Annotated in this window: 105 protein-coding genes, 7 tRNA genes and 2 pseudogenes (2 of these 114 running past the window's edge); 35 read left to right on the top strand and 79 right to left on the bottom strand. The window is 72.8% G+C overall.

Going from position 1 to position 111,316, the window contains the following annotated elements:
• The 12 genes from secD to pgsA form a co-directional block, all read right to left on the bottom strand.
• Window positions 1–1,606, bottom strand: the 5' portion of a protein-coding gene (gene secD / locus ACZ4NT_RS08925; protein ID WP_467724406.1) for a protein translocase subunit SecD. Its footprint begins 158 nt before the window's first position; 1,606 of the gene's 1,764 nt are visible here — the first part of the coding sequence; it begins with the start codon at window positions 1,604–1,606; its stop codon lies off the left edge, out of view.
• A gap of 141 nt (window positions 1,607–1,747) precedes the next feature.
• A complete protein-coding gene (gene yajC, locus ACZ4NT_RS08920) occupies window positions 1,748–2,230 on the bottom strand; it encodes a preprotein translocase subunit YajC (RefSeq protein ID WP_121404388.1) in 483 nt (160 codons plus the stop codon).
• A gap of 164 nt (window positions 2,231–2,394) precedes the next feature.
• Window positions 2,395–3,465, bottom strand: a complete 1,071-nt coding sequence (gene ruvB, locus ACZ4NT_RS08915; protein ID WP_121404387.1) for a Holliday junction branch migration DNA helicase RuvB — start codon at window positions 3,463–3,465, stop codon at window positions 2,395–2,397.
• A gap of 61 nt (window positions 3,466–3,526) precedes the next feature.
• Window positions 3,527–4,138, bottom strand: a complete 612-nt coding sequence (gene ruvA / locus ACZ4NT_RS08910) for a Holliday junction branch migration protein RuvA (RefSeq protein WP_121404385.1) — start codon at window positions 4,136–4,138, stop codon at window positions 3,527–3,529.
• Entirely contained in the window at window positions 4,135–4,665 is a 531-nt protein-coding gene (gene ruvC / locus ACZ4NT_RS08905; RefSeq protein WP_121404383.1) for a crossover junction endodeoxyribonuclease RuvC, read from the bottom strand. The genes ruvA and ruvC overlap by 4 nt, the downstream gene beginning before the upstream one ends.
• 110 nt (window positions 4,666–4,775) lie before the next feature.
• A complete protein-coding gene (locus ACZ4NT_RS08900) occupies window positions 4,776–5,528 on the bottom strand; it encodes a YebC/PmpR family DNA-binding transcriptional regulator (RefSeq protein ID WP_121404381.1) in 753 nt (250 codons plus the stop codon).
• A gap of 48 nt (window positions 5,529–5,576) precedes the next feature.
• Window positions 5,577–6,185 (bottom strand): pyridoxal 5'-phosphate synthase glutaminase subunit PdxT, encoded by a 609-nt coding sequence (gene pdxT, locus ACZ4NT_RS08895; protein WP_467724402.1) that lies wholly within the window; start codon window positions 6,183–6,185, stop codon window positions 5,577–5,579.
• A gap of 6 nt (window positions 6,186–6,191) precedes the next feature.
• Window positions 6,192–7,040 (bottom strand): pyridoxal 5'-phosphate synthase lyase subunit PdxS, encoded by an 849-nt coding sequence (gene pdxS, locus ACZ4NT_RS08890; protein ID WP_467724513.1) that lies wholly within the window; start codon window positions 7,038–7,040, stop codon window positions 6,192–6,194.
• Window positions 7,041–7,398: 358 nt separating this feature from the next.
• Window positions 7,399–7,944 carry a hypothetical protein gene (locus tag ACZ4NT_RS08885; protein ID WP_121404375.1) on the bottom strand — a complete coding sequence of 182 codons (546 nt, stop codon included), beginning with the start codon at window positions 7,942–7,944 and terminating at the stop codon, window positions 7,399–7,401.
• Window positions 7,945–8,183: 239 nt separating this feature from the next.
• Window positions 8,184–9,344 carry a glycosyltransferase family 4 protein gene (locus tag ACZ4NT_RS08880; protein WP_121404373.1) on the bottom strand — a complete coding sequence of 387 codons (1,161 nt, stop codon included), beginning with the start codon at window positions 9,342–9,344 and terminating at the stop codon, window positions 8,184–8,186.
• Window positions 9,341–10,267, bottom strand: a complete 927-nt coding sequence (locus tag ACZ4NT_RS08875; RefSeq protein WP_467724399.1) for a phosphatidylinositol mannoside acyltransferase — start codon at window positions 10,265–10,267, stop codon at window positions 9,341–9,343. The genes ACZ4NT_RS08880 and ACZ4NT_RS08875 overlap by 4 nt, the downstream gene beginning before the upstream one ends.
• Window positions 10,264–10,986, bottom strand: a complete 723-nt coding sequence (pgsA, locus tag ACZ4NT_RS08870) for a phosphatidylinositol phosphate synthase (protein ID WP_121404369.1) — start codon at window positions 10,984–10,986, stop codon at window positions 10,264–10,266. The genes ACZ4NT_RS08875 and pgsA overlap by 4 nt, the downstream gene beginning before the upstream one ends.
• 216 nt (window positions 10,987–11,202) lie before the next feature.
• Here pgsA and ACZ4NT_RS08865 point away from each other — a divergent pair, with 216 nt between their 5' ends.
• On the top strand, window positions 11,203–13,401 hold the full coding sequence (locus tag ACZ4NT_RS08865; protein ID WP_121404367.1) for an elongation factor G-like protein EF-G2: 2,199 nt from the start codon (window positions 11,203–11,205) through the stop codon (window positions 13,399–13,401).
• A 172-nt stretch (window positions 13,402–13,573) separates the two neighbouring features.
• Window positions 13,574–15,247, top strand: a complete 1,674-nt coding sequence (locus ACZ4NT_RS08860) for a hypothetical protein (RefSeq protein WP_121404365.1) — start codon at window positions 13,574–13,576, stop codon at window positions 15,245–15,247.
• Between the two features lie 81 nt (window positions 15,248–15,328).
• Here the strand turns inward: ACZ4NT_RS08860 and ACZ4NT_RS08855 are convergent, their stop codons facing one another.
• Window positions 15,329–15,892 (bottom strand): HIT family protein, encoded by a 564-nt coding sequence (locus tag ACZ4NT_RS08855; protein ID WP_121404363.1) that lies wholly within the window; start codon window positions 15,890–15,892, stop codon window positions 15,329–15,331.
• A gap of 67 nt (window positions 15,893–15,959) precedes the next feature.
• Between ACZ4NT_RS08855 and ACZ4NT_RS08850 the strand changes: the two genes are divergently transcribed.
• Window positions 15,960–16,616: a potassium channel family protein gene (locus ACZ4NT_RS08850; RefSeq protein ID WP_121404361.1), complete on the top strand. Its 657-nt coding sequence runs from the start codon at window positions 15,960–15,962 to the stop codon at window positions 16,614–16,616.
• A gap of 28 nt (window positions 16,617–16,644) precedes the next feature.
• Here the strand turns inward: ACZ4NT_RS08850 and thrS are convergent, their stop codons facing one another.
• From thrS to ACZ4NT_RS08835, 3 genes are all read right to left on the bottom strand, one after another.
• Window positions 16,645–18,621 carry a threonine--tRNA ligase gene (gene thrS / locus ACZ4NT_RS08845; protein ID WP_467724395.1) on the bottom strand — a complete coding sequence of 659 codons (1,977 nt, stop codon included), beginning with the start codon at window positions 18,619–18,621 and terminating at the stop codon, window positions 16,645–16,647.
• A 121-nt stretch (window positions 18,622–18,742) separates the two neighbouring features.
• A complete protein-coding gene (locus ACZ4NT_RS08840; protein ID WP_467724393.1) occupies window positions 18,743–19,960 on the bottom strand; it encodes a hypothetical protein in 1,218 nt (405 codons plus the stop codon).
• A complete protein-coding gene (locus ACZ4NT_RS08835; RefSeq protein ID WP_121404355.1) occupies window positions 19,957–20,523 on the bottom strand; it encodes a DUF4365 domain-containing protein in 567 nt (188 codons plus the stop codon). The genes ACZ4NT_RS08840 and ACZ4NT_RS08835 overlap by 4 nt, the downstream gene beginning before the upstream one ends.
• 167 nt (window positions 20,524–20,690) lie before the next feature.
• Here ACZ4NT_RS08835 and ACZ4NT_RS08830 point away from each other — a divergent pair, with 167 nt between their 5' ends.
• Complete coding sequence (locus ACZ4NT_RS08830; protein ID WP_467724391.1) at window positions 20,691–21,416, top strand: exonuclease domain-containing protein; 726 nt, start codon at window positions 20,691–20,693, stop codon at window positions 21,414–21,416.
• Between the two features lie 128 nt (window positions 21,417–21,544).
• On the opposite strand, the gene ACZ4NT_RS08825 is transcribed toward ACZ4NT_RS08830, so the two are convergent.
• Window positions 21,545–21,616 (bottom strand) — tRNA-Val (locus tag ACZ4NT_RS08825).
• Window positions 21,617–21,655: 39 nt separating this feature from the next.
• Window positions 21,656–22,102, bottom strand: coding sequence for an SRPBCC family protein (locus ACZ4NT_RS08820; protein WP_121404825.1), 447 nt, complete (start codon window positions 22,100–22,102; stop codon window positions 21,656–21,658).
• Between the two features lie 87 nt (window positions 22,103–22,189).
• Here ACZ4NT_RS08820 and ACZ4NT_RS08815 point away from each other — a divergent pair, with 87 nt between their 5' ends.
• Window positions 22,190–24,619: an SCO7613 C-terminal domain-containing membrane protein gene (locus tag ACZ4NT_RS08815; RefSeq protein WP_467724389.1), complete on the top strand. Its 2,430-nt coding sequence runs from the start codon at window positions 22,190–22,192 to the stop codon at window positions 24,617–24,619.
• A gap of 30 nt (window positions 24,620–24,649) precedes the next feature.
• Here the strand turns inward: ACZ4NT_RS08815 and ACZ4NT_RS08810 are convergent.
• From ACZ4NT_RS08810 to ACZ4NT_RS08795, 4 genes and pseudogenes are all read right to left on the bottom strand, one after another.
• Window positions 24,650–24,967, bottom strand: a pseudogene (locus tag ACZ4NT_RS08810) (exo-rhamnogalacturonan lyase family protein); the annotation flags it as partial.
• Window positions 24,885–26,190, bottom strand: a pseudogene (locus ACZ4NT_RS08805) (extracellular solute-binding protein). The pseudogenes ACZ4NT_RS08810 and ACZ4NT_RS08805, both read right to left, overlap by 83 nt.
• A 696-nt stretch (window positions 26,191–26,886) precedes the next feature.
• Window positions 26,887–26,961, bottom strand: a tRNA-Val gene (locus ACZ4NT_RS08800).
• Window positions 26,962–27,042: 81 nt separating this feature from the next.
• The gene (locus tag ACZ4NT_RS08795; RefSeq protein WP_467724387.1) at window positions 27,043–27,477 is read right to left on the bottom strand and encodes a TIGR02611 family protein; all 435 of its coding nucleotides are present in this window, start codon (window positions 27,475–27,477) and stop codon (window positions 27,043–27,045) included.
• A gap of 191 nt (window positions 27,478–27,668) precedes the next feature.
• Here ACZ4NT_RS08795 and ACZ4NT_RS08790 point away from each other — a divergent pair, with 191 nt between their 5' ends.
• On the top strand, window positions 27,669–28,082 hold the full coding sequence (locus ACZ4NT_RS08790) for an SsgA family sporulation/cell division regulator (protein WP_003959770.1): 414 nt from the start codon (window positions 27,669–27,671) through the stop codon (window positions 28,080–28,082).
• A 252-nt stretch (window positions 28,083–28,334) separates the two neighbouring features.
• Window positions 28,335–28,892 carry a CGNR zinc finger domain-containing protein gene (locus ACZ4NT_RS08785; RefSeq protein ID WP_121404347.1) on the top strand — a complete coding sequence of 186 codons (558 nt, stop codon included), beginning with the start codon at window positions 28,335–28,337 and terminating at the stop codon, window positions 28,890–28,892.
• Window positions 28,893–28,933: 41 nt separating this feature from the next.
• On the opposite strand, the gene ACZ4NT_RS08780 is transcribed toward ACZ4NT_RS08785, so the two are convergent.
• Window positions 28,934–29,086, bottom strand: coding sequence for a hypothetical protein (locus ACZ4NT_RS08780; protein WP_010988207.1), 153 nt, complete (start codon window positions 29,084–29,086; stop codon window positions 28,934–28,936).
• A gap of 184 nt (window positions 29,087–29,270) precedes the next feature.
• Window positions 29,271–29,726 (bottom strand): hypothetical protein, encoded by a 456-nt coding sequence (locus ACZ4NT_RS08775; RefSeq protein WP_121404345.1) that lies wholly within the window; start codon window positions 29,724–29,726, stop codon window positions 29,271–29,273.
• 173 nt (window positions 29,727–29,899) lie between these two features.
• Between ACZ4NT_RS08775 and ACZ4NT_RS08770 the strand changes: the two genes are divergently transcribed.
• Window positions 29,900–30,424, top strand: coding sequence for a DsbA family protein (locus tag ACZ4NT_RS08770; protein ID WP_121404343.1), 525 nt, complete (start codon window positions 29,900–29,902; stop codon window positions 30,422–30,424).
• Between the two features lie 31 nt (window positions 30,425–30,455).
• On the opposite strand, the gene ACZ4NT_RS08765 is transcribed toward ACZ4NT_RS08770, so the two are convergent.
• The 3 genes from ACZ4NT_RS08765 to ACZ4NT_RS08755 are packed head-to-tail and all read right to left on the bottom strand — an operon-like array spanning window position 30,456 to window position 33,198.
• A complete protein-coding gene (locus ACZ4NT_RS08765) occupies window positions 30,456–31,277 on the bottom strand; it encodes a GNAT family N-acetyltransferase (protein ID WP_467724384.1) in 822 nt (273 codons plus the stop codon).
• 59 nt (window positions 31,278–31,336) lie between these two features.
• Window positions 31,337–32,158, bottom strand: coding sequence for an aminotransferase class IV (locus tag ACZ4NT_RS08760; RefSeq protein WP_467724382.1), 822 nt, complete (start codon window positions 32,156–32,158; stop codon window positions 31,337–31,339).
• The gene (locus ACZ4NT_RS08755; RefSeq protein WP_467724380.1) at window positions 32,155–33,198 is read right to left on the bottom strand and encodes a chorismate-binding protein; all 1,044 of its coding nucleotides are present in this window, start codon (window positions 33,196–33,198) and stop codon (window positions 32,155–32,157) included. Before ACZ4NT_RS08755 ends, ACZ4NT_RS08760 begins: the two co-directional genes overlap by 4 nt.
• Before the next feature lie 157 nt (window positions 33,199–33,355).
• On the opposite strand from ACZ4NT_RS08755, the gene ACZ4NT_RS08750 reads away from it, so the two are divergent.
• The 5 genes from ACZ4NT_RS08750 (at window position 33,356) to ACZ4NT_RS08730 (ending at window position 33,808) form a co-directional block, all read left to right on the top strand.
• Window positions 33,356–33,428: transfer RNA gene (locus tag ACZ4NT_RS08750), tRNA-Gly, on the top strand.
• 37 nt (window positions 33,429–33,465) lie between these two features.
• Window positions 33,466–33,539 (top strand) — tRNA-Cys (locus ACZ4NT_RS08745).
• 1 nt (window position 33,540) lies between these two features.
• Window positions 33,541–33,612 (top strand) — tRNA-Val (locus tag ACZ4NT_RS08740).
• A gap of 26 nt (window positions 33,613–33,638) precedes the next feature.
• Window positions 33,639–33,710, top strand: a tRNA-Val gene (locus ACZ4NT_RS08735).
• Window positions 33,711–33,733: 23 nt separating this feature from the next.
• A tRNA-Val gene (locus ACZ4NT_RS08730) sits at window positions 33,734–33,808 on the top strand.
• Between the two features lie 104 nt (window positions 33,809–33,912).
• Here the strand turns inward: ACZ4NT_RS08730 and ACZ4NT_RS08725 are convergent.
• From ACZ4NT_RS08725 to ACZ4NT_RS08710, 4 genes are all read right to left on the bottom strand, one after another.
• A complete protein-coding gene (locus tag ACZ4NT_RS08725) occupies window positions 33,913–34,200 on the bottom strand; it encodes a TFIIB-type zinc ribbon-containing protein (RefSeq protein WP_121404335.1) in 288 nt (95 codons plus the stop codon).
• Window positions 34,201–34,279: 79 nt separating this feature from the next.
• Window positions 34,280–35,221: a phosphotransferase family protein gene (locus ACZ4NT_RS08720; protein WP_467724377.1), complete on the bottom strand. Its 942-nt coding sequence runs from the start codon at window positions 35,219–35,221 to the stop codon at window positions 34,280–34,282.
• A gap of 285 nt (window positions 35,222–35,506) precedes the next feature.
• Window positions 35,507–35,716: a hypothetical protein gene (locus ACZ4NT_RS08715; RefSeq protein ID WP_121404332.1), complete on the bottom strand. Its 210-nt coding sequence runs from the start codon at window positions 35,714–35,716 to the stop codon at window positions 35,507–35,509.
• Window positions 35,717–35,956: 240 nt separating this feature from the next.
• Window positions 35,957–36,190 carry a hypothetical protein gene (locus ACZ4NT_RS08710; RefSeq protein ID WP_121404330.1) on the bottom strand — a complete coding sequence of 78 codons (234 nt, stop codon included), beginning with the start codon at window positions 36,188–36,190 and terminating at the stop codon, window positions 35,957–35,959.
• A gap of 196 nt (window positions 36,191–36,386) precedes the next feature.
• Between ACZ4NT_RS08710 and ACZ4NT_RS08705 the strand changes: the two genes are divergently transcribed.
• Window positions 36,387–37,682 carry a serine/threonine-protein kinase gene (locus ACZ4NT_RS08705; protein WP_467724510.1) on the top strand — a complete coding sequence of 432 codons (1,296 nt, stop codon included), beginning with the start codon at window positions 36,387–36,389 and terminating at the stop codon, window positions 37,680–37,682.
• A 15-nt stretch (window positions 37,683–37,697) separates the two neighbouring features.
• Here the strand turns inward: ACZ4NT_RS08705 and ACZ4NT_RS08700 are convergent, their stop codons facing one another.
• The 8 genes from ACZ4NT_RS08700 to ACZ4NT_RS08665 form a co-directional block, all read right to left on the bottom strand.
• Window positions 37,698–38,516: a TrmH family RNA methyltransferase gene (locus tag ACZ4NT_RS08700; RefSeq protein WP_121404326.1), complete on the bottom strand. Its 819-nt coding sequence runs from the start codon at window positions 38,514–38,516 to the stop codon at window positions 37,698–37,700.
• A 100-nt stretch (window positions 38,517–38,616) separates the two neighbouring features.
• Window positions 38,617–39,909: a uroporphyrinogen-III C-methyltransferase gene (gene cobA, locus ACZ4NT_RS08695; RefSeq protein ID WP_467724375.1), complete on the bottom strand. Its 1,293-nt coding sequence runs from the start codon at window positions 39,907–39,909 to the stop codon at window positions 38,617–38,619.
• Window positions 39,910–40,144: 235 nt separating this feature from the next.
• Window positions 40,145–44,149, bottom strand: coding sequence for a nicotinate-nucleotide--dimethylbenzimidazole phosphoribosyltransferase (gene cobT, locus ACZ4NT_RS08690; protein ID WP_467724373.1), 4,005 nt, complete (start codon window positions 44,147–44,149; stop codon window positions 40,145–40,147).
• A gap of 345 nt (window positions 44,150–44,494) precedes the next feature.
• The gene (gene cbiE, locus ACZ4NT_RS08685; protein WP_121404322.1) at window positions 44,495–45,706 is read right to left on the bottom strand and encodes a precorrin-6y C5,15-methyltransferase (decarboxylating) subunit CbiE; all 1,212 of its coding nucleotides are present in this window, start codon (window positions 45,704–45,706) and stop codon (window positions 44,495–44,497) included.
• A gap of 123 nt (window positions 45,707–45,829) precedes the next feature.
• A complete protein-coding gene (locus tag ACZ4NT_RS08680; RefSeq protein ID WP_467724371.1) occupies window positions 45,830–46,468 on the bottom strand; it encodes a GNAT family N-acetyltransferase in 639 nt (212 codons plus the stop codon).
• A 352-nt stretch (window positions 46,469–46,820) separates the two neighbouring features.
• Window positions 46,821–47,648 carry a MetQ/NlpA family ABC transporter substrate-binding protein gene (locus ACZ4NT_RS08675; protein ID WP_121404318.1) on the bottom strand — a complete coding sequence of 276 codons (828 nt, stop codon included), beginning with the start codon at window positions 47,646–47,648 and terminating at the stop codon, window positions 46,821–46,823.
• A gap of 60 nt (window positions 47,649–47,708) precedes the next feature.
• Window positions 47,709–48,452 carry a methionine ABC transporter permease gene (locus ACZ4NT_RS08670; RefSeq protein WP_467724369.1) on the bottom strand — a complete coding sequence of 248 codons (744 nt, stop codon included), beginning with the start codon at window positions 48,450–48,452 and terminating at the stop codon, window positions 47,709–47,711.
• On the bottom strand, window positions 48,449–49,492 hold the full coding sequence (locus ACZ4NT_RS08665; protein WP_183116900.1) for an ATP-binding cassette domain-containing protein: 1,044 nt from the start codon (window positions 49,490–49,492) through the stop codon (window positions 48,449–48,451). The genes ACZ4NT_RS08670 and ACZ4NT_RS08665 overlap by 4 nt, the downstream gene beginning before the upstream one ends.
• A 568-nt stretch (window positions 49,493–50,060) precedes the next feature.
• On the opposite strand from ACZ4NT_RS08665, the gene ACZ4NT_RS08660 reads away from it, so the two are divergent.
• Both ACZ4NT_RS08660 and ACZ4NT_RS08655 read left to right on the top strand, forming a co-directional pair.
• A complete protein-coding gene (locus tag ACZ4NT_RS08660; RefSeq protein WP_121404312.1) occupies window positions 50,061–50,420 on the top strand; it encodes a hypothetical protein in 360 nt (119 codons plus the stop codon).
• Window position 50,421: 1 nt separating this feature from the next.
• Window positions 50,422–50,874, top strand: coding sequence for a hypothetical protein (locus tag ACZ4NT_RS08655; RefSeq protein ID WP_467724366.1), 453 nt, complete (start codon window positions 50,422–50,424; stop codon window positions 50,872–50,874).
• A 54-nt stretch (window positions 50,875–50,928) separates the two neighbouring features.
• Here ACZ4NT_RS08655 and ACZ4NT_RS08650 read toward each other — a convergent pair whose 3' ends face one another.
• The 3 genes from ACZ4NT_RS08650 to ACZ4NT_RS08640 all read right to left on the bottom strand — a co-directional run bounded on the left by ACZ4NT_RS08650 (window position 50,929) and on the right by ACZ4NT_RS08640 (window position 53,222).
• Window positions 50,929–51,432, bottom strand: a complete 504-nt coding sequence (locus ACZ4NT_RS08650) for a GNAT family N-acetyltransferase (protein WP_121404310.1) — start codon at window positions 51,430–51,432, stop codon at window positions 50,929–50,931.
• 45 nt (window positions 51,433–51,477) lie between these two features.
• Window positions 51,478–51,984, bottom strand: a complete 507-nt coding sequence (locus ACZ4NT_RS08645; RefSeq protein WP_467724364.1) for an RNA polymerase sigma factor — start codon at window positions 51,982–51,984, stop codon at window positions 51,478–51,480.
• 74 nt (window positions 51,985–52,058) lie between these two features.
• Window positions 52,059–53,222 (bottom strand): glycerophosphodiester phosphodiesterase, encoded by a 1,164-nt coding sequence (locus ACZ4NT_RS08640; protein WP_467724362.1) that lies wholly within the window; start codon window positions 53,220–53,222, stop codon window positions 52,059–52,061.
• A gap of 430 nt (window positions 53,223–53,652) precedes the next feature.
• Between ACZ4NT_RS08640 and ACZ4NT_RS08635 the strand changes: the two genes are divergently transcribed.
• Window positions 53,653–54,342 carry a lysophospholipid acyltransferase family protein gene (locus tag ACZ4NT_RS08635; protein WP_121404305.1) on the top strand — a complete coding sequence of 230 codons (690 nt, stop codon included), beginning with the start codon at window positions 53,653–53,655 and terminating at the stop codon, window positions 54,340–54,342.
• Between the two features lie 72 nt (window positions 54,343–54,414).
• Here ACZ4NT_RS08635 and ACZ4NT_RS08630 read toward each other — a convergent pair whose 3' ends face one another.
• The 4 genes from ACZ4NT_RS08630 to argH form a co-directional block, all read right to left on the bottom strand.
• A complete protein-coding gene (locus ACZ4NT_RS08630; RefSeq protein ID WP_121404304.1) occupies window positions 54,415–55,941 on the bottom strand; it encodes an MFS transporter in 1,527 nt (508 codons plus the stop codon).
• Window positions 55,938–56,489 (bottom strand): TetR/AcrR family transcriptional regulator, encoded by a 552-nt coding sequence (locus tag ACZ4NT_RS08625; RefSeq protein ID WP_220784162.1) that lies wholly within the window; start codon window positions 56,487–56,489, stop codon window positions 55,938–55,940. The genes ACZ4NT_RS08630 and ACZ4NT_RS08625 overlap by 4 nt, the downstream gene beginning before the upstream one ends.
• A gap of 89 nt (window positions 56,490–56,578) precedes the next feature.
• Entirely contained in the window at window positions 56,579–57,550 is a 972-nt protein-coding gene (locus ACZ4NT_RS08620; RefSeq protein ID WP_121404302.1) for an aldo/keto reductase, read from the bottom strand.
• 76 nt (window positions 57,551–57,626) lie between these two features.
• Complete coding sequence (argH, locus tag ACZ4NT_RS08615; protein WP_121404301.1) at window positions 57,627–59,054, bottom strand: argininosuccinate lyase; 1,428 nt, start codon at window positions 59,052–59,054, stop codon at window positions 57,627–57,629.
• Window positions 59,055–59,205: 151 nt separating this feature from the next.
• On the opposite strand from argH, the gene ACZ4NT_RS08610 reads away from it, so the two are divergent.
• The 5 genes from ACZ4NT_RS08610 to ACZ4NT_RS08590 all read left to right on the top strand — a co-directional run bounded on the left by ACZ4NT_RS08610 (window position 59,206) and on the right by ACZ4NT_RS08590 (window position 63,641).
• Window positions 59,206–59,793, top strand: coding sequence for a pyridoxamine 5'-phosphate oxidase family protein (locus ACZ4NT_RS08610; RefSeq protein WP_467724359.1), 588 nt, complete (start codon window positions 59,206–59,208; stop codon window positions 59,791–59,793).
• 3 nt (window positions 59,794–59,796) lie between these two features.
• Window positions 59,797–60,486: a L,D-transpeptidase family protein gene (locus tag ACZ4NT_RS08605; RefSeq protein ID WP_467724358.1), complete on the top strand. Its 690-nt coding sequence runs from the start codon at window positions 59,797–59,799 to the stop codon at window positions 60,484–60,486.
• A gap of 225 nt (window positions 60,487–60,711) precedes the next feature.
• A complete protein-coding gene (locus tag ACZ4NT_RS08600; protein WP_467724508.1) occupies window positions 60,712–62,049 on the top strand; it encodes a ferredoxin reductase family protein in 1,338 nt (445 codons plus the stop codon).
• 19 nt (window positions 62,050–62,068) lie between these two features.
• Entirely contained in the window at window positions 62,069–62,860 is a 792-nt protein-coding gene (locus ACZ4NT_RS08595) for an FMN-binding protein (RefSeq protein ID WP_467724356.1), read from the top strand.
• A 43-nt stretch (window positions 62,861–62,903) separates the two neighbouring features.
• Window positions 62,904–63,641, top strand: coding sequence for an FAD:protein FMN transferase (locus ACZ4NT_RS08590; protein WP_183116952.1), 738 nt, complete (start codon window positions 62,904–62,906; stop codon window positions 63,639–63,641).
• 69 nt (window positions 63,642–63,710) lie between these two features.
• On the opposite strand, the gene ACZ4NT_RS08585 is transcribed toward ACZ4NT_RS08590, so the two are convergent.
• The 7 genes from ACZ4NT_RS08585 to ACZ4NT_RS08555 form a co-directional block, all read right to left on the bottom strand.
• Complete coding sequence (locus tag ACZ4NT_RS08585) at window positions 63,711–64,247, bottom strand: arginine repressor (protein ID WP_121404293.1); 537 nt, start codon at window positions 64,245–64,247, stop codon at window positions 63,711–63,713.
• Window positions 64,248–64,254: 7 nt separating this feature from the next.
• Window positions 64,255–65,454: an acetylornithine transaminase gene (locus ACZ4NT_RS08580; RefSeq protein ID WP_467724354.1), complete on the bottom strand. Its 1,200-nt coding sequence runs from the start codon at window positions 65,452–65,454 to the stop codon at window positions 64,255–64,257.
• Entirely contained in the window at window positions 65,451–66,359 is a 909-nt protein-coding gene (gene argB, locus ACZ4NT_RS08575) for an acetylglutamate kinase (RefSeq protein WP_121404289.1), read from the bottom strand. The genes ACZ4NT_RS08580 and argB overlap by 4 nt, the downstream gene beginning before the upstream one ends.
• The gene (argJ, locus tag ACZ4NT_RS08570; protein ID WP_467724352.1) at window positions 66,356–67,507 is read right to left on the bottom strand and encodes a bifunctional glutamate N-acetyltransferase/amino-acid acetyltransferase ArgJ; all 1,152 of its coding nucleotides are present in this window, start codon (window positions 67,505–67,507) and stop codon (window positions 66,356–66,358) included. Before argJ ends, argB begins: the two co-directional genes overlap by 4 nt.
• Window positions 67,504–68,532: an N-acetyl-gamma-glutamyl-phosphate reductase gene (gene argC, locus ACZ4NT_RS08565; RefSeq protein WP_467724350.1), complete on the bottom strand. Its 1,029-nt coding sequence runs from the start codon at window positions 68,530–68,532 to the stop codon at window positions 67,504–67,506. The genes argJ and argC overlap by 4 nt, the downstream gene beginning before the upstream one ends.
• A gap of 251 nt (window positions 68,533–68,783) precedes the next feature.
• The gene (locus ACZ4NT_RS08560; protein ID WP_467724348.1) at window positions 68,784–69,494 is read right to left on the bottom strand and encodes a hypothetical protein; all 711 of its coding nucleotides are present in this window, start codon (window positions 69,492–69,494) and stop codon (window positions 68,784–68,786) included.
• Between the two features lie 131 nt (window positions 69,495–69,625).
• The gene (locus ACZ4NT_RS08555; protein ID WP_121404284.1) at window positions 69,626–70,510 is read right to left on the bottom strand and encodes a sigma-70 family RNA polymerase sigma factor; all 885 of its coding nucleotides are present in this window, start codon (window positions 70,508–70,510) and stop codon (window positions 69,626–69,628) included.
• 104 nt (window positions 70,511–70,614) lie between these two features.
• Here ACZ4NT_RS08555 and ACZ4NT_RS08550 point away from each other — a divergent pair, with 104 nt between their 5' ends.
• The 3 genes from ACZ4NT_RS08550 to ACZ4NT_RS08540 all read left to right on the top strand — a co-directional run bounded on the left by ACZ4NT_RS08550 (window position 70,615) and on the right by ACZ4NT_RS08540 (window position 72,576).
• Complete coding sequence (locus ACZ4NT_RS08550) at window positions 70,615–71,379, top strand: SDR family oxidoreductase (RefSeq protein WP_121404283.1); 765 nt, start codon at window positions 70,615–70,617, stop codon at window positions 71,377–71,379.
• Window positions 71,380–71,507: 128 nt separating this feature from the next.
• Window positions 71,508–71,801 carry a hypothetical protein gene (locus ACZ4NT_RS08545; RefSeq protein ID WP_121404281.1) on the top strand — a complete coding sequence of 98 codons (294 nt, stop codon included), beginning with the start codon at window positions 71,508–71,510 and terminating at the stop codon, window positions 71,799–71,801.
• A 301-nt stretch (window positions 71,802–72,102) separates the two neighbouring features.
• Entirely contained in the window at window positions 72,103–72,576 is a 474-nt protein-coding gene (locus ACZ4NT_RS08540; protein WP_121404280.1) for a DUF6314 family protein, read from the top strand.
• On the opposite strand, the gene ACZ4NT_RS08535 is transcribed toward ACZ4NT_RS08540, so the two are convergent.
• Entirely contained in the window at window positions 72,573–73,157 is a 585-nt protein-coding gene (locus ACZ4NT_RS08535; RefSeq protein ID WP_121404278.1) for a histidine phosphatase family protein, read from the bottom strand. The two genes, ACZ4NT_RS08540 and ACZ4NT_RS08535, sit on opposite strands and share 4 nt — an antisense overlap.
• A 502-nt stretch (window positions 73,158–73,659) precedes the next feature.
• On the bottom strand, window positions 73,660–75,108 hold the full coding sequence (locus tag ACZ4NT_RS08530) for an aminotransferase-like domain-containing protein (protein ID WP_467724345.1): 1,449 nt from the start codon (window positions 75,106–75,108) through the stop codon (window positions 73,660–73,662).
• Here ACZ4NT_RS08530 and ACZ4NT_RS08525 point away from each other — a divergent pair.
• Complete coding sequence (locus ACZ4NT_RS08525; RefSeq protein WP_467724343.1) at window positions 75,107–76,087, top strand: DMT family transporter; 981 nt, start codon at window positions 75,107–75,109, stop codon at window positions 76,085–76,087. The genes ACZ4NT_RS08530 and ACZ4NT_RS08525 overlap by 2 nt on opposite strands.
• A 91-nt stretch (window positions 76,088–76,178) precedes the next feature.
• Window positions 76,179–76,400, top strand: coding sequence for a DUF1918 domain-containing protein (locus ACZ4NT_RS08520; RefSeq protein WP_121404273.1), 222 nt, complete (start codon window positions 76,179–76,181; stop codon window positions 76,398–76,400).
• Window positions 76,401–76,686: 286 nt separating this feature from the next.
• Here the strand turns inward: ACZ4NT_RS08520 and ACZ4NT_RS08515 are convergent, their stop codons facing one another.
• Window positions 76,687–77,943: a family 10 glycosylhydrolase gene (locus ACZ4NT_RS08515; RefSeq protein ID WP_121404271.1), complete on the bottom strand. Its 1,257-nt coding sequence runs from the start codon at window positions 77,941–77,943 to the stop codon at window positions 76,687–76,689.
• Between the two features lie 147 nt (window positions 77,944–78,090).
• Here ACZ4NT_RS08515 and ACZ4NT_RS08510 point away from each other — a divergent pair, with 147 nt between their 5' ends.
• Both ACZ4NT_RS08510 and ACZ4NT_RS08505 read left to right on the top strand, forming a co-directional pair.
• Entirely contained in the window at window positions 78,091–78,972 is an 882-nt protein-coding gene (locus ACZ4NT_RS08510) for a 3-hydroxybutyryl-CoA dehydrogenase (protein ID WP_121404270.1), read from the top strand.
• 289 nt (window positions 78,973–79,261) lie between these two features.
• Window positions 79,262–79,519 (top strand): hypothetical protein, encoded by a 258-nt coding sequence (locus ACZ4NT_RS08505; RefSeq protein WP_121404268.1) that lies wholly within the window; start codon window positions 79,262–79,264, stop codon window positions 79,517–79,519.
• 55 nt (window positions 79,520–79,574) lie between these two features.
• Here the strand turns inward: ACZ4NT_RS08505 and ACZ4NT_RS08500 are convergent, their stop codons facing one another.
• The 10 genes from ACZ4NT_RS08500 to infC all read right to left on the bottom strand — a co-directional run bounded on the left by ACZ4NT_RS08500 (window position 79,575) and on the right by infC (window position 90,948).
• On the bottom strand, window positions 79,575–80,120 hold the full coding sequence (locus tag ACZ4NT_RS08500; protein WP_121404267.1) for an NUDIX hydrolase: 546 nt from the start codon (window positions 80,118–80,120) through the stop codon (window positions 79,575–79,577).
• Between the two features lie 195 nt (window positions 80,121–80,315).
• Window positions 80,316–81,656 (bottom strand): transcriptional regulator, encoded by a 1,341-nt coding sequence (locus ACZ4NT_RS08495; protein WP_121404266.1) that lies wholly within the window; start codon window positions 81,654–81,656, stop codon window positions 80,316–80,318.
• A 247-nt stretch (window positions 81,657–81,903) separates the two neighbouring features.
• Window positions 81,904–82,950 (bottom strand): PP2C family protein-serine/threonine phosphatase, encoded by a 1,047-nt coding sequence (locus ACZ4NT_RS08490; protein ID WP_467724339.1) that lies wholly within the window; start codon window positions 82,948–82,950, stop codon window positions 81,904–81,906.
• Between the two features lie 404 nt (window positions 82,951–83,354).
• Entirely contained in the window at window positions 83,355–85,859 is a 2,505-nt protein-coding gene (gene pheT / locus ACZ4NT_RS08485; RefSeq protein ID WP_121404263.1) for a phenylalanine--tRNA ligase subunit beta, read from the bottom strand.
• Window positions 85,859–86,986, bottom strand: coding sequence for a phenylalanine--tRNA ligase subunit alpha (pheS, locus tag ACZ4NT_RS08480; RefSeq protein WP_121404261.1), 1,128 nt, complete (start codon window positions 86,984–86,986; stop codon window positions 85,859–85,861). The genes pheT and pheS overlap by 1 nt, the downstream gene beginning before the upstream one ends.
• A 179-nt stretch (window positions 86,987–87,165) precedes the next feature.
• Entirely contained in the window at window positions 87,166–88,314 is a 1,149-nt protein-coding gene (locus tag ACZ4NT_RS08475; RefSeq protein ID WP_121404259.1) for an ATP-binding protein, read from the bottom strand.
• Between the two features lie 53 nt (window positions 88,315–88,367).
• Entirely contained in the window at window positions 88,368–89,225 is an 858-nt protein-coding gene (locus ACZ4NT_RS08470; protein WP_121404257.1) for a TrmH family RNA methyltransferase, read from the bottom strand.
• A 193-nt stretch (window positions 89,226–89,418) separates the two neighbouring features.
• On the bottom strand, window positions 89,419–89,802 hold the full coding sequence (rplT, locus tag ACZ4NT_RS08465) for a 50S ribosomal protein L20 (RefSeq protein WP_030356289.1): 384 nt from the start codon (window positions 89,800–89,802) through the stop codon (window positions 89,419–89,421).
• A 95-nt stretch (window positions 89,803–89,897) separates the two neighbouring features.
• Window positions 89,898–90,092, bottom strand: a complete 195-nt coding sequence (gene rpmI, locus ACZ4NT_RS08460) for a 50S ribosomal protein L35 (protein WP_003947156.1) — start codon at window positions 90,090–90,092, stop codon at window positions 89,898–89,900.
• Between the two features lie 151 nt (window positions 90,093–90,243).
• Window positions 90,244–90,948 (bottom strand): translation initiation factor IF-3, encoded by a 705-nt coding sequence (gene infC, locus ACZ4NT_RS08455; RefSeq protein WP_121404255.1) that lies wholly within the window; start codon window positions 90,946–90,948, stop codon window positions 90,244–90,246.
• A gap of 378 nt (window positions 90,949–91,326) precedes the next feature.
• Between infC and ACZ4NT_RS08450 the strand changes: the two genes are divergently transcribed.
• Window positions 91,327–91,692 (top strand): DUF1844 domain-containing protein, encoded by a 366-nt coding sequence (locus tag ACZ4NT_RS08450; RefSeq protein ID WP_121404253.1) that lies wholly within the window; start codon window positions 91,327–91,329, stop codon window positions 91,690–91,692.
• A 1-nt stretch (window position 91,693) separates the two neighbouring features.
• On the opposite strand, the gene ACZ4NT_RS08445 is transcribed toward ACZ4NT_RS08450, so the two are convergent.
• Entirely contained in the window at window positions 91,694–92,428 is a 735-nt protein-coding gene (locus ACZ4NT_RS08445; protein WP_121404822.1) for an SseB family protein, read from the bottom strand.
• A gap of 150 nt (window positions 92,429–92,578) precedes the next feature.
• On the opposite strand from ACZ4NT_RS08445, the gene ACZ4NT_RS08440 reads away from it, so the two are divergent.
• Entirely contained in the window at window positions 92,579–93,535 is a 957-nt protein-coding gene (locus ACZ4NT_RS08440; protein ID WP_121404252.1) for a serine hydrolase, read from the top strand.
• Between the two features lie 138 nt (window positions 93,536–93,673).
• Here ACZ4NT_RS08440 and mycP read toward each other — a convergent pair whose 3' ends face one another.
• Both mycP and ACZ4NT_RS08430 read right to left on the bottom strand, forming a co-directional pair.
• Complete coding sequence (gene mycP, locus ACZ4NT_RS08435; protein ID WP_467724335.1) at window positions 93,674–94,846, bottom strand: type VII secretion-associated serine protease mycosin; 1,173 nt, start codon at window positions 94,844–94,846, stop codon at window positions 93,674–93,676.
• Window positions 94,843–95,706, bottom strand: a complete 864-nt coding sequence (locus ACZ4NT_RS08430; protein ID WP_467724505.1) for a hypothetical protein — start codon at window positions 95,704–95,706, stop codon at window positions 94,843–94,845. Before ACZ4NT_RS08430 ends, mycP begins: the two co-directional genes overlap by 4 nt.
• 947 nt (window positions 95,707–96,653) lie before the next feature.
• Here ACZ4NT_RS08430 and ACZ4NT_RS08425 point away from each other — a divergent pair.
• A complete protein-coding gene (locus ACZ4NT_RS08425) occupies window positions 96,654–97,856 on the top strand; it encodes an amino acid deaminase/aldolase (protein WP_467724333.1) in 1,203 nt (400 codons plus the stop codon).
• A gap of 70 nt (window positions 97,857–97,926) precedes the next feature.
• Here the strand turns inward: ACZ4NT_RS08425 and ACZ4NT_RS08420 are convergent, their stop codons facing one another.
• Genes ACZ4NT_RS08420 through ACZ4NT_RS08400 form a run of 5 tightly spaced genes read right to left on the bottom strand, consistent with a single transcriptional unit; the run spans window position 97,927 to window position 103,739 of the window.
• Complete coding sequence (locus tag ACZ4NT_RS08420; protein ID WP_467724331.1) at window positions 97,927–98,844, bottom strand: DUF2510 domain-containing protein; 918 nt, start codon at window positions 98,842–98,844, stop codon at window positions 97,927–97,929.
• A 42-nt stretch (window positions 98,845–98,886) separates the two neighbouring features.
• A complete protein-coding gene (locus tag ACZ4NT_RS08415) occupies window positions 98,887–100,149 on the bottom strand; it encodes an HAD family hydrolase (protein ID WP_467724329.1) in 1,263 nt (420 codons plus the stop codon).
• A gap of 34 nt (window positions 100,150–100,183) precedes the next feature.
• Window positions 100,184–100,966 carry a 3-oxoacyl-ACP reductase gene (locus ACZ4NT_RS08410; RefSeq protein WP_121404244.1) on the bottom strand — a complete coding sequence of 261 codons (783 nt, stop codon included), beginning with the start codon at window positions 100,964–100,966 and terminating at the stop codon, window positions 100,184–100,186.
• Window positions 100,963–102,366, bottom strand: a complete 1,404-nt coding sequence (locus ACZ4NT_RS08405) for an aldehyde dehydrogenase family protein (protein ID WP_467724327.1) — start codon at window positions 102,364–102,366, stop codon at window positions 100,963–100,965. The genes ACZ4NT_RS08410 and ACZ4NT_RS08405 overlap by 4 nt, the downstream gene beginning before the upstream one ends.
• An 8-nt stretch (window positions 102,367–102,374) precedes the next feature.
• A complete protein-coding gene (locus ACZ4NT_RS08400; protein ID WP_467724325.1) occupies window positions 102,375–103,739 on the bottom strand; it encodes a glutamine synthetase family protein in 1,365 nt (454 codons plus the stop codon).
• Between the two features lie 77 nt (window positions 103,740–103,816).
• Here ACZ4NT_RS08400 and ACZ4NT_RS08395 point away from each other — a divergent pair, with 77 nt between their 5' ends.
• Entirely contained in the window at window positions 103,817–104,563 is a 747-nt protein-coding gene (locus tag ACZ4NT_RS08395) for an FCD domain-containing protein (protein WP_121404238.1), read from the top strand.
• 131 nt (window positions 104,564–104,694) lie between these two features.
• Window positions 104,695–105,375 (top strand): gamma-glutamyl-gamma-aminobutyrate hydrolase family protein, encoded by a 681-nt coding sequence (locus ACZ4NT_RS08390; RefSeq protein WP_121404236.1) that lies wholly within the window; start codon window positions 104,695–104,697, stop codon window positions 105,373–105,375.
• Between the two features lie 190 nt (window positions 105,376–105,565).
• On the opposite strand, the gene ACZ4NT_RS08385 is transcribed toward ACZ4NT_RS08390, so the two are convergent.
• The gene (locus ACZ4NT_RS08385; protein ID WP_121404820.1) at window positions 105,566–106,504 is read right to left on the bottom strand and encodes a LysR family transcriptional regulator; all 939 of its coding nucleotides are present in this window, start codon (window positions 106,502–106,504) and stop codon (window positions 105,566–105,568) included.
• A 98-nt stretch (window positions 106,505–106,602) separates the two neighbouring features.
• Between ACZ4NT_RS08385 and ACZ4NT_RS08380 the strand changes: the two genes are divergently transcribed.
• Window positions 106,603–107,727 carry a TDT family transporter gene (locus tag ACZ4NT_RS08380; RefSeq protein ID WP_467724321.1) on the top strand — a complete coding sequence of 375 codons (1,125 nt, stop codon included), beginning with the start codon at window positions 106,603–106,605 and terminating at the stop codon, window positions 107,725–107,727.
• Here ACZ4NT_RS08380 and ACZ4NT_RS08375 read toward each other — a convergent pair.
• The 4 genes from ACZ4NT_RS08375 to ACZ4NT_RS08360 all read right to left on the bottom strand — a co-directional run.
• Complete coding sequence (locus tag ACZ4NT_RS08375) at window positions 107,693–108,646, bottom strand: helical backbone metal receptor (protein ID WP_467724319.1); 954 nt, start codon at window positions 108,644–108,646, stop codon at window positions 107,693–107,695. The two genes, ACZ4NT_RS08380 and ACZ4NT_RS08375, sit on opposite strands and share 35 nt — an antisense overlap.
• Window positions 108,647–108,694: 48 nt before the next feature.
• Entirely contained in the window at window positions 108,695–109,273 is a 579-nt protein-coding gene (locus tag ACZ4NT_RS08370; RefSeq protein ID WP_121404233.1) for a helix-turn-helix domain-containing protein, read from the bottom strand.
• 202 nt (window positions 109,274–109,475) lie between these two features.
• Window positions 109,476–109,940, bottom strand: a complete 465-nt coding sequence (locus tag ACZ4NT_RS08365) for a hypothetical protein (RefSeq protein ID WP_467724317.1) — start codon at window positions 109,938–109,940, stop codon at window positions 109,476–109,478.
• 215 nt (window positions 109,941–110,155) lie between these two features.
• Window positions 110,156–111,316, bottom strand: partial view of an ABC transporter permease/substrate binding protein gene (locus tag ACZ4NT_RS08360; protein ID WP_467724315.1) — the 3' portion only. It continues 1,455 nt past the right edge of the window; the window shows 1,161 of its 2,616 coding nt (coding positions 1,456–2,616); its start codon lies beyond the right edge, outside the window; it ends in the stop codon at window positions 110,156–110,158.

Here is a 111,316-nt window from a genome sequence, read left to right as displayed (position 1 = left end):
AGACGACGACGACGTCGAGCAGCGTGGTCAGACCGAGCGTGAACGCGAAGCCCTGGACCTTGCCGACGGTGACGATGAAGAGCACCGCGGCGGCGAGGAACGACACGAAGTCGGAGACCAGGATGGTGCGCCGGGCACGCGGCCAGGCCCGCTCGACGGCGGGCCGCAGCGAGCGGCCCTCGCGGATCTCGTCCCGGATGCGTTCGAAGAACACGATGAACGAGTCCGCCGTGATGCCGATCGCCACGATGGCACCGCAGACGGCCGGCAGGTTCAGCGCGAAGCCGATGGTCGGGCCGAGCAACGCCATGATCACGTAGGTGAGGACGGCGGAGACCAGCAGCGAGGCGACCGCGATGAGCGACAGGCCGCGGTAGTAGACCACCAGGTAGATGACGACCAGGGCGAGGCCGATCGCACCGGCGATGAGACCGGCGTGCAGCTGCTCACCACCGAGGGCGGCGGTCACCGTGGTGACGCTCGCCTCCTTGAAGGTGAGCGGCAGGGCGCCGTACTTCAGCATGTTCGCCAGGTCCTGCGCCTCGGTCTGGTCGAAGCTGCCGGAGATCTCCGCGCTGCCGCCGGTCAGCGCCTGGCTGACGTACGGGTCGGAGACGACCTCGTTGTCGAGGACGATGGCGAACTGGTTCTGCGGCGACTGGTTCTGCGCGAGCTTGCCGGTGATGCTGGCGAACTTCTTCGAGCCACCGGACGTGAAGTCCATGGTGACCTTCCAGCCGGCACCGCTCTGCGTGTCGTAGACGGCGGCGGCCTTCTTGACGTCCGTGCCGGACACCTCGGCCGGGCCGAGCACGTACTTCTGCCACTGACCGTCCGAGTTCTGGCCGCAGGCCACGGTGGAGTCGGTGGGCTTGGCGCCGACTCCGGCCTTGGCGCGGTCCGCGGCCTTGGAGCAGTCGAGCGCGGCGTACTGGGCCTGGAGCTTGGCCGTGGCCGGGTCGGCGCTCGCCGAGGGGGAGGCGGAGGACTTCGCCGAGGCGCTCGCGGACGGCGAGGCGTCCGCCTTCAGACCGTCGGTGACCGCACGGCCCTGGGAGGTGGCGGAGGCCGAGGGGGTCGCGGAGCCGGACGGGGTGGCCTTGTCGGAGGCCTTGTCCGTGGCCTTGTCGCTCGCCTTGTCCGTGGGGGCCTTCGAGGCGCTGCCGCTGGGCGAGGGGCTGGCGCTCGCGTCGCCGCCGGTGACCTCCGTGGCCACGACCGGGCGGAAGTAGAGCTTGGCGGTGGTGCCGACCTGTTCCCGGGCCTGCTTGGAGTTCGTGCCCTTGGGAATGTTGACGATGATGTTCTGTCGACCCTGGGTCTGGACCTCTGCCTCGGAGACACCAAGACCATTGACACGGCGGTTCATGATGTCGACCGCGGTGTCCATGTTGGTCTTGTTGATCGCGTTGGGCTGGCCGGGCTCGTTCTTCGCCTCGAGCGTGATGCTCGTGCCGCCGGCGAGGTCGATGCCGAGACGCGGGGTGGGGTGCCCGGAGAGGAACATCCCCCCGGTGAGCGCCACGATGGCGATCAGGATGAGGGCCAGCGAGCGCCCCGGCCTGCTCTGGGCGCTCGCGCTCCGGCCCTTCTTCGGTGCTGCCACCTTCTCGTACTCCCTCTCGGGCCACCCGGCGCCGGGTGAGCGCCGGGGAGGCCATGACATGGTGTCGGGATTCCGTGCGGAACCGCACGTCCCGGGGGAACGCCGGGCGCGAGCGGGTCGCGCCGCGCTCCCGGGTCGTGCCTACTTCGCGTCGGACTCGCCGTCGGTCTTCTTCGGCTCGGCCTCGGTGGGCTCGCCGGCCGGGGCGTCCTGCGCGTCCGCGTCCTTCTTGCCGAGGTCGAGGGGCTTGTCGTCGGACACGGCGGCGGGCTCGTCGGTCCCGGTGAGGGAGGAGGCGTCGTCCGGTACGACAGCGGCGTCGTCGTCCTTCAGGTCGGGGTCGATGCCGTGGACGATGCGGTTGTACTCGTCGTCACTGAGGACGGCGCCGATCGAGTTCTTCGCGAAGATCAGGTGGACGCCGGGGGCGGCGTCGAGGAGAACCGTCTCCTCGTTGACCTCCTTCACCGTCGCGTACATGCCCCCGATCGTGCGGACGCCGGTGCCGGGCTGCATCTCGTTGCGCATCTGCGCGGCCGCCTGCTGCTTGCGCTTGGCCGAGCGGGTCATCAGGAACATGGCCCCGATGAGCACGATGAACGGGAGGAGGGTCAAGGTATTCACGGGACGGAGTTTCCTTCGCACGACCGCGCGGGGGGCGGCCTGGTGGATGGGGGTGGTCGGCGCCGCCCGCAAGGGCGGCATCGGCGGAGTCTAAGCGAGTCCGCACGGATGGAACAACGCTCAGCATGGCACCGGGGTTCCTGGCCGCGGAGAGTCCCGCGCCGTCACGCCCCGAACAGGTCCTGTTGTCCGTTTCCCCCCGGGGCCTGGCGGGGCGGGGTGAGGCCGAGATGCGCCCATGCGGCCGGTGTCGCCACCCGGCCGCGGGGGGTGCGGGCCAGCAGTCCCTCGCGTACCAGGAAGGGTTCGGCGACCTCCTCGACGGTCTCGCGCTCCTCCCCCACGGCGACCGCCAGCGTGGACAGCCCGACGGGTCCGCCCCCGAAGAGCTTCAGCAGCGCCTCCAGGACGCCCCGGTCGAGCCGGTCGAGACCTCGGGCGTCCACCTCGTAGACCGCCAGGGCCGCCGCCGCGATCTCCCGCGTGATGTGACCGTCGGCCTTGACCTGCGCGTAGTCCCGCACGCGGCGCAGCAGGCGGTTGGCGATGCGGGGGGTGCCGCGGGAGCGGCCGGCGATCTCGGCGGCGCCTGCCGTGTCGATCTCGACGTCGAGGAGGTGTGCGGAGCGGTGGATGACGCGCTCCAGTTCGGCCGGTTCGTAGAACTCCATGTGCGCGGTGAAGCCGAAGCGGTCGCGCAGCGGCGGTGGCAGCAGGCCGGCGCGCGTGGTGGCGCCGACCAGGGTGAACGGGGGCAGTTCGAGCGGGATCGCGGTGGCGCCGGGGCCCTTGCCGACGATGACGTCGACGCGGAAGTCCTCCATGGCCATGTAGAGCATCTCTTCGGCGGGCCGTGACATGCGGTGGATCTCGTCGAGGAAGAGGACCTCGCCCTCCTGGAGGGAGGACAGGATGGCGGCGAGGTCTCCGGCGTGCTGGATGGCGGGGCCGCTGGTGATGCGGATCGGGGCGCCCATCTCGGCGGCGATGATCATCGAGAGGGTGGTCTTGCCGAGTCCGGGGGCGCCGGACAGCAGCACGTGGTCGGCGGTGGCACCGCGTGCGCGGGCGGCCCGCAGGACCAGGTCGAGCTGCTCGCGGACCTTCTCCTGACCGATGAACTCGCCCAGGTCCTTCGGGCGCAGCGCGGCCTCGACAGCCTGGTCCTCGCGGTCGGCGGACGCACCGACGAGCCGCTCGTCGGCGGTCTCGTCGGTCGTGTCGTCCCAGTTCATTGCGTGTGCCTCGCGGTCGCTGTGGGGTCGGTCGAAGGGGCGTGGGGCGCTCTGGGCGCGCTCAGCGCGTCCGGTTGAGGGTCTGCAGGGCGGCCTTCAGGAGCTGCCCCACCTGCGGGTTGCCGCCCGCGGCGGTGGCCTGGGGCTCCACCGCGGAGACGGCCTCGTCGGCCTCGCGGGTCGCGTATCCGAGGCCGATCAGCGCGGCGTGCAGCTGGTCGCGCCAGCCCGCCGTGACGGCCCTGCCGATGGCGGGGCCGCCGGTGCCGAGCGGCTCGCCGAGCCGGTCCTTGAGCTCCAGGAGGAGTTTCTGGGCGCCCTTCTTGCCGATGCCGGGGACGGCGGTGAGGGCCTTCTCGTCACCGGTGGCCACCGCGCGGCGCAGCGCGTCGGGGCTGTGCACGGCGAGCATGGCCTGGGCCAGCCGGGGGCCGACGCCGCTCGCGGTCTGCAGCAGCTCGAAGACCTGCCGCTCGTCGTCGTCCACGAAGCCGTACAGGGTCAGCGAGTCCTCGCGGACGACGAGGGAGGTGGCGAGCCGGGCGTCCTGTCCCTGGCGCAGTCCGGAGAGGGTGTTGGGCGTGCACTGGACGGCGATGCCGATGCCGCCGACCTCGACCACCGCGGAGTCGGGGGCGAGGGCGGCGACCGGGCCGCTGACGAAGGCGATCATGCGGTACGCCCTTTCGATGCGTGCAGGGCGACGGCCTGCTGGAGTCTGTTCTGAGCGGGTGCGCGCCAGATGTGGCAGATGGCGAGGGCGAGGGCGTCCGCGGCGTCGGCGGGCTTGGGCGGGGCGTCGAGCCGCAGCAGGCGGGTGACCATCGCTCCCACCTGCGCCTTGTCCGCGCGTCCGCTGCCGGTGACGGCCGCTTTGACCTCGCTGGGGGTGTGCAGGGCGACGGGGATGCCGCGTCGGGCGGCGCAGAGCATCGCGACGGCACTGGCCTGGGCGGTGCCCATGACCGTGCGCACGTTGTGCTGGCTGAACACCCGCTCCACGGCGACGAATTCGGGCCGGTACTCGTCGAGCCACCGCTCGATGCCCTGCTCGACGGCGACGAGGCGCAGGCCCAGCTCGGCGTCGGCCGGGGTCCGTACGACGCCGACGCCGCACATGGTCAGGGGGCGTCCCGCGACTCCTTCGACCACCCCGACACCGCACCGGGTCAACCCCGGGTCAACACCCAGTACCCGCACCCCAAGCCCCTCCGTCGATCTCCTGTTTGTGCAGGCTATCGGGTACCGCCGACAAAGCTACGGGCCGACGGGATGTGTGTCCCCGTCGGCCCGTGGCTGCTGTCGGCCGCTCAGGCGTCGACCTTCGCCATCACGTCGTCGCTCACGTCGAAGTTCGCGAAGACGTTCTGCACGTCGTCGCTGTCCTCGAGCGCGTCGATCAGCTTGAAGATCTTGCGGGCACCCTCTTCGTCCAGCTCGACCTGCATGGTCGGGACGAAGTTGGCGTCGGCGGAGTCGTAGTCGACGCCCGCCTCCTGGAGCGCGGTGCGGACCGCCACCAGGTCGGTTGCCTCGGAGATGACCTCGAAGGACTCGCCGAGGTCGTTGACCTCCTCGGCACCCGCGTCGAGCACCGCGCCCAGGACGTCGTCCTCGGACAGCTCGCCCTTGGGGACGATGACGACGCCCTTGCGGTTGAACAGGTACGAGACGGAACCCGGGTCGGCCATGGAGCCGCCGTTGCGGGTCATGGCGACGCGGACGTCGGAGGCGGCGCGGTTGCGGTTGTCGGTGAGGCACTCGATGAGCACCGCGACACCGTTCGGGCCGTAGCCCTCGTACATGATCGTCTCGTAGTCGGCGCCACCGGCTTCGAGACCGGCGCCGCGCTTGACCGCCGAGTCGATGTTCTTGTTCGGGACCGAGCTCTTCTTGGCCTTCTGGATGGCGTCGAAGAGGGTGGGGTTGCCGGCCGGGTCGGCGCCACCCGTCCGGGCCGCGACCTCGATGTTCTTGATCATCTTCGCGAAGAGCTTGCCGCGCTTGGCGTCGATCACGGCCTTCTTGTGCTTCGTCGTAGCCCATTTAGAGTGGCCGGACATCTGCCTGTCTCCTTCGCGTAACCCAACTCTTTACGAACGCCAGAGATCCTACAAGGACTCCGGTGTCCGGTTCGCGCGCACCATGTCGACGAACAGGCCGTGCATGCGGTGGTCGCCGGTCAGTTCCGGGTGGAACGACGTGGCGAGGGCATTGCCCTGGCGCACGGCGACGATGTGGCCCTCGTGCTCGGCGAGCACCTCGGCCGCGGCGCCGACGGACTCGACCCAGGGGGCACGGATGAAGACGCCCTCCACCGGGTCGCCCTCGACGCCCGCGACCTCGACGGCGGCCTCGAAGGACTCGTTCTGCCGCCCGAAGGCGTTGCGGCGCACGATCATGTCGATGCCGCCGACGGTCTCCTGACCCGAGCGCGGGTCGAGGATCTTGTCGGCGAGCATGATCATGCCCGCGCAGGTGCCGTAGACGGGCATGCCGTCCCGCACGCGCGCGCGGAGGGGTTCCATCAGGCCGAAGAGCACGGCCAGCTTGGAGATGGTGGTGGACTCGCCGCCGGGGATGACGAGACCGTCGACCTCGGCGAGTTCCTCGGGGCGCCGCACCTGCCTGGCCACGGCGTCCGCCGCGGCCAGGGCGCTCAGGTGCTCCCGTACGTCGCCCTGGAGGGCCAGGACGCCTATGACAGGTGCTTCGGTCATGAGTGGTTACCAGCCGCGGTTGGCGTAGCGCTCGGCCTCGGGGAGGGTGTCGCAGTTGATGCCGACCATGGCCTCGCCCAGGTTGCGGGACGCGTCCGCGATGATCTTCGGGTCGTCGTAGAAGGTGGTCGCCTTCACGATGGCGGCGGCACGCTTGGCCGGGTCGCCCGACTTGAAGATGCCGGAGCCGACGAAGACGCCCTCGGCGCCGAGCTGGCGCATCAGCGCGGCGTCGGCGGGGGTGGCGACACCGCCGGCCGAGAACAGCACCACGGGGAGCTTGCCGAGCTCGGCGACCTCCTTGACGATCTCGTACGGGGCGCGCAGCTCCTTGGCGGCGGCGTACAGCTCGTTGTTGTCGAAGCCGCGCAGCTTGGCGATCTCGTTCTTGATCTGGCGCAGGTGGCGGACGGCCTCGACGACGTTGCCGGTACCGGCCTCGCCCTTGGAGCGGATCATGGCCGCGCCCTCGGCGATGCGGCGCAGGGCCTCGCCCAGGTTGGTGGCACCGCAGACGAAGGGGGTCGTGAACGCCCACTTGTCCGAGTGGTTGACCTCGTCGGCCGGGGTGAGGACCTCGGACTCGTCGATGTAGTCGACGCCGAGGGACTGCAGGACCTGGGCCTCGACGAAGTGGCCGATTCGGGACTTGGCCATGACCGGGATGGAGACCGCGTCGATGATCTCCTCGATCATGGTCGGGTCCGACATGCGGGCCACGCCGCCGTCCTTGCGGATGTCGGCCGGGACCCGCTCCAGGGCCATGACGGCCACGGCGCCGGCGTCCTCGGCGATCTTCGCCTGCTCGGCGTTGACCACGTCCATGATCACGCCGCCCTTGAGCTGCTCGGCCATGCCGCGCTTGACGCGCGCGGTGCCGGTCGCGGAGTTGTCGGCGGGCTGGGCGGAGTTGGAGAGCGTGCTGGACACGGGTTGACCTCACTCGGTGGAAAAAGAGGGGGCTGCTGCAGCACCGAGGAAACGACGGCGGACCAGGCCACAGCAAGGGCCAATGACGAGCCGGTGGCTCATTTTTCGTCCACCCTGCGTAAAGACGCAGGCCACGGGCCTGCCACGGGTCGTGGGAGGGGGCCGACGCCGGGCCCGGGCCGGGGGCCTCGGGGTGCGTGATCACCCTTCGGGGTCCGGCCCCGGCCACCCGCGTGGCGGGAGCGGCCCTCCGCCATCCGCGTCGGCGGATCTGCGGAGCGGTCTAGGACGTGGGCCGGTCCGCCAGTGCCACCGGCGCCTCGTCGTCCATCTCGAAGGCGAGCGGGAACGGCGCGTGCCCCGCGAGCCGGAACCAGCGCACCTTGCGATGCCGGCGGAGCGCGCGGGCCGCGCGGACGGCGTCGTTGTGGAACCGCCGGGCCATCGGCACCCTGCGCACCGCCTGGGCCAGCTCGTTCGCGGCCTCCTCGCCGCCGGGCGCCGCGCGGACCGCCTCCACCTGCGCCGTCTCCCCGAACACGGCCCGCAGGGCCTGGCTGAGCTCGCTCTCGGCGACCTCCCGCTGGTCCTCCTCGGCCTGCCGGGCGGCGTGGGCGGCCTCGTAGAGCACGATCGAGGCGGCCGGGTCCAGCACTCCCGAGGTGGCCAGCTCCTGGGCGACCGATGCCCGGCGCAGCAGTTGGGCGTCCAGGGCGGCGCGCGCGGCGTCGATCCGTGCGTGCAGCCGGTCGAGGCGCCCTGCGGTCCAGCTCAGGTACAGGCCGATGGCGACGAGGCCGACGAGGATCCAGATGAGGGTTGCGGTCACGGGCCGCAAGGCTACCCGTGTGCGACCAGGGGTCCGTGGGGCACCGGCGGCAATGAGCCCACCGCCCGCCGGCCCGGGCGCTCACGCCGGCTCCCCGGCGCCCACCGCGGGCCCGGGCCTGCCCCCGGCGGGACGCACCCCGCGCCGGCGGGCCGCACGGGAGGGGGCACCGGGAGGGGGCACCGGGAGGGGGCACCGGGAGGGGGCACCGGGAGGGGGCACCGGGAGGGGGCGCCGCCTCAGTCCCGTGCGAGCCCGAAGCGCGCCATCAGGCCGGTCCGTTCGTCGGCCGCGACCGCCGCCGCGCCGTCCGTCACCGTCTCGTACACGGACAGGATGTCCGCGCCGACCGTCGACCAGTCGAAGCGCCGCACGTGGGCGCTCCCCCGCTCGCGCAGCTCGGCCCGGCGCGCGTCGTCGCCGAGGAGCCGCACGGCCGCCTCGGCGAGCGCGTCCGCGTCCTCGTTGGCGAAGAGTTCACCGGCCGCGCCCTGGTCGAGCACCTGGGCGAACGCGTCGAGGTCGGAGGCGAGCACCGGGGCCCCCGCCGACATCGCCTCGACCAGGATGATCCCGAAGCTCTCGCCGCCGGTGTTGGGCGCGACGTACACGTCGACGCTGCGCAGGAAACGCGCCTTGTCCGCGTCGCTGACCATGCCGAGGAACTCCACGCGCGAGCGCATCTCGGCCGGCAGGTCCTCCACGGCCTCCTTCTCGTCGCCGCGCCCGGCGACCAGGAGCCGGGTCCGCGGACGCGCGGCGAGGATCTTCGGCAGCGCCTTCATGAGCACCGGCAGTCCCTTGCGGGGCTCGTCGATACGCCCTATGAAGCCGAGGGTGTCGCCCTGCCAGGCGGGGTTGGGCTTGGCGCGGGCGAAGAAGTCGACGTCGACGCCGTTCGGGATGACGACGGCGTCGCCGCCGAGGTGCTCGACGAGCGTGCGGCGCGCGTACTCGCTCACCGCGATCCGCGCGCTGATCTTCTCCAGCGCGGGCTGGAGGATCGGGTACGCGGCGATCATCGCCCGGGAGCGCGGGTTGGAGGTGTGGAAGGTGGCGACGATGGGCCCCTGGGCGGCCCAGCACGTCAGCAGCCCCAGCGACGGCGAGGTCGGCTCGTGGATGTGGATGACGTCGAACCTGCCGTCGTGCAGCCAGCGCCGCACCCGGGCGGCGCTCAGGAAGCCGAAGTTGAGGCGCGCGACGGACCCGTTGTACGGCACCGGGACCGCGCGGCCCGCCGAGACGACGTACGGCGGGAGGGGCGTCTCGTCGTCGGCCGGGGCGAGGACCGAGACCTCGTGCCCGAGGCGGATGAGGTGCTCGGCCAGGTCGCGGATGTGGAACTGGACGCCGCCCGGGACGTCCCAGGAGTAGGGGCAGACGATGCCGATCCTCACGCGTCCTCCCGCTGGGACGGCTCGGGGCGGGGCTCCAGGTCGGCGACCCACAGGCGCTGCAGCATGTGCCAGTCCTCCGGATGTTCGGCGATTCCCGTGGCGAAGGCGTCGGCCAGCGCCTGTGTCATCACAGACGTCTTCTCGGCGCGGTCGCCTGTCCCGGGAACCTCGACGGGCGGATGGACCCGGCCCTTCATCACCGGCGAGTCGTCGTACCAGAGCGTCACCGGGAGAAGCAGCGCGCCGGTCTGCTGGGCCAGCAGCGCCGGTCCCGCGGGCATCCGCGCCGTCTCCCCGAAGAAGTCGACCTCGACGCCGGACGCGGACAGGTCGCGGTCGGCGACCAGGCAGACCAGGCCGCCGTCGCGCAGCCGCCGGGCCAGCGTGCCGAACGCGGAGCCGCCGCTGTGCGGCAGGACCTCCATGCCCAGGCCCTCGCGGTAGGCGACGAAACGGTCGTACAGCGACTCGGGCTTCAGGCGCTCGGCGACGGTCGTGAAGGGCGTCTTCAGCTCGGTGGTGACCCAGGCGCCGGCCAGGTCCCAGTTGCCCAGGTGCGGCAGCGCGAGGATCACGCCCCGGCCGGCTTCGAGGCCGTCGCTGAGGTGGTGCAGGTCCGTGCCCTCGAAGCCCGTCCGCACGCGGTCCTCGCTCCAGGCGGGCAGCCGGAAGGACTCCATCCAGTAGCGCAGGTACGAGCGCATGCCCGCCCGGGACAGCTCGGCGAGCCGCTCCGGGCTCGCGTCGGGCACCACGCGCGCGTAGTTGCTCTCCAGCCGCAGCACGCCCTTGCCGCGCCGCTTCCAGGTGGCGTCGGCAATGGTCCGGCCGAGCCGTACGGCGACGGACTCGGGGAGCTTCTTGACGGTGCTCCAGCCGAGGGCGTACGCCCCGTCTGTGAGCCGGTCCTGCAGACTGCTCACGAGGTCGCCCCGCTGCCCTGGGCGGCGTCCGCGGCGTCGGCCTCGGCGGACTCCCGGCGCACCGTGACGACCCGCTGGATCAGTGTGACGAGGCTGCCGACCGCGACGATCCACAGCGCGATGGGCAGCAGCCACTGGATGCCCGGGACACCGAACTTGTGCAGGCCGGCGAAGCCGGCGGCGACCAGCGAGATCACCAGCCGCTCGGCGCGCTCGACCAGGCCGTTGACCGCCACCGGCAGGCCGATCGCCTCGCCCCGGGCCTTGGTGTACGACACGACCTGACCGCTGGCCAGGCAGAAGATGGAGACCGCGCACAGCACGTTGTCGTCGCCGCCGCCGGCGTACCAGAGGGCGAATCCGCCGAAGATGGCGCCGTCGGCGACCCGGTCGAGCGTCGAGTCGAGGAAGGCTCCCCAGCGGCTGGTGCGGCCGAGCTGGCGCGCCATGTTCCCGTCGACGAGGTCGGAGAACACGAAGAGCGTGATCACGACCGTGCCCCAGAAGAACTCGCCCATGGGGTAGAAGACCAGCGCGCCCGCCATGACTCCGGCCGTGCCGAGGAGGGTCACGGTGTCGGGGCTGACCCCCCGGCGGATGAGAAACGCGGCGAACGGTGTGAGGACACGCGTGAAGAATGCACGCGCGTACTTGTTCAGCATGGCCTTCCCGAGGGTCGGTGTCGCCGGGCGGCCCCTGCTGGCCACCGGCTGGCCCATCGTAGCCACGCGCGCGCCGGTGCGACGGCCGGGCACCCGCGCCCCGTGTCACGCCGGGACGGCGCCGGTGTCACGGCGGGATCGCGTCCGTCGTATGGACGCACCGTGACGGGAGTGGAAAGCTCGAAGAACCGCGGGCGTCGCCGGAGCCGCCACCGCACGCGGACCGGCATGTCCGCGCCCACAGTGACCTCACCGTGTACGGGAGGCAAGGCCATGGGCGACAAGGCGAACGCACACCCCGGAGCCGCCGGCAGGGCTACGGCGGCCGACCACCCCGCGTCCGTACGGAATGTGGTGCTGGTCGGCCACAGCGGTTCCGGCAAGACGACGCTGGTAGAGGCTCTCGCGCTGACCGCGGGAGCGGTGAACAGGGCGGGCCGTGTGGAGGACGGCGGCACCGTCTCCGACTACGACGAGATCGAGCACCGGCAGCAGCGCTCGGTGCAGCTCTCCCTGGTCCCCGTCGACTGGGACGGGTACAAGATCAACATTCTGGACACCCCCGGATACGCGGATTTCGTCGGGGAGCTGAGGGCCGGTCTGCGCGCCGCGGACGCGGCCCTCTTCGTCGTCTCGGCCTCGGACGGGGTGGACGGCTCGACCCGGATGGTGTGGGAGGAGTGCGCGGCGGTCGGCATGCCGCGGGCCATCGTGGTCACGCACCTGGAGGCCGCCCGCGCCGACTTCGAGGAGATGACCCGCATCTGCGCGGAGGCCTTCGGCGCGGACGATCCCGACGCCGTCCTGCCGCTGTACCTGCCGCTGCACGGGCCGCAGGGGCCCGACGGGCACGCACCGGTCACCGGACTGATCGGGCTGCTGTCGCAGCGCCTGTTCGACTACTCCTCCGGCGAGCGCAAGGAGTCCGAGCCGGGCCCCGAGCAGCTGCCGCTCATCGAGGAGGCCCGCAACCGTCTGATCGAGGGGATCATCGCCGAGAGCGAGGACGAGACCCTCATGGACCGCTATCTCGGCGGCGAGGAGATCGACCTCAAGACGCTCGTCCAGGACCTGGAGCGGGCCGTGGCGCGCGGGACCTTCTTCCCCGTGCTGGCCGCCGCCCCCGCCGCCGCGGGCGCCCGCCAGGGCCTCGGCACGGTGGAGCTGCTGGAACTGATCACCGGCGGTTTCCCCACTCCCCTGGAGCGCGCCGCGCCCGCGGTCACCACCCCGGACGGAGGGGCGCGCGAGATCGGGACCTGCGATCCGGACGGCCCCTTGGTGGCGGAGGTGGTCAAGACGGCCAGCGACCCCTACGTGGGGCGCGTCTCGCTGGTCCGGGTCTTCTCCGGCACCCTGCGTCCCGACGAGACGGTGCACGTCTCCGGGCACGGGCTGTCCGACCGCGGCCACGAGGACCACGACGTCGACGAACGCATCGGCGCCCTGTCGGCACCCTTCGGCAAGCAGCAGCGCACGCTGTCGCACTGCATCGCGGGCGACCTCGCGTGCGTGGCGAAGCTGAACCGGGCGGAGACCGGGGACACGCTCTCGGCCCGGAGCGACCCGCTGCTCATGGCGCCGTGGCAGATGCCCGACCCGCTGCTGCCCCTGGCCATCGAGGCGCACAGCAAGGCCGACGAGGACAAGCTCTCGCAGGGGCTGGCGCGGCTGGTCGCCGAGGACCCGACCATGCGGCTGGAACAGAACCAGGACACCCACCAGGTCGTGCTGTGGTGTCTGGGCGAGGCGCACGCCGACGTGGCCCTGGAGCGGCTGCGGAACCGGTACGGCGTCCGTGTCGACGTCGTCCCGCACAAGGTGTCGCTGCGGGAGACGTTCGCCGCCGGTTCCACGGGACGCGGCCGCCACGTGAAACAGTCCGGCGGCCACGGGCAGTTCGCGGTCTGCGAGATCGAGGTGGAGCCGCTGCCGAACGGCTCGGGCATCGAGTTCGTGGACAAGGTCGTCGGCGGCGCCGTACCGAGGCAGTTCATCCCGTCCGTCGAGAAGGGCGTACGGGCCCAGGCCGCCAAGGGGGTCGCCGCCGGCCATCCGCTCATCGACGTCCGGGTCACGCTGCTGGACGGCAAGGCGCACTCGGTGGACTCCTCCGACGCGGCGTTCCAGACGGCGGGCGCGCTGGCCCTGCGCGAGGCCGCCGCGGATGCCCGGATCCACCTCCTGGAGCCGGTGGCCGAGGTGACGGTCCTGGTCGGCGACGAGTACGTGGGGGCTGTGATGAGCGACCTCTCCGGGCGGCGCGGCCGGGTCGTGGGGACCGAGCAGGCGGGCGGTGGGCGCACCGTCGTACGGGCGGAGGTACCGGAGATCGAGATCGGCCGGTACGCGGTCGACCTGCGGTCGCTCTCGCACGGCACCGCGCGCTTCGACCGCCGCTACGCGCGGCACGAGCCGATGCCGCCTCAGGTCGCCGAGCGGATCCGCGAACAGACGAAGGCGGCCTCGTAGTTCGGGGCCGCTCCGCGTGTCGGCGGCCGGCTTCGGCCGTCCGCCGACGGGAGCCGGGGGCTGCGGATACGCTGATGACCTGATCAAGTTGCGACTCGTTCAAGGCGATGACCTGATCAACAGGTGTGCGAGGCACGGAAGTCGGGAAAAGCCGCAGCAGCGGACGGCGGCGATGGGGGCGGCAGTGGCCAGTGACGGATTCGATTTCAGTCCCGGGGCACAGGTGCCGCTCTCGGGCTCCGCGGGACAGACCGCGGCCACCTACGCCCTGGCATCGGCGGCGTACCGGGACAACGAGGTCGCGGAGATCCTCAAGGCCAACAACGAGTGGCACCAGTCGGTGGTGACCCCCGGCCGCAGGTGGGCGTCCCTGTGGCGGCCGAACCTGGGCGAGGCGTTCGCGCGGGCGGTCCAGGACCGCATGCTGGGCCCCGGCCGCAAGCCGCTCATCCAGTCCTTCGGCACGGAGCCGCAGGTCGTCGTCGAGCACTGCCTCGCCGCGAACCGCATCCGCCGGGAGCGGGACAACTGGCTCACTGCGGTCTGGGTGCTGTGCGGCCTGGTCTTCCTGCCGGGTCTCGTCGTCTGGCTGCTGGTCTTCCAGATCCGGTCGGCGGTGACCAAGCGGGGCGACAAGAGCGCTCCCGCCCTCGCCACGGTCCTGCTCCTGGCGGTGGGCGCCCTCGCCGTGCTCTTCGTGCTCAAGATGCCCTTCGGCGGCTTCTGGGGCTGGTACGCCCGCGCGACCGTCGTGATGCCGGTCGTCGGCTGGTTCTGGGCCAAGCGGATCTGCGAGCGGACGGCGCACGACCTGCGGGACCGATGGGACAGCCTGCTGGCCGGCGGCGGTCTCGGCGCCAAGATCCCCGAGGCGGTGCCGGGCAGCCCCGGCGAGAACGCCGCGGAGCGGCTGCGGCAGGCGCTGGCCCGGCTGAGCGCCGAGCAGCAGTCGAACTCCGTCTTCTACGCCGGTCCCAAGGGCATACTCGGCATGGGCACCCGGTGGGGCAGCTGGCAGCTGGCCGAGGAGCTGGTGCCGCGGGACGCCGACCGCGAGATCCACCCCTTCCGCAGCTGGGACGTCATACGGTCGATCCACGACCAGCTCCGCATGCTGGAGCGCGGCCCGCTCAACACCGGCGGCTTCCCCAAGCCCTCCATCAAGCACTGGGTCGTCACGCCCATCGGTGAGAACGCCAAGGCGGTGTCCAGGCCCGAGGGCACCGATGTGGACGCTTACCAGGTCAGGACCCACGCCATCCAGGACATCTGCAACAAGCAGCAGTTCGGCGGCGGTGACCGGCACTACCTCGGCGTGCAGTGGACGCTCTGGGACGGCCAGCTGGTCCTCACCATGCTGATCACGGTGACCGTGCTGCACGAGACGCTGCGGATCGAGGTGACCGGCCACGCACTGGGCCCGGTCAACTCCCTGTTCACCACCAAGCCCGAGGCGCCCACCAAGGAGGTCGCCAAGTCCGTCAGGTTCTGGGAGACCCGCAAGGTCACCCTGCCCCTGGTCGACACGGACGAGGTGGTGCGCCTCACCGCGCGCGCCCCCTTCACCTGGTATCCGCCGCTGCTGAACTGGCTGGGCGGGACGCTGACCCTCCCCGAGCCGTTCGGACTGCGGCACGCCTGGGCGGACCAGCCCTGGCGGCACCGCTTCATGGCCGACGACGCGCTGCGCGCCGCGACCCCGGTGTTGCGCGTGGTCCACTCGGCGGCGATCAAGGTCCTGGAGGAGAACGGCGTGGACACCGAGAAGTTCGGCAACCGCTCGTCCTTCCTCAGCACCGCGGTCCAGGACGCGACGCCGAGGAAGGCGGACGTGTACGACGCCTAGGAGGCCGTCCGGCGGGACCGCGCCCGGCGGCCCCGCCCCGGTGGGACGCCCGGGCTCCCGAGGGACTGGGCTCCCGCGGGACTAGTCCTGCGTCGGCCAGGCGTCGGCGAGCATCTTCCGGGTGTCCGCCAGCAGCTGCGGCAGCACCTTGGTGTGGCCGACGACCGGCATGAAGTTGGTGTCTCCGCCCCAGCGCGGCACGATGTGCTGGTGCAGATGGGCGGCGATGCCGGCGCCCGCCACGGTGCCCTGGTTCATGCCGATGTTGAAGCCGTGCGCCCCCGAGGCCGTCCGCAGGGCGGCCATCGCCTGCTTGGTCAGCAGCGCCAGTTCCGCGGTCTCCGGATCGGTGAGGTCCGTGTAGTCCGCGACGTGCCGGTAGGGCACGACCATCAGATGGCCGCCGTTGTACGGGTAGAGGTTGAGCACCGCGTACACCTGCTCGCCGCGCCGGACGACCAGCCCGTCCTCGTCGGACTTGGCAGGGATCGAGCAGAAGGGACAGCCGTCCTCGGCACCCGGGCCGGTGGGCTTGTTCTCGCCCTGGATGTAGGCCATCCGATGGGGCGTCCACAAGCGCTGGAACGCGTCTTGCGTCCCCACTCCGATCTGCTGCTCCGGCTCACTCGTCATGAGGTGCAGCATATGACTTCGCCCGTTCGCGGCGTGTCGTCGGGGTTGTGGAAAGCAGGTCGCGGGCCAAGCTGGGCCGGTGGACCCCGACAGCCCCACCGCCCGCTGGGAGCGACGCACCGAGCTGCTGCTCACCTCCGCGTCACTGGCCTTTCTCACCGCCTACGCCTTCCTGGTCCTGGCGCCGGGCGCGGCCACCGGACTACGCGACGTCGCGCTGTCCGTCCTGCTGGCCTCGTGGGCGTTCTTCGCCGTCGACTACGGGGTGCGCTGGCGGCTCAGCGGGCGGCGGTTCGGCTTCGTACGGGCCCACTGGCTGGACACCGTGGTGCTCGTCCTGCCGCTGCTGCGGCCGCTCCGGATCGTCCGCATCTACGAAGCCGTGCAGCACCGGCACGGCCGGCCCCGCCTGACCCTCCACGCGCGGGTGATCGCCTACGCAGGGATCTCCGCCTCCCTGCTCGGCTTCACCGGCGCCCTGGCCGTGTACCAGCAGGAGCGGGACGCGCCGGGCGCGAACATGCGCACGTTCGGCGACGCTCTGTGGTGGGCCTGCTCGACGCTGACCACGGTCGGCTACGGCGACATCGTGCCCGTCACCACGGGGGGACGGATCATCGCCTCCGCCATGATGGCCTGCGGTCTGGCCCTGCTCGGGGCGGTCACCGGCTCGTTCTCGTCCTGGCTGCTGCAGGTGTTCTCCCGCGGGGACGAGGACGGGCCCCCGGCGGGATGAACCTGCCGGGGGCCCGCTCCGTGCGACGTCAGACCTGCGCCCGCTCCTCCACGACCTTCGCGATCTTCGCGATGGCCTCGTCGAGGGGGATGCCGTTCTCCTGCGAACCGTCGCGGTAGCGGAAGGAGACGGCGCCGGCGGCCATGTCCTCGTCGCCCGCGATGACCATGAAGGGCACCTTCTGCTTCTGCGCGTTGCGGATCTTCTTCTGCATCCGGTCCGAGGACGAGTCGACCTCGACGCGGAGGCCCTTCCTCTTCGCCTCGGCGGCGAACTTCTCCAGGTACTCGACGTGGGCGTCGCCGATCGGGATGCCGAGCGCCTGCACCGGCGCCAGCCACGCCGGGAACGCGCCCGCGTAGTGCTCCAGGAGCACCGCGAAGAACCGCTCGATGGAGCCGAACAGGGCACGGTGGATCATCACCGGGCGCTGCTTGGCGCCGTCGGGGCCGGTGTACTCCAGGTCGAAGCGCTCCGGGAGGTTGAAGTCGAGCTGGACGGTCGACATCTGCCAGGTGCGGCCGATCGCGTCCTTGGCCTGGACGGAGATCTTGGGCCCGTAGAAGGCGGCGCCGCCCGGGTCCGGGACCAGCGGGAGGCCCTGCTTCTCGGCGACCTGCCGCAGCGTCTCGGTGGCCTCCTCCCACACCTCGTCGGAGCCGACGAACTTCTCCGGGTCCTTGGTGGACAGCTCCAGGTAGAAGTCGGTCAGACCGTAGTCGCGCAGCAGGTTCAGGACGAAGGTGAGGGTCTTGTCCAGCTCCTCCGCCATCTGCTCCTTGGTGCAGTAGATGTGCGCATCGTCCTGGGTGAAGCCGCGGGCCCGGGTCAGGCCGTGCACGACGCCGGACTTCTCGTACCGGTACACGGTCCCGAACTCGAAGAGGCGCAGCGGCAGTTCACGGTAGGACCGGCCGCGCGCGTCGAAGATCAGGTTGTGCATCGGGCAGTTCATGGGCTTGAGGTAGTAGTCCACGCCCTCGTCGAGCTGCATGGGCGGGTACATGCCGTCGGCGTACCAGTCCAGGTGGCCCGAGGTCTCGAAGAGCTTCCCCTTCGTCGCGTGCGGGGTGTAGACGAACTCGTAGCCCTCCTCCTCGTGACGGCGGCGCGAGTAGTCCTCCATGACCCGGCGGATGATGCCGCCCTTGGGGTGGAAGACCGCGAGGCCGGAGCCGATCTGGTCCGGGATGGAGAACAGGTCGAGCTCGTTGCCCAGCTTGCGGTGGTCGCGCTTCTCCGCCTCGGCGAGGAACTCCAGGTGCGCCTTCAGTTCCTCCTTGGAGGGCCAGGCGGTGCCGTAGATGCGCTGGAGCATCGGGTTCTTCTCGCTGCCGCGCCAGTAGGCGGCGGCGTTGCGCATGAGCTTGAACGCCGGGATGTTGCGGGTGGTGGGCAGGTGGGGACCGCGGCACAGGTCCTTCCAGCACAGCTCGCCGGTCTTGGCGTCGAGGTTGTCGTAGATGGTCAGCTCGCCGCCGCCTACCTCGACGTCCGCGCCGTCGTCGGTCGAGGCCGAGCCCTTGATGCCGATGAGTTCGAGCTTGTACGGCTCCCCCGCGAGCTCCTCGCGGGCTGCCTCGTCGGTCACCACGCGCCGGGAGAAGCGCTGGCCGCGCTTCTGGATCTCCTGCATCTTCTTCTCGACGGCCTTGAGGTCCTCGGGCGTGAAGGGCCGCTCGACGTCGAAGTCGTAGTAGAAGCCGTCCTTGACCGGCGGGCCGATACCCAGCTTGGCCTCGGGGAAGAGCTCCTGCACGGCCTGCGCCATGACGTGCGCGGTGGAGTGGCGCAGGATGTTCAGGCCGTCCGGGGAGGAGATCTCGACCGGCTCGACCTCCTCGCCGTCCCGGACCGCGTACGCCAGGTCCTTGAGTTCTCCCGCGACCCGGGCCGCGACGACCGAGCGCTCACCGGCGAAGAGTTCGGCGGCCGTAGTGCCCGTCGTCACCACGCGCTCTTCCCGCTCGGAATCGCGTTGGATGATCACACGGACGTCTGACACCGGACTCTCCTGCCTGAAGGGGACGCGCGCATCTTCTCCTGCGCACGTCGTAACAAGGGCGATCGTACCGAGCCCGGGGTCCCCTCCGCGAAACGGTTGTGGCCGGCGCCCGCCGCGGGGCTCAGTCGCCGCTGCAGGCCTCCTCGAAGAAGTCCAGGTTCTCCTGGAGCGACTTCATCAGGCGGTCCCGCTCCGCCTCGTCGACCTGCACGGGTACGACTCCGGAGGCGTCCGTCAGTCTGCGGAACCCGCCGCGGCGCTCCAGCCGCCCGTGCACCCGGACCGGGAGCCCGACCAGATGCGCGTGCCCGGCGATCCGGTACGCCTCCTCGTCGAGGACCGCCCGGACGTACGGGACCTCGGCGCCCGCGATCACCCGCAGGCGTACGGAGCCCGCGCCCCGCGCCGTGGACCTGCGCATCCGCACGACGGCGCCGGTGATCCGCACCGGCACGGACGGCTCCTGCCGCAGATAGCGGGCGCCGGCCTCGCGCAGGGCGGGCAGATCGCCGGGCGAGAACTCGACGGGCTCCGCGGGAGCGGCGCAGCCCTCCGGGACACCGGCCGCGGGCGCCCACTCGACGGCGATGCGGGCACCCTCGGTACCCCGGACGAGGGACACCAGGGCCTCCGTGAGCTCGTGGCTGACGCCGGCCTCGACAGCCGCGTCGAAGGCGTCCATGCCACCGGTGGCCCGCTGGTAGTCGATGGCCTCGCGGGCCGCGTACAGCGCCTGGTGCAGCCGGACGGCGAGCGGCCGCCCCGTCGCCACCGGAACGAACGCGGTGAGCCGGCGGCCGTCGGGTGCGGCGCCGACGAGGACGCTCTCCAGCGAGGCAGCGGCGGGCCGCCGGTGCCGGGCGCCGTAGTAGCCCGCACGCGCGCGGGCGGCCAGCGCGCCGGCCAGCAGCATCTGCCGGGCCGCCGCCCGCAGCTGCTCCTCCACCGTCCAGGGCGCCGCGCCCACGGGCCCGGCCGGGGTGTCCCGCCACCACCTGATCTCGTCACTGGGCACGGCGAGGCCGACCAGGATGTCGCGGGCGGACGGGGACGCGCTGCGGGACAGCGCGAGGAGCGCCTCGCCCAGCAGGTCGTCGCTGTCCGGGAAGGCGCGGCTCTCCGGCACCAGCAGGCTCGTGCCGCCGCCCCCGGGCCCCGGCGGCGTCCAGCGGCCGTAGCGTCCGGCGGCTCCGCCGCGCCGCTGCCAGCCGTGCCGGTGCAGCAGGGCGCCGAGCACGGCCGGATCCACCCGGCCGGGCTCGGGTGTCCGGTCGTGGCAGAGGTCCCCGGGGTGGGGCCTGACCGGTCGCGGGGGTTCGTCGATGGGGCGGTGTGTCATGGTCTGCCTCCCGTCCCGACGCGCGTCATGATCTCGCACAGGGCCCGGTCGTCGAAGATGCGCGCGGTCGGAATCCGGACGGTGGTCCTGCGCCGGCCGGTGACGGCGTGGCCGGCGAGGTTGATCCAGTAGCAGCAGTGCCGCAGATCGAGGCGGTCGTGCCCGGCCCGCAGCCACTGGTCCTGCGACCGCGGGACGAGCATCACGACCAGGATCTTGTGCACCGAGACCGGGGTGCGGGCGAGCTTCGCCAGATGCGCGTTGTCGAGCGTGAAGGAGAAGGCGGGGCCCGGCGGGTCCGGCGGGATCTGGTACGTGCACTTGAGCTGCACCTTGATGGTGACTTCGTCGTCGACCGTGTGCCCCGGGGCGCTGTGGCTGACGTGCCAGTCGATGCCGTTGTCCGGGAAGGGCTGGGACAGGGAGCAGCCCGCTGCGGCCGCGACGGCATGGAGATAGCCGACCTGGAGCGTCTCCATGCAGGCGGTGGTGGCGAGAGAGCCGCGATGAGGTGCCGTCCGCTGGGGCAGCAGCCCACCCCGCTCGGGCTGCGCGATGGCCATGTCCGACAGCCTTCCGAGCCAAGTGTTTCCCCACTGCGGGCCGCTGAACTGCAAAGACCCGTACCTCTGTTGTCTCCTTCCGGCGTACGTCGCAAACAGCCCGGGTATCACCGGAACGGGCAGAGGACGGTGCGTCAGCTGCCGTGGGTGAGCGAGGAGTTGGGACTATGACGTGCTGGTACGAGGGCCCCCTGGCCGCGTTCGACACGGAGACGACGGGAGTGGACGTCGAGACCGACCGGATCGTGTCGGCCGCGCTCGTCGTGCAGGACGCCCCCGGCGCCCGGCCGAGGGTGAGCAGGTGGCTGGTGAGCCCGGGTGTGCCGGTGCCGGAGGAGGCGACGGCGGTGCACGGGCTGACGGACGACCATCTGCGGCGCAACGGCCGCTGGCCGTCACCGGTGATGGACGAGATAGCCAGGGAGCTGGGCGAGCAGGCCGCGGCGCGCCGCCCGCTCGTGGTGATGAACGCGCCGTTCGATCTGACGCTGCTGGACCGGGAGTTGCGCCGTCATCGCGCGTCGTCGCTGGACCGCTGGTTCGAGTCGACGCCGTTGCACGTCCTCGACCCGCGGGTCCTGGACAAGCATCTGGACCGCTACCGCAAGGGCCGCCGCACCCTCGGCGACCTCTGCGCGCACTACGGCGTGGAGCTGGCGGGCGCGCACGACGCGGCGGCCGACGCGCTGGCCGCGCTGGACGTCGCCCGGGCGGTGGGGCGGCGCTTCGCGGCCCGGCTGGAGCGGCTCTCGCCGGCCGAGCTGCACACGCTGCAGTCGGTGTGGCACGCGGCGCAGGCCCGCGGCCTGCAGGCCTGGTTCGCGCGCAGCGGGACCCCGGAGGTGGTGGACCCGGCGTGGCCGCTGCGCCCGGAGCTGCCCGCGGCGGCGTGAGCGGACTTGCGCGGCACCGCGCGCACGGGCCCGCGGGCATGCGCGTGCGTACGGCATCCGGGACGCGGTGCGGGAACCGGGGAGAACAGAAAAACCGGTCCGTCGATGACGGACCGGCTTTCTCCGGGTGGGCGATACTGGGTTCGAACCAGTGACCTCTTCGGTGTGAACGAAGCGCTCTCCCACTGAGCTAATCGCCCGGGAACGCACCGAACAATACAGGTCCCGGCGGGTCTCGTTCAAACCGCTCGGAGGTACGCGCCGAGTCCGCGCCGTCCGGCCCGCATCATCAGCGCGTGATTGGCCCGGAAGACGGGCCGTCCCGGCACCGCGAGCCGGCGCATCAGGGGCTTGTTCACCTCGACCTCCTGGTCGTACCGGGCCCGGGTGAGGGGACCGTCGGCGGTGAGCGTCCAGCGGGCCCACCCCTCCAGGTCGCCGGTCATCTCGATCTGCAGGACGCCGGCCGCGGGGTCGCGCCTCACCTCCCTTGCGGTGAAGACCAGGTCGTAGGGCACGACCGAGCGGATACGGATGGTGCCGCTGGTGTCGTCGATCCGGTTCACCTCGCGCACCTGCGGCCACCAGCGCGGGTAGTCCTCGGCCCGTTCGAGGGCGGCGTAGACGTCGGCGAGCGGGGCGGGCAGGACCCACAGGCTGCGGAAGCGGTAACGGCACCAGTCCATGTGCCGAGTCTGCCCCGCGGGGATTTGAGTACGGCGTGAGTACGCGCACTCATGCCCGCCGCAGTGACGGGGACCACACTCCGGAGCATGACCCACATTCCGCCCCCGGCCGAGGAGTTGCGGCTCCTCGACGCCGAGCTGTGGCAACTCGACGCCCGTCGGGCCCAGTTGCTGGCACGACGCACCTGGCTGCTCGGCGTGCTCGCGTCGGCGGCCATTCCGGCGCCGTCCGCGCCTCCCGCGATGCCCGCGGCCCGCCGTCCCGAGACCACCGCGCGCGGCGTGCAGAACCTGCTCCTGCTGCTCGGCGGGGCGCTGCTCACCGTCGCCGCCTTCGCGTTCACCCTGGTCAGCTGGGGGGACCTGGGGATCGCCGGGCGGGCTTCGGTGCTGGGTGCGGTGACGCTGGCCGCGCTGGGGGCGCCGGTGCCGCTGCTGCGCCGCGGGCTGCGCTCGACCGCCGAGTCGGTGGCGGGCCTCGGGCTCGCGCTGACCGTGCTCGACGCCTACGCGCTGTACGAGGTCGCGTTCCGTGACCGGGACGGCCTCGGCTACGCGGCTCTCGCGTCGGCGGCACTGGCCGCGCTGTGGGCCGGGTACGGGCACGGCCTCCGTGCGCTGCCCGGGACGGGCGGTCCGGGTGCCGCGACGGTCACCGGGTCGCCGCTGCGCCTGCCCCTGCCGGCGGCTCTCACCGCGGCCCAGCTCCCGCTGCTCCTGTGGACGGTCGCGACGGGAGCCGGCGTCCGTACGGTGACGGCGGCCCTGCTGGTCACGGCCGCGCTCGACACGGCGGTGGCGCTCCGGGTCGCCGTGCGGCCGGTCCGCGTGGTCGCCGCCGTCGGGGCGTACGGCACCGGCGTGTGGGCCACCCTGGCGGCCGGTCTCCTCTCGTGGGAGGCGACCGGCCCGGGCGCCGCCGCCCGTGCGGCGGCGCTCCTTCTCCTCGCGGCGGTGATCGCGCTGACCGCGGCCCGGCGCGTGACCGTTCCGCACGCCACCGGCCTCGCCCTGGCGGGCGGCGTGGTCACGGTCGGTGCGCTCGGTGGCGTCCTGCGCGGGTGGCTGCCCGACGCGTGGACGGTCCCGGGCTTCGTGGTCTGCGCCGTCGCGCTCGCGGCGGTCGCCCGGGCCGCCTCCCCCGGGCCGCTGCGCCGCGGGCCGGTCCTGGCCTCCGTCGCGGTGCAGGCGCTCGCGACGCTGTGGGCACTGCCGGTGGTCGCCGTCGCCCTGGTGGGTCCGGTGGGCCGGGTGGCGGACATCTGGTCCGGTGTCCCGGCGGACGCCCGCGTCGCGGTGGCGCCCGACGGCTTCTGGCCGGTGCACGCCACGGCTGCGCCGCTCGTGCTCGCCGTGGTCGCCGGGTTCCTGGCGTTCGCGGCGCGCGGTACGGCGTATCAGGACAGGGCGTGGGCCGGTTCCCTCGTGCCGGCCTGGGCGACGGTGTTCACGCTGCCCGCGACGCTCGAACTGCCCTATGCGGCAGCGCTGTCGATCCAGGGGCTCGCGACCGTCGCGGCGCTGGGGGCAGCGGCGTACGCCCGTCCCGCGGCGTCCGCCTCGGCTCCGCTCCCCCTCGTGGGCCTGCTTCTGGCGCTCGTCGGCTCGCTGAGCCTCGTCCTCCTCTCCCTGGCCGCCGAGGCGGCGACCCTGACCGTCCTCGCGGTGCTCGCGGCGCTGTTCGCGGCGGCCGCCGGGCGACCGCGCCTCGGACCGGTCGCCGCCCCCGCCTCCCTCGTCTGCGTCACGGCTTTCGCCTGCGCCCTCGGCGCATCCGCGGGCCGGCAGCCGGAGCACACCGCGCTGCTCGTGCTGGTGGTGCCGGTGGGTGCGGCGCTGCTGGCCGCCCGCACCGCCGGGTCGCCGCTGACCGTGCCGGTCGAGGTGACCGGAGCGGCCGCCGCACTGCTCGCCGTCGGCCTCTCGGCCGGGGACGCGCGGATGCTGGCGCTGCTGCTCGCGCTGTGCGGGGTGATCGCCGCGGGCACCGCGGTCCGCGCGGACCGCAGGGGTGTCGGCTACGCGGCCGCGGCCCTCTTCGTGCTGGCCACCTGGGTCCGCCTGGCTTCCTGGGACGTCGGCGCGCCGGAGGCGTACACGCTCCCGGTGACGCTGCCGGCCCTGCTCGTGGGAGCGGTCCGGCGCCGCACGGACCGCCGGGTCTCGTCCTGGACCGCGTACGGGGCGGGCCTTTCGGTGACGCTGGTGCCGAGTCTGGCGGCGGCGTGGGCCGACGCGCACTGGCCGCGTCCCCTGCTGCTGGGCGCCGCGGCGCTGGCGGTCACGCTCGTCGGCGCCCGCCACCGTCTGCGGGCCCCGCTCGTCCTCGGCGGCGGCGTGCTCGTGCTGGACGCGCTGCACGAACTGGCCCCGTACATCGCCCAGGTGGCCGACGCGCTCCCCCGTTGGGTGCCTCCCGCACTCGCCGGTCTGGTGCTGCTCGCACTCGGTGCGACGTACGAGCAGCGGATCAGGGACGCGCGGCGGGTGCGGGAGGTGCTGGGGAGGATGCGCTGAGGCGCCCCCGGCGGGCGGGCTGTCGGCGTAGTGCTGCACGCCGTGCCGGGTGCCGAGGCCGGCCCACTCGCCGAGGTGGTGGACGTCGACCTCACCGGTGTGCCGGGTCATCGCCTCGGCGAAGCGGAAGATGTCCGCGCGTCCGGAGCGCAGGTGGGCGAACCAGAGCCAGAGGTCCGGGGAGAGTTCGGAGTTGTCCCAGGCGTAGCCGCCGACGTCGTAGCGCCACTGGTGCCGGACTCGACGAGCGTCACAGCGGTTCCCATCAGGCGGCCAGGGCGGTCTTCGCCTCGGAGCAGAACTGCTTGACCGCGTCGGACACCTTGGCCTTGCCCTGCGACATGTCACCGGCGATGCGCAGGAAGGCGGCCTCGACCGTGTCCGCGCCGGCCGGGTGCGGGGTGACGGTCCCGAGGACCCCGGCGGCCGCGGTGTCCTCCTCGTATGCGGCGATGGCCTTGTTGGGCGCGTCCGCCGGCTCGTACGCGTCGAACTGGTCGGTGGTGGCGAGGATGCCGCGGTCGTGCCCATGATCTTGCCGACCTCCGGGTCGTGGACCATGAAGTCGATGAACCGGGCCACCTCCTCGGGGTGCGCGGTGCGGGCGGAGGCGCTGAGCATCAGCGAGGCCAGGTACTGGCCCGTCTCCTTGCCGTCGGTCGTCGGGATCGGCGCGAGACCGTAGGTGCTGTCGCCCTCCGCGGAGTAGCGCACCGTGAAGTTGTCCCAGGTGAACTCGGCCGCCGCGAAGCCCGCGGAGAGCGCCGACTCGGGTGCGACCTGTGCGACCTTCCTGGGATCGGTGACGATGCCGGCCTTCACCCGGCTGTACCCGTCCGCCCACCACTCCGTCAGATCGGTCTGCCGGAAGCCGAGTCCGCCCTCGGTGAAGAACGCTTTTCCGTTCTGCCGCAGATAGAGGTCGTAGAGATACATGATCCCGAAGTAGCCGGTGTCCCCCGCCACTTTCTGGGTGTCGTGGATCCTTTTGAGCGCGGCGAAGTACTCGTCCCAGGTCCAGCCCTCCTCGGGCTCGGTCCCGGCCTTCTCGAAGAGCTTCTCGTCGACGACAAGTGACATGGTGTTGGATCCGACCGGAATACCGAGCTGCTTTTCGTCGACCCGGCCGACCTTCTCGACACCGGCACGGAGTTGTCGAGGCTCAGGGTCCCCGCGTCCATCTGGGACTTGAGATCGAGGAGGACGCCCCTCTTGTCGCACTTCCGAAGGAATCCGACGGCGTTCTGGAATACGTCCGGCGGATTCCCGCCCGCGGCCTGGGTCTGGAACTTCTCCCAAAAGGCCGCGTAATCCTGGAAGTCGGCCTTCACCTTGATCTTCGGGTGCTTCTTCTCGAAGAGCTCGATCGAGCGGTTGATCTCCTGGGCCCGGGTGTCCGCACCCCACCAGGCGTAACGGATCGTCACCGGCCCGTCCCCGGAACCGCCGTTGCCACCGCAGCCGGTCGCGGCCGTCAGCCCGGCCGCGGCCAGCGACGCTCCGACCGCCTTGAGGACCGTACGCCCTCCACGCTCCTGCGAATCCCCACAGTCGAACCCTCCTCGTGCCACCTCGGCCGCTTCATGAATCGTTTTGAGTAAGCGCTTGCTGGCACAAGGTACGGAGACCCCCGGGGCGCGTGAATGATTCGGACAGGAATCGCCGGCGGGCGTCGCGCCACCGTTTCGGAGCCCTCCGTCCGGGGCGCCACCTGCGCGGTTCGACCGTGCGGGTCGGGCGCTCGTGGCCGACGGGCCGAACGCCGGCCCCCTCGGGGCGCCTGCGATCCCGGCCGAAAATCCCCCGTCGGCCGGGATGCCACCCGGCGCCGGAGCAGGAGTCGACGGTTCCGCAATGACCGAGCGTGCGGGCCCGGTCCCGGCGGGAGCGGCGCGGGTGCGGTCACGGACGGCTCGGCAGGGTCACCCCGCGGGGCCGCCAGCGGCCGGCCACCGGGGCGGAAGGGCACCGGCACACCGGGCGAAGGGATGGGATCACGCGCCGCGGTGCCCCGAGCGGAACCGCCGAGGGAACCGCCACCGCCCCCACCGTGGACGACGGGCGGAGGAAGCCCAGGAGGGGCTGCACGGGACGCCGGGAGCAGCCCGTCGATGCCGGAGCCGTCGCAGCGGCGGTAGTCCACTGGTGCGCCTCCTGCCCGCCTCGCGGCCGGGCCCTCAAGCCCACGGACACGGCACCCTGGGCCCCCGGAAACAGCGAAGGCGGCCCCCGTCCACGGACTGCGTGGACGAGGACCGCCTTCGAACTGGTGGGCGATACTGGGTTCGAACCAGTGGCCTCTTCGGTGTGAACGAAGCGCTCTCCCGCTGAGCTAATCGCCCGGGCGCACGGAGAACATTACCCCATGTCAGCGGGTGCCCCGGACCAGCAGCGCGACCCGGGAGCACACCGCCGGGACCTCGTCATTCCTTGATCTTCCAGGGCATCTCGAAGCCGAACTTCCAGACGTAGATCGCGACGAGCACCGCGACGATCACGAGACCCACGGTCGTCAGGATGATGTTGCGCCGGCGCACGCGCGGGTCGAGCGCCCGCTGTGTCGCCTCGGTCACCTTGTGCTTGGTCCAGCGCAGGACCAGCTGAGCCCAGACGAACTCGGTCGCCCAGATCGCCATACCGCCGAAGATCACGAGCCAGCCGGGCCCCGGCAGCGGAAGCATGACCACGCCCGCGCCCACGACAGCGAGGCCGACGATGAAAACTCCCACCTGCCAGCTCAGGTGCAGCGCCCGCCGGGCCTGGATGAATTCCGGCGCCCGCGAACCGAGCGGTCGCTCGTCCTTCGATTCTTGCGGAGCCACGGCGACCTCGCCCGGCTCGTCACTCCCCGTATTCATACGACCAAACCCTACCCGAGAGAAACCAGTCACCGGAATGGGCGTACGTCACGAACACACTCTCGGCCGGATGAGCTACCTAAACACACGCAAAACACTCAGAGGGGTTTACAACGGCACCGTAGGTGGCATGTCGATTTCGCCGACGTGCGAATCCCCGAGCGCACACTGAGCGAAAGGCCCTGGCGCTTATGAACACCACGGTCAGCTGCGAGCTGCACCTGCGCCTCGTTGTGTCGAGCGAGTCCTCACTGCCTGTACCCGCAGGACTGCGGTATGACACGGCCGATCCCTACGCCGTGCACGCCACCTTCCACACCGGAGCCGAGGAAACCGTCGAGTGGGTGTTCGCCCGCGACCTCCTCGCCGAGGGCCTGCACCGGCCCACCGGAACCGGCGACGTCCGAGTCTGGCCGTCCCGGAGCCACGGTCAGGGCGTCGTCTGCATCGCCCTCAGCTCCCCGGAGGGTGAAGCCCTCCTCGAGGCCCCGGCACGGGCTCTCGAGTCGTTCCTCAAGCGAACCGACGCCGCCGTGCCCCCCGGCACGGAACACCGGCACTTCGATCTCGACACGGAGCTCTCCCACATCCTCGCGGAGAGTTAGCGAGGGACCCAGAGCCGCCCGGCGCCGTCCACTCGGGGAGACGGCTCGGGCCTGGACAACTTCACATGGCACACACCGGCGCCGTCGCCGCGGATTTCCGCGGAGGCGGCGCCGGTGCGTGCCCCGAGGAGCGCTCCGGCCGTCACGGAGCGTTCCGGGACCTGGTCCGTACCGGCCCCCGCCGGCACCGAGCCGCTAGGCTCGGCCACCCATCGGCGGGCGCCCGCCCGACTTCAGGCCAGGGAGCGAAACGTGCTGATCACCCACGACACCCGGTGCGCCCTCGACACCGTGGTGGATCTGGTGAACACCGCGCCGGACGACGACGCGGCGGATCGCCTCACGGACGTCGCGTCCCTGGAGGAGTTCGTGCGCAACCACGACATCAGCGACGTGGGCGTGCTGTCGGAGCAGGACCTGGCGGCGGTCCGGCAGGTGCGCGGGCGGTTCACCGGCATCTTCGCGGCCGCCGACGCACGCGCCGCGGCCGGACTCATCAACGAGCTGGTGGCCGCCGCCGGCACCACACCGCGACTCACCGACCACGACGGCTACGACTGGCACGTGCACTACTTCGCGCCCGGCGCCTCCGTCGCCGACCACCTCGCGGCGGACTGCGGAATGGCACTGGCCTTCTTCGTGGTCGCCGGGGAGCAGGACCGGCTGCGCCGGTGCGAGGCCCCGGACTGCCGGCGCGCCTTCGTCGACCTCTCCCGCAACCGCTCCCGCCGCTACTGCGACAGCCGCACCTGCGGCAACCGTCTGCACGTGGCGGCCTACCGGGCCCGGCGCAAGGAGGCGGCGAGCTGACGGAGCCCTCGACGGGTGGCGCCAGGGGCTCCGTGTACGGCTCAGAGCAGCAGCAGATCGTGCAGCGACGCCATGAGCAGCAGACAGCCGATCACCGCTAGGAAGATCATCAGCGGCGGCTGGGAAAGTGCGAAGAGACAACCCCGCCGTTCCTCGGGAGGGGCGGCGGTGTCGCTCTGTGTTGTGTCCAGCATCTCGCGGTGATGATGACCCACGGGCCACCCCGGGGGCGATCAACACGCCCGAAATGACCGGGAGTTCATCAATCCTCGCGAAGCGTGACGACGGACGTGATCACTTCCGCGGGTGCACCTGATCAGTTCCGGGCGCACTCGGTCCCGGGCCGCCGGTACCCGCCGCGCGCTGCCGGGCCCGGCTTCAGATGCCGTGCTTCTTGAGGATGGCCTCGATGTCGCTGAAATCCTCCGAGGGACCCGCCGCACCCGCGCCACGTCCCGTGGACGCGGGCCGCGCGGTGGAGCGCGAGCCCTGCCCCAACGACGGCGCCGACGCCCCGGGAGCAGCCGCCTCCCGCCGGGCCGCGGCCCGGGCCGCCCTGCGCTCCTTGCGCGTGCCTCCGCCGCGGCGCTCCACGGCCCGGGTGGTCAGGAACAGCAGCCAGGCAGCGCCCAGCAGGACGAAACCGGCCCATGCGGTCGGGCTGAAGGCGGTGTCCGCCACCCAGCCGACGGCTCCCGTCATCACCAGGCCGATGGGTACCAGCGAGTAGGCGGCGATGCGGGCGGCGGAGAGGAAACGCTTGCGGTAGGCCGTCACCGCGGCGATGCCCAGCCCGGCCACGGAGACGGCGGAACAGACGGTCTCGGCAATCATCCGGTCCTCCGGGCGGGGTGCGGGGCGGGAAGGGGTACTACGTCCCTTCCATCCTGCACCGCGGCCCGCCCGGTGTGCCATGGTCCGGGCGGACCTCAGGGACATCTCCGGGTCGGGGGTCCTCCGCAGGTCCCGGTTGGGGCAGCGGCTCGGCGGCTGGGAGACTGAGGACCATGAACGACTCCTCCGCCGCCCGCCCCGTCACCCCCGTCCTGGACGTCTGGTGCGAACTGCAGTGCCCCGACTGCCGCACCGCCCTGGACGACCTGCGAGCCCTGCGCGCCCGCTACGGCGACCGCCTGGAGGTGCGGCTGCGGCACTTCCCGCTGGAGAAGCACCAGCACGCCTTCGCCGCCGCGCAGGCCGCCGAGGAGGCCGCCGAACAGGGCAGCGCCTGGGCCTACGTGGAGGCCGTGCTCGGCCGCGTCGAGGAGCTGGACCGCCGGGGGGAGCCCTTCCTCGTCGAGGTGGCCGCCGAACTCGGCCTGGACGCCGAGGAGTTCGACACCGCGCTGATCGACGGCCGGCACATCCTGATCGTCGACGCCGACCAGGCGGAGGGCAAGGCCATCGGCGTGACGGGCACGCCGACGTACGTCATCGACGGCCGGCGCCTGGACGGCGGCAGGAGCCAGGCCGGCCTGCGCGAGCGCATCGAGGAGATCGCCGACCGGCTGCTGGCGGATCAGGACGCCTGACCTCGCCGGACGCTTCCCGGATCGACCGGACCTACAGGCTCTTGTACAGGTGATGGGCGGTCGTTTCGTAGCCGAGCGACTCGTAGAGCCGCTCGGCCGGGGTGTTGCCCGCGAACACGTTGAGTCCGATCACGGTGCGGCCGGCGGCGACCGCCTGCGCCTCCGCCAGCAGCATGAGCGTACGGCCGTGGCCTCTGCCGCGGTGGGCGGCGTCCGCCTCGACGTCGAAGACGAACGCACGCTCGTCCTGAAGCGCCAGCCACAGGGTGCCGACCGGCCTCCCCTCGTGTTCCAGAACGCTGATCAGCACGTTCTCGGTGGCCGTCCCGTGCGCCAGCAGCTGGTCGTGGTCGCGGCGCGACTTCTCGTGCGCCTCCGCCTCGGGCACCCCGCGGTCGATCCAGATCTGCGCGTAGCTCTCCCGGGCCCGCGCCTCCCAAGGGCCGTACTCCTCCTCGGACATGGGGCGGGCGACGCTCCCCGCGGGCAGGCCGGGAGGCGTGGCGCCGAGTTGCTTCTCCATGCCGCGGTTGCGCGTCACGTAACCGAGCGCCCGGGTCATCCGGAGTGCGGCCACGGCATCGGCGGGCACCGACGCCTCGATCCGCCGGCACCCCCAGCCGCGGGCCACCTCCTCGACGGCGAGAGCGGCCACCGTGCCCCGCCCCCTCCCTCGGTCGGGCGCGTCGATCCGCAGATCCGTGACCCGCGCGACGTCGGGTCCGAACAGCGCGTGGGTACTGAGCCGTATCCCGCCCATGGGACGGCTGTTCACACACACCTGGTAGTGGCGCGAGCGCGTTCCGTCGGCGTGGTGCTGAAGCGGCTCGGTCGGCCGCAGGGTCGTGGTCATCAGGGGAGTTGTACCCGCCCGGCGGGCCGACGTCATCCGGATTACCCGCGGGTCCCGGGTTACGGGTCGAGGTCGCTGCCGGCGCGCTCGTCGAAGATCCGCATCGCCTCCGCGGTCACCGGGCCCGGCGCGCCCGGCAGTTGGCGTCCGTCGACGCGGTGCACCGCCTGCACGTCGCGCAGCGTGGATGTCAGGAAGACCTCGTCGGCGCGCTCCAGGACGTCCAGCGGCAGGTCGGTCTCGCGGGCGCCCGTCCACTCGACGGCGAGGGCGCGCGTGATGCCGGCGAGGCAGCCGGAGGCGACCGGCGGGGTGTGGATCTCACCGTCGAGGACGACGAAGACGTTCGACCCCGTGCCCTCGCACAGCCGGCCCACTGTGTTCGCGAACAGCGCCTCGGTGGCGCCCTGTTCGCGGGCACGGGCGAGGGCGACGACGTTCTCCGCGTACGAGGTGGTCTTGAGGCCGGTCAGGGCGCCCCGCTCGTTGCGCGTCCACGGCACGGTGACGACGGCGGTGGAGTCGGGCCGGCGGGCGGACTCGCCGAGGGCGACGACCAGGGTCGGACCGTGCTCTCCGCGGTCCGAGCCGAGCGGGCCGTGGCCTCCGGTGTAGGTGATCCGGAGCCGGCCCAGTGGCATCGGGTTGGCCTCGATGACGGCGGCGCAGGCGCGGCGCACCTCGTCGAGGTCGGGGTCCGGCAGGCCGAGGCCGCGGGCCGAGCGGGTCAGCCGGTCGAGATGGCGGGTGAGGGCGAACGGCCGTCCGTCGACCGCCTTCACCGTCTCGAAGATGCCGTCGCCCACGGTCAGTCCGTGATCGAAGACGGAGACGCGGGCGGACTCGGTGTCCTGCAGCCCGCCGTCGAGCCAGATCTTCACGAAAGGGTCCCTCCACTCGCCTCGTACGTCCCCGACGCTACCGCGAGCAGTCGGGAGGCCTTCAGCTCGGTCTCCCGCCACTCGCCGCCGGGGTCCGAGCCCCAGGTGATTCCGGCGCCCGTGCCGAAGCGCAGGACACCCTCGGCCCGGTCGATCCAGAAGGTGCGTATGCCGACGGCCAGCTCCCCGGTGCCCCGGTCGGCGTCGACCCAGCCGATGCCGCCGCAGTAGGGGCCGCGGGGCGCGGTCTCCAGGGCGTCGATGATCCGCAGCGCGCTGGACTTGGGTGCCCCCGTGACGGAGCCGGGAGGGAACGCCGCGGCGAGCACCTCGGGCCAGCCCGCCTCCGGGCGCAGCTCGCCGCGCACGGTGGAGACGAGATGGACGAGTCCGGGGTGCTTCTCGACGACGCACAGGTCGGGGACGGTCACGGTGCCGGTGGCGCAGACCTGCCCGATGTCGTTGCGGACCAGGTCCACGATCATGACGTTCTCGGCGTAGTCCTTCTCCAGGAGGTCGGCCTCGGTGCGGCCGGTTCCCTTGATCGGCCCCGACTCGACGGTCCGGCCGTCGCGGCGCAGGAAGAGCTCCGGGGACGCGGTGGCGATCTCGACGCCGTGACCGGGCAGGCGGATCGTTCCGGCGTACGGTGCCGGGTTGCCGCGGGCCAGCAGCGCGGTCAGCGCGTCCACGTCGGCGTCGGGGGCGACCGGCGCCGAGAGCACCCGGCAGAGATTCGCCTGGTAGACCTCGCCGGCCGCGATGTGCCGCCGGATCCGCCGGACCCCTTCCGTGTACGCGGCGTGGTCGAGGGACGACGTCCAGTCCGCGGCCGCCGGCCCGCGCCACTCCCCCGGCACCGGCGCGGGCACCGTCTGCGCCCGGACGTCCGCGAAGCGGGCGCAGGTCAGACGGCCTTCGAAGTCGGCCGAGACGGCCCAGAAGCCGGTGGATTCCAGGGCCGCGGGGTCGCTGGTGACATCGAGGAGGCCGGTCGCCACGAGGCCGCCGAAGCGGGCGAGAGCAGGGAGGTCGTGCACGCAATCGAGTCTAGGGTGGGTGACCTGCGGGCGGGCCCGGCGGCGTCCTGGCGCGGACGCAACGCAGCACGCTGCACAAACGCGTTTTTGTGCTGGCCCCGGAATCCGCTAGAGTTCAACACGTCGCCGGGACGCGAGAGCCGACCGGAAACGACAAGCGGACGTAGCTCAGTTGGTAGAGCGCAACCTTGCCAAGGTTGAGGTCGCCAGTTCGAACCTGGTCGTCCGCTCGCAGGAAGTGGGGGATCTTCCCGAGCTCCCACGCCTGGTGGAGTGGCCGAGAGGCGAGGCAACGGCCTGCAAAGCCGTCTACACGGGTTCAAATCCCGTCTCCACCTCCAAGGACGATTAGCTCAGCGGGAGAGCGCTTCCCTGACACGGAAGAGGTCACTGGTTCAATCCCAGTATCGTCCACTGGATCTTGCCCAAGATCCGTACCCGCGCGATTAGCTCAGCGGGAGAGCGCTTCCCTGACACGGAAGAGGTCACTGGTTCAATCCCAGTATCGCGCACGCAGTACACTGCTCCACGTCCCGCGCGATTAGCTCAGCGGGAGAGCGCTTCCCTGACACGGAAGAGGTCACTGGTTCAATCCCAGTATCGCGCACCAGCCGAAGCCCCCGGCCGTCTCGACGGCCGGGGGCTTCGTCGTGCGCGCCGGCTCCGTCCGGAAACGGCGAAGGGGCCCTCCAGCCGTGGAGGACCCCTGTCGCGTCAGGACGAGAAGAGCATGCGCCCGAAGCTCTTCTGGCGGTGGTGGCCGCCGTAGTGACCGCCGTGGCCGCCGTGCGGGGCGCCCCAGGCCGGTGCCGGGGCGGAGGGGTAGGCCTGCGGGGCCGCCGGGGGCGGCGGGGCGGGCTGCGACCACTGGGACTCCAGGCGGGTCAGGGACTCCAGCTCGCCGTAGTCGAGGAAGATCCCGCGGCAGCCGCTGCACTGCTCGATCTGGACGCCATTGCGGTTGTAGGTGTGCATGGGCGCATGGCACTTCGGACACTGCATGCTCGGCTCAACTCCTCGCCGTCGGTGCTGCTTAGCGTTATGCCAGGACAGACTCAGTCCGGCCGTCGTCGGTTGCACCCTACTTCGCGGGTTCCCCGGCCAACTCGGGCGGGAGGGGGGCCATTCGGTCGCAGGCGTCGATCACGGCCTGCTGGACCTCGTCCAACGGGTCGCCGGACGCCACGGACTTGGCAATCGCGAGCGCCGCGGTCTGCACCGCGAGGGCGCGGGCCGGCACGTCCAGCGCCGGCCAGGGATCGCCGTCGGCGGGCACGGCCGGGCCGCCCGCTCCCCGGTAGGCGGTCAGGAAGCGGGTCCACTCGTCGGGCGGGAGGAGGCCGCAGGCGTACCAGGCGGCCGGGCGGGCCAAGTCCCAGGCGGGCACCCCGTACCCCAGGTCGTCGACGTCGATGAGCAGCCAGGGGCCGGCCGCAGCGGGGTGCCGCACCAACTGGCCGAGGTGGAGGTCGCCGTGGCAGAGCGTCCCGGACCCCTCCGGCATCGGCGCCTCGTCGCGGGCCCAGGGCGGCAGGGCGGCCCAGGCGCGCAGCACCGGTTCGGCGGCGGGGTGCGGACCGGCCGCGCCGAGCCGGGCGATCGCCCGCGCCGCCTTGGCCGGGCCGCGCATGGGGGGCAGCCCGTCCGGCACCGGCGCCCGGTGCAGCCGCGCCAGCAGCAAGGCGGCCTCCTCCCAGGGCGCCGCCTCCGGCCGCTCCGGGTCGACCGGGGTGCCGTAGGGCCAGAAGGTCACCAGGCGTCCGTGCGGGTCGACGGGGGCCTGGCCCAGGGGCGGGAGGAGGACACCGCGAAGGGCGGGATCGGCGGCGACGGCGAGGCGCCGGGCGAGCTGCTCCGGGTCCGTGGCCCCGTCGTGGGCCTTGGCCACGGTGTCGCCGTGACGGACGACGGTGCCGTCCCGCCGGTCCGCGAGGACGGCCTCGGTGTGGGCACAGGCGGCGTCCCCCGGGTGCGCCGCGCCGCGCACCTGCGCGGTCAGTACGGCCACCACGTCTGCGGTCACGGGTCCCCCCTCGTACGCGAACGGTTCCCGGTGAGCGTATGCGGGCCGGGGGCGGCCCCGGCAGGAGGGGGCGGGCCGGCGGAGGCGGGGTCCCGGCGCACCCCCGGTGCGTGCGGGCACCGCGGCGCCCTACGGCGGTGGGGGCGGGAATCGCCGGGGCATGGCAATGCCCGCGCAGCTCCCCAGCTGCGCGGGCATTTGTGCCGTCCGCCGCACCCCCGTCCCCACGGGGTTTCATGGCCGGATGTCCCCGCCCGGACCGCTCTTCCGGGCCTGGGGCGCCGCTCAGCGCCCCAGCATCACGCCCACGGACGACGCTTGTGTGACCACCGCTTCCCAGCCGCCGAAGACGACCACGAGCAGGGCCGCCAGGGGAAGGACCATCGCTGTCGCCACCAGCGGGTGGCGACGGCCCGGCCGGCTGGTGCCGAACGCGGCGGTGTACGCCCTGCGTCCCTGCGTGCGGATCGCCGTCCGCGGTGCCGTGTGGGCCATGGTCCCTCTCCTGACCGAGCTTCTGTGGTGTTGACAGCGGCGGGTGTCTGACCTCGGGGGACGAGTGCTGCACCCGCCGCTTGACCTCAAATCTAGGCCCGCGGCGGGTGCCGGTCGTCATGCCCTCGTACCGATTGCCGGGCCTCCCGGAGGATGAGCGATGACCTGCGGCGTACTCCCCTGGGTGGAGACGCGGCCGCCGGTCTCGGGGTCTTCCCGGAGGGGATGCCCGGTGTGCCCCTACTGTTCCGAGCTGTCCTCCCGCGGGATCGGCTGCTCGACCAGGGCCAGCACCCGATTCGCCATGAAGCGCGCGGTGCGCACCACTGATCCGCTACGGGTGACTTCGCTCACTTCGACGACACCCCGGCGCACCGCCGTCTCCACCCGGCGGCCCGCCCTGCTCGCCACCACCTCGTACGTCCGCGTCGTGTCGCCGGCGTCCACGACTATCTCCACTCGGTCACCCTTCACGGGATCAATCCCCCTTCTGCGACGGGTGGTTGGGACCCCAGGCAGCTCGCAGCAGGCCTGGTCGCGCGTTCCCTGACCATCTTTCAAGTTTCCCACCCGGCACTGACAATCGATCGGGTCGTGAGGGCGCGGCCTATGCGCGCACCCGGCCGTGGAAACGTAAGCTGTGGCTCGTCAAACGGACCGGGCAGCGGGGATGGACATGGCGATGATGCGCCTGAGGCGCGAGGACCCGCGTGTCGTCGGCTCGTTCAGGCTTCACCGACGGCTCGGCGCGGGCGGGATGGGCGTTGTGTATCTGGGCTCCGACCGGCGCGGCCAGCGGGTCGCGCTGAAGGTGATCCGGCCCGACCTGGCGGAGGATCAGGAGTTCCGGTCGCGGTTCGCGCGTGAGGTCTCGGCGGCTCGGCGGATCAGGGGCGGATGCACGGCGCGGCTCGTGGCGGCCGATCTCGACGCGGACCGGCCGTGGTTCGCCACGCAGTACGTCCCGGGGCCCTCGCTGCACGACAAGGTCGCCGAGGAGGGGCCGCTGAGCGCCGCGGACGTGGCGGCCGTGGGCGCCGCCCTCTCCGAGGGGCTCGTCGCGGTGCACGAGGCCGGTGTCGTCCACCGTGACCTGAAGCCGTCCAACATCCTGCTCTCGCCGAAGGGCCCCCGGATCATCGACTTCGGGATCGCCTGGGCGACGGGCGCCTCCACCCTGACCCACGTCGGTACGGCGGTCGGGTCGCCCGGGTTCCTCGCGCCGGAGCAGGTGCGCGGCGCCGCCGTCACCCCGGCGACCGACGTCTTCTCCCTGGGCGCCACGCTGGCGTACGCGGCGACGGCCGACTCCCCCTTCGGGCACGGCAGTTCCGAAGTGATGCTGTACCGGGTGGTGCACGAGGAGGCCCAGCTGCACGGGGTTCCCGACGCGCTGGCGCCACTCGTGCGGGCCTGCCTCGCGAAGGATCCCGAGGAGCGGCCCAGCACGCTGCAACTGTCGCTGCGGCTCAAGGAGATCGCGGCGCGGGAGGCGCAGGGACTCGCCGACGTACGGCCGCCCGCGCCGCGCACCGACCCGGACCGGCCGAGCGGGCGGCTCGCCGAGCAGTACGCCGACCAGCGCACCCAGCGGCGCCCGCAGGGTCCGCACGGTTCGCAGGGCTCCTCGCAGCCCCGGACGGGCGGTGGCTCGCGGTCGGGTTCCCGCCCGGCGCCGTCGCGCAACACGACGCGCTCGGGCAACCGGCCCGCACCGCGCAGCGGGGCCGGCCGGCCGGGACCGCGCACCACCGGTACGGGCAGGCGGCCGGCCAATCCGCGGTTGCTGCGTCAGCGGCTCTTCGTGTTCGTCGTGGTGACCCTGCTGGTGGCGCTGGGCATCGCCGCGGCCCAGGGGTGCCAGGGGCCGGCGCGGGGCCTCGGCGACGGGGGCGCCCACCAGGACGTACGGCACGAGCGGTCGTACGGGCCACCGGACGGCGGACACCGGTACGGTCCGCGGTAGCGGGCGGCGCGGTGCTCAGGCGGTCGGACGGCCCGTCGCCACGGCGTAGAAGGCGACGGCGGCCGCCGCGCCGACGTTGAGCGAGTCGACGCCGTGGGCCATCGGAATGCGAACCCACTCGTCCGCGGCGACCAGGGCCCGAGTGGACAGGCCGTCCCCCTCCGCGCCGAGCATGAGGGCGACCCGGTCCATCCGGTGGGGCGCGGTCTCGTCGAGGGTCTTGGCCTTCTCGTCCGGAGTGAGCGCGAGGAGGGCGAAACCCGCCTCGCGGACCGACTCCAGGCTCCGGGGCCACGATTCGAGGCGGGCGTACGGCACGGAGAAGACGGCCCCCATGGAGACCTTCACCGACCGTCGGTAGAGCGGGTCCGCGCAGTCCGGGGAGAGCAGCACCGCGTCCATGCCGAGGGCCGCCGCCGAGCGGAAGATGGCACCGATGTTGGTGTGGTCGTTGACCGACTCCATGACGACCACCCGGCGGGCCGACTGCAGCAGCTCGGCCGCCGTGGGCAGCGGTTTGCGCTGCATGGAGGCGAGCGCGCCGCGGTGCACGTGGTAGCCGGTGACCTGCTCGGCGAGTTCCGGGCTGACCGCGTACACCGGGGCCGGCAGCTCGTCGATGACGTCGCGCATGACGTCGACCCACTTGGCGGAGAGCAGCATCGAGCGCATCTCGTAACCGGCGTCCTTGGCCCGTCTGATGACCTTCTCGCCCTCGGCGATGAACAGGCCCTCGGCGGGTTCGCGCTTGCGGCGCAGTTCCACGTCGGTCAGGCCCGTGTAGTCGCGCAGACGCGGGTCGTCGGGGTCCTCAACGGTGATGAGATCGGCCACAGGGTGATACTGCCTTGTCCTGGGTGTGGTGCCAACGGCTCGGAACGGGTGGGTTACCCGGGGTTACGCGAGGAGCCCCCGTGGCTCGGGGGCTCCGGGGTCATGCGGGGTGCCGGGGGTCCGGGTCCTCGGACGGCCCGGCGGGCGCCGCCCGGAAGAGGTCGCCGAGGAGCCCCGCGCCCGCGTGCACGACCTCGCCGATGACGATGACGGCCGGGGGCTTCACCTCCTCGGTGCGGACGGTGTCCGCGACGGTCGCGAGGGTCGCGTCCACGCGGCGCTGGGCGGCGGTCGTGCCCTCCTGGACCAGGGCGACGGGCGTCCCGGCGGCCTTCCCGTTCTCCATGAGCGTGCGCGCGATGGCGCCGATCTTGTCCACGCCCATCAGGACGACGAGTGTGCCGCGCAGCTTGGCGAGGGCCGCCCAGTCGACCAGGGAGCGCTCGTCGTCGGGTGCCACATGACCGCTGACCACGGTGAACTCGTGGGCGACCCCGCGATGGGTGACCGGGATGCCCGCGGCGCCCGGCACCGAGATCGAGCTGGAGATGCCGGGGACGATCGTGCAGGGGATGCCCGCCTCGGCGAGCGCCTGGGCCTCCTCCATGCCCCGTCCGAAGACGAACGGGTCGCCGCCCTTGAGGCGGACGACCGCCTTGCCCTGCTTGGCGTGCTCGATCAGCGCGTTGTTGATGGCCTCCTGCGCCATGAAACGGCCGTACGGGATCTTCGCCGCGTCGATCACCTCGACGTGCGGCGGGAGTTCGGCGAGCAGGTCGCGCGGTCCGAGGCGGTCGGCGATGACCACGTCCGCCTCGGCGAGGAGACGACGGCCGCGGACCGTGATCAGGTCCGGGTCGCCGGGGCCGCCGCCGACGAGCGCGACACCCTGGGTGCGGGCGCGGTGGTGCGGTGCCACCAGGGTGCCGTCGCGGAGTCCTTCGACCACGGCGTCCCGGATCGCGGCGGTGCGGCGGGGGTCGCGCCCCCGGGCGTCGGTCGTCAGCACGGCGACCGTGACGCCCTCGCTGTGGCCGGTGGCCGGGGTCCACGCGGTGGCCGCGTCGGCGTCGTCGGAGCGGACGCACCAGACGCGCAGTCGCTCCGCCTCGGCCGAGGCCCGTAGGTTCGCGGCCGTGTCGCTGGTCGCGATGAGGGCGTACCAGGCGTCGGCGAGGTCACCGTCCTCGTACGGGCGCCGGCTCCAGCCGATCTCGCCCGCGTCCGCCATCGCCTCGACGGAGGGGGTGGCCTGCGGCGAGACGAGGTGGACGTCCGCGCCGGCCGCGATCAGGGCGGGGAGGCGGCGCTGGGCCACCTGGCCACCACCGAGGACGACGACGCGGCGGCCTGCGAGGCGGAGGCCTACGGGGTAGGCGGGGTGTTCGGCCATGGAGGGGCGGCTCCTCGTGCGGGGCGGGGCGAGACGGGCCCCCTGCGCCTTCGGAGCGGGCCTGACGTGCGGATTTTAAGCTGCGGCTCGGGCAGGTGGCGCGGGCGGGTGCGGGTTTCCTCCCCGCCCCCGCACCCGCCCGAAACCGTGGCGGCGCGCCCGGGACGCCGTCCGAGCGGCCCGGGGAGGCGGCCGTGTCCGGTCGCGGCGGCGGGACGGGACACGGCGCTCGCGGCTACTTCTCGGTGACCCCTGCGGAGTCGAACGTCGCCACCTCGTGCATCGCCCGGGCCGCGCTCTGTACGACCGGCAGCGCCAGGAGGGCGCCCGTGCCCTCCCCGAGACGGAGGTCGAGATCGACCAGCGGGCGCAGGCCCAGCTTGTTGAGGGCCGCCACATGGCCGGGCTCGGCGCTGCGGTGGCCCGCGATGCAGGCGGCCAGCACCTCCGGGGCGATCGCTCGGGCCACCAGCGCGGCGGCACCCGCGCTGACGCCGTCCAGGATCACCGGCGTCCGCAGGGACGCACCGCCCAGCAGCAGGCCGACCATGGCGGCGTGCTCGAAGCCGCCGATCGCGGCGAGGACGCCGATCGGGTCGGCCGGGTCCGGCTGGTGCACGTCCAGGGCGCGCCGCACGACCTCGGTCTTGCGGGCCAGCGTCTCGTCGTTGATGCCCGTGCCCCGTCCGGTCACCTCCCCGGCGTCGGTGCCGGTGAAGACCGAGATCAGGGCCGCGGAGGCGGTGGTGTTGGCGATGCCCATCTCGCCCGTGAGGAGCGCCTTGTTGCCGGCCGCGACGAGATCGCGGGCCGTCTCGATGCCCACCTCGATGGCCGCCTTGGCCTCCTCGCGGGTCATCGCGGGGCCGGTGGTCATGTCGGACGTGCCCGCGCGGATCTTGCGCGGGAGCAGGCCCGGGGTGGCGGGCAGGTCGGAGGCGACGCCCACGTCGACGACACAGACCTCGGCGCCCACCTGGTTGGCGAAGGCGTTGCACACCGCGCCGCCGCCCAGGAAGTTCGCCACCATCTGGGCGGTGACCTCCTGCGGCCACGGGGTGACGCCCTGGGCGTGCACGCCGTGGTCGCCGGCGAAGATCGCGACGGCCGCGGGCTCCGGGATCGGCGGCGGGCACTGCCGGGACAGCCCGGACAGCTGGGCGGAGATGATCTCCAGCATGCCGAGGGCGCCGGCCGGCTTCGTCATCCGCTTCTGGCGCTCCCACGCCTCGCCCAGCGCCTTCGCGTCGAGCGGACGGATGTTGGTGACCGTCTCGGCGAGCAGGTCGTGCGGCTCCTCGCCGGGCAGCGCCCGACGCCCGTACGTCTCCTCGTGGACGACCCACGACAGCGGGCGGCGCTTGGACCAGCCGGCCTGCATCAGCTCGGGCTCGTCCGGGAACTCGTCCACGTAGCCGACGCAGAGGTAGGCCACGACCTCCAGGTGGTCCGGCAGGCCGAGCGCGCGCACCATCTCGCGCTCGTCGAAGAAGCTGACCCAGCCGACGCCCAGGCCCTCGGCGCGCGCGGCGAGCCAGAGGTTCTCGACCGCGAGCGCGGAGGAGTACGGGGCCATCTGCGGCTGCGTGTGGCGGCCCAGGGTGTGGCGCCCGCCGCGGGTCGGGTCCGCGGTGACGACGATGTTGACCGGGGTGTCGAGGATGGCCTCGATCTTCAGTTCCTTGAACTGCTTGGCCCGGCCCTTGGGGAGGGACTTCGCGTAGGCCTCGCGCTGCCGCGCCGCGAGTTCGTGCATCGAGCGGCGGGTCTCGGCGGAGCGGATCACCACGAAGTCCCACGGCTGGGAGTGGCCGACGCTCGGCGCGGTGTGGGCGGCCTCGAGGACGCGCAGCAGCACGTCGTGCGGGATCGGGTCGCTGCGGAACCCGTTGCGGATGTCGCGGCGCTCACGCATCACGCGCAGCACGGCCTCGCGCTCGGCGTCGTCGTAACCGGGCGCGGCGGGGCCGGTGGACTCTCGTACGTCTTCCACTGCGGCCGTGCTCTCTTCCTGGTCGGCGCCCTGGGTGTCCAGGTCGTCCGCCTGCTGTGCGACTACGACGTCCGGGTCCGCGACGAGCGGCTCCGGTGCGGGGGGTGCCTGGGCCTCGCGCGGGGCGGGCACGGCGGCGACGGCCTCGTCGGCGACCGTCCCCGCGGCGGGCCCGGGCGCTGCCGGCGGCCCGGACTCCGCGGGCGCGGCGGCCGCCTCGGCGGCCGGGGGCTCGACCGGCTCTTCGGCGTAGAGGGTCTCCTCGGTGAGGAGGGCCCCCTCGACCGTCACCGGAAGGGGTGCCGGCGCCTCAGGGGCGGCGGCCGGCTGGGTCTCCGCCGCCTCCGGCTGCTCCACGGGGGGCAGCGGCGGGACGGTCATGGCGTGCGGGGGCGTCGGGGCCAGGTGCGGGGTGGTGGGCACCGAGCCCTCGACCGGGACGAACTCGCCGACGGGCCGGTTCGCGTGCCGACCGGCCCGCTGTTCGCGGGGGGCCTCCGCGGGCGGCGGGTCCGGCAGGGCGGCGGGGCCCTCCGGCCCGGACTCTCCCTGCGGCCGGCCCGCCGGGGCGGGCCCCATGACGGCGTGGGTCCCGGCGGCGTGCGCTCCGACGGCCACCGGGACGCCCTGCGCGGCGGGGGCGTCGAACTGCCGGGCGTCCGGTGCCGCGGGTTCGGACACGAGGAATCCGTGCGCGACGTCCGCGGCCGGCGCGGCGAGCGCCGGGTCCGCCGCGGACACGGGCTCCGCCGCCGGCGCCGGCTGCGGGACCTCGGCCGGCGGCTGCGCCTCGGAGGTGCGCGCGGCGTCCGCGAACGGAACATCTCCTGCCGCCGGACCGGCGTCGGCCGCGGGCGCCTCGGCCGGGTCGGTGAGCTGCGGCGCGGTCGGGAACGCGGTCCGCCCCTCGTACAGGTGCTGGGGGCCGTGGGGGTCGGCGGTGGCCGCGAGGTCCGTCGCGGAGGGGGCGGGCGCGGTCGCGGGGTCCTGCGCGGGCCCGGCCTGCTCGCCCTCGGCGACGACGGGCTCGTCAGGGTCGGCGACGGGTGTCGCCCGCACGCTCTCCTCATCGGGCGACGGCTGTCCGGGCCGGACGGCGTCCGCGACGGCGACCGGGCCGGCGTGCGGGTCCGGTGCGCCGTCCGTGGCCTCCGCGGGCACGGGGCCGACGGGGTCCTGCGGGGCCGGCGCGGAGTCCGCGACGCGGAGGTCCGGGGAACCGCCCAGTGCCTGCTGGTGCAGGTAGCTCTCCGGCGACGGACGGGTGTCGTCGTCCGCGGCGGGCGCGGGCGCATCCACGGCGCCCGGGACCTCCGGGGTGCCGACACCCTCCGGCGCCGGCACCTGGGCCTCGTCGGGAGCCGGCTCGGTGCTCGGGGGCTCCGCGGCCTGAGGGGCCTCCTCGACCGGAGCGGCCACGGGGGGCTGCGCGGGAGCTTCGGCCGCCGGCTCCGGGGACGCCTCCGCGGCCGGCGCGGGCTCGGCGGCCGGGACGGCCTCGGGGGCGGGCGCCCCCACGGGGACGACCGTTTCTGCAGGGGTCCCCTCGGCGGGCACCTGCGGCACCGCCGGAGGGTCCTGCGGCTGCGGCGCGGCGCCCCAGGGCGTCCCCTGCTGCGGCACGTCCCCGAGCTGCGGGGCGTCGAGGTAGTCGGGGCCGGCGGTCGGCGGGCCGGCCTGGCGCATCGGCGCACCCGCCGGGCCGCGGTCCGCGAGCGAGCGCACGGGGCTGGACGAGCCGTTCGGGGTGGGCGGGCCGAGGTGCAGCGGGCGGCGCGGCGGCGACGGCTGGGGGGCCGGGGCGGCGGGCGTCCGGACGCCGCCGAGATCGACCGAGCCGGTGTCCCGGCCGCCCGTCTCGTGCGGACCGGGCTCGAGGGCGTCCTGCGGGGCCGGCTCGTACGCGTCCTGCGGAGTCGGCTCGTACGCGTGCTGCGCCACCGGCTCGTGCGCGTGCGGCCCGGTCGCCTCGTCGGCGGGCTGCGCGGCCGGCTCGTGGGCGGGCGCTTCCGGCTCGGGAGCGGGCTGTGCGACCGGCTCGAAGGCGAGCGGCATCGGGGCGGGCGGGGGCACCTCGTTGCCCCAGGCGCCCTGGGCACCCGGCATGAGCAGAAGGTCGTCGTCCTCGGCGGGAGCCACGGAGGGGTCGAGGTAGGTGTACGCACCGTGCGCGGAGACGCCCGGCTGATCCACCATGCCTGCGTTCTCCGGCAGTCCCTCGCCCGGGACCTGGCCGGTGTCGGTCATGCGTACCCCTCGCCCATCGGTTAGTGCTCCTACGACCAGCTCGCCCGGAACGGCGCACCGACCGCCCCCCGCCATGAAGAACGAGCGTGCGTGCCCAGCGGCACGAACGACCCGCCCGCAAAGCAGACAAAGCCATTTACTGGCATTGTCGCGGTCGTCCCGCCGTCGCGACAGCTTGATCCGCGACGGTCCACTGTGGACTGCGCCACGTTGCGCGTCCTCCGGTAACGCCGTACCACACCCAACCCAAAAGGGGCGCGTTTTCCGGACATTGGCCGACGAAGCGCCGGGCACGAGTGCGGTACAACGATCGGCCAGCCTACCGCGCGCGGTACGACAAACGGATCACGGGGCGCGATCGGGCAGACGCCCCGTGAGCAGGAACGCGACGCTCCGTTCCTTCTCGGTCCAGGCCCGCGTGTCGAGTTGGACGGACTGCAGAAGGGCGCACTCGACCTGGTATCCGTGCTCGGTCAGGTCCCGGCCGATGAGCTCGGCCGCGTCGCGGGTCGCCGCGTGGGTCACGATGCGCTGCGGACGGCGGTCCGCGACGGCGGAGACGACTTCCGCTCCCCCGCCGCCGACGCGTACGACGTCGGGCTCGGGGAGGTTCTCCAGGACGTGCGGGGCCGCGCCGGGGACGACGTGCACCTGGACCCCGAAGCGGCGGGCCGAGTCCTCGGTGCGCGCGCACGCCGCCGGATCCCGGTCGACCGCGATGACCGCGGCGCCGGTGCGGGCTGCCTCGGTGGCGAAGGCGCCGCTGCCGGAACCGATGTCCCAGACCAGATCGCCGAGGCGGGGACCGAGGCGGGCGAGCTGCGCGGCACGCAGCAGATCCGTTTCGCCCTCGCCGAGCACGCCGCCGTAGGCGGTCGCGGGCAGCGCCCAGCCACGCGTGCCGGCGCCCGGCTCGCGTCCGGCGATCCAGCCGCCGCCCTCGGCCGCGGCCACGAAGCCGCCGATGACGATGACGACATTGGGGTCCCGCCAGGTGTGGTCGGCGGCCTTGTCGGAGGTGACGACGCTGACCTGCTCACGGTCGGTGCCGAGTTCCTCGCAGATCACGAAGGTGCGGTGCACTCCTTCGAGGAGCAGACCGAGTTCCGCGGGACCGGCGCCGGGCGAGGTGAGGACCGCGACCTTGGTGTGGGCGCGGCATACGTTCACTGCGCGCCGCAGCGAGCGGGGGTGTGCGACGACCACGTGTGCGTCGTCCCAGGGCATCCCGGCGCGGGCGAAGGCGGCGGCCACGGAGGACACCGCGGGGACGACCTCGACCTCGAGGCCGAACTCGGGAGCGCGCAGGGTGCGGACGACGCCGAAGAAGCCGGGGTCCCCGTCGGCGAGAACGACGGCGGTGCCGCGGTGGTTGGCGATGCGGCGGGCGGCGAGGGCGACGCTGCCGAGGCGGACCCGCTCGGCGGTGGCGGGCACTTCGGGGAGCGCGAGATGGTGGCCGGCACCCGCCACCAGCGTGGCGGCACCGAGAGCGGAGCGCGCCGCGTCGGTCGGCGGCGAGCCGTCCCAGCCGATCACCGTGACCCGGTCGGCCATCGTCGTCAGTCTCCAGGTGGTTGTCGCAGCGGGTCGGCGCCCCCGCACGGGCTCCGTGAGGGTACCTGGTGGAGCCGGACCGTGCCGCGACGGGCCCCGGGGTGTGGGAGCGGTCCCGCGGTCTCAGTTCCAGTCGGAGTAAGACGTGAAACCGGTGGTCTCGGCGAGCTCCTCGGCCACCCCGTCGAGGTCCTCCGGCAGCAGGCTCCACACGATGAAGTCGGTGCGCAGGTCGGCCCATGTGCCGTCCTCGGTGCGCGTACGCGCTATGCAGGCGTTGCGCAGGACTCCCTCGCTGATGCAGCCGATCTTCTGGGCCACCTGCTGGGAGGCGGTGTTGTCGGCGGCCGTGCGCAGTTCGATGCGCTCGAACTTCTGGTCGCGGAAGAGCCATTGGGCGGTGGCGAGCGCCGCCTCGGACGCGTAGCCCTCGCCACGGGCCCAGGGGGCGATGATGTACGACAGCTCGGTGGAGCGAATGTGCCAGTTGGTCTTGCCGAGTTGGACGATGCCCACGAGACGCTGGGTGAGGAACTCCGTGACGGCCAGGTCGAGTCCGCGGCCCGCCGTGCGTTCGGAGGGCGCGTAGTCGGCGACCCACGCACGGGCGCCGTCCTCGGTGAAGGGCTGGGGCACGGACGTCCAGGCGGCGACCAGCTCGTCGTTCATCATCTCGGCCAGGGCCGGGACGTCGTCCTCCTCGAGCGGGCGCAGCACCAACCGTTCCGTGCTGATGGAGATGCCGGGGAAGGTGCTTGTCATGCGCCGCTCCGTAACCTTCGGAAACCTACGGGCCGTCGGAAATCGGCGGGCCCGCTGAACTGCCCAGCATGCAGCATGGAAGCACCGAACCGCATCACGGGGTCCGCTCCCGGTGAGGAGCGGACCCCGTGCGGTGACGAGGGGCTCGGCGGGTGGTCCGGCGGACCCGGCCCCCGTCCGTGTCCTTGGTGAACTGCCCTGCGGCGGACGGCGCGAGAGGCCTCGCGCGCCGCGCCCCGTCCCGCCCGCGAGAGGCCTCGCGCACCGCGCGCCCTCCCCGCCGCGGATCAACAGGACCGATCAGGAGGCCGGTTCGGAGGGACGGTCCCGCGGGCGGGTCCGGAGGGACGGATCAGAAGGACGCCAGAACGGAGCCGGCGTACTTGTCCTCGATGAACTTCTTCACCTCGGGCGACGTGAGGAGCTTGGCGAGCTTCTTCACGCGCGGGTCGTCCTCGTTGCCCTTCTTCACGGCGAGGAAGTTGCCGTACGGGTTGTCCTTGGCGGACTCCAGGACGAGGGCGTCGTCGGCGGGCTTGAGATCCGACTCGATGGCGTAGTTGCCGTTGATCACCGCGGCGTCGACGTCGTCCAGGGAGCGGGGCGTCTGGGCGGCCTCCAGCTCCTTGAACTTCAGGTTCTTCGGGTTCTTGGCGATGTCGCCCGGGGTCGCCTCGTTGCCCACGCCGTCCTTGAGCGTGATGATCCCGTTGGCGTCGAGGAGCTTGAGCGCCCGCGCCTCGTTGACCGTGTCGTTCGGGACGGCGACCGTCGCGCCGCTCTTGAGGTCGTCGGCCTTCTTGACCTTGTGCGAGTACAGGCCGAGCGGCTCCAGGTGCACCGTGACGACGGGCACGATGTGGGTGCCCTTCTTCTTGTTGAAGTCGTCGAGGTAGGGCTGGTTCTGGAAGTAGTTGGCGCCCACGGACCCGTCCTCGGTCGCCGTGTTCGGCGTGACGTAGTCGGTGAACTCCTTGACCTCCAGGTCGAGGCCGGCCTTCTTCGCCAGGTGGTCCTTCACGTAGGTGAGGATCTCGGCGTGCGGGACGGGGCTCGCGGCGACGATCAGCGGACCGCTGGTGTCGGAGGCGGAATCCTTGTCCGAACCGCAGGCGCTGAGGCCGAGGGTGAGGGCTCCGGCTGCGAGGACGGCAGTGGTGATCTTGGCGGTGTTACGCACGAAAAGTGCCTTTCCTTATGGGTGAAGCGGCCCCGTCTGGGTGGGACGGGGAGTCTGGGGTCAGCCCTTCTCGACGGCGTCGGTCGCGACCGGGCCGGGGAGGGCGCCGCCGAAGGGGCGGAAGAGCAGCAGGGGGCCGGACTTGGCGCCCCGGCGGTGCAGGGCCCGCGCGGCGAAGTCGCCGCCGAACTGCAGGACGGAGATGGCGACCGCCAGGACCGCGACGGTGATCCACATCAGGCCGGTCTCGAAGCGCTGGTAGCCGTACCGGATGGCGATGTCGCCGAGTCCGCCGGCGCCGACCGTGCCCGCCATGGCGGAGTAGCCGATGAGCGCGATGACCGTGGTGGTGGCGCCGGAGATCAGCGACGGCAGGGCCTCGGGGACGAGGACGCTGCGTACGGTCTTCCAGGTGCTGCCGCCCATCGACTGGACGGCCTCGACCAGTCCGTCGTCCACCTCGCGGACGGACATCTCGACGAGCCGCGCGTAGAAGGGGATGGCACCGATGGCGAGCGGCACGATCGCCGCCTCCCGGCCGATGGTCGTGCCGATGATGGTGCGGGTGAAGCTCATCAGCGCGACCATCAGGATGATGAACGGCATCGAGCGGGCGATGTTCACGACCTGCCCGATCACCTTGTTGGCCACGACGTTCTGCAGCAGTCCGCCGCGGTCGGTGAGGACCAGCAGGAGACCGAGCGGCAGTCCGCCGACGACCGCGATCAGCGTGGACCAGGCCACCATGTAGAGCGTGTCCCAACACGCCTGGGTCAGCAGGGGCTGCGTCTCCGACCAGGTCACTTGGCACCTTCCTTCACGAGCTCGGACTGCCGGGCCGCCTGGCCGACGAGGTCGATCTGCAGGCCCTGCTCCCGCAGGAATCCGATCGGCACGACGTTCTCCTCGTAGGGGCCGGGCAGTTCGATGCGCATCCGGCCGACCTGGTTGCCGGCGACAGTGTCCATCGCGGCGCCGAGAATGGAGATGTCGATGTTGTAGGTGCGCGACAGCTGGGAGATCACGGGCCGGGTCGCCGACTCGCCGTGGAAGGTCACGTCGATGACCGTGCGGTCCTCGGCGGAGGCGTCGCCGCTCACCGGGAAGAGGGCCGCGGCCAGTTCGGAGCCGGGGGTGGCCAGCAGCTCGGTGACGGTGCCGGACTCGACGATGCGGCCGTTCTGCATGAGCGCGGCCGAGTCGCACACGCTCTTGACGACGTCCATCTCGTGGGTGATGAGCAGGACGGTCAGCCCCAGCTGCCGGTTCAGGTCGCGCAGCAGCTGGAGGATGGACCGGGTCGTCTCGGGGTCCAGGGCGCTGGTGGCCTCGTCGGAGAGCAGCACCTTCGGGTCGCCGGCCAGGGCGCGGGCGATGCCGACGCGCTGCTTCTGCCCGCCGGAGAGCTGCGCCGGGTAGGCCTTCGCCTTGTCGGAGAGACCGACCAGGTCGAGGAGGTCGAGGGCCTTGCGGGAGCGCTCCTTGCCGGAGACTCCGAGGATCTCCAGGGGGAGTTCGACGTTGTCCTGGACGGTGCGCGAGGACAGCAGGTTGAAGTGCTGGAACACCATGCCGATGTGACTGCGCGCCCGGCGCAGCTCCCGGCCGGCGCGCGGACCACGGCCGGCGAGGGCGGTGAGGTCCTGTCCGGCGACGGTCACGGTGCCGGCGGTGGGGCGCTCCAGAAGGTTGACGCAGCGGATGAGGGAGGACTTGCCGGCGCCGGACTGTCCGATGACGCCGTACACCTCGCCTTCGCGTACGTGCAGATCGACGCCGTCGAGGGCGGTCACCTCACGGCCGCGCGAGCGGTAGACCTTGGTCAGGCCCGTTGTCGTGATCACTGGGGTTTCCGTCACTGTCGAGTGCAGGGCGTGGGTGTGCCCCGGCACGGGTGCATGCGGTCGGGAACGCGGCACGGTTCTCGCGTGGGCGGTCGAACCGGGGAGAACGTGTGCGCGGGGGCCGGCTCAGTCGCGTGGCGGGCACGGACACGGCACAGCTGTCTCGCTTCGGGGCGCGAGGCTCAGGGGTGGTGCAGGGGCCCTCAGAAGGCGCACATTCGACACATACAACGAGCACCGGGCGTCGTGGTCGCCTCGGTCGCAGGGATGCGGCTGCTCGTCGTGGTCATGCGATCAGTAAAGCAGACGCGGGGCCCCTCACCCGCACCGCTGTCCGAATAGCGGACAGCGGTGGACGCTGTCGGGGCACGACGCGGACGCGCTCTCCACCCCCGCGTGACCAGTGCGGACACGGCGGAGGGCGCCCGGTGACGGGGACCGCCCCGGGCCCGTATCCCGGTTGGCTGTGGCCAATGCCACGATCACCTCCGTCCTGGACCATCCGCCCCCGTCCGGGCAGGCCGGGGGCGGACGCCTCGGGCCTTTTGGCCCGTAATAGGGTCACGGCATGCTTGATGCCCTGACGGTCGCGACCGCCGTCGCCGCGCTCGTGCTCGCCGCCTGGTGCGGCTGGGCCGCCTACCGCGACCAGCCCACCAAGGACTGGCACTTCATCGGCATGGCCGTGGTGTCGCTGCTCGCCCTGGTCCAGCTGGTCGTCGGCATCGTCCAGCTCTCGCGCGGCGAGAAGCCGGAGCAGGGCACGACGATCTTCGTGGCGTATCTGCTCGGCGCCGTGGCGTGCATCCCGGCCGCGGGCTTCATGTCACTGGCCGAGCGCACCCGCTGGGGCTCCATCACGGTCGCGGCCGGCGGCGCGGTCCTCGCCGTCCTCGAAGTGCGGCTCTACGACATCTGGGGAGGCTGAGATGACGGCCACCGACGGGAACGGAACCATGCCTCAGGAGGAACCGGCGGCGGGCGGGAAGCGGGTCCGGCTGATCCGCGGGCCCGGCATGCTGCTGGTCTGGCTGTACGGCGTGATGGTCGTCGGGGCGGTGTCCCGCTCCGCGGTGCAGATCTCGACGGAGTTCGACAGGGCCCCGCTCGCCTACTCGCTGTCCGCCGTCGCGGGTCTGGTGTACGGCTTCATCACGTACTCGCTCGTCCGGGGCGGGGAGACGGCTCGCCGGGCGGCGTTCGTGTGCTGCGCCGCCGAGCTCGCGGGCGTCCTGATCGTGGGGACCTGGACGCTGGTGGAGCCCTCCGCCTTCCCGGACGCCACGGTGTGGTCCGACTACGGGATGGGCTACCTGTTCATTCCGGTGCTGCTGCCGCTGACGGCGATGTACTGGCTCCGCAAGGCCCGCACGACCGCGTGACGGTGGCCACCGGCTCCCTCCCGGAAGCGGTGGCCGCCGTCGGCCGGAACCGGCTCAGGCGCTGGTGACGAAGGCGCTCGCGTCGGCACCCTTCGCCAGGGTGACCAGGGTGAGGCGCTCGTCCACCCGCTCCGTGGAGACCTGGGCGTAGCCGTGCTTGCGGTACAGGCGCAGGTTGCGCTCGCTGCGGTGACCGGTGAAGAGCTGGTAGGACGTGGCGGCGCCGTCCGCGCCGAGCCGCGCCTCGATGGCGGAGAGCAGCCTGCCCCCCAGACCGTGGCGCTGCATGCGCGGGTGGACGATGAGCTTGCTGATGCGTGCCGTGCCGTCGGTGTCGACGACGCCGCGCACCGAGGCCACCACCTCGTCCCCGAGCCTGGCCACCAGGACCGTGCCCCCGGCCAGTTCGGCCTTGAGCGAGTCCAGCGGCTGGGTGAGGGGTTCGATGCTGTAGTCGCCGTACAGCTCGGCCTCGCTCTGGTAGCAGAGGTACTGCAGCTTGAGGATCTGTTCGGCGTCCTCTTCGGTCGCCGCCGAGATGGTCACGCTCATGCCCATGTGTGCATGCCTCCCGCTCACCTGTTTACCGGTCGTCCCCCACTCCTATCCCCGTGCTTCGAGAGCCGCAACCTCCGGAGCGAGCAATCGACGCAGACATCCCAGGCATCTGGAACGTTCCGGGCCCAGACTGCCCTGTGAGATACCCAACTCGCCTGCGATCTCCCGGTAGGTCAGGTCCTTCGGCGACAGCAGCGCCGCCACCAGGCGGGGACAGCGGCCGGGCAGGCGCCGCACGGCGTCGTGGAGTGCGCGGTGCCGGGCCGCGGTCAGGGCCTGCTGCTCCGGGCCGGCCCGGTGGTCGGCGGCGGGCTCGGCGGCGTACGGCCGTTCGATGCGGGTGGTCCGGCGGCTGCGACAGGCCTCCGAGCGCACGGCCCGGCGCAGCCAACCCTGCGGGTCCACGGGTGGCCCGTCGCTGTCGAGCCGCTCCAAGAGGCGCACCCAGACCGCCTGTTCCAGGTCGCCGGGCTCCGCACCCGCCGCATATGCCTCCGCCGAGGCCTCGGCGGTGAGCAGCGGACGCAGCGTGGCCACCATCTCGTGTGTCATATGCGGCACGACGCGGCCGCCCCGGCGCGAGGTTGCCGGGGCGGCCGGGTGTCACCCCATCAGGGGTGGGGCGGTCACGCGTTGACGAAGTCCTCGCGGGCCAGCAGCGCGGTGTCCGGATTGTCGGAGAAGACGCCGTCGATCCCGGTCTCGAAGTACGTCCGGAAGGCACCTAAGGCGTCGCCGTAGGCGTTCGGGTCGGTGCCCTTGCGGAAGTTCGCGGGCAGGAAGGTGTTCTCGTTGCGCATGGTGTACGGGTGCAGGATGAGGCCCGCGGCGTGCGCGTCGTGGACGAGCGTGGTCGGCGTGGTGAGGTTGCCGCTCGCGTCCTTCGGGATGATCAGGTCGAGGGTGGGGCCGATCCCCTGCGCGTACGACGCGATCCACTCCAGCCCCTCGGGCTTGACCAGGTCCGCGACCGTGCGCGGGTCGCCCGACTCGACGAAGTCCCAGGGGCGGGTCGCGGCGCCGGACAGCAGGACGGCGAGCGGATTGCCGACGAGCTTGTTCATGCGCTGGATGCTGGTCGGTTCGAAGGACTGGATGATGACGGGCGCGTTCTTCCCGTCCTTGCCGTGCTTGCGCAGCAGTCGGGCGAGGCGCTCCTCGGTGCCGAGGCCGAGCTTGCGGAAGTAGGTGGGGTGCTTGAGCTCCGGGTAGATCCAGACCTGCTTGCCGCGCTCGCGGGTCTGCCGGTCCTGCCACCGGAGGACCTCCTCGAAGGTGGGGATGTCCCAGCGGCCGTTGTAGATCGTGTTGCGCTGCCGGGTGCCGGGGATGCGTTCGACGGCGCGCAGCGTCTTCAGCTCGGCGAGGGTGAAGTCCTCGGTGAACCAGCCGGTGGTGGCGACGCCGTCGAGGCTCTTGGTGGTCCTGCGGTCGGCGAACTCGGGGTGCGCCGCGACGTCCGTCGTGCCCCCGATCTCCGGCTCGTGACGGCACACGAGGTGACCGTCCTTGGTGGGCACCAGGTCGCCGGCCTCGACGACGTCCGCCCCCAGGTCGAGGGCCAGCTCGTACGAGCCGAAGGTGTGCTCCGGCCGGTAGCCGCTGGCCCCGCGGTGCCCGATGACGGTCGGTTTCGGCAGGCTTCTGTAGCCGCCGCTGCCGCGCCGCTCGTCGGCTCTCGCCGCGCCGGGCAGTCCGAGGACCGCTCCGCCCGCGCCGAGCACCGCCGCCCCGAGCAGTGCCCGTCGCGCCGTACCCCGTCCCTGCTCGTCCGACTCCTGCGTCGCCATGAGCGCTCCTCCCGCCGTACCGCCCTGCACCTGTCAAAGCGGGACGATCGTAGGTGCCGGACGGTGACGGGAGGGAGACCTCGGACGGAACACGTGGGTGACGCTGGATGTCCTGCGGGGTGGGCGAGTTGACGGTTCGCCGGTTGACGGCCGCTCCCCCGGGTACCCGGTCGGCGGTCGCCCGGGCCCCGCGGCCGGAGGCGTGTCGGCGGGCGGCGTCACGTCGGGGTTCGCGGAGCCGCGCGTCACCCGGGGAGCGGTACGGCGCGCGCGACCTCTGTCACATCTCCGCCCGCTCGGCGACCCCTGCGCGGGGCGCCACCGCAGGTAAACGTGCGTCAACACTGCGTATCCCTTCGGTGAACCCGATGTGCAATCACCGGGGCGCCGCGAGTATCGTCCTCACCTGCACATACTTCATACCGATCCCTTGACACCGGAGGGCCCGTTGTCCCGCTTCGTGCTCATCAAGGCAGTGCTCGGACCGATCATGCGCCTGATGTTCCGCCCACGGGTGGAGGGCGTGGAGCACATTCCCGGCGACGGTCCCGTCATCCTGGCCGGCAACCACCTCACGTTCATCGACTCGATGATCCTTCCGCTGGTCTGCGACCGGCAGGTGCTGTTCATCGGCAAGGACGAGTACGTCACCGGCAAGGGGTTCAAGGGCCGGCTGATGGCCTGGTTCTTCACCGGCGTCGGCATGATCCCGGTGGACCGGGACGGTGCCAACGGCGGTGTGGCCGCCCTGATGACCGGCCGTCGCATCCTGGAGGAGGGCAAGGTCTTCGGCATCTACCCCGAGGGCACCCGCTCCCCCGACGGCCGTCTGTACCGCGGCCGCACCGGCATCGCCCGGCTGACGCTGATGACCGGCGCCCCCGTGGTCCCGTTCGCGATGATCGGCACCGACAAGCTGCAGCCAGGCGGCGCCGGCATCCCGCGCCCCGGCCGCGTCACGGTCCGCTTCGGTGAGGCGATGGAGTTCTCCCGGTACGAGGGCATGGACCGCGACCGCTATGTGCTGCGGGCGGTGACCGACTCGGTGATGACCGAGGTCATGCGCCTCTCGGGCCAGGAGTACGTCGACATGTACGCCACGAAGGCGAAGGCGGCGTAGCGGCAGGCGGCCGAGGGGCGCCGTCGGGCTTCCGCCCGCGGCGCCCCTCGGCCGTCCGCGTCACGCACCCGCTCAGGGGGTGCTCTCCAGCCGCTGGCCCCGCAGCAGGAACCAGGCCGCCACCGCGGTGGCGATCAGCACCGCCGCTCCCACCCCGGCCGCCAGGGTCAGCCCCTCGACGAAGGCGCCGCGGGCCGACGACAGCATCGCGTCGGCCGTGTCCGCCGGCAGTCCCGCCGCCGCCTCGACGGCTCCGCCGAGGGACTCGTGCGCCGCGGCCGGGGTGCCCGCGGGCCCGGTGAACTCCCGGTAGACGCCGGTGACGATCGAGCCGAGCACCGCGATGCCGAGGGCGGCGCCGAGTTCGTACGCCGTCTCCGAGACCGCGGAGGCCGCGCCCGCCTGCTCCTTGGGGACGGTGGAGAGGATCACGTCGGCGGTGACGGTGAACGAGAAGCCCGCGCCGACACCGACCACCAGCAGCGCGCCGCCGATCAGCGGATAGCCGGTGGACTCGCCGATCAGGGTGAGGACCGCCAGCGCCAGCCCCACGGCGGCCAGGCCGCCCGAGACCACCGCGCGCACCGAGTACCGCCGGGCGACCGTGCCGGCGATCAGGCCCGCGGCGACCGCGCCGACCGCGGCCGGGATCTCGGCGAGACCCGCCTCGAACGGCGGCCTGCCCTGCACGAGTTGCAGGTACTGGGAGAGGAAGAAGACCAGCCCGGACAGGCCGAGGATCGTCAGCAGGTCGGCGAGCACGGCTCCGGAGAACCCGCGGTGCCGGAACAGCCGCATGTCGAGCAGCGGTGCGGGCAGCGTGAGCTGGCGGCGCACGAACCGGTACAGGGCGACGGCGCCCAGCAGGCCCACTGCCGACGACTGCCAGGTGAACCCGTGCGTGGCGGCCTCCTTGACCGCGTACACGATGCCGATCATGCCGACCAGGGACAGGACGACACTGGCCAGGTCCCAGGGGCCGGGGTTCGGGTTGCGCGACTCGGGCAGCAGCTTGATGCCGACGAGGACGAGCACCACCATCACGGGCAGGTTGATCAGGAAGACCGAACCCCACCAGAAGTGCTCCAGCAGGAAGCCGCCGACCACCGGTCCGACCGCCGTGCCGGCGGAGGCGGTGGCGCCCCAGATCCCGACGGCGAGGCTGCGCTCGCGCGGGTCGTGGAAGATGTTGCGGATCAGGGCGAGCGTGGCGGGCATCAGGGTCGCGCCCGCGACGCCGAGCAGCGCTCGCGCGAGGATCATCAACTCCGGTGTCGTGGCGTAGGCGTTGAGCACGGATATCGCGCCGAAGGCCGTGGCGCCGACGAGCAGCAGCTTCTTCCGGCCGATGCGGTCGCCGAGGCTGCCCATGGAGACGAGCAGGCCCGCGATGACGAAGGAGTAGACGTCACCGATCCACAGCAGCTGGGTTCCGGAGGGCTGCAGGTCCTCGCTGATGTAGGGCGTGGCGAGGCCGAGGACGGTCGCGTCGACGGCCACCAGCAGCACAGCGAGGACCAGGACGGACAGGGCGAGCCAGCGCCCGGGGCGCTTCTCCACCACCTCCGCCACGGCTGTCCGCTGTTCGGTGCTGGTCATGGTTCCACTCTCCGTAGTGCGCCGCCGAGCAGCAGCTCGACGATCATGAATTGGAAGTCCTTGGCCGCCACCCGGCCGTCCATCACGGCCCAGGCCCCGGAACCGACGAGCCCGTAGAGCGCCTCGGTGAGCCAGGCGGGGGTGAGGTCGATGCGGAACTCGCCGCTGTCCTGGCCGCGCCGGAACAGTGCGGCGATCCGTGCGTCGAGCCGGGACCAGCCCTCGTGCTGGGCGTCGCCCTCGAAGAGCTGGTTCTCGGTGACCAGGAACGCCAGCAGCCCGGCCGCCGGTTCGATCTCCCCCACCAGGCGGCGCACGGCGTCGCTCGCGGACCCCTCGTCGAGGCGGGCCGCGTCCAGCGCGGCCTCGCACTCCCGGATGCCCAGGTCCTCCAGGGCGCGGACCAGGGCGTCCCGCCCGGCGAACTGGCGGTGCAGCGTGGCCCGGCTGATCCCGGCCGCCTTGGCGACCTCGTCCATGGTGGCGGTGGCTTTGCGGGTCAGCAGGGCGGCGGCACTGCGGAGTACGTGGTCACGATCGACGGCCATGAGACAAGCGTAGACCATGTGAGACACTTTTGTCTCACGAGAGAGCGGCGAGGCTCCTTCACGGGGGCGTCGGGGGTCGCGTCGGGTGCTCAGTGCCAGGGCAGCCGGCCGCGCCGCTCCCAGTAGGCGTGCGGGTCCTCGGCCAGGGCGTCCAGCCGGGCCAGCCGCTCGTCGTCGAGGTCGACGACGGCCGCGTGCAGATTGGAGGCGAGTTGGTTGGCGGTGGCGGCACCCGACAGGACGACTCCGGCCCACGGCCGGTGCAGGACGAGGGCGAGGGCGACCGCGTCGGCGGTGAGGCCCGCCTCCCGCGCGATGTCCCGTACCGCGTCCGGCGCGTGGGGCGCGGCCAGCCGGCCGTTGGCCATGCCCTCCTTGACGATCACGGTGAGCCCGGCCTCGTGCGCCTCGGCGAGAGCGGGCCCGGCCGAGGTCTCCAGCACGTTGTAGGTGGCCTGGACCGTACGGAAGAGCGGCGCGCCGTCGACCGTCACGGCGAGCGCGGTGCGGATCGCCTCGGCCTGCGCGGGCCCACTGGTCGAGAACCCGACGGAGAGACCCTGGGACGCGGCCTCGGCCAGCTCCGCGTGCAGCTCCTTGTCGGTGAGGGCCGGGCTGTCCGGCGTCACCGAGTGGATCTGGTAGAGGTCCAGCCGGTCTCCGAGCAGCTCCGCGGTCTCGGCCCGCTGCCTGCGGTAGGTGGCGAGACCGTGGTCCTTGGTCTCGTGCGCCTCGGCCTCCGTGCGCCACTGCGCCGTATAGGTGTAGCCCCACTTGCTGCCGACGACGACGTCGTCGGCCTCGGGCCGCTCGTGCAGCCACTGGGCCAGGAACTCCTCGGAGCGGCCGTAGGAGCGGGCCACGTCGAAGTAGCGCACGCCTTGGGCGTACGCGGCGTCGAGGAGTTCATGGGTGCGCTCGCGCAGGGCGTCGACACTGCGCTCGGCCGGGAGGTCCTGCTCGCGGCCGAGGTTGATGTACCCCGGGCGGCCGACGGCGGCGAGGCCCAGGCCGATGTGAGCGGTGGGCGTGGTCGCCGAGGCGAGTCGGGCGAAGGGCATCGCGGGCTCCGTGGGGTCGGCTCCATGACGGCTCCCGACCAACGTAACCCGCGACGCCCTTCCGGGACGCGGAGTGCTACTTCTTCGCGGTGGCCCACGCGTGCTGCGCCACCAGGTCCGCCTTCACCTCGGCGAGCTGCACGGCGACGGCGCTCGGCGCGGTGCCGCCGCGGCCGTTGCGGGAGGCCAGCGCGCCCGGGACGTTCAGGACGCCGCGCACCTCGGGCGTCAGATGCGGGGAGATCTTCGCGAACTGCTCGTCGGTGAGCCCGTCGAGCTCGACGCCCTCCGCCTCCGCGACCTTCACGCACTCGCCGGCGACCTCGTGCGCCACCCGGAAGGGCACGCCCTGCCTGACCAGCCATTCGGCGATGTCGGTGGCGAGCGAGAACCCGGCCGGGGCCAGCTCCTCCATGCGCTCGCGGTGGACGGTCAGCGTGGCCATCATGCCGGTGAAGGCGGGCAGCAGGACCTCCAGCTGGTCGCAGGAGTCGAAGACCGGCTCCTTGTCCTCCTGAAGGTCGCGGTTGTACGCGAGCGGCAGGGCCTTGAGCGTGGCCATCAGGCCGGTCAGGTTGCCGATCAGGCGGCCCGACTTGCCCCGCGCCAGCTCCGCGATGTCCGGGTTCTTCTTCTGCGGCATGATCGACGACCCGGTCGAGAAGGCGTCGTGGAGGGTGACGAAGGAGAACTCCTTCGTGTTCCAGATGATGACCTCCTCGGCGATACGGGAGAGGTTCACCCCGATCATCGCGGTGATGAAGGCGAACTCCGCGACGAAGTCGCGCGAGGCGGTGCCGTCGATGGAGTTGGCGGAGCTGCCGTGTTCGAACCCGAGGTCCTCGGCGACCGCCTCCGGGTCCAGGCCGAGCGAGGAACCCGCCAGGGCACCCGATCCGTACGGCGAGACAGCCGTCCGCTCGTCCCACTGGCGCAGCCGCTCCGCGTCCCGCGACAGCGACTGGACATGGGCGAGGACGTGGTGGGCGAACAGGACCGGCTGGGCGTGCTGGAGGTGGGTACGGCCGGGCATCGCCACGTCCGGGTGGGCCTCGGCGAGGCCGACCAGGGCGTCCTGGAGGCCGGCGAGCAGGCCGCCGATGATCCGGGCGTGGTCGCGCAGATACATCCGGAAGAGCGTCGCGACCTGGTCGTTCCTCGACCGGCCGGCGCGCAGTTTGCCGCCGAGGTCGGGGCCGAGCCGCTCCAGCAGCCCGCGCTCCAGGGCCGTGTGGACGTCCTCGTCGGCGATGGTGCCCACGAAGACGCCGGACGCCACGTCCTGCTCCAGTCGGCCGAGTCCGTCCAGCATCCGCTCCAGCTCGTCGGCCGTGAGCAGGCCCGCCTTGTGCAGCACGCGCGCGTGGGCACGGGAACCGGCGATGTCGTACGGCGCGAGGCGCCAGTCGAAGTGGACGGACGCGGACAACTTCGCCAGGGCCTCGGCGGGACCGTCGGCGAAACGTCCACCCCAGAGCCGGACGTCACCGCTGTTGCTGCTCACTCGCTCTGCTCCGCTCTCTCACCCTTACGGCCACTGCCATGCATGAGTATGCAGAAGTCTGCATGATTCGTCAATCGGACCCGCCGGTGACCGGAGACGGAACAGGCAATTCCTTAGACAGACAAACGACCGTGGCGGATAATCGTTAGACATGGGAAAGACTTACGAGCGCATCGACGACAGACTGCGTACGTTCATCGAGGCGCAGCCGATCTTCTTCACCGCGACCGCGCCCCTGTCCGGGGACGGCACGGTCAACCTCTCGCCCAAGGGGCTCACCGGCTCCTTCGTGGTGATCGACGAACTGACCGTCGCGTACCTGGACTTCGCCGGCAGCAACGCGGAGACCATCGCGCATCTGCGGGAGAACGGCAGGATCACCCTCATGTGGTGCGCCTTCCAGGGACCACCGAACATCGTCCGGGTGCACGGCCGCGGTGAACCCGTGTTCCGCGACGACCCGCGGTTCGCGGAGCTGCTCGCCCACTTCCCCGACATCGACCCGACCCGGCACGGCCTGCGCGCCGTCATCGTCGTGACGGCCGAACGGGTCCGCGACAGCTGCGGCTACGCGGTGCCGTTCATGGCGTACGACGAGGACCGCGATCTGCACGCGAAGCGGTTCGCCCGCGAGGACGACGCCTCGCTGGACGCCTACTTCCACAAGAAGGACCACGTGGCGACGAGCCTGGACGGCCTACCCGGGCTGCCGCTGCCGCTTCCTCCCCGTACGTTCTGATTCATGCGCCTCGCTGCCGCCGCCCTCGTCTCCGCGTCCCTGTTCGCCCTGGCCCCGGGCGGTCCGCCCGCACTGCCGGAACAGATGGCGGACACCGGCGGCGGCAGCCAGCTGATCACCGCCCGGGCCTCGGACACCTCCGCCACGACCGGCACGGTCACCTGGTGGGAGCGGCGCCACGGGCGCTGGGCGAAGGCGGGCTCGGCGGCGGCCCGCTTCGGCGCCGCCGGACTCACGGAGGGCTCCTCGCGCCGGCAGGGCACGAACACGACGCCCACCGGCCTGTACGACCTGCCGTACGCGTTCGGGATCGAGGCCGCGCCGGTCGGGACGAGGGCCCCGTACCGCCGGGTCCACCGGAACTCCTGGTGGTGCCAGGACAACGGCTCCCGCTCCTACAACCGCTGGACCGAGCCGCGCCCGGCCGACTGCCGGGCCGCGGAGTCCGAGCAGCTGATCTCCTACCGGGCCCAGTACGCCCACGCCTTCGTCATCGGCTTCAACTACGAGCGGCCGGTGCGGGGGCGGGGCGCGGGCATCTTCCTGCACGTCAACGGACGCGGACCGACGGCCGGTTGCGTCTCGGTGTCCGCCGCCGCGATGCGGCGCATCCTGACCTGGGCCGATCCCGGGCGGGCACCGCACATCGCGATCGGAACGGCGGGCGGGGCGACGGCGATCACCCGGTACTGAGCGGCAGGGCAGCGGGGCCGCGGTCCGCAGGGGGAGGCGGTCGCGGACACCCGGCCGGACGCGCCGGGAAAACCCGTCGCCACGGGACCCGGCGAACCTCTGAACGGACCGCCGTCGTGGGCCGTATCTCTGGGCCAGGGGCCACTTCCCCTGCCCGGTCCCCAGGACGAACACGGAGGAACCGTGTCCACGATCGCCGGTGGTCGCGCCGCGCGGCGCCAGACCATGCGCCGTATCCGCCCTCGACGCTCCCCCGCCGTACCACTGCTGATCGCCGTCTGGGCGGGCGCGGCCGGGGTGATCTGGCTGTGGTGGAGCAACACCCCGTCCATCGCGGACGACAACAGCAGGATCCTCAACGCCGGCCGGATCACCGGGCTGCTCGCCGGGTACCTGATGGCACTCGTGGTGCTGCAGATGGCCCGGGTCCCCGCGCTGGAGCGCCGGGTCGGCTCGGACCGGGTCGCGCGCTGGCACGCGATGAGCGGCCGCTACACCCTCTGCCTGGTCCTGGCCCACCTCGTACTGATCATGTACGGGTACGCGCTGCAGGCCGGCCGGACCTTCTCCGGGGTGGTCCAGCAGACCGTCGACTCGGTCAACCAGCTTCCCGACATGGGCAAGGCGGCGATCGGGACGGCTCTGCTGCTGTTCATCGGGCTCATCTCGATCGGCCCGGTACGGCGCAGGATCCCGTACGACCTCTGGTACCACGTGCACCTGCTCACGTACGCCGCCGTGTTCCTGACGTTCTGGCACCAGCTCTCCACGGGCAACGAGTTCGCCGTCGAACCGACCGCGAAGACCGTCTGGTACGGGCTGTACGGGTCGGTGACCGCCCTGGTCCTCTGGTACCGGGTGTGCGTACCGGTACGGCTCAACCTGCGGCACCGGATGCGGGTCGAGGCCGTGATCGAGGAGACGCCCGGCATCGTGTCCGTGCTGATCCGCGGCCGCAAGCTGCACCGCATGGGCGCCGAGGCCGGCCAGTTCTTCCGCTGGCGCTTCCTCGCACCCGGCATGCGTCTCAGCTCCCACCCGTACTCGCTGTCGGCGGCGCCGCGCCCCGACATGCTGCGGATCACCGTGAAGGCGATCGGGGACCACAGTGCCGCGCTGCGCGACCTGGAACCCGGCACCCGGGTGTGGGCCGAGGGGCCCTACGGGGCGCTGACGGCGGCCCGGCGCAGCCGCGGCAAGGTGCTGCTCGTGGCCGGCGGCGTCGGCATCACGCCCATGCGGGCGCTGTTCGAGACGCTCCCCGGCGCGTCCGGCGACCTGACGCTGCTGTACCGCGCCAACAGCACCCAGGACCTGGCGCTGTGGGACGAACTGGCGGCGATCGCCGAGGAGCGCGGCGCCCGGCTGATGTACGCGGTGAACAGCCCCGAGGGCGAGCGCCCGGACATCTCCGCGGAGACCCTCAAGCGCAAGCTGCCGGACATCGACCGCCACGACGTCTTCCTGTGCGGTCCGCCCGGCTTCGCGCAGCAGGTCTACGAAGCACTGCGCGGCGCGGGGGTCCCCGCCCGCCGCATCCATCACGAGTCGTTCGAGATGTGAGCGACGGGAGTCAGGAGCGATGAAGAAGAGTCACCCCATTCGGCGCGTCGTGCTCGCCACCGCCGCCACCGTGTCCGGGATCGTCCTGCTGCTCTCGCTGAAGCCCGCGTCCGATCCGGCCGCGGCGTCGGCGGGCGGGGCGGTGCCTCCGCAGTCGGCGGCCGGGCAGGAGTCGCCCCAGGGCGGCAGCTCGCAGCAGTCGTCGCAGGCCCGTACGGTCACCGGCAGCGTCTCCCAGACCCAGTACGGACCCGTCCAGGTCCGCCTCACCCTCACCGGCGGCAAAGTCACCCGGGCCGAGGCCGTCCAGGCACCCAGCGGCGGCCGCAGCACCCAGGTCACCGACAACGCCGTACCCAAGCTCAATCAGCAGGCCGTCACCGCCGGAACCGCCGACATCGACGCGGTATCCGGCGCCACCTACACCAGCGCCGGATACAAGGAGTCCCTCCAGTCCGCCCTGGACAAGGCCGGCTCCGGGGGCGGCTCGGGCTCGGGCGGTTCCGCCGGGGCGGCGTCCAAGGCCCCTGCCCCGCAGGCCCGTACGGTCACCGGCAGCGTCTCCCAGACCCAGTACGGACCCGTCCAGGTCCGCCTCACCCTCACCGGCGGCGAAGTCACCCGGGCCGAGGCCGTCCAGGCACCCAGCGGCGGCCGCAGCACCCAGGTCACCGACAACGCCGTACCCAAGCTCAATCAGCAGGCCGTCACCGCCGGAACCGCCGACATCGATGCCGTGTCCGGCGCCACCTACACCAGCGCCGGATACAAGGAATCCCTCCAGTCCGCCCTGGACAAGGCCGGTGGCTGAGCCCGCGCAGGGGCCCGCCGCCCTGCGTCACGCGGAGGAGGTCATGGGCACGGTCTTCTCCTTCGACGTGCGGGGCGGCGAACCCGCCGCGGTGCGGGCCGCGCTCGACGAGGCGGTCGTCCAACTCCACCGCGTGGACGAGGTGTTCAGCACCTACCGCGAGGACAGCCAGGTCGCGCGGCTGTCCCGCGGCGAGCTGGGCGTCGGGGACTGCGATCCGCAGGTCGCCGAGGTGCTCGCGCTGGGCGAGGAGGCGGAGCGGCTCAGCGAGGGCTGGTTCAGTACGACGTACGGGGGACGGCTCGACCCGACGGGGATCGTCAAGGGCTGGGCCGGCGAGCGCGCCGCCCGGCACATCGCCGCGGCCGGGGCGAGCGGGGTGAGCGTGAACGGCGGCGGCGACGTCCAGCTGTGCGGCGCCCCGGGCCCGCTCCGCCCCTGGCGCATCGGCGTCTCCGATCCACTGCGCCCCGGTTCGCTCGCGGCCGTCGTCTCCGCCGCCGGGGCCGACGAACTGGCCGTGGCGACCTCGGGCACGGCCGAGCGCGGCACCCACATCCTGGATCCGCGCACCGGCCGTGCCGCGGTCACCGACCTGCTGGCCGTGACCGTGGTGGGCCCCCGGCTGACCTGGGTGGACGCCTGGGCGACCGCGGCCTTCGCGATGGGTTCACGGCAGGCCCTCGCCTGGCTGGAGTCGCTGCCCGACGTGGAGGCCCTGCTGATCACGGCGGGCGACGAGGTGCGGTGCACCGGGGGGCTGGCCGGACGGCTGGGGTGACCGGCGTGCCGCGCGGCAAAATCGACGGGGGGCGCACCTCGGATGAGATGCGCCCCCCGTCGCCGCGTCTCAGTGCCCGTTCTGGGCCAGTCGCAGCAGGTGGTCCGCCAGGGCCTGCCCCCCGCTCGGTTCCCGGCTGATCAGCATCAGCGTGTCGTCGCCCGCGATGGTGCCGAGGATGTCGTGCAGCTCGGCCTGGTCGATCGCCGAGGCGAGGAACTGCGCGGCGCCCGGCGGCGTCCGCACGACCACGAGGTTCGCGGAGGCCTCGGCGGAGATCAGCAGCTCCGCGGAGAGCCGCCGCATCCGCTCCTCCTTCGCCGACTCCCCCAGCGGCGCGCGCGGCGTACGGAACCCGCCCTCGCTGGGCACCGCGTAGATCAGGTCGCCGTCGTTGTTGCGGATCTTCACCGCGTTCAGCTCGTCCAGGTCCCGGGAGAGCGTCGCCTGCGTGACGGTCAGCCCGTCGTCCGCGAGCAGCTTCGCCAACTGGCTCTGCGAGCGCACCGGTTGCCGGTTGAGGATGTCCACGATCCGGCGGTGGCGTGCGGTGCGGGTCTGCGGCACGGCAGGCCCTGCGTGCTCGTGCTCCTGCGCCTGACTCATCGTCGTCTCATTCTCCGGATCGTCCGTCCCCGTCGACTGCGTCGAGGACACCGGGCAGGGCCCGGAGGAACGCGTCCACCTCGTCGTCGCCGAGGTTCAGCGGCGGCATCAGCCGTACGACATCGGGGGCGGGCGCGTTCACCAGGAGGCCGGCGTCCTGAGCCGCCAGCTGCGCCCGGGGCGCGAGGGGCTCGGTGAGCACGATACCCAGCAGCAGGCCCGCACCCCGGACGTGGTCGATCAACGGGTGTCCGAGGGACTCGATTCCCTCCCGCAGCCGCTCGCCCGCGCGCTTGACGTTCTGCAGCAGCCCCTCGGACTCGATCGTGTCGAGTACGGCGAGTCCTGCGGCGCACACGACTGGGTTGCCGCCGAAGGTGGTGCCGTGCTGACCGGGCTTCAGCAGCTCGGCGGCGCGGCCGAAGGCGACGGTCGCGCCGAGCGGCAGCCCGCCGCCGAGCCCCTTCGCGAGGGTGACGACGTCCGGCAGGACACCCTCGTGGTCCTGGTAGGCGAACCAGGAGCCAGTGCGGCCGATCCCGGTCTGCACCTCGTCCAGGACCAGCAGGCTCCCGGTGGCGGCGGTGATGGCCCGGGCGGCCTTCAGATAGCCCGGGGGCGGCACCACGACGCCGTTCTCGCCCTGGATCGGCTCGATGACGACCAGCGCGGTGTCCTCGGTGACCGCTTCGGCCAGCGCCTGCGCGTCGCCGTACGGCACATGCGTGACGTCGCCGGGCAGCGGTCGGAACGGCTCCTGCTTGCCGGGCTGGCCGGTGAGGGCGAGCGCGCCCATCGTCCGGCCGTGGAAGCCGCCGTGGGTGGCGACCATGTGCGAACGTCCGGTCAGCCGACCGATCTTGAAGGCGCCCTCGTTGGCCTCGGCGCCGGAGTTGCAGAAGAAGACGCGGCCCTCCCGCCCGAAGAGCTGGAGCAGCCGTTCGGCGAGCGCGACGGGCGGCTCGGCGACGAACAGGTTGGAGACATGGCCGAGGGTGGCGATCTGCGTGCTCACGGCCCCGACGACGGCGGGGTGCGCGTGCCCGAGCGCGTTGACCGCGATCCCGCCGACGAAGTCGAGGTACTCCTTGCCGTCGGCGTCCCACACCCGGCTGCCGGCGCCGCGGACGAGCGGCAGGCGCGGGGTGCCGTAGTTGTCCATCAGTGCACCCTGCCACCGCTGGGTCAGGTCCTGATTGGCGGTCATGCGGCATCCCCCTCTTCGTCGTCCGGCACGACCATCGTGCCGATCCCCTCGTCGGTGAAGATCTCCAGCAGGATCGAGTGCTGGACCCGGCCGTCGATGACGCGAGCCGTGTTGACGCCGTTGCGGACGGCGTGCAGACAGCCCTCCATCTTCGGCACCATGCCGCTGGCCAGCTCCGGCAGCAGCTTCTCCAGCTGGCTCGCGGTCAGCCGGCTGATCACCTCGTCGGAGTTCGGCCAGTCCTCGTAGAGGCCCTCGACGTCGGTGAGGACCATCAGGGTCTCGGCACCAAGAGCCGCAGCGAGTGCCGCAGCCGCCGTATCAGCATTGACGTTGTAGACATGTCCGTCGTCCTGGGAGCGGGCGATCGAGGAGACGACCGGGATCCGGCCGTCGGCGAGCAGCGCCTCGATCGCGCCTGTGTCGATCTCGGTGATCTCGCCGACCCGGCCGATGTCGACCGGCTCGCCGTCGATCCGGGGCTGGTGCCGGGTGGCGGTGATGGTGTGCGCGTCCTCGCCGGTCATGCCGACGGCGAACGGCCCGTGCTGGTTGAGCAGTCCGACCAGTTCGCGCTGCACCTGCCCGGCCAGCACCATGCGGACGACGTCCATCGCGTCCTCGGTCGTGACCCGCAGGCCCGCCTTGAACTCGCTGACGATGCCGTGCCGGTCGAGGGCGGCGCTGATCTGCGGGCCGCCGCCGTGCACGACGACCGGTTTGAGGCCCGCGTGCCGCAGGAAGACGACGTCCTGGGCGAAGGCGGCCTTCAGCTCGTCGTCGATCATGGCGTTGCCGCCGAACTTGATGACCACGGTCCGGCCGTGGTGCCGGGTCAGCCAGGGCAGTGCCTCGATGAGGATCTGCGCCTTGGGCAGGGCGGTGTGTTTCCGCGTGGTGCTCATGAGGAGTACGCGCTGTTCTCGTGGACGTAGTCGGCGGTGAGGTCGTTGGTCCAGATGGTGGCGGTCGCGTCGCCCGCGGCGAGGTCGGCGACGACGTGCACCTCGCGGTAGCGCATGTCGACCAGTTCGCGGTCCTCGCCCACGCCGCCGTTCTTGCAGACCCACACGCCGTTGATGGCGACGTTCAGGCGGTCCGGCTCGAAGGCGGCCCGGGTGGTGCCGATGGCGGACAGGACGCGGCCCCAGTTGGGGTCCTCTCCGTGGATGGCGCACTTGAGGAGGTTGTTGCGGGCGATGGAGCGGCCCACCTCGACGGCGTCCTCTTCGCTCGCCGCGTTCACGACCTCGACCTTGATGTCCTTGCTGGCGCCCTCGGCGTCCCGGATCAGCTGCTGGCCGAGGTCGTCGCAGACCGCCCGTACGGCTTCCGCGAACTCCTCGTAGGCGGGGGTGACCTGTGAGGCGCCGGACGCGAGAAGCAGCACGGTGTCGTTGGTGGACATGCAGCCGTCGGAGTCGACCCGGTCGAAGGTGACCCGGGTGGCGTCGCGGAGCGCCCGGTCCAGGGTCGCGGTGTCCACGTCGGCGTCCGTGGTCAGGACGACGAGCATGGTCGCGAGGCCGGGGGCGAGCATGCCGGCGCCCTTGGCCATGCCGCCCACGGTCCAGCCGTCGCCCTGACGGACGGAGGTCTTGTGGACGGTGTCGGTCGTCTTGATGGCGATGGCGGCCTTCTCGCCTCCGTGCTCGGAGAGTTGGGCCGCGGCCTGCTCGACTCCGGGGAGCAGCTTGTCCATCGGCAGCAGTACGCCGATGAGGCCGGTGGAGGCCACGGCGACCTCGCCCGCGTTCACGCCGAGCACCTCGGCGGCCTTCTCGGCGGTGGCGTGCGTGTCCTGGAAGCCCTGGGGTCCCGTACAGGCGTTGGCGCCACCGGAGTTGAGGACGACCGCGGAGACGAGACCGCCCTTGAGGACCTGCTCGGACCAGAGCACGGGCGCGGCCTTCACGCGGTTGGAGGTGAAGACGCCGGCGGCGGCCAGGCGGGGCCCGTTGTTGACCACGAGGGCCAGGTCGGGGTTGCCGTTCTCCTTGATCCCGGCGGCGATGCCCGCCGCCGTGAACCCTTGTGCTGCCGTGACGCTCACGGTGCGACTCCGATCGTGGAAAGACCCGTGTCCTCGGGAAGCCCGAGGGCGAGGTTCATGCTCTGGACGGCACCGCCGGCGGTGCCCTTGGTGAGGTTGTCGATGGCGCTGATCGCGATGATCCGGTGCGCGGCGGCGTCGAACGCGACCTGGACCTGAACGGCATTGGAACCGTGGACGGACGCCGTGGTCGGCCACTGTCCCTCGGGCAGCAGGTGCACGAACGGCTCGTCCGCGAACGCCTTCTCGTAGGCGGCCCGTACGGAATCCGCGCCGACGCCGTGGAGGGCCTTCGCACTGCACGTGGCGAGGATGCCGCGGGGCATGGGCGCGAGGGTGGGCGTGAAGGAGACCGAGACGGGCGCCCCGGCGGCGCCGCTGAGGTTCTGGATCATCTCGGGGGTGTGCCGGTGGCCGCCGCCGACGCCGTACGGGGACATCGAGCCCATGACCTCGCTGCCCAGCAGGTGCGCCTTGGGGGTCTTGCCCGCGCCCGAGGTGCCCGAGGCGGCGACGATCACCGCCTCGGTCTCGGCGAGTCCGGCCACGTAGGCGGGGAAGAGCGCGAGGGAGACGGCCGTCGGGTAGCAGCCGGGCACCGCGATGCGCTTGGACCCCTCCAGCGCGGCGCGGACGCCCGGCAGTTCGGGGAGGCCGTAGGGCCAGGTGCCGGCGTGCGGGGAGCCGTAGAAGCGCTCCCAGTCGGCCGCGTCCCGCAGCCGGAAGTCGGCGCCCATGTCCACGACGAGGACGTCGGGACCGAGCCGCTCGGCGACCGCGGCGGACTGTCCGTGCGGGAGCGCCAGGAAGACGACGTCGTGGCCGTCGAGGACGTCGGGGGTCGTCTCCTGGAGGACCCGGCCGGCGAGGGGCAGCAGATGCGGTTGCAGCGCGCCCAGGCGCTGGCCCGCGTTGGAGTTGCCGGTCAGAGCGCCGATCTCGATCTCCGGGTGGGCCAGGAGCAGACGCAGCAGCTCCCCGCCCGCGTACCCGCTCGCTCCTGCCACTGCCGCACGTACCGCCATGAAACCCTCCTCCTGGATGGCATGACTATACGTATCGATGCACGTTTATGCAATCCATGCCCGAGGAGGCGGAGCGGAGCCCGCGACACCCTGGGCGGCACGCGGGGAGGAGACCGGCCGGCGGGGCGCTACCCGGACAGGACGCCGGGCCCGCGGGCGCGACGCGGGGAGGACCGCGGGCGCGACGTGGCGAGGCGCCGGACGCCCGGCCGGTACGCGCGGAGGGTCACCGGCCGCTACCGCCGCGGCGCCTATCCGTGCAGCCAGATCCGCAGCGGGCCCACCGGCTCGAAGCCGTGGCGGACCGCGGCGGCCAGGTCGTCGCCGTGCTCGTAGCCGACCACCGGCAGCGCGGGGAACAGCCGGTGCACGGCGTCCAGGGCGCCCGGCCAGGCCGCGTCCGGGCCACCGTCCCGGGCGAAGACGTTGGACAGGCCGACCACCGCACCGCTGCGGCTCGCGACCGCTCCGGCGATCACCCGGCCATCCGGTGCCACCCCGGCGAGCACGTGCGTGTCGGGGTCGTCGAGCAGTTCCGGGCGGAAGAGGTCGGCCGCACCGTCCCCGTCGTGCAGGGCGAGTGCCCAGGCGCGCAGCGTGACCGGGTCGGGGACCACGTCCCAGGCCGGGTCCGGGGCGCCGGCGGGCGCACTCGCCGGGCGGTGGATCCACTCCGCCTCGAAGAGCACCCGGAAACCGGCCTGCGTCAGGTCGAGGTCGGCGAAGCTGTCCTTGACGGAGGCACCGGGCGCCGTGGTGTCGATCCGGGCCAGCAGCGCGGCCGGGTCGGCCGAAGGCACCAGCGTCACGGCGTCGGGGTAGTACGGCGGCGTGCGGACCGGGGCGGTCCAGGCCTGCTCCGTGCACCCGCTCTCCAGGCCGTGCGACGCGCTCATCACCGCGCACCACTCGGCGTTGTTGCGGGCGGCGGTCTCGACCAGGAGCTGCTTCGGTGTCGTCACAACTGCGGATCATGTCCTCCCGCGGCAGGGCCGTCGACCGGTTTTCCGGGACCGCGGCACCCCGGCCGGAGGCTGCGTCCCGGGCCCGCCGGAGCGGCCCCCGGCCTCTCGGGGAGCCGCTCCGGTCGTGGTCAGGACGCGAGGACGGCCAGGTCGACCTCGCGGAGACGGGCGGGTTCCGCGACGACCTCGATTCCGGTGATCCCGCCGTCCGTGACGGTGAAGGCGAGCACCAGGCGGAGGCGTCCGAGCGGCGCCATGACGAGACCGACGCGGCCGTCGACGAGCGCCACCTCGGTGGCCTGGGCGCGCTCCATCGCGGCCATCGCCCCCTTCGCCACGGTCTGGGCGCCACTGACGACGACGGGTTCCGGGCTGGGGATGACGGCCTTGTCGGCCCGGAGCACCACATCGGGGTGCAGCAGGGTGACCAGTGCGTCGAAGTCCCCGCCGCGGGTGGCGGCGAGGAACGCGTCGACGGCCGCCCGCTGCAGCGCGAGATCGGCGGCGGGCAGCCGGTCGCCCCCCTTGACCCGGCGGCGCGCCCGGCTGGCGAGCTGCCGCGTCGCGGCCGGGGATCGCTCGATCATGGGGGCGATGTCGTCGAAGGGCACGGAGAACATGTCGTGCAGGACGAAGGCGAGGCGCTCGGCCGGGGCCAGCGTGTCGAGCACCACCAGCAGCGCCAGCCCGACCGAGTCGGCGAGCTCCGCCTCCCGTACCGGGTCGCCGCCGGACTCGGGCGGGACGACGGGGTCCGCCGGCCGGGCGTCGAGGGGGTCCTCGCGGTGGTGCTCACGCGAACGCAGCATGTTCAGGCACACCCGCGCGACCACGGTGGTGAGCCAGCCGCCGATGTTCTCGACACCGTCGGTGCCGGCCCGGTCGGCGCGCAGCCAGGCCTCCTGAAGGGCGTCGTCGGTCTCGCTCAGCGAGCCGAGCATCCGGTACGCCACCGCCCGCAGATGGGGCCGCTGTTCCTCGAAACGCTCGGTCAGCGATTCGTGTTCGTCCACCGTGTCACATTCCTTCGTCGCCGGGTGTCAGAACAGTAGATCCACACAACGCAGCCGAAAGTACCGGGAGAGCGACTCCCGGACCGAACAGTTTAGGAGTTGCCATGACGACCTCCCCGATTCTGGTCACCGGCGGCACGGGCAACCTGGGCCGCCACGTCGTCCCGATGCTGCGGGCGGCAGGCCGCGAGGTGCGGGTGCTCAACCGCAGCGGCGGCACGCCCGGCGACGGCGTCGAGTACGTCGCCGTGGACCTGCTCAAGGGCGAGGGCATCGAGCCCGCGCTGGCCGGGGTGGAGACGGTGCTGCACCTGGCAGGCGGCAACAAGGGCGACGACAAGGTGGCCCAGAACCTGGTGCGGGCCGCGCAGAGCGCCGGCGTGAAGCACCTCGTGTACATCTCGGTCATCGGCGCGGACACGATGCCCCTCGGCTGGTTCAAGACCCAGCTGGCGGCGGAGCAGGCGATCACGGGCTCGGGCATCCCGTGGACGATGCTGCGGGCCGCCCAGTTCCACGACATCGTCCTCACGATGGCGGAAAAGATGGCGAAAATGCCGGTCATCCCGGTCCCGGGAGGCCTCCAGTTCCAGCCCGTGGACTCGCGGGAGGTGGCGGCCCGGCTGGTGGAGCTGACACTCGGGCAGCCGGCCGGCCTGGTGACCCCGCTCGCGGGCCCGAAGGTGTACCCGCTCGGCGACCTGCTGCGCAGCTACCTCGGGGCGCGCGGCAAGCGCCGTCCGCTGATGCCGATGCGGATGCCCGGAAAGGCGGGCAAGGCCTACCGGGCGGGCGAGAACCTCACCCTGCAGGGCAACGACGTGGGCAAGCGGACGTGGGAGGACTTCCTCGCCGAGCGGGTGAGCTGACCCGCCGCCCCGTCCGCCCACGACCGCTACCGGATGTCCGTGACCGTCCCCGGCGGAAGGCGTCTCCCCGCCGGGGACCTGTCCCGCCCCCCGCTGTGCGAGCATCCGGTTCATGGAGGGGCGGAGCCATGGAGCGCTACGGCAGCGAGTTCCGCAGCGGGTTCACCCGCTGGATCGAGCAACGGGTGGATCCCGGGGACCGTGACGACAGCATCGAGGTGTACGGCGTCCTCGCCCGGGCGTACGGGCTGACGGACGACGTGGCCGACGTCGTCGCGTCACTGACCCGCACCACCCGTGCCGAGGTCGTCGCGGCCTACAAGGCCGACAACGCCGAGTGGGCCCGGACCCAGGCGGTGTTCGACCAGGACGACCTGGCCGCGCTGGAGGGCCATCTCGACGCGATCGACGACCTCTTCTGAGCAGGACCCGTTCGGCCCGGGCGGGTGTCGGCGCCTACCGGGCCCTGATCCGCAGGAACGTCTCCGAGTTCGCCGGGAAGGTGTACGTGAATCTGCCGGCGACGCCCGTGAAAGTAAGCGGGTGCGGGTGGGTGGCACGGATACTCCGCGGTTCCGAGGTGGGAGATCGTTCGGCATGTCACATGGTGATCATTTGGTCGAACGGCAAGATAGGGAGGGGGCCTGAGCGCGCCAATGGGTTGCGCAGCATCGGGCGCCCGATGCGGTGCCCGGGGTCGGATGTGACGGAGAGCGGGACGGGATGGGCGAGTTCAGGCCGGTGGCCGATGTGCTGGGGTATCTGGCCGGAAGCTGGCGGGTCGAGCGCCGCGTGGCGGATCTCGCGGCGGGCACCGAGGGCCGCTTCGCGGGTACGACGGTCTTCGCGCCGCTGGAGGACGCCGACGACGGCCTCCTCCACCACGAGTCGGGCACGTTCGTGTGGCACGGCACGGCCCGCCCCGCCGAGCGGACACTGCGGTTCCTTCCCGGGGACCGCGCCGGCACCGCGGCCGTGCGGTTCGCCGACGGCCGGTTCTTCCACGACCTCGACCTGTCCACCGGCCGACACGTAGCCGACCATCCCTGCGCGGCGGACCTGTACCGGGGCGAGTTCACGGTGTACGACGCCGACCGCTGGCGCACGGTATGGCGGGTGGGCGGTCCCGCCAAGGACCTCGTGCTCACCACCGACTACGCCCGGATCCCCGGGGCCGTGCCGGACGACTCCCGCTAGACGCGCTGGAGTCCGGACTCCAGACGCAGGTTCCAGCGGCCGTTGTGCCCGGTGAGGGTCACGGCCGACAGGGGCCGGACGTCGATGTTCCAGTACGTGGCGGGCTGGGCCCTCAGGGCGTAGACGAGCGCCGCCCGCACGACGGAGGGCTCGGCCACGGCCACGATGCGGCTGCCGTCGTCGGCGGGCCGGGTGTCGAGCCAGCCGCCCACCCGCGAGATGAAGGACAGCAGCGACTCGCCGCCGTGCGGTGCCGAGCGCGGGTCGGCGAGCCAGGAGTCGACCGCCTCGGGCTCGCGGGCCATCGCCTCGCCGAGGGTGAACCCGCGCCAGCGCCCCATGTCGCAGTCGCGCAGCGCGAGCTGCACGAGAGGTGCATAGCCGAGCGCGTCACCGGTCGCCCTGCTGCGCGGGGTCGGCGAGCAGTAGCGCAGCTCGGCCGCCGCCAGCGGCACCAGCTCGTGCGCGACGCGCTGCACTTCGTCCCAGCCGGCCTGGTCCAGCGGCCGGTCGTCCTCGAAGCGCTCGGTGAGCAGCGAGGAGCTGCGCGCGGCAGCGACGAAGGTGACCCGAAGATGCATGCGGCGATGGTGGAGCGCGAAACTCCGCTGGTCAAGGGGGGTAACTCAGGGTATCCGCCAGGTCACTCGCATCGCTCGTGGGGCTCTGCGGCGGCGCGGAAGGGGCTGTTCCGCTCCACGTCGGGAGGGTGGGTGCGACCCGGTCCGGAGGGCGGGCGCGCCTCGGTCCGGATGGCGGCGCGTCCCGGTCCGGACGGCGGCGCGTCCCGGTCCGGACGGCGGCGCGTCCCGGTCCGGACGGCGGCGCGTCCCGGTCCGGACGGCGGCGCGTCCCGGTCCGGACGGCGGTGCGTCCCGGTCCGGACGGCGGGCGAGGACGCCCCGTCGCGTCGGAACGGCGAGCGGGGACGCGTCGCCGCGCATCACGACGGCACGAGGAGCCGCACCGCCGTGCATCACGACTGCGCGGAAGAACCGCACCGCCTTGCGTCGGGGACGTCACGGGAGAGGAGGGGCGCCGCCGTGCTTCCGGACGGCACAGGAGAAGCGCGCGCCGCCGGTGTCACCGGCCCGTCCGGTGCAGCACCTCGTCGCACGCCGCGCGCAGCCGTCGTACGCCCTCCGCGATCTCGCCCGGCCCCGCGACGGCCGCGAAGCTCAACCGGACGTGCCCGGCGGGCGGTTCGGCGCTGAAGTAGGGCCGCCCGGGGGTCACGGCCACACCCGCCCGCAGCGCCCCGGTGACGAGCGCCGCCTCGTCCGCGCCGTCGGGCAGCCGCAGCCAGAGCTGGTAACCGCCCGACGGGACGTGCGGCAGGGCGAGTTCGGGCAGGTGCAGCCGGAGCGCGGACACCATCACGTCGCGCCGGTTCTTCAACTCGCCGGAGACGGACCGCAGATGGCGGGGCCAGGCCGGTGAGCCGACGAGTTCCAGCGCCGCTTCCTGCAGGGGCCGCGGCACGAAGAAGGTGTCGACGACCTGAATGGCGCGCAGCCGCTCCAGGACCGGACCGCGGGCGGCGAGCGCGCTCACCCGGAAGCTCGGCGAGGTCGCCTTGGTCAGCGAGCACACGTGCACCACGACCCCGTCGGGATCGTCGGAGGCGAGCGGGCGCGGCAGCGGGCCCGCGTCCTCGTGCACGAGCCGCCGCACGAAGTCGTCCTCGACGACGAACGCCCCCGCGTCCCGGGCGATGCGCAGCACCTCGCCGCGGCGCTCCGGAGCGAGCACGGCGCCGGTCGGGTTCTGGAACAGGGGCTGGCAGACGAAGACGCGGGCCCCGGTCGCCCGGAACGCATCGGCGAGCAGGGCGGGTTGCACCCCGTCCCGGTTTACCGGCACCGGTACCGGGCGCAGTCCGGCGGCGCGGGCGATGGCCAGCATGCCCGGGTACGTGGGCGACTCGACCAGGACCGGCGCCCCGGGCGGGGCGAGCGCGCGCAGCGCGGTGGTGAGCGCGGACTGGCCGCCGGCGGTGATCAGCACCTCCGCGGCGGAGATTCCCCCGCCGATGCCGCGCGCGAACCATTCCCGCAGCTCGGCGACCCCCTCGACGGGCGGCCTGGCCCATACTCCGGGCCGTCGCCCCGCCCGGGACAGGGCGGCGCCCATCGCCCGCTCCGGCTGCAGCGACGGATGGAGATAGCCGCCGTTGAACTCGATCACGCCGGGCGGCGGGGTCGCCAGCGAGACCAGCACCCCGGAGGCGTCCACCGTGCGCGGTACCCGCTCGGCCGCGGCGTCCGCGCTGAGCGAGACCGTCTGCCAGGAGGTGTCCCCCGTCACCGCGGGAGCGGCCCGGGTCTCGGCGCGGAAGGCCCCGGCTCCCGGCCGCGTCACCACCAGTCCCTCCGCGGCCAGCTGAGCCAGGGCCCGCGAGACGGTGACCGGACTGACCCGGAAGCGCTCGACCAGGGTCCGGCTCGACGGCAGCTTTCCACCGGGAGAGTAGCGGTCGAGTTCTCCGCGCAACCGACTTGCCAGCTCACTCACGCTGCTACGCTCTTGCATGACAGCACAGGATAGCGCTACCGACCATTCCCGGATAGCGGTCAGCACGGCCGGAAGCGACCGATCCCAACCGGGTCAGGGCACCGGCGCGGTGCGGCGGGGCAACGCGCACCACCGGACCGAAGCCCGCTCGGGCACGGTCCTGGCCGGCCTCGGCGTCGTCGCCTTCTCGCTCACCTTCCCCGCCACGGCCTGGGGCCTGGAGGGCTTCGGCCCCTGGTCGCTGGTGGCCGTCCGCAGTGTCCTCGCGGCGCTCGTCGCGGGCGGTTGCCTGCTGGCGCTCCGCGTCCCGCTCCCCGGGCGGCGGCACTGGGCGGGGCTCGCCGTCGTCGCCGCCGGCGTGGTGCTCGGGTTCCCCTTGCTGACCACCCTCGCTCTGGAGACGGCCACCACCTCGCACGCGGCCGTCGTCGTCGGACTGCTGCCGCTGACCACCGCCGCGCTGTCCGCACTGCGCACCGGAGCCCGCCCCTCCCGCACCTTCTGGGCCGCCGCGCTGGCCGGTGCGGGCGCGGTGATCGCGTTCACGGTGCAGCAGAGCGGCGGCACCCTGACCGGCGCGGACGCCTATCTCTTCGCTGCGCTGCTGGTCTGCGCGGCCGGTTACACCGAGGGCGGCCGGCTGGCCCGGGTCATGCCCGGCTGGCAGGTCATCGGCTGGGCGCTGGTCCTCTGTCTGCCGCTCTCGGTGCCGGGGGCGCTGGTCGCGCTGTCGTACGAGCCCGTGCAGTTCACCACGCACAGCGTGCTGGGTCTGCTGTGGGTGGCGCTGGGTTCGCAGTTCCTCGGGCTGGTGGTCTGGTACCGCGGCATGGCGGCCGTCGGTGTGCCGAAGGCCAGCCAGCTGCAGCTGGCGCAGCCCCTGCTCACGCTCGTGTGGTCGGTGCTGCTGCTCGGTGAGCGGCTCACCCCGGCGGCCCCCCTGACCGCCGTGGCCGTCCTGGTGTGCATCGCGGTCACCCAGCGGGCGCGGGGCTGACCCCCGTACACGGACCGGGGCAACCTGCCCCGTCGGCCGTAGAATTGGTGCACGGACCGCTACTCCCGCACGTGATGAGGAGGCCCTCCAGATGCGTGCAACCGTGGGCGACCAGCTGGTGACGCACGGCCGGATCGTCGGCCAGCACGACAAGGTCGCAGAGATCACCGAGGTCATGGGGGCGGAGGGCACTCCCCCCTACCGGGTGCGCTTCCAGGACGGGCACGAGGCAGTGATGTCGCCGGGCCCCGACTCCGAGATCCGCCACAAGGACACCATGAGCCAGGCACTGCCGCCGACTCCCGGCCTGTGAACCGGCCGCTCCGGCCGCCACCGGCCCGAAGGCGCCCCCTTCCCTGACCGGCCTCGGCGCGCCGTCCCGTCGCCGGGACGGCCGGCGAGCGCCGGGACGGCCGTGCGCCCGGGCCCGACGGTCGGGCCGGACTCCCCCGGCGGTGCGCCCGGCACGGTGGTCGCACGGACTCCCCCCGGGGCGCGCCGGGACGCGGCGGTCGGACCGGACTCCCGCGTGGCATGCCCTGACGCGGTGGTCGGACCGGACTCGCCGCATGGGCGCGCCCGGACACCTCGGTCCCGCGCTACCGCGCCGGTCTCGCCGGGCTCGCGTAGTGGTCGGCGACCACTCGGGCCATCGCACCGATCCGGTCCGCGGCCACCTCCTTCGCCGAGAAGAAGACATGGCCGCGCACCTGGGGGTGCTTCCGGGCGAAGGTGAGGTGCCGGGACAGCTCGGCCGGGTCCTGCCAGGCCGCGGGCTGTGCCGGATCGCCGGCCTTGTAGAGCGCCTCGCCCACGTACAGCCGCACACCCGTGCCCCTGACCACCTCCGCCCACCACGGGACCAGCGCCGCGTAGTCGGCCGCGGAGAACCCGATGTTCCAGTACACCTGCGGGCAGATGTAGTCGATCCAGCGCTCGCGCACCCACGTGCGGGTGTCCGCGTACAGGTCGTCGTACGTCTGGACGCCGGCCCGGGTGTCCGAGCCGAGCGGGTCGGTCGCCGCGTTGCGCCACACCGCGAAGGGACTGATCCCGAACCGGGTGCCGGGCCTGACGCGCCGGATGCGGGCGGCCGTCTCCCGGACCAGCAGGTCGATGTTGTGCCGCCGCCAGGCCGCCCGGTCCGGGAAGCCGGCGCCGTGGGCCGCGTAGGCCGCGTCGTCGTCGAAGACCTGGCCCGCGACCGGATAGGGGTAGAAGTAGTCGTCCCAGTGCACGGCGTCGACCTCGTACCCGCGGACCGCGTCGAGCATCGCGTCCTGCACGAACGCGCGGACCTCCGGCAGTCCCGGGTTGTAGTAGAGCTTCCCGCCGTACGGCACCACCCAGTCGGGATGCAGCCGCGCGGGATGCGAGGGGACGAGCCGCGCCGGGTCGGTGTGGTTGGCGATCCGGTACGGGTTGAACCAGGCGTGCAGTTCGAGTCCCCGCGCATGCGCCTCGGCGACCGCCGTGCCCAGCGGGTCCCAGCCGGGGTCCTGGCCCTGGACGCCGGTGAGGTACTGCGACCAGGGCTCGTACGGCGAGGGCCACAACGCGTCGGCCGTCGGACGGACTTGGAAGATCACGGCATTGAGCCGGCGGCGGACCGCGGTGTCGAGGTGGGCGAGGAGCTCGGCGCGCTGCTCGGCGACGGTGAGGCCGGCCCGCGAGGGCCAGTCCCGGTTGGCGACCGTCGCGAGCCACATGCCGCGCATCTCGCGGGCCGCGCGCGCCCGCCCGCGCGAGCCCGCGTTCCGGGCACCGGGAACGGCGCCCGCGTCCCCGGCCGCTGGCAGCCCCGACAGGGTGGCCAGCGCGGCCACCGCGAACGCCCGGCGTGACATCCGCCCCATCCGTCCACCCCCATACGCTGCGGATCCGCCCGGTCACGGATCGTCTCCCCGCACAGCATGCCCGACCCGGACGATCGATCACCGGCACTTCCGGAGTAACGTGCTCGATCGGAGCAGGCACCGAACAACGGCGGACCTGCGGGCCCGATGATCAGCGAAAGGGACGATGTGACCGACATCGAACGCGTCGGAGTGGTGGGCTGCGGCCAGATGGGGGCGGGCATCGCCGAGGTGTGCGCCCGTGCCGGCCTTGACGTCAAGGTCGCCGAGACCACCGGCGAGGCGTTGGAGATTGGCCGTACCCGCCTTTTCAACTCCCTCTCCAAGGCGGCCGAGCGCGGAAAGATCTCCGCGGACGAGCTCCAGGCGACACAGGACCGGCTCACCTTCACCACCGACCTCGGCGAGTTCGCCGACCGGGATCTGGTGATCGAGGCCGTCGTCGAGAACGAGCAGGTCAAGACCGAGATCTTCCAGGTCCTCGATCAGGTGGTGACCCGGCAGGACGCCATCCTCGCCTCCAACACCTCCTCGATCCCGCTGGTGAAGCTGGCGGTCGCCACCTCGCGGCCCGACCAGGTCATCGGCATCCACTTCTTCAACCCGGCCCCGGTGCAGCAGCTCGTGGAGCTGATCCCGGCGCTGACCACCTCCGAGGGGACCCTGAGCCGCGCGCAGGCACTCGTCGAGAAGATCCTCGGCAAGCACGCGATCCGCGCCCAGGACCGCTCCGGCTTCGTGGTCAACGCGCTGCTGATCCCCTACCTGCTGTCGGCGATCCGGATGTTCGAGTCGGGCATCGCGAGCCGCGAGGACATCGACAACGGCATGGAGATGGGCTGCGCCCACCCGATGGGACCGCTCAAGCTCTCCGACCTGATCGGCCTGGACACGGTGGCCTCGGTCGCGTACTCGATGTACGAGGAGTACAAGGAGCCGCTGTACGCCGCTCCCCCGCTGCTCCAGCGCATGGTCGACGCGGGCCGGCTGGGCCGGAAGACGGGGTCCGGTTTCTACACCTACTCCTGACCCCGGGGCACCGACGGGCCGGCGTATGCGTCCGATCCGGCCACATCCGTCCGTTCCCGGCCACGGCGGCCTGATGACATCCCGTCACCGGGGCCGCTGAACACGCTCCGTCACTTCTCCGCCTGCTCGGGCCCGGCTCTCTTTCGAGAGCCGGGCCCGTTCCCTTCACACACCGTGTGCGCGCCGGGCCCGCATATGCCCCTCGCACACGCTCCCCGGGCGCCCACCAGGCGAGTTGACTTTCGGTGCGCATGTAAGGGATGTGACGACTACGGAAAGGAGCGATCACGTGACCATCGACCCCGAGCATCCCGTGGTCCACGGAGAACTCGCAGAGTTACGCCGCCGCCTCGACGTGGCGCATGCCCGCGTCGAGGGAGGGCTGGCCCTGCTCAGTCACCGCGCCGAACAGACCGCCAAGGAGCTGGACGACCTCAGCGCACGGGTCGTCGCGCTCGAACACTCCCGCTGGCCCCTGCCCGCGGTGACAGCCGTCACGGCCGTGGGCGCCCTCGTCATCGCGATCTGGCAGGCACTCGGCCACTAGAAGCAGTCCGACGTTCCCGTCCGCCGGGCCCTCGGCCACGGGATGCGTGGGGAGGTCAGGGCACAGCGTCCTGCCCGAGCCTCAGATGGTGCAGGAGGAGCAGCGCGGCCGCCATGTTGGCGGCCGGGACCTCGCCGCGGGCGACCATGTCCGGAACGAGTTTCAGGGGAACCCACTCCCGGCGGTCGGACTCGAAGTCGTCCACGGGATGCCCGATGTACGTGCCTTCGTCGGCCCAGTAGATGTGGTGCCTGGCGTCGGTGAGCCCGTTGCAGGGCTCGACGCTCATCAGCAGGCGCAGGGGTCCCGGCCGCCAGCCGGTCTCCTCCTCCAGTTCGCGGGCCGCCGCGACGGCGATGTCCTCGCCGTCCTCGACGACCCCCGCCGCGAGCTCCCATCCCCAGCTGTCGGTGATGAAGCGGTGCCGCCACAGGAGCAGCACCTCGTTGGCCTCGTTCACCACCGTGGCCACGGCGACGGGCCGCAGCCTTATCAAGAAGTGGTCGAGGTGCCGGCCGTCCGGCAGCTCGACATCTGCGAGATTGACGCTGAACCAGCGATTTGCGTACACAGTTTGTTCGTTCTGTTTCGTCCACTGCACGGTTCTGCCACCTTCCGCTGAGTAGATGGCAATATCGCAGCAGGAACGTCGCGGCAGCAGGCCGCCGCGGTCCGCTCACAGCGCAGCGGCAGGCTCAGTGCCCGGCACAGGGACGGACGCGCCGTCTTCCCGGCGCGGGGTGGGGTGCTCTCCCCGGGTTCCCCCGCGGGCGGCCGGCAGGGGAACCGGGGTCCTCTACAGCGGTACGCGCAGCGCCCCGTCGATGAGTTCGGCGGCCTCGGCCGTACCCGCGCAACCGCTGGTCACCAGGTGTTCGCGTACCGCCCGCAGTCTGTCGCGCAGGCGCTGGGACTCCATCCCCCGGGCCTGCTCGGCCATCTGGACCGCCGTCGCCACCGCCTTGTCGGCGTTTCCCTGGCGCAGCTCGATCTGGCTGAGCATGGCGAGCCGGTGCACCCGGCCCCGGTCGTGCGCCGGGGTGTCCACCGCCGCCGCCGCGTGCTCGGCCGCGGCCACCAGATCACCGAGGCTGAGCAGCGCCTCCGCCACCTGGACGTTCACCAGGCCCGGCTGGACATAGCCGGTCTCGTCGGGCTCGTAACCGCGCCTGATGCGTTCGGCCGCCTGCTCGGCACGCCGGATGCAGGACAACGCGCTGCTGCCGTCACCGAGATGCGCGTACGCCTTGGCCTGCATCGCGTAGAGGTCGGAGGCGAGGGCGGGGGTGATGTGCCGGCCCGCAGCGCGCAGCGCGGCCTCGGCGAAGGCGACGGACTGCCGCCACTCCCGCATGAAGAGCGACTGGTTGACGAGCAGGGCTATCACATAGGCGCCAAGTCCCCTGTCCCCACTGGCCTTCGCCAGGCGCAGCGCCTGGTGGAAGTAGCGCTGGGCGAGTCCGTGCGCGTCGGAGTCGTAGGCGCAGATGCCCGCGATGGCCACCAACCCGCCCGTGGCGCGGTGGAGTTGGCGTCCGGTCTCGTCGGTGTAGCTGCCCCGCAGCAGGGGCGCGGTCTCGGAGTTGAGGAAACCGACGATGCGGGTGCGCGTCGCGATGCCGCCCGCCTTGCGGTACATCTGCTCGTAGTGGGCACGGGCCGCGCGGAGCATCTCGATGTCGGACATCTTGACGCGGTGGCGCCCGCCGCGCGAGACGTCGACGTCCTCCGGCGGGTTCTCCCACTCCCACACGGGCATCACGGCGGGGGTGCCGGTGACGGCCGGGGCGCCGAGTATGTGCGGCCGCTGCTGCTCGTCCGACCGCCAGAGTGCCGTGGCGCGTTCGACGAAGCCGGAGAGCGAGGTGCCGTGCGGTACGGAGGGCTCGCCCGGTACGCCGAGGCCGATGTCGTCGAGCGTGACGGGCCGGTGCAACCGTCCCGCGAGCACTTCGCAGATCAGGTCGGGCACCTGGCCCCGCGGCCGCTGCCCCTTCAACCACCGTGCCACGGCCGTGTGTTCGTACCGCAGCGCGAGGCCGCGGGCCCGGCCGGCCTGGTTGACGTGCGCGGCGAGTCCCGCATGGGAGATCCCGGCCTCGTCGAGGATCGCGTCGAGCAGGGTGTTGGGCTGCATGGAGGCCCTCCGGTGGCTCGGTGCCGACAGAGTAGTGCGTACGGCTTCACACGGGGTGTGAAGGGAATGCCCGAATCCGCGGAGTACGCGCGCTGTTGCGGAGCGTTTCGGGCCGCTTGACTGAAATGCCTCGCAAGAGGCCGGTCGGGCCGCCGGCTCCCCCTCGTACAGTGCGGCGGCCCGCTTCCGCGCCGTCCGCCCGGCTGCCTGCCCGACACTCCGTGGCGGGGCGGACGGCGCGCCGAACTCAGACGAGGGGGTACGCCCGGTGCCCGACGGGCTCGCCCTGATACCGGGCGGGCCGACGGGAGTTGCGCAGCACGAGCAGGGCCACGTCGTCGGTGGGCGGGCCGCCGGTGTGGCGCAGCAGCCCGGCGAAGACGGCGTTCAGCACCGCCTCGGGTGAGACCGGCCGGGCCCGGACCGACGCGGCGAGGGCGGCGGGCAGCGAGAAGAACCGGCCACGGGCGTCACGGGCGTCCTCGACGCCGTCGGTGTGCAGCACGAGGGCCTCGCCGGGCAGCAGCGGACCGTGACCGGACGCCGCGAGATCCTCCGGGAGCGGGAACGGCCCCAGGGGCGGCAGGGGTTCACCGCAGGACAGCGGCTCCACCCGGACGGCCGGCCCGGACGGTCCCGTGTCGTCGCGCAGTACGTGGGGCCACGGATGACCGCAGTTCAGGATGCGCATCTCGCCGTCGCAGCCGATCTCCAGGAGCAGCACGGTGACGAACTCCTCGACGACCGGGCTGTCGGGCTCGGCGCCGACCGAGGGGTGTTCGGCCCTGGCGCGCTCCCGCAGGTGCCGGGCCAACGCGCGGTCGAGTCGCGTGAGCACCCGGGCGAGTTGGGGTTCGTCGTGCGCGGCCTCGCGGAAGCTGCCGAGGACGGCGGCGACCGTCGTCAGGGCACCGATGCCGTGTCCGCGGACATCCCCGATCACGGCCCGGACGCCGTACTCGGTGGCGACCACCTCGTACAGGTCACCGCCGACGACGGCGCCCCGGTCCGCGGAGAGCTGGGCGACGGCGATGTCGAGGCCGCCGATCCTCGGCGGCAGCGGACGCAGCAGGACGCTCTGCGCGGCCCCGGCGACCCTGCGGGCCTGCCGCAGTTCACGCAGCAGCGTCTGCCGGACGTGCAGGATCAGCCCGGTGCCGACGGCGAAGAACACGGCGCTCGTCACGAGCCGGGCACCGAGCCCGTTCTGCTGGGCGAGCGGGCAGGCCAGTTTGTAGGTGATGGCACCGGCCCCCCAGAGCGTGGGGAGCCCGGCCGACAGTGCGCGGCGCAACCGCTTCCGCTCGGACCGGCGGACCGGCTGCCGGTCGGCCCGGCGGGTCTGCCGGTCGGCCCGGTGGAGCGCGCGCGTCAGCCGCGTCCCCCATGCGCCCCGGCGGCTCCGCTCCGGGAGAGCCGCCCCGGCCGGCCGCCGGGAATGCCTCCGGGGCCACACCCTGCGGACAGCCCCAGCCTTGATACGGATCATGCCGACGGCCCCCCATCAGGCCCTGACTGCGCAGAACGGCCCGGGGCGGACACCGCCACCCGCTGGGCCGGTCCGATTCTGTCGAGCACATGCCCCGATGGGACCAGATCGCCCGGAGTTGTCACCCGAACGAGTGAGGGGCACATCCGGCAATCCGGACGTGCCCCTCACTCACTGCCACCTGGGTCACCGCGGGTGCCCCGGGACGCTCACGCCCCGCGCAGCACCGCCCCGGTGCGCTCGGCCGCCAGCGCGACGGCCGCGTCGCGGGCCGCGGAGGCCTCGTCGACGGTCAGCGTGCGGTCGGCGGCCCGGAAGCGCAGCGCGTAGGCCAGCGACTTCCTGCCCTCACCGAGCTGCTCGCTCTCGTAGACGTCGAACAGGCGGATGGACTCCAGGAGTTCGCCCGCGCCCTCACGCAGCGCCGCCTCCACGTCCGCGTGGGGGACGAACTTCTCGACGACCAGTGCGACGTCCTGGGTGGCAATGGGGAACGTCGAGATGTGCGGGCCCTTGGGCAGCCCGGCACTCGCCTGCTCCAGCGCGTCCAGGTCCAGCTCCGCCGCGCAGGTACGCGCGGGCAGGCCCAGCGCCTTGACCACGCGGGGGTGCAGCTCACCGGCGTGGCCGACGACCCGCTCGGCGCCGTCGATCACCACGGCGAGCTCGGCGCAGCGACCCGGGTGCCACGGCCCGTACTGGCCGGTGCGGACGAGGAGTTCGGTGCCCGCCTCCCTGGCCAGGGTGCGGGCCGCCTCGACGGCGTCGGCCCAGTCGGCCGGCCGGCCCTTGCCCCACCAGCCGGCCTGCTCACGGGCGCCCGCGAGGACGACGGCGGCGTGCCGGGGCTGGACGGGGAGCGCGGCGGTCAGCGACGCGAGCTCCTCGTCGGTGGGGCGGCGGTCGACGGGGAGCCGCACCGCGATGCGCTGCTCCTCACGCGGGTGGAACACCAGACCGGTCTCGAACAGCGCGAGGTCGTGGTTGCCCCGGCCGTCGTTGCGGCGCAGCGCACCGAGCAGGCCCGGCAGCAGCGTCGTGCGGAGCGCCGGCTCCTCGTCGGAGAGCGGGTTGACCAGCTTGACGACCCGGCGCTTGGGGTCGTCGGCGGCCAGGCCGAGCTGGTCGAAGACGTGCTCGCCGAGGAAGGGGTAGTTGAGCGCCTCGACGTATCCGGCGCCGGCCAGCGCGCGGCCGAACCGGCGGTTCATCCGCTGCCGGTCGGTGAGACCGCGGCCCGCGGGCGGCTTGGGCAGGGTGGAGGGCAGGTTCTCGTAGCCCTCCAGCCGGATGACCTCTTCGGCCAGGTCGTTCGGATCGGTGAGGTCGGGCCGCCAGGAGGGCACGGTGACGATCAGCTCGTCCTGCCCGTACACGTCGCAGCCGACCTGCTGGAGGCGGCGGACGACGGTCTCGCGGCCGTACTCGACTCCCGCGACCCGGTCCGGGTGGTCCGCCGGGATGCTGATGGTGTGCGGTGCGGACGGCGCGACGATCTGGGTGACCCCCGCGTCGGCGGTGCCGCCGGCGAGGAGGACGAGCAGATCGACCGTGCGCTGCGCCGCCGCCGCGGCGGCTTCCGGGTCGACACCGCGCTCGAAGCGCCGGGACGCCTCGGAGGCCAGCTTGTGCCGGCGCGCGGTGCGGGCGATCGAGATCGCGTCGAAGTGCGCGGCCTCGACGACGACCTCGGTCGTCGTGCCCTCGGTGTCGTCGATCTCGGTGTTCGCGCCGCCCATGACGCCCGCGAGGCCGATCGGGCCGCGGTCGTCCGTGATCACCAGGTCACCGGCATCGAGGGTGCGCTTGACGCCGTCGAGCGTGGTGAGCTTCTCGCCCTGCTCGGCCCGGCGCACGCCGATCGCGCCCTGGATGCGGGTGCGGTCGTACGCGTGCAGGGGCTGGCCGACTTCGAGCATCACGTAGTTGGTGATGTCGACGGCGAGCGAGATCGGGCGCATCCCGGCCTTCTGCAGACGGCGCTGCAGCCAGATCGGGGACCGCGCCTCGGGGTCGAGGCCGGTGACCGTGCGCGCGGTGAAGCGGTCGCAGCCCTGCGGGTCGGAGATACGCACCGGGTGGCCGAAGGCGTTCGGAGCGGGCACGTCGAGCAGCGCCGGGTCGCGCAGCGGCAGGCCGTAGGCGATGGCGGTCTCGCGGGCCACGCCGCGCATCGACAGGCAGTAGCCGCGGTCGGGCGTGACCGCGATGTCGAGGACCTCGTCGACGAGTTCGAGCAGCTCGATGGCGTCGGTGCCGGGCTCGTACTCGGGCGGCAGCACGATGATGCCGCCGCTGCCGTCGTCGCCCATGCCCAGCTCGTCGCCGGAGCAGATCATGCCGTGCGAGGTCTTGCCGTACGTCTTGCGCGCGGCGATCGCGAAGTCGCCGGGCAGCACGGCGCCGGGCAGCACCACGACGACCTTGTCGCCGACGGCGAAGTTGCGGGCCCCGCAGACGATCTCCTGGGGCTCACCGGTGCCGTTGGCCGTGCCGACGTCGACGGTGCAGAAGCGGATGGGCTTCTTGAACCCCTCCAGCTCCTCGATGGTCAGCACCCGGCCGACGACGAGGGGGCCCTTGAGGCCGGAGCCGAGCTGCTCGACCCTCTCGACCTCGAGGCCGGCGGAAACGAGTTTGGCCTGCACGTCGCGGCCGGTCTCGGTGGCCGGCAGGTCGACGTACTCCCGCAGCCAGGAAAGCGGGACCCGCATCAGATCTCCATCCCGAACGGCCGGGTGAACCGGACGTCACCCTCGACCATGTCTCGCATGTCTTCCACGTTGTGGCGGAACATCAGCATCCGCTCGATGCCGAACCCGAAGGCGAACCCGCTGTACTTCGCCGGGTCCACGCCGCAGGCGACGAGGACGCGCGGGTTGACCATGCCGCAGCCGCCGAGCTCGATCCAGCCCTCGCTGGAGCAGGTGCGGCAGGGCCGGTCGGGGTTGCCGACGGACGCGCCCCGGCACACGTAGCAGAGCATGTCCATCTCGGCGGACGGCTCGGTGAAGGGGAAGTAGTTGGGCCGCAGCCGGGTCTTCATGTCGGCGCCGAAGAGCGACTGGACCATGTGGTCCAGGGTGCCCTTCAGGTCGGCCATGGTCAGGCCCTCGTCGATCGCGAGCAGCTCGATCTGGTGGAACACCGGGGTGTGCGTGGCGTCCAGCTCGTCGGTGCGGTAGACCCGGCCGGGGCACACGACGTAGACGGGCGGCTCACGGTCGAGCATGGCGCGGGCCTGGACCGGCGAGGTGTGCGTGCGCAGCACGACACCGGACTCGTCGCCCTGGGTGCCCTGGGGCCCCTGGACGAAGAAAGTGTCCTGCATCTGCCGGGCCGGGTGGTCGGGCGTGAAGTTCAGGGCGTCGAAGTTGAACCACTCCGCCTCGACCTCGGGGCCCTCGGCGACCTCGTATCCCATGGACACGAAGACGTCCGCGACCCGCTCCATGAAGGTGGTCAGCGGATGGCGGGCGCCCGAGGGCACGCGGTCGTACGGCAGGGTGACGTCCACCGCCTCCTCGACCAGGACCCGGGTGTCGCGCTCGGCCTCCAGCTCGGTCTGGCGGGCGGCGAGGGCCTTGTTCACGGCGCCGCGGGCCTGGCCGACGCGCTTGCCCGCCTCGGCCTTGGCGTGCGGGGGCAGAGCGCCGATCTCGCGGTTGGCGAGGGCCAGCGGCGAGGCGCCGCCGGTGTGGGCGACCTTGGCCTCCTGCAGCGCGTCGAGGTCGCCGGCGGCCGCGAAGGCGGCGAGCGCCTCGTCCCGCATGCGCTCGATCTCTTCCGGTTTCAAGGCCTCGACCTCTACAGGGTCGTACGACTTATTCGGTGCCGACATCTCTTCCCGTGCTTCCGGTTGGCTGGCGGATGGTCCCCGTCCCGACTCGGGGGACGCATCGTCCCTGAAACGGGGACGCAAAGGTGCCAAAGGCCGAGTCTAACGGGGGTGGGAGCCTCTCCCCGACCGGGCGTCGGGGGGTGGGCCCGGTGCGACGGCGCCCGTGGGGGCCTGCGGCGCTACAGGAGGTACGCCGGGGTGCCCACGGGCAAGGTAAATCGGAACTCGGCGCCCCCGCCGGGGGCGCGGCCGACGGTGATCGTGCCGCCGTGGGCCTCGACGATGCCCTTGACGATGTACAGCCCAAGCCCGGTGCCGCCGCGCTTGCTGCCCCGCCAGAAGCGGGTGAAGACGCGGTTCATGGACTCCTCCGGGATGCCGGTGCCCTCGTCGCTCACCGTGACCGACGTACCGGCGTCCTCCCCTTCGCGCGGGGACGCCGAGGGCGTGACGTCGATGGTGACGGTTCCCTCGCCGTGGCGCACGGCATTTTCCAGCAGGTTGCTCAGTACCTGGTCGACCTTGTCGGGGTCGGCCCACAGGTCCGGCAGCGGGTGCTCGATGCGCAGCAGGAAGCGGTCGGCTGGCTGGCCGGCGGCGACGTAGGCCTGGATGTGGCGGCCGACGGCGGCGCCGATGTCCACGGGCTGGCGGCGCACCTCCAGCCGCCCGGAGTCGATGCGGGAGATGTCGAGCAGTTCGGCGATGAGCCGGGTCACGCGGTCCGCGTCGGCGTCGACCGTCTCCAGCATCAGCTTCTTCTGGTCGTCGGTGAACCGCTCCCACTTGGCCAGCAGGGTCGCGGTGAACCCCTTGACGGAGGTGAGGGGCGAGCGCAGCTCGTGGGCGACGGTGGCGATCAGCTCGGCGTGGCTGCGCTCGGTGCGGCGGCGGGCCTCGGTGTCGCGCAGGGAGACGATCACACGGCGGACGGGGCCGGTGGGCCGGGTGCGTACGTAGCGGGCGGAGACCAGCACTTCGCGTCCGCCGGGCAGCAGCAGGTTGCGCTCGGGCTGTCCGACCCGGATGGCGAGACCGCCGTAGGGGTCGGTCAGCTGCCACCAGCGGCGGCCTTCCAGGTCCTCCAGCGGGAGGGCCCGGTCCAGCAGGCGCCCGAGGGCGTCGGCGGCGGGCACCGCGGTGATCCGGACGGCCGCGGCGTTGAAGCAGATCACGCGGCCCTGTTCGTCGGCGACGACGAGTCCGTCCGGCAGGTCGTCCGGGTCGACGCCCCCGTCGGCTCCGAGTGCGGCGAGATCACCGCGCCGGGGCGTGGACGTGCCGCGCACGTCCCGTGCCCCCGGTGCTCTCCTGGTGCCGACACCCATCCCCGTACCCCACCTCTCGTCTGGCGCAGTGGGCCCCCGAGCCCGTCACCCTACTAGCTGTCGGTGACGGAGCGGCACCCTCCGGAGGCGCGCTGTGCACGGGCGGACGCGTAGAGACATACGGCGGCGGCGGTCGCGAGGTTCAGACTCTCGGCCTTTCCGTGGATCGGGACGCGGACGACGGCGTCCGTCAGTTCCCTGGTCTCCTCCGGCAGCCCCCAGGCCTCGTTCCCGAACACCCAGGCGGTCGGCCCGCCCATGGTGCCCTGGTCCAGCTCGTCGTCGAGGTCGTCCTCCCCCGCCCCGTCGGCGGCGAGGATGCGCACCCCGGCGTCCCGGAGTCCCCGGACGGCCCGCTCCACCGGTACACCCACGGCGACGGGCAGGTGGAACAGGGATCCGACCGACGCCCTGACGGCCTTGGGGTTGTACAGGTCGACGGACGCGTCGGTCAGGACGACGGCCTCGGCACCGGCGGCGTCCGCGCACCGCAGGACGGTCCCCGCGTTCCCCGGGTCCCGCACGTGGGCCAGTACGGCGACGAGTTTCGGCCGGGCGGCGAGGATCTCCTCGAAGGGGGTGTCCAGGAAGCGGCAGACGCCGACGAGCCCCTGCGGGGTGACCGTGGTGGAGATGTCGGCGATCACGTCCTCGTCGGCCAGGTGCACCCGGGCCCCGGCGGCGCGGGCGTCGCCGACGATGTCGGCGTACCGCTCGGCCGCCTCGACGGTGGTGAAGAGCTCCACGAGCGTGGCGACGCCGCCGGACCGGTGCGCGGCGGCCTCCCGCACGGCCTGCGGCCCCTCGGCGAGGAACAGCCGCTCCTTGCCCCGGAAGTTCCGCCGGGCCAGCCGCCGGGCGGCGGACACACGCGGCGAGCGCGGGGAGATCAACTCGGTGGCGGCGGGCATGGGTTCACCTTCGGGGTTCACGACAGGGAGGTTGCGAAGTGTTCCCGCCGCGGGCGGGGACGTCGTTCCGGCCGGTCCGGCGGCGCCGGGCCGGGGCGGCGGACCCGGGCGCCGGGCTCCGGACGCAGTCGGACCCGCAGGCCGTCACGGCCTGCGGGTCCGATGCACTACCGGCTCAAGCCAGCGTCGAGCGTCAGGCGGCCTTCGGCGCGTTGACGTCCGAGGGCAGCGCCTTCTGGGCGACCTCGACGAGCGCGGCGAACGCGTTGGCGTCGTTGACGGCCAGCTCCGCGAGGATCTTGCGGTCCACCTCGATGTTGGCGGCCTTCAGACCCTGGATGAAGCGGTTGTAGGTGATGCCGTTGGCGCGGGCAGCGGCGTTGATGCGCTGGATCCACAGCTGACGGAAGTCGCCCTTGCGCTTCTTGCGGTCGTTGTAGTTGTAGACCAGAGAGTGGGTGACCTGCTCCTTGGCCTTGCGGTACAGGCGCGAACGCTGACCGCGGTAGCCGGAGGCCGCCTCGAGGATCGCCCGGCGCTTCTTGTGGGCGTTGACTGCCCGCTTGACGCGTGCCACTTGTTAACTCCTTGTAGCGGGGCCGTGGATGTGGTCACACGGCCCGAAATCGATTGGGTCCCGGTCCAGACGTGCGGCGCGTGAGCGCCGGTACGTCACTTGCCGAGAAGCTTCTTGATCTTCTTGGCGTCGCCCGGGGCCATCTCGGCGTTGCCGGTGAGGCGGCGCGTCAGGCGCGACGACTTGTGCTCGAGCAGGTGGCGCTTGCCGGCACGCTCGCGGAGCACCTTGCCGGAGCCGGTGATCTTGAAGCGCTTGCTGGCACCGCTGTGCGACTTGTTCTTCGGCATAGCGCCGTTCTCTCCTCGTCAGTGGCGCTCCGGTGCCCGGTCGCGAAACCGGGCACGTCGGAACGTCATATGTATGGGTTGACACCCCTGGACCGCTGTCCCTGGGTCCCCCGGACTCCCGTCCCGGGCACCTCGGGGCACCGCCCCGGGATCAGGCCTCGGCTGATGCCTCGGCCGGAGCCTCGGCAGTCTCGGCGCCCTCGGTGATCTCCTCACCGTCGGCGTCGCTCTCCGCGGCGTTCTGCGACTTGCCCGGGTTGGCCTTGGCCTCGGCCTTGCGGGCCGCCTGGGCCTCACGGGCCTCGGCCATCGCCTCGGTCTTCTTCTTGTGCGGACCGAGAACCATGATCATGTTTCGGCCGTCCTGCTTCGGGCTCGACTCGACGAACCCGAGGTCCTCGACGTCCGAGGCGAGACGCTGCAGCAGTCGGTAGCCGAGCTCCGGCCGGGACTGCTCGCGACCACGGAACATGATCGTGATCTTGACCTTGTCGCCCTGCTTGAGGAACCGGACGACGTGACCCTTCTTCGTGTCATAGTCGTGCGGGTCGATCTTCGGCCGGAGCTTCATCTCCTTGATGACCGTGTGCGCCTGGTTCTTGCGCGCCTCACGGGCCTTCATGGCCGACTCGTACTTGAACTTGCCGTAGTCCATGAGCTTGCAGACGGGCGGGCGAGCGTTCGCCGCCACCTCGACCAGGTCGAGGTCGTACTCCTGAGCAAGCTCAAGGGCCTTGGCAAGCGGAACAATCCCGACCTGCTCGCCGCTAGGACCGACAAGTCGCACTTCGGGAACGCGAATCCGGTCGTTGATGCGGGGCTCGGCGCTGATGGATCCTCCTCGGTAGCACCACACGGCGGTCTGGCGGACAGCCGCGTATGTCTCTGATGACACTTCGACCAACCACCGCGGGGCATGAAAAATGCCCCGGGACGGGACACAGGCGGGGCTCCAAGGACTACCGGAGCACCGCCGCGGTCGGCCGCGGGGCGCACTTCGGGCGACTCCATCGTCCGTACGGAACGATGGGGGCCGCCTGACCGGAATGACCCGCCGTCCCGGAGGACAGTCGGGTGGGAGATCGGAGCCTCCACTTGTGGGCCGATACACAGGAGTGTCCGGCCGGTCGTTACACAAGGTTAGCAGCTTCGGCCGGGGACGGCTAACCGGGGCGGGCCCGGCCCGGTGGGGCCGCGTCGGGACCATCGCCGGGGTGGACCTATCGTGTCAGGTATGAGTGACACCCCTGCCCAGGATCCCGGGACTCCCGACTTCGACACCATGACCCGCGACATCGCCGAGGTCCCCGCGGTCGAGGTGATCGTGACGGTCGCCGTCAACCTGATGAGCGCCGCCGCCGTGAAGCTCGGTCTGACGGAGGAGGGTGACGAGCACAAGGACCTGGACGAGGCCCGCAAGCTGGTGCACGCGCTGGCCGGGCTGCTCGACGCGAGCGCCACGGAGATCAGCTCCTTCCACGCCGCGCCGCTGCGCGACGGCCTGAAGTCGCTGCAGCTCGCGTTCCGCGAGGCCTCGCTCGTCCCGGACGAGCCGGGCCAGGGCCCGGGCGAGAAGTACACGGGCCCGGTCTACGGCTGATTCACACGTCGCGTACGTACAGGGGCTCGCCCGGAAGCGTCGCCTCGGCCGGCAGCAGTGCCAGTTCGAGGCCGCGCACCAGGCGGGCCCTCAGTGTCTCGTCGGCCGCCAGCCGTTCGGCGATCGCCGCGGCGGCGTCCTCCGGCTTCGCGGACGGGTCGAGGACCAGCGCGAGGGTGCCGTCCCCCCGGCCGGGACCGAAGTGGGCCCGGAGCACGGCGGGCTCGGCGGCCAGCGCCGCCCGGACGGCCTCGGCGACGGCCGGGTCGCGCAGGGGATCCGTGCTCGTCCGGCCCTCGGCGAGCGCCAGCAGCGCGGGGCCGGTCAGCTCGTAGGGCACCGGTCCGGCCAGGTCGAGCAGCAGCGTGTCCGCCTCCTCGTGCGCCGCGGCCTGCAGCGCCTGGTGCAGCGGTACCGCGACGGGTCGGGCCTGCGGGTCCCACCGGGCCAGCGACTCGGTCGAGGTGAAGGCCGGCAGGGCCTTGCGGTTCCCGGCCTGCAGGGTCGGCACCGCCATGTCGCTGGTCTTCTCGTGACGCAGACCGTTCTCGTCCTCCTCCACCTCGCCGAGGACGGCCACCACGGGTACGAGCAGCCGGGCCCCCTTGAGCGCCTCCAGGACCGGGGAGACCGCCGTGCGGTCCTCGGCCCAGGCCGCGAGCGCCGCGCTGAGCCGGGGATCGGCCGAGCCGTCGTCGTCGGGGAAGCCGGAGTCGGGAATGTTCTTGTTCGCCACGGTCACCGACCCTATCGGTGGGATGCTGCTGGGATTCTGCGGCCCCGGAAACCCGGCGTTCACGCGGCTCACGGGTTTCTCAGCTTTCCCTGACCCACATCTCACATCCGGCTAACGGCGTGCACAGCCACGGGGCCCAGCATCGCGGGCATGGAGTCCCGCAGAGCCCGCCGCCGCGCCCGTCCGTCACCGCGCCGCCCCCTCCTCTGCTCCGCACTGGCCTGTGCCGTGATCGTCGCGGCGACGGCGGCGGGGACCGCCTACGTGAGGGCCCAGGCGCACGCCGACGCGGGCGTCGTATCGTCTTCGGCGTCGCCTCCGGCATCGGCGGGGGCCGGGGAGGAGGCGGTGGAACCGGTGGCGGAACCCTCGGCGGACCGGGACGCGCTGCTGGCCGCGGCCATGAAGTCGGTGACCGTCGAGGACGGCGCGGACGTCTCGGTGGCCGTCCGGGACCTGGCGTCCGGTGAGGAAGCCGCGTACCGGGACGGCACCTTCGACACGGCCAGCATCGTCAAGGTGGACATCCTCGCCGCGCTGCTCCTCCAGGCGCAGGACGCGGACCGGGGTACGACCGCCCTGGAGCGGTCGTACGCCGCCGCGATGATCGAGAACAGCGACAACGCGTCGGCGACCGCCCTGTGGGACGCCATCGGCCGGTCGGCGGGCCTGGACGCCGCGAACAAGCGCTTCGGGCTGACCGGTACGACGGGCGGGGACGGCGCGCTGTGGGGGCTGACCCGGACCACGGCGGCGGACCAACTCGTCCTGCTCCGGCAGGTGTTCGGGGCCGAGTCACTCCTCTCCAGCGCCTCGCGGGCGTACCTCGTGGGGCTGATGGGCGGGATCGCCGCCGGTCAGGACTGGGGTGTCTCGGCCGCCGCCTCCTCGGGTTCCGGGTCGGGCTGGGCGCTCAAGAACGGCTGGCTGCCCCGGAGTTCGACGGGACGGTGGGACATCAACAGCATCGGACGGATCACGGTCGACGGGCGCGACTACCTGGTGGCGGCGCTGTCGGACGGGAACACGACGAAGGCGAGGGGTGTCGCTCTGGTCGAGGCGGCGGCGGAGGCGGCGGTCTCGGCGTTCCGGGACACGGCCGCGTAGCCGCGGCGCGCGGGACCCGCTCGGGACGCGGTGCCCGCGTCGGTTGGTCGAACCGCGTCCGGTGCGGTCGGGGTGTGAGCGTCCGTGCCGGTCGGGGCGGGGCGGACCGCTGCCGCGGCGTGTCTCTCGGGTTCCGGCCTAGGAGTCGTGGCCCTGTGTGCCCCGGCGGCCGCGCCACAGGACGACCGCCGCGGCGAGCAGCACCGCGCCGAGTCCGCCGGCGAGCGGGCCCAGCCAGCCGGTGGAGCCGTCCCCCCGGGCGGTGTCGGGCCCGGAGCCGAAGTACCGCTGGCCGTACGCCGCCGAGCGCAGCCCCTGCGGCTTCAGCCGGCCGCCCGCCTCGATGGCGGCGGCGGGGTCGATGAAGCCGAAGCCGCGTGAGTCGTCCCGGCCGCCGGCGGGGGCGTTGCGGGCCGTGTCCTCCAGGAGCTGCTTGATCTGGGCCGGTGCCAGGCCCGGGTGGGCGGCCCGGACCAGGGCGACGGCCCCGGAGACGAAGGCGGAGGCGGCGCTGGTGCCCCAGCCCTCGTAGTACTTGTCGTCGGGGTCGGCGATCACGACGTCGACGCCGGGGGCGCTGACGGTGGCGTACCAGCGGCGGGTGGAGAAGGAGGCCCGGGCGCCGACGCGGTCGACGGCGGTGGCGGCGATCACGCCGGGATACGCGGCGGGATACGAGATGTGGTCGCCCTTCTCGCCGCCGTTGCCGGCCGAGGCGACCACCACGGCACCCTTCTTCAGGGCGTACTGGACCGCCTCGTCCTCGGCGGGCTCCGGATGGGCGGACTTGGAGTCGTCGCCGAGGGAGAGGTTGATGACGTCGGCGTCGTGGTCGGCGGCCCAGCGGATCCCCTCGGCGAGCGCGTTGCCGCGTGTGTTGCGGGCCTTGCCGCGGGCGGAGTCGCCGTCTTCGAGGATGACGCGGACGGGCAGGATCTTCGCCTCGGGTGCGATGCCCAGGACCCCGTCGCCGTTGCCTGCGCCGTGCCCGTGGCCCGCGATGATCCCCGCCATGGCGGTGCCGTGCCGGGCCCAGGCGCGGTCGCCGCGGTGGGCGCCGAAGCCGACCATGTCCTTGCCGGCCAGGACGTTGCCGGCCAGGTCCGGGTGCTCGGCGTCGACGCCGGTGTCGAGGACCGCGACGGTGATGCCGGCGCCCTTGGTCGTGCGCCAGGCCTCCTGGGTGTGCAGGGCGTCGAGCGCCCACTGCTGGGCACGGATGCCGTCGGCGCGGGCGGTCGTGGCGGGCAGCAGGGCCAGGGAGCCGGCGAGGAGCGCGGTGAGCAGCCGGGCGCCGGACGCGCGGTTCATGACGGCTCCTTGGTCGCCGAGGTGACCGTCTTGCGCAGGGACCGCTCGACGCGGTCGGCGAGGCCCTGTGCCTCGTGGCCGAGTCCTGCCTGGGCGGGGGCCGTGGTCGCACCGGAGCGGACGGCCTCCTCGGCGGGCTGCGGATTCGCCACGGTGCGTTCGTCGGCGAACCCGGAGACGGCGTAGACGACCACGGGGGCGTCGGTGAGGACCGACACCGTCCAGGACGCGCGCTGCGGGTCTCCGAAGCCGGCGGCGAGGGTGCCCTTCGCGGCGTACGCGCGGGGCATCAGGTCGGTGCGCCGGTCCAGGCCCTCACGTCCGAAGCGGTTCTTCAGGGAGGTCATGGCGGCGGCGTCCGCCTTGGTGAACAGCAGCCCGACGGTGGTGACATGGCTGCGGGTCGCGTCGGTGTAGGTGGCGCGCAGCAGGCGCGAGCAGCCGACGGGGGCGAGGGCCTTGCGCAGCAGCGGGTCGAAGGCGCCCTTGCATCCGCCGTCGGGGGCGACGGCTATCCGGGTCCACACCCGGTCGGCGCCGCCGGGCCCGGCGCCGTCGCCGTCGACCGTGGGCGGGAAGAGCTGGTCGACGGGGATGCTGTGCCACAGGCTCCCGGCCGCCGCGAAGGCGCTCGGCGAACCGGCTTCGGCCGCGCTGTCGCCGGTCAGCCAGCTCCCGGTGGCCGCGCCGCCGATGAGCCCGAGCCCGAGGACGACGCAGGCGGCGGCGGTGAGCGCGCGGGGGCGGGTCCGCCGCGGGCGCTCGGGGGCGCCGTACGTCTCGGGCCGCGCGAACGGCACGGCGGGGCGCCCGGCGGGGGCCGCGGTCCCACGGGGCTCCTCGTCCCGCACGGGGCGCAGTCGCCGGGTGGTCTCGCCGGAAGTCTCCTCGGGGACGGCGGTACGCCGGGGCGCTGCCGCGGGGCGTGCCGGTGCGCCGTCCCGGCGGGGACCGCCGGAGGGCGGCGCGTCGGGGAACCGGGCCGAGGCGGGCGGAGGGGGTGGGGGCGACGTGGCGCCCGGGCGGTTTCCGTACGGGGCCGGTGCGTCCGCCGACGTGGGGCGCCGCGGGGCCGTGGCCCCTCCGGGCGCGGACGTCGTGGCGGTGGCCGACGGCTGCCTGCGGCCCGGCTCGTCGAACCAGCCGGGCGTCGCGGTCCCGTCGGGCGTCCGCGCGGGCGGGGTCGCCCTTCCGGCGGTCGGCGCGGGCGCCGCGTTCCCGTCGGGCGGGACCGCGGTCCCGGGGGCGGACGTCTCTGCCTGCGTGGACGTACGCCCGGATGCAGGTCGCCGCTCCGGCGGGGGTGTCGCGCCGGAGGCCGGCGACGGAGGCCGGGGCTCGTACCGGGGCGGGGGCGGGAGGAGCGGTGCGGGGCGGGACGCGGGCACCGGCGGGACGGCGGGCGCGGAGCTCCGGCCGGGCGGCGGCGCCGGGGTGTCGTCGGCGGTGAAGTCCTCGCCGGGGGGTGTCGCGGGGCGGGGCGGCGACGGCGGGCGCGGAGGAATCGACGCGCGGCGCGCTTCCGTGCTCATGCACCCCCCGTTTCTCGTCCCGGGCCCTCGGCCCGCGTCGGAGATCGTGCGGGCCGCTTCACACGTGCGGAGGGAAACCCGTCCGGCACGGGCAGGCATACCCGTACGGACGCACCGTCACCCCGGCCGCGACGGCCCGGGCAAGGCCGTTCCTCCCTGCGTGCGCGTCACTCTACGGGTTGACGCGGGCCCGGCGGGAACCAGTCCGCAGGCCCGGGGCATCTGCCCGGAACGTCCCCCTACCCTGCGGTAATCCTGTCTGGCAGGCTTCGTTCATGACCGTCCGCGCCGCAGACCGGGCCCGCTACGACCGGGCCACCGCTCACCTCGACGCCCCCGTCGCGATCGTGGACCTGGAGGCCTTCGACGCGAACGCCGACGACCTCGCGCGCAGGGCCGCGGGCAAACCGGTCCGCGTCGCCAGCAAGTCCGTGCGCTGCCGGGCCCTGCTCGAACGCGTCCTGGCCCGCGAGGGCTTCGCGGGCATCATGTCGTTCACGCTGGCCGAGTCCCTGTGGCTCGCGCGCTCCGGGTTCGACGACGTCCTGCTCGCCTACCCCTCGGCAGACCGGAAGGGATACGCCGAGCTGACCGGCGATCCCAAGCTCGCGGCGGCCGTCACCGTCATGATCGACGACCCGGCGCAGCTCGGCCTGATCGACGCGGCCCGCCAGGGCGGCTCCGAAGTGGTCCGGGTCTGCCTGGAGTTGGACACGTCGTTCAAGCTGCTGGGCGGCCGGGTCCGGGTGGGGGCCCGCCGCTCGCCGCTGCACTCGGCGGCCGAGGTCGCGGAGCTGGCCCGTGCGGTGGCCCGGCGGCCCGGTTTCCGGCTCGTGGGGATCATGGCGTACGAGGGGCACATCGCCGGGGTGGGCGACTCGCTCGCCGGGCGGCCGGTGCGTTCGCGTGCCATCCGACTGATGCAGGCCGCGGCGCGCCGGGAACTGGTGCAGCGCCGCGCCGACGTGGTGCACGCGGTGCGGGCGGTCGCGCCCGACCTGGAGTTCGTCAACGGCGGCGGGACGGGCAGCGTGCAGCACACCGCTGCGGAGGACGCGGTGACCGAGATCGCGGCGGGCTCCGGCCTGTACGTGCCGCGGCTCTTCGACAACTACACGTCGTTCAGCGGCCGTCCGGCCGCCCTCTTCGCCCAGCCGGTCGTCCGCAGGCCGGGCGTCGGGGTCGTCACGGTGCTGGGCGGCGGCTATCCGGCGTCGGGCGCGCCGGGGCCGGACCGGCTGCCGGTGCCGTACCTCCCCGAGGGGCTGCGGTACGACCCCCAGGAGGGCCCCGGCGAGGTGCAGACGCCGCTGCTGGGCTCGCCCGCGGACGATCTGCTCATCGGCGACAAGGTGTGGTTCCGGCACGCCAAGGCGGGCGAGCTGTGCGAGCGCTTCGACGCACTGCATCTGGTGGAGGGCGACTCCGTGACGGCGACGGTCCCGACCTATCGCGGGGAGGGGCAGACGTTCCTCTGACGCCGGGCGGGCCCACGCGGCCCTCCGGGCGGACGCACGTGGGCGCGGCGCCGCTCCCGGGACGGGACGGCTACCGGCCGGGCCCGATGCTGCTGCCCACTCCCCCGCCGGTGTCCGCGTCCCCGACCGGCCGGATCCCCTTGGTGATCCTGTCCATGTCGGCGACGGGCGGTCCGTCGTCCCCGGCGTCGAAGGCGAAGCGGACGATGACCAGCGACTGGGAGCCGACGCTGGAGGGGAAGGCCAGCGACTGGACGTAACCGCCGGGACCCACCTCCGTCCTGACCCGCCAGCGCACGAAGTACCCGGCGCGGCCCGCGACGGCGACCGCGCCGGCCTTCACCAGCCGGTGCGAGGTGATGCCCCGGAAGGGGCGGGAGTCGAGCTGGTCGCGGTCGTAGGCGCGGTTCGCCGCGTCCTCGATGTCGTTCTCGGCGAGCACCTTGGGGGACTTCTCGTCGTTGGCGGTGACCGTGCGCGAGAGCACCCGTCCGTGCCGGCACAGTCCCGGATCGCCCGGGCACTCGTACGTGCCCGGGGTGGTCATGACGACGTCGTCCTCGGAGACGTTGCGGGGCCGCTCCCAGCCGGCGACCAACGGCAGGGTGATGCCGTTGAGTTCGTCCACGACGACGTCCGGGTCGTCGGCCGGGCTGCGGGAGGCGGAGGGCGTGGCGGTGGGTTCGGGAGTGGAGGAGGCGCTGCCCGGCGCGGTCCTCGTCTCCGCCCGGCCGCCCTCGTCGTCGTCCCGGCCGAGGAGCACGGCCCCCGTCACGATCGACGCGAGGAGCACGACCCCGGCCGTGGTGAGCGCGACGGCCTTCGCGCGCCGGGAGCCCCCGCCCGCACCGGACGGGGGCCGCACCACGGGCTGTTCGGGCGTCCCGGGCTGACGCCGGTGGTCGGTCCATGCGGAGCCGTCCCACCAGCGCTCGGTGAGCGGATAGGACGGGTCGCGGTACCAGCCGGGCGGAGGCGTCATGCTCATCCCGGCACTCTAGGACGTCGCACGAACGCCGGTACACGGGGTTCAGTGAACGGTGTCCTCCTGGTCGGGCACGACGGAACCGTCGGCGCGCAGGACGGGTCCGAGGCCGCCGTCGGGCTCGTTGTAGGCGCTCGTCGAGCAGGGATAGGGGTCCTGCCTGCGCGGCAGCGGTTCGATGAACATCGGGTTGACCACCCAGCGCCCGTCGGCGTCGTCGTACGCCCGGCACATGATCTCGCTCTTGTCGCGGTTCAGGACGAGGTGCGCGCCGGTGGCGTCGGCGACGAAGGTCACGTCGGTGTCGGCGTCACCGCCGGCCAGCGCGGGGCGGTGCCGCCGGTCCTGCCGTTCCCAGGCCGCGGCGCCCTCGACGCCGTAGATCTCCTGGTTGATCCAGCAGCGCTTGCCGTCGAGGTACGGGATGGCCTCGCCCCGGTTCACGGGGACGCCGCCGCAGCCCTGGTTCCAGGTGGTGATCCGGCCGTGCCGGTCGAGGACCGACCGGATCGCGATGGTGTGCCGGGCGTCGATGCCGACGCCGCGCGACCAGACCTCGGTGACGGGTTCGGAGCCGGCCGAGACGATGTAGACGTCGAATCCGGCCCGTCGGAGGGTGCGGACGAGGTCGCGCTGCTGGGCGTAGTAGCGGACGTAGGCGGGGACGGTGTGGGTGCCGAGGGTGCGGGTCGCGCCGACGGGGGCCGCGAGTGCCTCCGCGCGCGCCCGGCGGGCGTACGCGGAGAGTTCGGCGACGGTGTGTCCGGCGAAGAGCTGGGGCACCCAGGCGTACTGCGGGACGGTGCGCCGGTGGTTCCAGTGCCCGGCGAAGGCGGTGGCCCCGCTCATCGTCCGGCCGGTCTCGCGGATCTCGAGGATCTCGTCGGTGCAGCGGGGGCGGGTGGAGGTCGGCAGGGGGGCGCCCACCGGCACGTCGGTGCCGCAGGCTTCGGTGAGGGCGGTGTCCGCCGCGTCCGTGAGCCACGCGCTGGAGTCCGTCCAGCGCGCCGGGCGCAGGATTCCGTCGTGCCGCAGGGCCCAGGAGATGGTGGCGTCGGTGACGTCGTTCTTGGTGAGGGTGTTGTCCCAGTCGAAGGCGGCGACGGGGCGGCCCCCGTGTCCGCTGCAGGTGCCGCGGTCGTCGATGACCTGCTGGAGGTGGGCGCGGTTCTCGCCGTACCAGTTCAGCCGCTCGGAGAGCCGGGGGCAGGACGGACGCCGTTCGGCCGGTGCGGCGGTGGCGGCGGGCGCGGCCGCCAGGGCGGCGGCCGCGACCATGGTCCACGCGAGGACGTGTCGGTATCGCATGGAACGTGGACCGTACACCGGTACCGCCCGGCCGCTAGAGAGGCGTGACGTACGCGCCCGAGATCCCGCCGTCCACCAGGAAGTCGGTGGCGTTCACGAAGGAGGAGTCGTCGCTGGCGAGGAACGCGACGGCCGCGGCGATCTCGTCCGCCTCCGCGAAGCGCCCGACCGGGATGTGCACCAGCCGGCGCGCGGCCCGTTCCGGGTCCTTGGCGAACAGCTCCTGCAGGAGCGGTGTGTTGACCGGTCCCGGGCACAGCGCGTTCACCCGGATCCCCTCGCGGGCGAACTGCACACCCAGCTCACGGGTCATGGCGAGGACACCGCCCTTGGACGCGGTGTACGAGATCTGCGAGGTCGCCGCGCCCATCCGCGCCACGAAGGACGCCGTGTTGATGATGGACCCCTTGCCCTGGCGTCGCATGTAGGGGAGGGCGGCCTTGCAGCACAGGAAGACGGAGGTGAGGTTGACCTCCTGGACCCGCTTCCAGGCGTCCAGGCCGGTCTCCAGGATGGAGTCGTCGTCCGGAGGTGAGATGCCCGCGTTGTTGAAGGCGATGTCGACGGAACCGTAGGTGTCGTACGCGGCCTTGAACAGCGCCTCGACATCCTCGGGATCGGTGACGTCGGCGCGGACGAAGATGCCGCCGACCTCCTCGGCGGCCGCCTTGCCGCGCGTCTCGTCGACGTCGCCGCAGACGACATGGGCGCCCTCGGAGGCGAGCCGGCGCGCGGTGGCGAGGCCGATGCCGCTGCCGGCGCCGGTGATGACGGCGGTGCGGCCGACGAGACGGCGGCAGATGGAGTCTGGAGTCACTGTGCGGGGCCCTCCGTACTGATGAAGACGTTCTTCGTCTCGGTGAAGGCGGTGAGCGCGTCGGGGCCCAGTTCACGGCCGAGGCCCGACTGCTTGAAGCCGCCGAAGGGGGTCCAGTAGCGGACGCTGGAATGGGAGTTGACGGACAGGTTGCCGGCGCGGACGGCTCCCGAGACGCGCAGCGCCCGGCCGACGTCCCGCGTCCAGACGGACCCGGCCAGGCCGTAGTCGGTGGCGTTGGCGAGGCGGACCGCGTCGGCCTCGTCGTCGAAGGGGAGGACGACGGCGACCGGCCCGAACACCTCCTCGACGGCCACCGGTGCGTCCGGGTCGACGCCGGTGAGGACGGTGGGCGGGTACCAGAAGCCGGGGCCCTCGGGAGCCTTGCCGCGGATGCCGGGTGCGTCGGCGGGGACGTACGACCGCACGCGGTCCAGCTGGACCCGGGAGATCAGCGGGCCCATCGCGGTCCCCTCGTCGGAGGGGTCGCCGACGACGACGGACTCGACGGCGGGGGCGAGGAGTTCGAGGAAGCGGTCGTGGACGGAGCGCTGGACCAGGATGCGGGTGCGGGCGCAGCAGTCCTGGCCGGAGTTGTCGAGGAAGGACAGGGGGGCGGCGGCCGCCGCGGCCTCGATGTCGGCGTCGGCGAAGACGATGTTGGGGCTCTTGCCGCCCAGTTCGAGGGTGACCCGCTTGAGGAGCGCGGCCCCCTTGGCCAGCACGCTCTTGCCCACGGCCGTCGATCCGGTGAAGACGATCTTGGCGACGCCCGGGTGTTCGACCAGTGCGTCGCCCGCGACCGGTCCGGCACCGGGGAGGACCTGGAGGAGGTGGTCGGGAAGGCCTGCTTCCAGGGCGAGTTCGGCCAGCCGCAGCGCGGTCAGGGGGGTGGTCTCGGCGGGTTTGAGGACGACCGCGTTGCCCGCGGCGAGCGCGGGGGCCGCGCCCCAGGCGGCGATCGGCATGGGGAAGTTCCACGGCGCGATGACCCCCACGACTCCGAGGGGTTCGAGGATCGTGACGTCCAGGCCGCCGGGGACCGGGATCTGACGTCCGGTCAGCCGCTCCACTCCCCCGGCCGCGTAGTCCAGGAGGTCGCGCACGTTGCCCGCCTCCCAGCGGGCGTTGCCGATGACGTGACCGGCCTCCCGGACCTCCAGCCGCGCCAGCTCCTCGAGGTGCTCGTCCACGACGACCGCGAACCGGCGCAGCAGCCGGGCCCGGTCACCGGGTGCGAGCGCGGCCCAGCGGACCTGCGCCCGAGCGGCCCGGACGACGGCCGCGTCGACATCGGCGCGGGTGGCGGCCGGGACGGTCGCGACGACCTCCTCGGTCGCCGGATCGAGTACCTGCAGCACGTGTTCGGCGGCGTCGCCGCGCTCGTACCGGTCGGTCAAGGGGGGCCTCACATGCGTTCGAAGGAGCGGCGCAGTTCCCAGTCGGTCACCGCGGCGTCGAAGGCGTCCAGCTCGACGCGCGCCATGTTGCGGTAGTGGGCGACCACCTCGTCACCGAAGGCGGCCCGGGCGATGGGGCTGTTCTCCCAGAGCTCGGCGGCCTCGCGCAGGGTGGTGGGGACGTGGTCGTACGCGGCGGTGTACGCGTTGCCCGTGCAGGCCTCCGGCAGATCCAGCTTGTGCTCGATCCCGTACAGACCCGCCGCGACGAGTCCGGCGACGGCCAGGTGCGGGTTGACGTCCCCGCCGGGCAGCCGGTTCTCGAACCGCAGCGAGCGGCCGTGGCCGACCACCCGGAGGGAGCAGGTGCGGTTGTCGAGCCCCCAGGCGACGGCGGTCGGTGCGAAGGAGCCGGGCTGGAACCGCTTGTACGAGTTGATGTTCGGGGCGTAGAGCAGGGAGAAGTCCCTGAGCGCGGCCAGCTGGCCGGCCAGGAAGTACCGCATGACCTCCGACATGCCGCCGGGTCCGTCCCCCGCCATCGCGTTGCCGCCGTCCTTGTCGGCGAGCGAGAGGTGGATGTGGCAGGAGTTGCCCTCGCGCTCGTCGTACTTGGCCATGAACGTGAGCGAGACGCCCTCCTGGGCGGCGATCTCCTTGGCCCCGGTCTTGTAGACGGCGTGCTGGTCGCAGGTGACGAGTGCGTCGTCGTACCGGAACACGATCTCGTGCTGGCCGGGGTTGCACTCCCCCTTGGCGGACTCGACGGTGAGCCCCGCGGCCTGCATCTCGTTGCGGATGCGGCGCAGGAGCGGCTCGATCCGGCCGGTGCCGAGGACCGAGTAGTCGATGTTGTACTGGTTGGCGGGCGTCAGGCCGCGGTAGCGGGCCTCCCAGGCCTGCTCGTACGTGTCCTTGAAGACGATGAACTCCAGCTCCGTGCCGACCCGGGCGGTGTAGCCGAGTTCGGCGAGCCGGTCGAGCTGGCGGCGCAGGATCTGGCGGGGCGCGGCGACCACCGGTGAACCGTCGTTCCAGGCGAGGTCGGCGATGAGCAGGGCGGTGCCCTCGTTCCAGGGCACGCGCCGCAGGGTGCCGAGGTCGGGGTTCATCGCGAAGTCGCCGTATCCGCGGTCCCAGGAGGACATCTCGTACCCGTCGACCGTGTTCATCTCGGCGTCGACGGCGAGCAGGTAGTTGCAGCCCTCCGTGCCGTGCTCCAGGACCTCGTCGAGGAAGAAGCGTGCGGCGAACCGCTTGCCCTGGAGCCGGCCCTGCATGTCGGGGAAGGCCAGGACGACCGTGTCGATCTCACCGCCCGCGACGAGGGCGTGCAGCTCCTCGACACCGAGCGGGGGTGTGCGGTCTGCCACGGGAAGTGCCTCCTTCGGTCAGCCGGAAGCCATAAGGTATTGCCGAGAACCATTGCTTGGGAAGGGGGCGCGGCCGGATGTCGCAGACGGATCCCGCCGGTGGCGCGGGCGGTGCGGGGGACCGGCTGACGCCGATACTGCGGCCGGTGCGCGCGGGCAACGGCTTCGAGGAGGCCCTGGAGCAGATCCTCCAGGTCGTCCGGCTCGGCCTGGTGCCCGGCGGTGAGCGGCTGCCCGCGGAACGGGACCTGGCCGAGCGGCTCGGGATCAGCCGGGTGACCCTGCGCGAGGTGCTGAAGGTGCTCCAGGACGAGGGGCTCGTGGAGTCGCGCCGGGGCAGGTACGGCGGCACGTTCGTACGGCCGCGGACCGACGCCGGCGGCGAGGACGAACTGCGCCGCCGCAGCCGGGCCGTCGACATCGAGGACGTCCTGCGCTTCCGCGAGGTCCTGGAGGTGGGCGCGGCCGGCCTGTGCGCCGCCCGGGGACTGACCGCGGAGCAGGCGGCCCGGCTGCGCGACGCCCTGGCGGGCACCCACGACGCCCCGCTGGCGGACTACCGGCGCCTGGACACCCTGCTGCACCTGACCCTCGCCGAGCTCTCCGGTTCCCCCTCGCTCACGGCCCAGTACGCGGCCGTCCGCGCCGGCCTCAACGACCTGCTCGACTGCATCCCCCTGCTGGTGAGGAATCTGGAGCACTCGCAGCGCCAGCACATCGCGCTGGTCGAGGCCGTCCTCGACGGGGACGCCGACGGGGCGCGGGAGATGATGCGCGAGCACTGCGCGGGGACGGCGGCGCTGCTGCGCGGTTTCCTGACGTGAGCCGCCGGCTCGCTGCCCGCACTTGCTTTCTTCCCGCTCACCTCGCAAAGGTATGAGCATGCTCCATTGAATTCCGGAGCACCGACGAGGGCACGGCGCCATGACGGCACCACGGCACCAGGGAGAGCAGCGTGGGCAGACCGCTGATCGGCGTGAGTACGTACTTCGAGGCCGGGGTGCGCTGGGGTGTCTGGACACTCGACGCGGTGCTGCTGCCGGCGGGCTATCCCCGGCTGGTGCAGCGGGCGGGCGGACTCGCGGTCATGCTGCCGCCGGACGATCCGTCGTACGCGGCCGAGGCGGTGGCCCGCGTCGACGGGCTGGTCGTGGCGGGCGGCCCCGACGTCGACCCCGCGCGGTACGGAGCCGAGCGCTCCCCGCTCACGGGGCCGCCCGCCGTCGCCCGGGACGCCTGGGAACTCGCCCTGATCGAGGCCGCGTTGGCGGACGGCACACCGCTGCTCGGGATCTGCCGCGGGATGCAGCTCCTGAACGTCGCGCTCGGCGGGACCCTCGTGCAGCACCTCGAAGGGCACGTGAAGGACGTCGGCGTCTTCGGCGAGCACGAGGTGCGGCCGGTGCCGGGGACCCGGTACGCGGAGGCCGCACCGGAGCCCGTCGCCGTACCGGCGTACCACCACCAGGCGGTGGAGCGCCTGGGCGAGGGCCTGATCGTCTCGGCCCACGCGGCCGACGGGACGGTCGAGGCGGTCGAACGTCCCGGCGGTTCCTGGGTGCTCGGGGTGCAGTGGCACCCCGAGATGGGCGAGGACCCACGGGTCATGAGCGCCCTGGTCCGAGCGGCCTCCTGAGCCCTGCCGGCGAGGGGCGTGCGCGGGGGATGCCGACGGGTTCCCGGTCCCCCGGCTCCCGGCTCCCGGCTCCCGGCTCCCGGGTCCCGGGTCCCGGGTCCCGGCGAGGGTTGCCGGCGGTGGTGCCCGCGGCTCCCCGCACGGTGGCTTCGCCCCCCGGCCCCGGCCGGACGGACCCGCCGCGGTGCGGCTAAGTGCGGTTTCGCGTCAGCGTCAGCAGGTCCCTCGCCGGGCCCGTCGGGCGGTGGCCCGTGGGCCAGACGGCACGCAGGGACCGGTGGAGCCGGACGTCGGCCAGCGGGATGCCTACCAGGCGGTGGGAGGAGAGCTCCTCGCCGAGGGCCAGCTCGCTCAGGACCGCAGGACCCGCACCGCTCACCGCCGCGGCCTTGACCGCGGTCGTCGAGGACAGCTCCAGCAGCGGCAGCGCCAGACCGCCCAGGGCGACGTCGAGGACCTGCCGGGTGCCCGAACCCTGCTCGCGGAGGATGAGGGGCGTCGCGGCCAGTTCCGCCGCGGCGAGCGGTGCGCGCCGCCGGGCCCAGGGGTGGCCGGGGGCCACCACCACGATCAGGTCGTCGTGCGCGATCACGACCGAGTCCAGCCCGGCGGGGGCCGACAGCCCCTCGACGAACCCGAGATCCGCCTCGTCGGCCAGCAGCCGTTCGGCGACCGCCGCCGAGTTGCCCGCCAGCAGCGACACCGCCGTGTCGGGGCGCTGCGCGCGCAGCGCGATGAGCCAGCCCGGCAGCAGGTACTCCGCGATCGTCATGCTCGCCGCCACGCGCAGCCGCGAGTCGCGGCGGCCCCGCAGTGCCTGGGCCCCCACGTCGAACGCCTCCGCCGCCTCGACGATCCGCCGCGCCCAGTCGGTGACGAGGACCCCCGCGTCGGTGAGGCGCGAGCCGCGCGGCGAGCGGTCCACCAGCGCCACCCCGAGCTGCCGCTCCATGGAACGGATGCGGCTGCTGGCGGCCGGCTGCGTGATGCCCACATCGCGGGCGGCCCGCCCGAGGCTCCCCAGCCGCGCCACGGCCAGCAGCAGTTCCAGCGCACCCAGGTCCGGCACGCGGTGCGCGAGCCCGGCCGACTGCCCCGCCCCACCCGACGGCTCCGGCCCCTCAGTCATCCCGACCACGCCCACGTACCACGCTCATAAACTCAGCTTATGCCCTCATAGAGCCATACTCCCTGGTGGGGGCCCGGTTCTCACGCGACCGTGGACGTATGGTCACCGCAGCCCAGCCGCTTTCGCTCCCCCTCGCGCCCACTCGCCGCCTCCGGACGGGCGCGGTCCGGCATCTCGGCCCGAACTGGTACGCCTGCGTGATGGGGACGGCGATCGTGGCGACGGCGGGGGCCGGGCTGCCCGGCGGCGTCCCCGGGCTGCGGACCGCGTGCGCGGCCGTCTGGACCCTCTCGCTGACGATGCTCGCCGTCCTGCTCGCCGCTCGCACCCTGCACTGGGTCCACCACCGCGACCAGGCCCGCGCCCACCTCCTCGACCCGGACGTGGCGCCCTTCTACGGCTGTCTCGCGATGGCCCTGGTGGCGGTCGGCGGCGGCGCGCTCGCCGTCGGCGAGCCGTGGATCGGGGTGCGCGCGGCGGTGGCCCTGGACGTCGTCCTGTTCAGCGCGGGGACGGCCGTCGCGCTGACCGCGGCCGTGGCGGTGCCGTACCTCATGGTGACCCGGCACCGGGTCGGCCCCGGCCGGGCCACGCCCGTCTGGCTGCTGCCGCTGGTCGCGCCGATGGTGTCCGCCGCCGCGGGTCCGCTCCTCATCCCCCACCTGCCCGCCGGGCAGGCCCGGGAGACGCTGCTGCTGGCGTGTGTCGCGATGTTCGGGCTGAGCCTGCTGGCCACGGCGCTGATGCTGCCGCTGGTCTTCACCCGGCTGCTCACCGCGGGACCCCTGCCGCTCGCCCTGACCCCGACCCTGTTCCTGGTCCTCGGGCCGCTCGGCCAGTCCACGACCGCCGCCGACAAGTTCGCGCGGTACGCCCCGGGTGTCGTGCCCGGCCTGTACGAACGGGGCTTCGCGGTCTTCGCCGTCCTGTACGGCGTGCCGGTCCTGGGCTTCGCCCTGCTGTGGCTGGGCCTGGCCGGCGCGATGGTGCTGCGGGCCCACCGCCGCGGCATGGGGTTCACCATGACCTGGTGGGCGTTCACCTTCCCGGTGGGCACGTGCGTCACCGGCGTCGAGGCCCTCGCCCGGCGCACCGGGCTTGCCGCGTTCGACGGCCTGGCCTTCGCGCTGTTCGCGCTGCTCGTGGCGGCCTGGGCGGTGGCCGCCGTGCGGACGGGTCGCGGTCTGGTCAGCGGCGAGCTGCTCGCAGCGCCTCGCCGATGACCCGCGGGGCGTCGGCCAAGGACGGCCCGTACCAGGTCAGATGGCGTCCGCTGACGAGCGCGCAGGGCGTCCCCGCGAACGCCTCGGGTCCGTCCTCGGCCGTGAAGCGGTACGGCTCGTCGGGGAGCACCACGAGGTCGGGCGCCGCGGCCCGCAGCTCCTCGACGGGCACGCGCGGATAGCGCTCCGGGTGCGTCGCGTAGAGGTTCTCCACGCCGAGCCGTGCGAGCACGTCACCGGCGAAGGTGTCGCGGCCCAGCACCATCCAGGGCCGCCGCCAGATCGGCACGACGGCGGTCGTACGCCGGTGCGTCGCGGCGGACGGGCCAGAGGCGGCCGCGGGGGTCGAGCCGGGGGCATGGTGTCCGCTCGCGGGTTCAGAGGCGGAGACGTGGTGACGGGCTTCGGGCGACCGGGGCTCGGGGCGGCCGACTGCGCGTGAGCGGGACTCGGACCCCGCCGGCGACGTACGGGTGTCCGGGGCGGGCTCCGGGAAGGCGGCCGGGGTGCCGGAGCCTGCCGGTACCGGCAGGCGGGCCCATGCCGACTCCGCCTCGTCGAGCCAGCGCGGGCGCCCGTCGGCCCCGCACGCCCGCAGCACCCGGTCCAGCTCGCGGAAGGCACCCGGCACGTCCCGTACCTCGGTGACCAGGACCTCGACACCCGCCGCGCGCAGGGCCGACAGGTCCGGAGCGCGGTTCTCCTCCTCGTTGGCGACGACCAGGTCGGGGCCGAGCCGGAGGATGGCGTCGACGTCGGGGTTCTTGGTGCCGCCGATCCGCGCCACGTCGAGGTCCGCCGGGTGACTGCACCAGTCGGTGGCGCCGACCAGGACTCCCGGCAGGGACACCGCCACGGCCTCGGTCAGCGAGGGCACCAGCGAGACCACCCGTCTCGCCGTGCCCGGCCTCCCGCTCATGGCCGCGTCTCCCGGACGCGGCCGGTGGACGGCGCCGGGCAGGTCCGGTCAGCGGCCACCGAAGGCGTTCCGGTCCTCGACCGCGTCGATGTGGTCGGCGACGGCGACCACCACGACCCGTGTGTCCGGCACCGTCGCCCGCCACCGGTGCCGCACCCCGCCCGTCAGGTACAGGGTGTCGCCGCGTCCGAGCCGGTGCGCGCGCCCCTCCGCCTCGACCTCGACGCCACCGTCCGCGACGTACATCAACTGGTCGTTGCGGTGCTGGAGTTCGCGGCCCGCGTCGTGGTCGCCGGTGAACTCCGTGGCGTGCAGCTGGTGGTGGCCGCGCACCAGGGGACGCACCTGGGCCTCGGCGGCGGGTTCGCCCTGGTCGGCCCGCACGACGTCGACGCTGCACGCCGGGTCGGCCGCGGCGAGGAGTTCGCCGGCGGTGGTGTCCAGGGCGTCTGCGACCCGTTCCAGGGAGCGCGTGCTGGGGCGGGCCCGCTCGTTCTCGACCTGGCTGAGGAAGGGAACCGACAGGCCGCTGCGCTGGGCCACGACGGCGAGGGTGAGCTCCAGTGCACGGCGTCGCCGCCGGACGGCCGCGCCCACCCGCAGGGGCTGTTCTTTGTGGTCGCCCATCGCTCCGGCTCCCTCCTTCGCTCGTGGTCCTCGGCTGCCGCCGGTTCCGCGCAGCGCCACTTCTGATGAGTTCTCTGCACCCTACGCATGTTCGGCAAACCGTTTCATGCGGCCGTCACATCGCTGTCACTTCCGGGGGCGGCCGGGGTGACAGTTCGCGCCAAGGGACGGACTGTCCGGACTCGCCTCGCGCGCCGCCTTCTCACGGCACGAAAACGCTGGCCGGCAGGGCCGGACGGCCCCTCGGACCGGTGATCGGGGTCGCGGAGGGTTCCGCCGAGGCGCGGCTGCGGCGGGGGGTGCGCAGCGTGCGTCGGCCGACGCGCCCGGTGGCGGGATCGCAGGCGTACGTCCGCCGGCTCGCGAGGTCCTCCCGTCGGCGCTGCCCCTCGATCAGGACCGGTTCGGCCCCGCCGAGTTCCGGCCCGGAGCGGTCCTCGATGCCGCCGGCGGTCCCCCAGGGCTCCACCGCTCGGTCGAGCCGCTGGTCGGGACGGGCCCGCCGGACCCGGAAGTCGGTGAGCGGGGCGCGGAGTTGACGGTCGGTGTCGCGGTCCGCCCGGTGGTGACCGGTGAGTTCGACGGTCCGTCGTGCACGGAGGTGTGTCCGGGGTGCCCTCGGCGCAGCGGGAGAGGGAGCGCGCGGCGTCGGACGCGCGATCGGCATCACCCGCCGGCAGGGCGCCCGCCCGGCGGTGGCCGCGTACGGCGATGTGGTTGTCCGGATCCTTTCGTGGGCGACGAGGCCGGCCGCCGCAAGGCGTGCACCCCGGGAACGCCACGAGGGGCGGGCTTCGCCGCAGGCACGGGGCCGTGCGGCGAGGCCCACCCCTCGGTGGGTCGTGCGGTGGCCACCTCTCGGTGGGACCGGCTGCTTCCGGACTACTGCGGAGTCATCCGCCCGACCATGTCCGGGTGCTCCTCGAGCCACGCGGCGACGGCGTCCTCCTCGTGCCCCTGGCCGCGCTCCTTGATCTCGCTCTCCAGGCTGCCGAGCTCGTCCTCGCTCATCCTGAAGTTCTTGATCCACTTGGTGAGCTGCGGATACTGCCCGGGGAACTTCTTGCTGGAGATGGTGCGGATCGTGTTGCCCTCACCGAAGAGCTTCTTGTCGTCCTTCAGCTTGGTGAGGTCGTACTCGCTGTAGGCCCAGTGCGGGGACCACAGGACGACGGCGACCGGCTCCTTCTTGGCGTACGCACGCTTCAGCTCGGCCAGCATCGCCGGCGTGGAGCCGTCGACGACCTTGTACTCCTTGTCCAGGCCGTAGCCCGGCAGCACCTTCTTCTTGAGCAGGTTCATCTCGCCGGTGCCCGGCTCGATGCCGATGATCTTCCCGTCGAAGGTGCCGGCCTTGCCCTTGAGGTCCTCCAGGGACTTCACGCCCTTGACGTACGAGGGCACGGCGACCTCCAGCGACGTGGGCTCGTACCAGGTGCCCAGGTCCTTCAGGTCGTCCTTGTGCTGGTCCCAGTAGTTCTTCTGCGCGTAGGGCAGCCATGCGTCGAAGTTGACGTCGAGGTCGCCGCTGGCCAGCCCCGTGTACACCGGGCCGACGTCCATCTGCTTCAGGTTGAGCGTGTAGCCGCGGCGGGCCAGGACGTTCTTCCAGAGATAGGTGACCGCGACGTCCTCGTCCCAGGGGAACCAGGCGACGTTCACGTCACGCTTCGCCTCGGCCGGGGCCTCGGACGCGCTCTTCACGGGCGCCAGCTTGTCGGCGACGCCGGGGTTCCGCTCGAGCCAGGCGCGCACGGCGTCCTGCTGATTGCCCTTGCCCGCCTTGTTGATCTCGGCCTCGAGACCGGTGAGCTGCTTCTCGGTCATCCTGAAGTTCTTGAGCCACTTCCCGACGACCGGGTTGTCCTGGGCGAAGCCCTTGCGCGACAGGGTGTGCACGCCGTCGCCCTTGCCCCAGGCGCCCTTCGGGTCCTTGAGCTTCTTCAGGTCGTAGTCGCTGTAGGCCCAGTGCGGTGACCAGAGGGTGACCACGACGGGGTCCTTCTTGGCGTACGCGCGCTTCAGCTCGGCCAGCATCGCCGG

The organism is Streptomyces sp. NPDC026417, from assembly GCF_055567695.1.
This window is presented reverse-complemented; position numbering and strand designations above follow the sequence as displayed.

Coding starts and splice junctions, on each gene's coding strand:
- ACZ4NT_RS08815 (WP_467724389.1), top strand. CDS start 22,190: ATGACCCACATTCCGCCCCCGGCCGAGGAGTTGCGGCTCCTCGACGCC.
- ACZ4NT_RS08530 (WP_467724345.1), bottom strand. CDS start 75,108: ATGCAAGAGCGTAGCAGCGTGAGTGAGCTGGCAAGTCGGTTGCGCGGA.
- ACZ4NT_RS08650 (WP_121404310.1), bottom strand. CDS start 51,432: ATGGGCATGAGCGTGACCATCTCGGCGGCGACCGAAGAGGACGCCGAA.
- ACZ4NT_RS08660 (WP_121404312.1), top strand. CDS start 50,061: ATGCTTGATGCCCTGACGGTCGCGACCGCCGTCGCCGCGCTCGTGCTC.
- pheS (WP_121404261.1), bottom strand. CDS start 86,986: ATGTCGGCACCGAATAAGTCGTACGACCCTGTAGAGGTCGAGGCCTTG.
- ACZ4NT_RS08655 (WP_467724366.1), top strand. CDS start 50,422: ATGACGGCCACCGACGGGAACGGAACCATGCCTCAGGAGGAACCGGCG.
- ACZ4NT_RS08840 (WP_467724393.1), bottom strand. CDS start 19,960: ATGACACACCGCCCCATCGACGAACCCCCGCGACCGGTCAGGCCCCAC.
- ACZ4NT_RS08540 (WP_121404280.1), top strand. CDS start 72,103: ATGGGCGAGTTCAGGCCGGTGGCCGATGTGCTGGGGTATCTGGCCGGA.
- ACZ4NT_RS08630 (WP_121404304.1), bottom strand. CDS start 55,941: ATGACCAGCACCGAACAGCGGACAGCCGTGGCGGAGGTGGTGGAGAAG.
- ACZ4NT_RS08580 (WP_467724354.1), bottom strand. CDS start 65,454: ATGACCGCCAATCAGGACCTGACCCAGCGGTGGCAGGGTGCACTGATG.
- ACZ4NT_RS08775 (WP_121404345.1), bottom strand. CDS start 29,726: ATGATTGCCGAGACCGTCTGTTCCGCCGTCTCCGTGGCCGGGCTGGGC.
- ACZ4NT_RS08370 (WP_121404233.1), bottom strand. CDS start 109,273: ATGGGCGACCACAAAGAACAGCCCCTGCGGGTGGGCGCGGCCGTCCGG.
- rpmI (WP_003947156.1), bottom strand. CDS start 90,092: ATGCCGAAGAACAAGTCGCACAGCGGTGCCAGCAAGCGCTTCAAGATC.
- ACZ4NT_RS08820 (WP_121404825.1), bottom strand. CDS start 22,102: ATGGACTGGTGCCGTTACCGCTTCCGCAGCCTGTGGGTCCTGCCCGCC.
- pheT (WP_121404263.1), bottom strand. CDS start 85,859: ATGCGGGTCCCGCTTTCCTGGCTGCGGGAGTACGTCGACCTGCCGGCC.
- ACZ4NT_RS08520 (WP_121404273.1), top strand. CDS start 76,179: ATGCGTGCAACCGTGGGCGACCAGCTGGTGACGCACGGCCGGATCGTC.
- ACZ4NT_RS08900 (WP_121404381.1), bottom strand. CDS start 5,528: ATGTCCGGCCACTCTAAATGGGCTACGACGAAGCACAAGAAGGCCGTG.
- cbiE (WP_121404322.1), bottom strand. CDS start 45,706: ATGGCCGACCGGGTCACGGTGATCGGCTGGGACGGCTCGCCGCCGACC.
- ACZ4NT_RS08620 (WP_121404302.1), bottom strand. CDS start 57,550: ATGCCCTTCGCCCGACTCGCCTCGGCGACCACGCCCACCGCTCACATC.
- ACZ4NT_RS08725 (WP_121404335.1), bottom strand. CDS start 34,200: ATGCAGTGTCCGAAGTGCCATGCGCCCATGCACACCTACAACCGCAAT.
- ACZ4NT_RS08420 (WP_467724331.1), bottom strand. CDS start 98,844: ATGAGCATGACGCCTCCGCCCGGCTGGTACCGCGACCCGTCCTATCCG.
- ACZ4NT_RS08855 (WP_121404363.1), bottom strand. CDS start 15,892: ATGCTGCACCTCATGACGAGTGAGCCGGAGCAGCAGATCGGAGTGGGG.
- ACZ4NT_RS08765 (WP_467724384.1), bottom strand. CDS start 31,277: ATGACCACGACCCTGCGGCCGACCGAGCCGCTTCAGCACCACGCCGAC.
- ACZ4NT_RS08470 (WP_121404257.1), bottom strand. CDS start 89,225: ATGCCCGCCGCCACCGAGTTGATCTCCCCGCGCTCGCCGCGTGTGTCC.
- mycP (WP_467724335.1), bottom strand. CDS start 94,846: ATGAACCGCGCGTCCGGCGCCCGGCTGCTCACCGCGCTCCTCGCCGGC.
- ACZ4NT_RS08495 (WP_121404266.1), bottom strand. CDS start 81,656: ATGCAGCCCAACACCCTGCTCGACGCGATCCTCGACGAGGCCGGGATC.
- ACZ4NT_RS08545 (WP_121404281.1), top strand. CDS start 71,508: ATGGAGCGCTACGGCAGCGAGTTCCGCAGCGGGTTCACCCGCTGGATC.
- argB (WP_121404289.1), bottom strand. CDS start 66,359: ATGAGCACCACGCGGAAACACACCGCCCTGCCCAAGGCGCAGATCCTC.
- ACZ4NT_RS08865 (WP_121404367.1), top strand. CDS start 11,203: ATGGGCGACAAGGCGAACGCACACCCCGGAGCCGCCGGCAGGGCTACG.
- ACZ4NT_RS08835 (WP_121404355.1), bottom strand. CDS start 20,523: ATGGCCATCGCGCAGCCCGAGCGGGGTGGGCTGCTGCCCCAGCGGACG.
- ACZ4NT_RS08680 (WP_467724371.1), bottom strand. CDS start 46,468: ATGACAAGCACCTTCCCCGGCATCTCCATCAGCACGGAACGGTTGGTG.
- ACZ4NT_RS08585 (WP_121404293.1), bottom strand. CDS start 64,247: ATGAGTCAGGCGCAGGAGCACGAGCACGCAGGGCCTGCCGTGCCGCAG.
- ACZ4NT_RS08415 (WP_467724329.1), bottom strand. CDS start 100,149: ATGCGATACCGACACGTCCTCGCGTGGACCATGGTCGCGGCCGCCGCC.
- pgsA (WP_121404369.1), bottom strand. CDS start 10,986: ATGGGCCAGCCGGTGGCCAGCAGGGGCCGCCCGGCGACACCGACCCTC.
- ACZ4NT_RS08440 (WP_121404252.1), top strand. CDS start 92,579: ATGGAGTCCCGCAGAGCCCGCCGCCGCGCCCGTCCGTCACCGCGCCGC.
- ruvA (WP_121404385.1), bottom strand. CDS start 4,138: ATGATCGCCTTCGTCAGCGGCCCGGTCGCCGCCCTCGCCCCCGACTCC.
- pdxS (WP_467724513.1), bottom strand. CDS start 7,040: ATGGCCGAGCAGCTCAAGGGCGGCGTGATCATGGACGTGGTCAACGCC.
- ACZ4NT_RS08475 (WP_121404259.1), bottom strand. CDS start 88,314: ATGGGTGTCGGCACCAGGAGAGCACCGGGGGCACGGGACGTGCGCGGC.
- ACZ4NT_RS08830 (WP_467724391.1), top strand. CDS start 20,691: ATGACGTGCTGGTACGAGGGCCCCCTGGCCGCGTTCGACACGGAGACG.
- ACZ4NT_RS08610 (WP_467724359.1), top strand. CDS start 59,206: ATGGGAAAGACTTACGAGCGCATCGACGACAGACTGCGTACGTTCATC.
- ACZ4NT_RS08380 (WP_467724321.1), top strand. CDS start 106,603: ATGGTCACCGCAGCCCAGCCGCTTTCGCTCCCCCTCGCGCCCACTCGC.
- cobA (WP_467724375.1), bottom strand. CDS start 39,909: ATGGCCGAACACCCCGCCTACCCCGTAGGCCTCCGCCTCGCAGGCCGC.
- ACZ4NT_RS08595 (WP_467724356.1), top strand. CDS start 62,069: ATGAAGAAGAGTCACCCCATTCGGCGCGTCGTGCTCGCCACCGCCGCC.
- pdxT (WP_467724402.1), bottom strand. CDS start 6,185: ATGACCGAAGCACCTGTCATAGGCGTCCTGGCCCTCCAGGGCGACGTA.
- ruvB (WP_121404387.1), bottom strand. CDS start 3,465: ATGAACTGGGACGACACGACCGACGAGACCGCCGACGAGCGGCTCGTC.
- ACZ4NT_RS08515 (WP_121404271.1), bottom strand. CDS start 77,943: ATGGGGCGGATGTCACGCCGGGCGTTCGCGGTGGCCGCGCTGGCCACC.
- ACZ4NT_RS08450 (WP_121404253.1), top strand. CDS start 91,327: ATGAGTGACACCCCTGCCCAGGATCCCGGGACTCCCGACTTCGACACC.
- cobT (WP_467724373.1), bottom strand. CDS start 44,149: ATGACCGACACCGGCCAGGTCCCGGGCGAGGGACTGCCGGAGAACGCA.
- ACZ4NT_RS08605 (WP_467724358.1), top strand. CDS start 59,797: ATGCGCCTCGCTGCCGCCGCCCTCGTCTCCGCGTCCCTGTTCGCCCTG.
- ACZ4NT_RS08590 (WP_183116952.1), top strand. CDS start 62,904: ATGGGCACGGTCTTCTCCTTCGACGTGCGGGGCGGCGAACCCGCCGCG.
- ACZ4NT_RS08600 (WP_467724508.1), top strand. CDS start 60,712: ATGCGCCGTATCCGCCCTCGACGCTCCCCCGCCGTACCACTGCTGATC.
- ACZ4NT_RS08550 (WP_121404283.1), top strand. CDS start 70,615: ATGACGACCTCCCCGATTCTGGTCACCGGCGGCACGGGCAACCTGGGC.
- ACZ4NT_RS08860 (WP_121404365.1), top strand. CDS start 13,574: ATGGGGGCGGCAGTGGCCAGTGACGGATTCGATTTCAGTCCCGGGGCA.
- ACZ4NT_RS08535 (WP_121404278.1), bottom strand. CDS start 73,157: ATGCATCTTCGGGTCACCTTCGTCGCTGCCGCGCGCAGCTCCTCGCTG.
- ACZ4NT_RS08790 (WP_003959770.1), top strand. CDS start 27,669: ATGAACACCACGGTCAGCTGCGAGCTGCACCTGCGCCTCGTTGTGTCG.
- ACZ4NT_RS08715 (WP_121404332.1), bottom strand. CDS start 35,716: ATGGCCCACACGGCACCGCGGACGGCGATCCGCACGCAGGGACGCAGG.
- ACZ4NT_RS08770 (WP_121404343.1), top strand. CDS start 29,900: ATGAACGACTCCTCCGCCGCCCGCCCCGTCACCCCCGTCCTGGACGTC.
- ACZ4NT_RS08780 (WP_010988207.1), bottom strand. CDS start 29,086: ATGCTGGACACAACACAGAGCGACACCGCCGCCCCTCCCGAGGAACGG.
- ACZ4NT_RS08645 (WP_467724364.1), bottom strand. CDS start 51,984: ATGACACACGAGATGGTGGCCACGCTGCGTCCGCTGCTCACCGCCGAG.
- ACZ4NT_RS08525 (WP_467724343.1), top strand. CDS start 75,107: ATGACAGCACAGGATAGCGCTACCGACCATTCCCGGATAGCGGTCAGC.
- ACZ4NT_RS08625 (WP_220784162.1), bottom strand. CDS start 56,489: ATGGCCGTCGATCGTGACCACGTACTCCGCAGTGCCGCCGCCCTGCTG.
- ACZ4NT_RS08795 (WP_467724387.1), bottom strand. CDS start 27,477: ATGAATACGGGGAGTGACGAGCCGGGCGAGGTCGCCGTGGCTCCGCAA.
- ACZ4NT_RS08705 (WP_467724510.1), top strand. CDS start 36,387: ATGGACATGGCGATGATGCGCCTGAGGCGCGAGGACCCGCGTGTCGTC.
- ACZ4NT_RS08395 (WP_121404238.1), top strand. CDS start 103,817: ATGTCGCAGACGGATCCCGCCGGTGGCGCGGGCGGTGCGGGGGACCGG.
- ACZ4NT_RS08385 (WP_121404820.1), bottom strand. CDS start 106,504: ATGACTGAGGGGCCGGAGCCGTCGGGTGGGGCGGGGCAGTCGGCCGGG.
- ACZ4NT_RS08425 (WP_467724333.1), top strand. CDS start 96,654: ATGACCGTCCGCGCCGCAGACCGGGCCCGCTACGACCGGGCCACCGCT.
- argC (WP_467724350.1), bottom strand. CDS start 68,532: ATGGCGGTACGTGCGGCAGTGGCAGGAGCGAGCGGGTACGCGGGCGGG.
- ACZ4NT_RS08365 (WP_467724317.1), bottom strand. CDS start 109,940: ATGCCGATCGCGCGTCCGACGCCGCGCGCTCCCTCTCCCGCTGCGCCG.
- ACZ4NT_RS08640 (WP_467724362.1), bottom strand. CDS start 53,222: ATGGCGACGCAGGAGTCGGACGAGCAGGGACGGGGTACGGCGCGACGG.
- ACZ4NT_RS08510 (WP_121404270.1), top strand. CDS start 78,091: ATGATCAGCGAAAGGGACGATGTGACCGACATCGAACGCGTCGGAGTG.
- ACZ4NT_RS08375 (WP_467724319.1), bottom strand. CDS start 108,646: ATGAGCGGGAGGCCGGGCACGGCGAGACGGGTGGTCTCGCTGGTGCCC.